Origin of the sequence: Micromonospora sp. NPDC047557 (assembly GCF_043205095.1) — a bacterium.
In the GTDB taxonomy this organism is placed as follows: domain Bacteria; phylum Actinomycetota; class Actinomycetes; order Mycobacteriales; family Micromonosporaceae; genus Micromonospora.
Genome location: NZ_JBIDDK010000013.1, coordinates 1 through 112,671, shown reverse-complemented (window position 1 = coordinate 112,671; position 112,671 = coordinate 1). Strand labels below are relative to the sequence as shown.

General features: G+C 71.7%; 103 protein-coding genes, 1 tRNA gene and 3 pseudogenes (1 of these 107 only partly in view). 52 read left to right on the top strand and 55 right to left on the bottom strand.

Translation table 11 applies throughout. The features are described 5' to 3' along the window. Together ACGGAQ_RS25740 and ACGGAQ_RS25735 are read right to left on the bottom strand one after the other, a co-directional pair. Positions 1 to 37, bottom strand: partial view of a cobalamin biosynthesis protein gene (locus ACGGAQ_RS25740; protein ID WP_393053236.1) — the beginning only. The gene continues 1,190 nt to the left of window position 1, outside the view; the window shows 37 of its 1,227 coding nt (coding positions 1-37); its start codon is at positions 35 to 37; its stop codon lies beyond the left edge, outside the window. A 140-nt stretch (positions 38 to 177) separates the two neighbouring features. Further along, positions 178 to 951: a single-stranded DNA-binding protein gene (locus ACGGAQ_RS25735; RefSeq protein ID WP_393053233.1), complete on the bottom strand. Its 774-nt coding sequence runs from the start codon at positions 949 to 951 to the stop codon at positions 178 to 180. Positions 952 to 1,255: 304 nt separating this feature from the next. On the opposite strand from ACGGAQ_RS25735, the gene ACGGAQ_RS25730 reads away from it, so the two are divergent. Together ACGGAQ_RS25730 and ACGGAQ_RS25725 are read left to right on the top strand one after the other, a co-directional pair. After that, positions 1,256 to 1,675, top strand: coding sequence for an HPF/RaiA family ribosome-associated protein (locus ACGGAQ_RS25730; protein ID WP_393053230.1), 420 nt, complete (start codon positions 1,256 to 1,258; stop codon positions 1,673 to 1,675). A gap of 175 nt (positions 1,676 to 1,850) precedes the next feature. Next, positions 1,851 to 2,900: an alpha/beta hydrolase gene (locus ACGGAQ_RS25725; protein ID WP_393053227.1), complete on the top strand. Its 1,050-nt coding sequence runs from the start codon at positions 1,851 to 1,853 to the stop codon at positions 2,898 to 2,900. 7 nt (positions 2,901 to 2,907) lie between these two features. Here the strand turns inward: ACGGAQ_RS25725 and ACGGAQ_RS25720 are convergent, their stop codons facing one another. After that, positions 2,908 to 3,603: a hypothetical protein gene (locus ACGGAQ_RS25720; RefSeq protein WP_393053225.1), complete on the bottom strand. Its 696-nt coding sequence runs from the start codon at positions 3,601 to 3,603 to the stop codon at positions 2,908 to 2,910. A 158-nt stretch (positions 3,604 to 3,761) separates the two neighbouring features. On the opposite strand from ACGGAQ_RS25720, the gene ACGGAQ_RS25715 reads away from it, so the two are divergent. Continuing rightward, positions 3,762 to 3,834 (top strand) — tRNA-Arg (locus tag ACGGAQ_RS25715). A gap of 159 nt (positions 3,835 to 3,993) precedes the next feature. Beyond that, positions 3,994 to 4,602: a LysE family translocator gene (locus tag ACGGAQ_RS25710; protein ID WP_393053222.1), complete on the top strand. Its 609-nt coding sequence runs from the start codon at positions 3,994 to 3,996 to the stop codon at positions 4,600 to 4,602. Positions 4,603 to 5,094: 492 nt separating this feature from the next. Here ACGGAQ_RS25710 and ACGGAQ_RS25705 read toward each other — a convergent pair whose 3' ends face one another. Both ACGGAQ_RS25705 and ACGGAQ_RS25700 read right to left on the bottom strand, forming a co-directional pair. Then, complete coding sequence (locus ACGGAQ_RS25705) at positions 5,095 to 5,856, bottom strand: alpha/beta fold hydrolase (protein WP_393053219.1); 762 nt, start codon at positions 5,854 to 5,856, stop codon at positions 5,095 to 5,097. Positions 5,857 to 5,880: 24 nt separating this feature from the next. Beyond that, positions 5,881 to 6,450: a TetR/AcrR family transcriptional regulator gene (locus tag ACGGAQ_RS25700; RefSeq protein ID WP_393053216.1), complete on the bottom strand. Its 570-nt coding sequence runs from the start codon at positions 6,448 to 6,450 to the stop codon at positions 5,881 to 5,883. A gap of 96 nt (positions 6,451 to 6,546) precedes the next feature. Here ACGGAQ_RS25700 and ACGGAQ_RS25695 point away from each other — a divergent pair, with 96 nt between their 5' ends. The 3 genes from ACGGAQ_RS25695 (at position 6,547) to ACGGAQ_RS25685 (ending at position 9,210) form a co-directional block, all read left to right on the top strand. After that, complete coding sequence (locus ACGGAQ_RS25695; protein ID WP_393053214.1) at positions 6,547 to 7,485, top strand: oxidoreductase; 939 nt, start codon at positions 6,547 to 6,549, stop codon at positions 7,483 to 7,485. Between the two features lie 150 nt (positions 7,486 to 7,635). Beyond that, positions 7,636 to 7,962 carry a hypothetical protein gene (locus ACGGAQ_RS25690; RefSeq protein ID WP_393053212.1) on the top strand — a complete coding sequence of 109 codons (327 nt, stop codon included), beginning with the start codon at positions 7,636 to 7,638 and terminating at the stop codon, positions 7,960 to 7,962. A 213-nt stretch (positions 7,963 to 8,175) separates the two neighbouring features. Beyond that, positions 8,176 to 9,210 carry an NAD-dependent epimerase/dehydratase family protein gene (locus tag ACGGAQ_RS25685; protein ID WP_393053209.1) on the top strand — a complete coding sequence of 345 codons (1,035 nt, stop codon included), beginning with the start codon at positions 8,176 to 8,178 and terminating at the stop codon, positions 9,208 to 9,210. On the opposite strand, the gene ACGGAQ_RS25680 is transcribed toward ACGGAQ_RS25685, so the two are convergent. Then, the gene (locus tag ACGGAQ_RS25680) at positions 9,190 to 10,467 is read right to left on the bottom strand and encodes a hypothetical protein (protein ID WP_393053206.1); all 1,278 of its coding nucleotides are present in this window, start codon (positions 10,465 to 10,467) and stop codon (positions 9,190 to 9,192) included. The two genes, ACGGAQ_RS25685 and ACGGAQ_RS25680, sit on opposite strands and share 21 nt — an antisense overlap. A gap of 253 nt (positions 10,468 to 10,720) precedes the next feature. On the opposite strand from ACGGAQ_RS25680, the gene ACGGAQ_RS25675 reads away from it, so the two are divergent. The 3 genes from ACGGAQ_RS25675 (at position 10,721) to ACGGAQ_RS25665 (ending at position 12,899) form a co-directional block, all read left to right on the top strand. Further along, complete coding sequence (locus ACGGAQ_RS25675) at positions 10,721 to 11,224, top strand: hypothetical protein (RefSeq protein ID WP_393053203.1); 504 nt, start codon at positions 10,721 to 10,723, stop codon at positions 11,222 to 11,224. A gap of 94 nt (positions 11,225 to 11,318) precedes the next feature. Then, positions 11,319 to 11,705 carry a VOC family protein gene (locus ACGGAQ_RS25670; protein ID WP_393053201.1) on the top strand — a complete coding sequence of 129 codons (387 nt, stop codon included), beginning with the start codon at positions 11,319 to 11,321 and terminating at the stop codon, positions 11,703 to 11,705. 300 nt (positions 11,706 to 12,005) lie between these two features. Then, entirely contained in the window at positions 12,006 to 12,899 is an 894-nt protein-coding gene (locus tag ACGGAQ_RS25665) for a septum formation family protein (RefSeq protein WP_393053198.1), read from the top strand. Positions 12,900 to 12,912: 13 nt separating this feature from the next. On the opposite strand, the gene ACGGAQ_RS25660 is transcribed toward ACGGAQ_RS25665, so the two are convergent. After that, entirely contained in the window at positions 12,913 to 13,932 is a 1,020-nt protein-coding gene (locus ACGGAQ_RS25660; RefSeq protein WP_393053195.1) for a hypothetical protein, read from the bottom strand. Positions 13,933 to 14,057: 125 nt separating this feature from the next. On the opposite strand from ACGGAQ_RS25660, the gene ACGGAQ_RS25655 reads away from it, so the two are divergent. From ACGGAQ_RS25655 to ACGGAQ_RS25635, 5 genes are all read left to right on the top strand, one after another. After that, entirely contained in the window at positions 14,058 to 14,453 is a 396-nt protein-coding gene (locus tag ACGGAQ_RS25655; RefSeq protein WP_393053192.1) for a VOC family protein, read from the top strand. A 118-nt stretch (positions 14,454 to 14,571) separates the two neighbouring features. Then, positions 14,572 to 15,750 (top strand): sensor histidine kinase, encoded by a 1,179-nt coding sequence (locus tag ACGGAQ_RS25650; protein WP_393053189.1) that lies wholly within the window; start codon positions 14,572 to 14,574, stop codon positions 15,748 to 15,750. After that, positions 15,740 to 16,957, top strand: a complete 1,218-nt coding sequence (locus tag ACGGAQ_RS25645; RefSeq protein ID WP_393053186.1) for a hypothetical protein — start codon at positions 15,740 to 15,742, stop codon at positions 16,955 to 16,957. Before ACGGAQ_RS25650 ends, ACGGAQ_RS25645 begins: the two co-directional genes overlap by 11 nt. Continuing rightward, complete coding sequence (locus ACGGAQ_RS25640; protein WP_393053183.1) at positions 16,930 to 17,643, top strand: response regulator; 714 nt, start codon at positions 16,930 to 16,932, stop codon at positions 17,641 to 17,643. Before ACGGAQ_RS25645 ends, ACGGAQ_RS25640 begins: the two co-directional genes overlap by 28 nt. A 71-nt stretch (positions 17,644 to 17,714) precedes the next feature. Continuing rightward, entirely contained in the window at positions 17,715 to 18,428 is a 714-nt protein-coding gene (locus tag ACGGAQ_RS25635) for a hypothetical protein (protein WP_393053180.1), read from the top strand. Positions 18,429 to 18,459: 31 nt separating this feature from the next. Here the strand turns inward: ACGGAQ_RS25635 and ACGGAQ_RS25630 are convergent, their stop codons facing one another. From ACGGAQ_RS25630 to ACGGAQ_RS25615, 4 genes are all read right to left on the bottom strand, one after another. Further along, positions 18,460 to 19,212 carry a lysophospholipid acyltransferase family protein gene (locus ACGGAQ_RS25630; protein WP_393053178.1) on the bottom strand — a complete coding sequence of 251 codons (753 nt, stop codon included), beginning with the start codon at positions 19,210 to 19,212 and terminating at the stop codon, positions 18,460 to 18,462. A 93-nt stretch (positions 19,213 to 19,305) separates the two neighbouring features. After that, positions 19,306 to 21,366: a glycogen debranching N-terminal domain-containing protein gene (locus ACGGAQ_RS25625; protein WP_393053175.1), complete on the bottom strand. Its 2,061-nt coding sequence runs from the start codon at positions 21,364 to 21,366 to the stop codon at positions 19,306 to 19,308. Continuing rightward, positions 21,366 to 21,737 carry an SCP2 sterol-binding domain-containing protein gene (locus ACGGAQ_RS25620; RefSeq protein WP_393053173.1) on the bottom strand — a complete coding sequence of 124 codons (372 nt, stop codon included), beginning with the start codon at positions 21,735 to 21,737 and terminating at the stop codon, positions 21,366 to 21,368. The genes ACGGAQ_RS25625 and ACGGAQ_RS25620 overlap by 1 nt, the downstream gene beginning before the upstream one ends. A gap of 302 nt (positions 21,738 to 22,039) precedes the next feature. Then, positions 22,040 to 22,456, bottom strand: coding sequence for a CBS domain-containing protein (locus ACGGAQ_RS25615; protein WP_393053170.1), 417 nt, complete (start codon positions 22,454 to 22,456; stop codon positions 22,040 to 22,042). A 216-nt stretch (positions 22,457 to 22,672) separates the two neighbouring features. Between ACGGAQ_RS25615 and ACGGAQ_RS25610 the strand changes: the two genes are divergently transcribed. Next, on the top strand, positions 22,673 to 23,254 hold the full coding sequence (locus ACGGAQ_RS25610) for a nucleotidyltransferase family protein (protein WP_393053167.1): 582 nt from the start codon (positions 22,673 to 22,675) through the stop codon (positions 23,252 to 23,254). Positions 23,255 to 23,331: 77 nt separating this feature from the next. Here the strand turns inward: ACGGAQ_RS25610 and ACGGAQ_RS25605 are convergent, their stop codons facing one another. The 4 genes from ACGGAQ_RS25605 to ACGGAQ_RS25590 form a co-directional block, all read right to left on the bottom strand. Next, on the bottom strand, positions 23,332 to 23,775 hold the full coding sequence (locus ACGGAQ_RS25605) for a PPOX class F420-dependent oxidoreductase (protein ID WP_393053164.1): 444 nt from the start codon (positions 23,773 to 23,775) through the stop codon (positions 23,332 to 23,334). A 136-nt stretch (positions 23,776 to 23,911) separates the two neighbouring features. After that, the gene (locus tag ACGGAQ_RS25600) at positions 23,912 to 24,937 is read right to left on the bottom strand and encodes an aspartate-semialdehyde dehydrogenase (protein WP_393053161.1); all 1,026 of its coding nucleotides are present in this window, start codon (positions 24,935 to 24,937) and stop codon (positions 23,912 to 23,914) included. A 215-nt stretch (positions 24,938 to 25,152) separates the two neighbouring features. Further along, positions 25,153 to 26,490 (bottom strand): M16 family metallopeptidase, encoded by a 1,338-nt coding sequence (locus tag ACGGAQ_RS25595; RefSeq protein ID WP_393053158.1) that lies wholly within the window; start codon positions 26,488 to 26,490, stop codon positions 25,153 to 25,155. Beyond that, positions 26,487 to 27,779: a M16 family metallopeptidase gene (locus ACGGAQ_RS25590; RefSeq protein WP_393053155.1), complete on the bottom strand. Its 1,293-nt coding sequence runs from the start codon at positions 27,777 to 27,779 to the stop codon at positions 26,487 to 26,489. The genes ACGGAQ_RS25595 and ACGGAQ_RS25590 overlap by 4 nt, the downstream gene beginning before the upstream one ends. A 101-nt stretch (positions 27,780 to 27,880) precedes the next feature. On the opposite strand from ACGGAQ_RS25590, the gene ACGGAQ_RS25585 reads away from it, so the two are divergent. Continuing rightward, positions 27,881 to 28,636 (top strand): phosphodiesterase, encoded by a 756-nt coding sequence (locus ACGGAQ_RS25585; RefSeq protein ID WP_393053152.1) that lies wholly within the window; start codon positions 27,881 to 27,883, stop codon positions 28,634 to 28,636. Here the strand turns inward: ACGGAQ_RS25585 and ACGGAQ_RS25580 are convergent. Next, on the bottom strand, positions 28,606 to 28,821 hold the full coding sequence (locus tag ACGGAQ_RS25580; protein ID WP_393053149.1) for a hypothetical protein: 216 nt from the start codon (positions 28,819 to 28,821) through the stop codon (positions 28,606 to 28,608). The genes ACGGAQ_RS25585 and ACGGAQ_RS25580 overlap by 31 nt on opposite strands. Positions 28,822 to 29,095: 274 nt before the next feature. On the opposite strand from ACGGAQ_RS25580, the gene ACGGAQ_RS25575 reads away from it, so the two are divergent. From ACGGAQ_RS25575 to ACGGAQ_RS25565, 3 genes are all read left to right on the top strand, one after another. Continuing rightward, on the top strand, positions 29,096 to 30,190 hold the full coding sequence (locus tag ACGGAQ_RS25575) for a 3-deoxy-7-phosphoheptulonate synthase (protein ID WP_393053146.1): 1,095 nt from the start codon (positions 29,096 to 29,098) through the stop codon (positions 30,188 to 30,190). 282 nt (positions 30,191 to 30,472) lie between these two features. Then, entirely contained in the window at positions 30,473 to 30,706 is a 234-nt protein-coding gene (locus ACGGAQ_RS25570) for a hypothetical protein (RefSeq protein WP_393053392.1), read from the top strand. Between the two features lie 49 nt (positions 30,707 to 30,755). Then, complete coding sequence (locus ACGGAQ_RS25565; protein WP_393053143.1) at positions 30,756 to 30,950, top strand: hypothetical protein; 195 nt, start codon at positions 30,756 to 30,758, stop codon at positions 30,948 to 30,950. 64 nt (positions 30,951 to 31,014) lie between these two features. Here ACGGAQ_RS25565 and ACGGAQ_RS25560 read toward each other — a convergent pair whose 3' ends face one another. Genes ACGGAQ_RS25560 through ACGGAQ_RS25550 form a run of 3 tightly spaced genes read right to left on the bottom strand, consistent with a single transcriptional unit; the run spans position 31,015 to position 32,269 of the window. After that, the gene (locus tag ACGGAQ_RS25560) at positions 31,015 to 31,554 is read right to left on the bottom strand and encodes a DUF1360 domain-containing protein (protein WP_393053140.1); all 540 of its coding nucleotides are present in this window, start codon (positions 31,552 to 31,554) and stop codon (positions 31,015 to 31,017) included. A 50-nt stretch (positions 31,555 to 31,604) separates the two neighbouring features. Continuing rightward, positions 31,605 to 31,931 (bottom strand): hypothetical protein, encoded by a 327-nt coding sequence (locus ACGGAQ_RS25555; RefSeq protein WP_393053137.1) that lies wholly within the window; start codon positions 31,929 to 31,931, stop codon positions 31,605 to 31,607. After that, positions 31,931 to 32,269, bottom strand: a complete 339-nt coding sequence (locus ACGGAQ_RS25550) for a DUF6158 family protein (protein WP_393053134.1) — start codon at positions 32,267 to 32,269, stop codon at positions 31,931 to 31,933. The genes ACGGAQ_RS25555 and ACGGAQ_RS25550 overlap by 1 nt, the downstream gene beginning before the upstream one ends. 130 nt (positions 32,270 to 32,399) lie before the next feature. Here ACGGAQ_RS25550 and ACGGAQ_RS25545 point away from each other — a divergent pair, with 130 nt between their 5' ends. Beyond that, positions 32,400 to 32,834, top strand: a complete 435-nt coding sequence (locus ACGGAQ_RS25545; RefSeq protein WP_393053131.1) for a hypothetical protein — start codon at positions 32,400 to 32,402, stop codon at positions 32,832 to 32,834. Positions 32,835 to 32,860: 26 nt separating this feature from the next. Continuing rightward, positions 32,861 to 33,187, top strand: a complete 327-nt coding sequence (locus ACGGAQ_RS25540) for a DUF3817 domain-containing protein (RefSeq protein ID WP_266245607.1) — start codon at positions 32,861 to 32,863, stop codon at positions 33,185 to 33,187. A 21-nt stretch (positions 33,188 to 33,208) separates the two neighbouring features. Here ACGGAQ_RS25540 and ACGGAQ_RS25535 read toward each other — a convergent pair whose 3' ends face one another. Next, on the bottom strand, positions 33,209 to 33,691 hold the full coding sequence (locus ACGGAQ_RS25535) for a DUF6232 family protein (protein WP_387258614.1): 483 nt from the start codon (positions 33,689 to 33,691) through the stop codon (positions 33,209 to 33,211). 538 nt (positions 33,692 to 34,229) lie between these two features. Between ACGGAQ_RS25535 and ACGGAQ_RS25530 the strand changes: the two genes are divergently transcribed. Beyond that, a complete protein-coding gene (locus ACGGAQ_RS25530; RefSeq protein ID WP_393053127.1) occupies positions 34,230 to 35,207 on the top strand; it encodes an NlpC/P60 family protein in 978 nt (325 codons plus the stop codon). A gap of 71 nt (positions 35,208 to 35,278) precedes the next feature. On the opposite strand, the gene ACGGAQ_RS25525 is transcribed toward ACGGAQ_RS25530, so the two are convergent. The 4 genes from ACGGAQ_RS25525 to ACGGAQ_RS25510 all read right to left on the bottom strand — a co-directional run bounded on the left by ACGGAQ_RS25525 (position 35,279) and on the right by ACGGAQ_RS25510 (position 39,630). Then, positions 35,279 to 36,268: an RNA polymerase sigma factor RpoD/SigA gene (locus tag ACGGAQ_RS25525; RefSeq protein WP_393053124.1), complete on the bottom strand. Its 990-nt coding sequence runs from the start codon at positions 36,266 to 36,268 to the stop codon at positions 35,279 to 35,281. Between the two features lie 399 nt (positions 36,269 to 36,667). Beyond that, entirely contained in the window at positions 36,668 to 37,624 is a 957-nt protein-coding gene (gene murQ, locus ACGGAQ_RS25520) for an N-acetylmuramic acid 6-phosphate etherase (protein ID WP_355066099.1), read from the bottom strand. Continuing rightward, positions 37,621 to 38,535: a MurR/RpiR family transcriptional regulator gene (locus tag ACGGAQ_RS25515; protein ID WP_393053121.1), complete on the bottom strand. Its 915-nt coding sequence runs from the start codon at positions 38,533 to 38,535 to the stop codon at positions 37,621 to 37,623. The genes murQ and ACGGAQ_RS25515 overlap by 4 nt, the downstream gene beginning before the upstream one ends. A 75-nt stretch (positions 38,536 to 38,610) precedes the next feature. Beyond that, entirely contained in the window at positions 38,611 to 39,630 is a 1,020-nt protein-coding gene (locus ACGGAQ_RS25510; protein ID WP_393053118.1) for an NAD-dependent epimerase/dehydratase family protein, read from the bottom strand. A 202-nt stretch (positions 39,631 to 39,832) separates the two neighbouring features. Here ACGGAQ_RS25510 and ACGGAQ_RS25505 point away from each other — a divergent pair, with 202 nt between their 5' ends. Further along, on the top strand, positions 39,833 to 40,525 hold the full coding sequence (locus ACGGAQ_RS25505; RefSeq protein ID WP_393053115.1) for an SDR family NAD(P)-dependent oxidoreductase: 693 nt from the start codon (positions 39,833 to 39,835) through the stop codon (positions 40,523 to 40,525). On the opposite strand, the gene ACGGAQ_RS25500 is transcribed toward ACGGAQ_RS25505, so the two are convergent. Next, a complete protein-coding gene (locus ACGGAQ_RS25500) occupies positions 40,510 to 41,307 on the bottom strand; it encodes a dTMP kinase (RefSeq protein ID WP_393053112.1) in 798 nt (265 codons plus the stop codon). The two genes, ACGGAQ_RS25505 and ACGGAQ_RS25500, sit on opposite strands and share 16 nt — an antisense overlap. Here ACGGAQ_RS25500 and ACGGAQ_RS25495 point away from each other — a divergent pair. From ACGGAQ_RS25495 to ACGGAQ_RS25480, 4 genes are read left to right on the top strand one after another with little or no spacing between them, the layout of a single operon-like run. Further along, complete coding sequence (locus tag ACGGAQ_RS25495) at positions 41,295 to 42,056, top strand: nucleotidyltransferase family protein (protein ID WP_393053109.1); 762 nt, start codon at positions 41,295 to 41,297, stop codon at positions 42,054 to 42,056. The two genes, ACGGAQ_RS25500 and ACGGAQ_RS25495, sit on opposite strands and share 13 nt — an antisense overlap. Continuing rightward, the gene (locus ACGGAQ_RS25490; protein WP_354860927.1) at positions 42,053 to 42,328 is read left to right on the top strand and encodes a hypothetical protein; all 276 of its coding nucleotides are present in this window, start codon (positions 42,053 to 42,055) and stop codon (positions 42,326 to 42,328) included. Before ACGGAQ_RS25495 ends, ACGGAQ_RS25490 begins: the two co-directional genes overlap by 4 nt. A 10-nt stretch (positions 42,329 to 42,338) precedes the next feature. Beyond that, on the top strand, positions 42,339 to 43,115 hold the full coding sequence (locus ACGGAQ_RS25485) for a metallophosphoesterase (RefSeq protein ID WP_393053106.1): 777 nt from the start codon (positions 42,339 to 42,341) through the stop codon (positions 43,113 to 43,115). After that, a complete protein-coding gene (locus ACGGAQ_RS25480; protein ID WP_007464364.1) occupies positions 43,106 to 43,249 on the top strand; it encodes a GPGG-motif small membrane protein in 144 nt (47 codons plus the stop codon). Before ACGGAQ_RS25485 ends, ACGGAQ_RS25480 begins: the two co-directional genes overlap by 10 nt. Positions 43,250 to 43,519: 270 nt before the next feature. Here ACGGAQ_RS25480 and ACGGAQ_RS25475 read toward each other — a convergent pair whose 3' ends face one another. Then, positions 43,520 to 44,293 (bottom strand): peptidoglycan DD-metalloendopeptidase family protein, encoded by a 774-nt coding sequence (locus ACGGAQ_RS25475; protein WP_393053103.1) that lies wholly within the window; start codon positions 44,291 to 44,293, stop codon positions 43,520 to 43,522. Positions 44,294 to 44,544: 251 nt separating this feature from the next. Between ACGGAQ_RS25475 and ACGGAQ_RS25470 the strand changes: the two are divergent. The 5 genes and pseudogenes from ACGGAQ_RS25470 to ACGGAQ_RS25450 form a co-directional block, all read left to right on the top strand. Further along, positions 44,545 to 45,885 (top strand): annotated as a pseudogene (locus tag ACGGAQ_RS25470) (ABC transporter substrate-binding protein); the annotation flags it as partial. A 24-nt stretch (positions 45,886 to 45,909) separates the two neighbouring features. Further along, the gene (locus ACGGAQ_RS25465; protein WP_393053390.1) at positions 45,910 to 46,956 is read left to right on the top strand and encodes a carbohydrate ABC transporter permease; all 1,047 of its coding nucleotides are present in this window, start codon (positions 45,910 to 45,912) and stop codon (positions 46,954 to 46,956) included. A gap of 1 nt (position 46,957) precedes the next feature. Further along, positions 46,958 to 47,926, top strand: coding sequence for a carbohydrate ABC transporter permease (locus ACGGAQ_RS25460; RefSeq protein ID WP_393053100.1), 969 nt, complete (start codon positions 46,958 to 46,960; stop codon positions 47,924 to 47,926). Positions 47,927 to 47,993: 67 nt separating this feature from the next. Next, positions 47,994 to 49,040 (top strand): LacI family DNA-binding transcriptional regulator, encoded by a 1,047-nt coding sequence (locus ACGGAQ_RS25455; RefSeq protein WP_393053097.1) that lies wholly within the window; start codon positions 47,994 to 47,996, stop codon positions 49,038 to 49,040. A 95-nt stretch (positions 49,041 to 49,135) separates the two neighbouring features. Next, complete coding sequence (locus ACGGAQ_RS25450) at positions 49,136 to 50,806, top strand: glycoside hydrolase family 13 protein (RefSeq protein ID WP_393053387.1); 1,671 nt, start codon at positions 49,136 to 49,138, stop codon at positions 50,804 to 50,806. A gap of 323 nt (positions 50,807 to 51,129) precedes the next feature. Here the strand turns inward: ACGGAQ_RS25450 and ACGGAQ_RS25445 are convergent, their stop codons facing one another. From ACGGAQ_RS25445 to xylA, 3 genes are all read right to left on the bottom strand, one after another. Next, positions 51,130 to 52,563, bottom strand: a complete 1,434-nt coding sequence (locus ACGGAQ_RS25445) for an MFS transporter (RefSeq protein WP_393053094.1) — start codon at positions 52,561 to 52,563, stop codon at positions 51,130 to 51,132. An 84-nt stretch (positions 52,564 to 52,647) separates the two neighbouring features. Continuing rightward, positions 52,648 to 54,072 (bottom strand): xylulokinase, encoded by a 1,425-nt coding sequence (gene xylB, locus ACGGAQ_RS25440; protein WP_393053091.1) that lies wholly within the window; start codon positions 54,070 to 54,072, stop codon positions 52,648 to 52,650. A 9-nt stretch (positions 54,073 to 54,081) separates the two neighbouring features. Beyond that, positions 54,082 to 55,269, bottom strand: coding sequence for a xylose isomerase (gene xylA / locus ACGGAQ_RS25435; RefSeq protein ID WP_393053088.1), 1,188 nt, complete (start codon positions 55,267 to 55,269; stop codon positions 54,082 to 54,084). Between the two features lie 78 nt (positions 55,270 to 55,347). On the opposite strand from xylA, the gene ACGGAQ_RS25430 reads away from it, so the two are divergent. Both ACGGAQ_RS25430 and ACGGAQ_RS25425 read left to right on the top strand, forming a co-directional pair. Continuing rightward, entirely contained in the window at positions 55,348 to 56,586 is a 1,239-nt protein-coding gene (locus tag ACGGAQ_RS25430; protein WP_393053085.1) for an ROK family protein, read from the top strand. A gap of 118 nt (positions 56,587 to 56,704) precedes the next feature. Beyond that, positions 56,705 to 58,378: a SpoIIE family protein phosphatase gene (locus ACGGAQ_RS25425; protein WP_393053082.1), complete on the top strand. Its 1,674-nt coding sequence runs from the start codon at positions 56,705 to 56,707 to the stop codon at positions 58,376 to 58,378. A 1-nt stretch (position 58,379) separates the two neighbouring features. Here the strand turns inward: ACGGAQ_RS25425 and ACGGAQ_RS25420 are convergent, their stop codons facing one another. Beyond that, positions 58,380 to 59,021, bottom strand: a complete 642-nt coding sequence (locus ACGGAQ_RS25420) for a MarR family winged helix-turn-helix transcriptional regulator (protein WP_393053079.1) — start codon at positions 59,019 to 59,021, stop codon at positions 58,380 to 58,382. Between the two features lie 96 nt (positions 59,022 to 59,117). Between ACGGAQ_RS25420 and ACGGAQ_RS25415 the strand changes: the two genes are divergently transcribed. Then, positions 59,118 to 60,248 (top strand): PP2C family protein-serine/threonine phosphatase, encoded by a 1,131-nt coding sequence (locus ACGGAQ_RS25415; RefSeq protein WP_393053076.1) that lies wholly within the window; start codon positions 59,118 to 59,120, stop codon positions 60,246 to 60,248. Between the two features lie 10 nt (positions 60,249 to 60,258). Here ACGGAQ_RS25415 and ACGGAQ_RS25410 read toward each other — a convergent pair whose 3' ends face one another. The 8 genes from ACGGAQ_RS25410 to ACGGAQ_RS25375 form a co-directional block, all read right to left on the bottom strand. After that, on the bottom strand, positions 60,259 to 61,743 hold the full coding sequence (locus ACGGAQ_RS25410) for a sugar transferase (RefSeq protein WP_393053073.1): 1,485 nt from the start codon (positions 61,741 to 61,743) through the stop codon (positions 60,259 to 60,261). A gap of 214 nt (positions 61,744 to 61,957) precedes the next feature. Beyond that, positions 61,958 to 63,712, bottom strand: coding sequence for a substrate-binding domain-containing protein (locus tag ACGGAQ_RS25405; protein ID WP_393053385.1), 1,755 nt, complete (start codon positions 63,710 to 63,712; stop codon positions 61,958 to 61,960). Between the two features lie 165 nt (positions 63,713 to 63,877). After that, entirely contained in the window at positions 63,878 to 64,915 is a 1,038-nt protein-coding gene (locus ACGGAQ_RS25400; RefSeq protein ID WP_393053070.1) for a lactonase family protein, read from the bottom strand. Positions 64,916 to 65,066: 151 nt separating this feature from the next. Continuing rightward, positions 65,067 to 65,669, bottom strand: coding sequence for an ATP/GTP-binding protein (locus ACGGAQ_RS25395; RefSeq protein WP_355066070.1), 603 nt, complete (start codon positions 65,667 to 65,669; stop codon positions 65,067 to 65,069). Then, the gene (locus ACGGAQ_RS25390) at positions 65,650 to 66,039 is read right to left on the bottom strand and encodes a DUF742 domain-containing protein (protein WP_354856996.1); all 390 of its coding nucleotides are present in this window, start codon (positions 66,037 to 66,039) and stop codon (positions 65,650 to 65,652) included. The genes ACGGAQ_RS25395 and ACGGAQ_RS25390 overlap by 20 nt, the downstream gene beginning before the upstream one ends. After that, positions 66,029 to 66,451: a roadblock/LC7 domain-containing protein gene (locus ACGGAQ_RS25385; protein WP_393053066.1), complete on the bottom strand. Its 423-nt coding sequence runs from the start codon at positions 66,449 to 66,451 to the stop codon at positions 66,029 to 66,031. The genes ACGGAQ_RS25390 and ACGGAQ_RS25385 overlap by 11 nt, the downstream gene beginning before the upstream one ends. Beyond that, positions 66,451 to 68,919: a nitrate- and nitrite sensing domain-containing protein gene (locus ACGGAQ_RS25380; RefSeq protein WP_393053063.1), complete on the bottom strand. Its 2,469-nt coding sequence runs from the start codon at positions 68,917 to 68,919 to the stop codon at positions 66,451 to 66,453. Before ACGGAQ_RS25380 ends, ACGGAQ_RS25385 begins: the two co-directional genes overlap by 1 nt. A 243-nt stretch (positions 68,920 to 69,162) precedes the next feature. After that, entirely contained in the window at positions 69,163 to 70,653 is a 1,491-nt protein-coding gene (locus ACGGAQ_RS25375; RefSeq protein WP_393053060.1) for a catalase, read from the bottom strand. A gap of 230 nt (positions 70,654 to 70,883) precedes the next feature. Here ACGGAQ_RS25375 and ACGGAQ_RS25370 point away from each other — a divergent pair, with 230 nt between their 5' ends. The 5 genes from ACGGAQ_RS25370 (at position 70,884) to ACGGAQ_RS25350 (ending at position 75,214) form a co-directional block, all read left to right on the top strand. Further along, positions 70,884 to 71,483: a hypothetical protein gene (locus ACGGAQ_RS25370; RefSeq protein ID WP_393053058.1), complete on the top strand. Its 600-nt coding sequence runs from the start codon at positions 70,884 to 70,886 to the stop codon at positions 71,481 to 71,483. A gap of 11 nt (positions 71,484 to 71,494) precedes the next feature. Continuing rightward, positions 71,495 to 72,505 carry a hypothetical protein gene (locus ACGGAQ_RS25365; RefSeq protein WP_393053055.1) on the top strand — a complete coding sequence of 337 codons (1,011 nt, stop codon included), beginning with the start codon at positions 71,495 to 71,497 and terminating at the stop codon, positions 72,503 to 72,505. A 225-nt stretch (positions 72,506 to 72,730) separates the two neighbouring features. Continuing rightward, positions 72,731 to 74,389, top strand: a complete 1,659-nt coding sequence (locus ACGGAQ_RS25360) for a sodium:solute symporter family protein (protein ID WP_393053053.1) — start codon at positions 72,731 to 72,733, stop codon at positions 74,387 to 74,389. A gap of 14 nt (positions 74,390 to 74,403) precedes the next feature. After that, entirely contained in the window at positions 74,404 to 74,712 is a 309-nt protein-coding gene (locus tag ACGGAQ_RS25355; protein ID WP_357496068.1) for a hypothetical protein, read from the top strand. Between the two features lie 118 nt (positions 74,713 to 74,830). Further along, entirely contained in the window at positions 74,831 to 75,214 is a 384-nt protein-coding gene (locus tag ACGGAQ_RS25350; RefSeq protein ID WP_354856981.1) for a hypothetical protein, read from the top strand. A 123-nt stretch (positions 75,215 to 75,337) separates the two neighbouring features. Here the strand turns inward: ACGGAQ_RS25350 and ACGGAQ_RS25345 are convergent, their stop codons facing one another. After that, entirely contained in the window at positions 75,338 to 77,158 is a 1,821-nt protein-coding gene (locus ACGGAQ_RS25345; RefSeq protein WP_393053050.1) for a glycoside hydrolase family 6 protein, read from the bottom strand. A gap of 586 nt (positions 77,159 to 77,744) precedes the next feature. Between ACGGAQ_RS25345 and ACGGAQ_RS25340 the strand changes: the two genes are divergently transcribed. Both ACGGAQ_RS25340 and ACGGAQ_RS25335 read left to right on the top strand, forming a co-directional pair. Beyond that, a complete protein-coding gene (locus ACGGAQ_RS25340) occupies positions 77,745 to 79,109 on the top strand; it encodes a hypothetical protein (protein ID WP_393053048.1) in 1,365 nt (454 codons plus the stop codon). A gap of 1 nt (position 79,110) precedes the next feature. Further along, positions 79,111 to 79,827, top strand: a complete 717-nt coding sequence (locus tag ACGGAQ_RS25335; RefSeq protein ID WP_393053046.1) for a class F sortase — start codon at positions 79,111 to 79,113, stop codon at positions 79,825 to 79,827. A 72-nt stretch (positions 79,828 to 79,899) separates the two neighbouring features. Here ACGGAQ_RS25335 and ACGGAQ_RS25330 read toward each other — a convergent pair whose 3' ends face one another. Further along, positions 79,900 to 84,981 carry an NAD-glutamate dehydrogenase gene (locus ACGGAQ_RS25330; RefSeq protein WP_393053044.1) on the bottom strand — a complete coding sequence of 1,694 codons (5,082 nt, stop codon included), beginning with the start codon at positions 84,979 to 84,981 and terminating at the stop codon, positions 79,900 to 79,902. 286 nt (positions 84,982 to 85,267) lie between these two features. Here ACGGAQ_RS25330 and ACGGAQ_RS25325 point away from each other — a divergent pair, with 286 nt between their 5' ends. Next, positions 85,268 to 87,232, top strand: a complete 1,965-nt coding sequence (locus ACGGAQ_RS25325) for a penicillin-binding transpeptidase domain-containing protein (RefSeq protein ID WP_393053042.1) — start codon at positions 85,268 to 85,270, stop codon at positions 87,230 to 87,232. Between the two features lie 485 nt (positions 87,233 to 87,717). Here the strand turns inward: ACGGAQ_RS25325 and ACGGAQ_RS25320 are convergent. The 6 genes and pseudogenes from ACGGAQ_RS25320 to ACGGAQ_RS25295 all read right to left on the bottom strand — a co-directional run. Continuing rightward, positions 87,718 to 88,772, bottom strand: a pseudogene (locus tag ACGGAQ_RS25320) (arginase family protein); the annotation flags it as partial. An 85-nt stretch (positions 88,773 to 88,857) separates the two neighbouring features. Further along, positions 88,858 to 89,781: a tetratricopeptide repeat protein gene (locus ACGGAQ_RS25315; protein WP_393053040.1), complete on the bottom strand. Its 924-nt coding sequence runs from the start codon at positions 89,779 to 89,781 to the stop codon at positions 88,858 to 88,860. A 163-nt stretch (positions 89,782 to 89,944) separates the two neighbouring features. Further along, positions 89,945 to 91,633, bottom strand: a complete 1,689-nt coding sequence (locus ACGGAQ_RS25310; protein WP_393053036.1) for a methylmalonyl-CoA mutase — start codon at positions 91,631 to 91,633, stop codon at positions 89,945 to 89,947. Between the two features lie 95 nt (positions 91,634 to 91,728). After that, positions 91,729 to 92,139: an Asp23/Gls24 family envelope stress response protein gene (locus tag ACGGAQ_RS25305; RefSeq protein WP_393053033.1), complete on the bottom strand. Its 411-nt coding sequence runs from the start codon at positions 92,137 to 92,139 to the stop codon at positions 91,729 to 91,731. A 93-nt stretch (positions 92,140 to 92,232) separates the two neighbouring features. Further along, the gene (meaB, locus tag ACGGAQ_RS25300; protein WP_393053031.1) at positions 92,233 to 93,240 is read right to left on the bottom strand and encodes a methylmalonyl Co-A mutase-associated GTPase MeaB; all 1,008 of its coding nucleotides are present in this window, start codon (positions 93,238 to 93,240) and stop codon (positions 92,233 to 92,235) included. Continuing rightward, positions 93,237 to 94,436, bottom strand: a complete 1,200-nt coding sequence (locus ACGGAQ_RS25295) for an acetyl-CoA C-acetyltransferase (RefSeq protein ID WP_393053029.1) — start codon at positions 94,434 to 94,436, stop codon at positions 93,237 to 93,239. Before ACGGAQ_RS25295 ends, meaB begins: the two co-directional genes overlap by 4 nt. Before the next feature lie 62 nt (positions 94,437 to 94,498). Here ACGGAQ_RS25295 and mce point away from each other — a divergent pair, with 62 nt between their 5' ends. From mce to ACGGAQ_RS25270, 5 genes are all read left to right on the top strand, one after another. Beyond that, positions 94,499 to 94,972 carry a methylmalonyl-CoA epimerase gene (mce, locus tag ACGGAQ_RS25290; protein ID WP_393053027.1) on the top strand — a complete coding sequence of 158 codons (474 nt, stop codon included), beginning with the start codon at positions 94,499 to 94,501 and terminating at the stop codon, positions 94,970 to 94,972. A gap of 374 nt (positions 94,973 to 95,346) precedes the next feature. After that, the gene (ccrA, locus tag ACGGAQ_RS25285) at positions 95,347 to 96,702 is read left to right on the top strand and encodes a crotonyl-CoA carboxylase/reductase (RefSeq protein ID WP_393053025.1); all 1,356 of its coding nucleotides are present in this window, start codon (positions 95,347 to 95,349) and stop codon (positions 96,700 to 96,702) included. Between the two features lie 285 nt (positions 96,703 to 96,987). Next, the gene (locus tag ACGGAQ_RS25280; RefSeq protein WP_393053023.1) at positions 96,988 to 98,250 is read left to right on the top strand and encodes a cell division protein DivIVA; all 1,263 of its coding nucleotides are present in this window, start codon (positions 96,988 to 96,990) and stop codon (positions 98,248 to 98,250) included. Between the two features lie 177 nt (positions 98,251 to 98,427). Beyond that, positions 98,428 to 100,674, top strand: a complete 2,247-nt coding sequence (locus ACGGAQ_RS25275) for a hypothetical protein (RefSeq protein ID WP_393053021.1) — start codon at positions 98,428 to 98,430, stop codon at positions 100,672 to 100,674. Between the two features lie 284 nt (positions 100,675 to 100,958). Then, positions 100,959 to 102,038, top strand: a complete 1,080-nt coding sequence (locus ACGGAQ_RS25270) for an AI-2E family transporter (protein WP_393053382.1) — start codon at positions 100,959 to 100,961, stop codon at positions 102,036 to 102,038. Positions 102,039 to 102,042: 4 nt separating this feature from the next. Here ACGGAQ_RS25270 and ACGGAQ_RS25265 read toward each other — a convergent pair whose 3' ends face one another. The 7 genes from ACGGAQ_RS25265 to ACGGAQ_RS25235 all read right to left on the bottom strand — a co-directional run bounded on the left by ACGGAQ_RS25265 (position 102,043) and on the right by ACGGAQ_RS25235 (position 108,429). Next, a complete protein-coding gene (locus ACGGAQ_RS25265; protein ID WP_393053018.1) occupies positions 102,043 to 102,840 on the bottom strand; it encodes an alpha/beta hydrolase in 798 nt (265 codons plus the stop codon). Positions 102,841 to 102,910: 70 nt separating this feature from the next. Further along, positions 102,911 to 103,234, bottom strand: a complete 324-nt coding sequence (locus ACGGAQ_RS25260) for a hypothetical protein (protein WP_231640156.1) — start codon at positions 103,232 to 103,234, stop codon at positions 102,911 to 102,913. Between the two features lie 64 nt (positions 103,235 to 103,298). Next, a complete protein-coding gene (locus ACGGAQ_RS25255) occupies positions 103,299 to 104,384 on the bottom strand; it encodes a hypothetical protein (protein ID WP_393053015.1) in 1,086 nt (361 codons plus the stop codon). Further along, positions 104,381 to 104,875: a SigE family RNA polymerase sigma factor gene (locus ACGGAQ_RS25250; protein ID WP_393053012.1), complete on the bottom strand. Its 495-nt coding sequence runs from the start codon at positions 104,873 to 104,875 to the stop codon at positions 104,381 to 104,383. Before ACGGAQ_RS25250 ends, ACGGAQ_RS25255 begins: the two co-directional genes overlap by 4 nt. Positions 104,876 to 104,915: 40 nt before the next feature. Beyond that, positions 104,916 to 106,706: a 3-hydroxyacyl-CoA dehydrogenase family protein gene (locus ACGGAQ_RS25245; protein ID WP_393053009.1), complete on the bottom strand. Its 1,791-nt coding sequence runs from the start codon at positions 106,704 to 106,706 to the stop codon at positions 104,916 to 104,918. A 125-nt stretch (positions 106,707 to 106,831) separates the two neighbouring features. Beyond that, positions 106,832 to 107,905, bottom strand: coding sequence for an alpha/beta fold hydrolase (locus ACGGAQ_RS25240; protein WP_393053006.1), 1,074 nt, complete (start codon positions 107,903 to 107,905; stop codon positions 106,832 to 106,834). Between the two features lie 107 nt (positions 107,906 to 108,012). After that, positions 108,013 to 108,429, bottom strand: a complete 417-nt coding sequence (locus tag ACGGAQ_RS25235; protein WP_393053003.1) for an FHA domain-containing protein — start codon at positions 108,427 to 108,429, stop codon at positions 108,013 to 108,015. Between the two features lie 256 nt (positions 108,430 to 108,685). Between ACGGAQ_RS25235 and ACGGAQ_RS25230 the strand changes: the two genes are divergently transcribed. Continuing rightward, complete coding sequence (locus ACGGAQ_RS25230) at positions 108,686 to 110,182, top strand: aldehyde dehydrogenase family protein (RefSeq protein WP_393053000.1); 1,497 nt, start codon at positions 108,686 to 108,688, stop codon at positions 110,180 to 110,182. Positions 110,183 to 110,261: 79 nt separating this feature from the next. Further along, a complete protein-coding gene (locus tag ACGGAQ_RS25225) occupies positions 110,262 to 110,921 on the top strand; it encodes a methyltransferase domain-containing protein (protein ID WP_393052997.1) in 660 nt (219 codons plus the stop codon). Positions 110,922 to 110,925: 4 nt separating this feature from the next. On the opposite strand, the gene nucS is transcribed toward ACGGAQ_RS25225, so the two are convergent. Continuing rightward, entirely contained in the window at positions 110,926 to 111,585 is a 660-nt protein-coding gene (gene nucS, locus ACGGAQ_RS25220) for an endonuclease NucS (protein ID WP_039908963.1), read from the bottom strand. Between the two features lie 71 nt (positions 111,586 to 111,656). Here nucS and ACGGAQ_RS25215 point away from each other — a divergent pair, with 71 nt between their 5' ends. Then, positions 111,657 to 112,274 (top strand): DUF4126 domain-containing protein, encoded by a 618-nt coding sequence (locus ACGGAQ_RS25215; RefSeq protein WP_393052994.1) that lies wholly within the window; start codon positions 111,657 to 111,659, stop codon positions 112,272 to 112,274. Positions 112,275 to 112,425: 151 nt separating this feature from the next. Here the strand turns inward: ACGGAQ_RS25215 and ACGGAQ_RS25210 are convergent. Continuing rightward, a pseudogene (locus ACGGAQ_RS25210) lies at positions 112,426 to 112,671 on the bottom strand (hypothetical protein); the annotation flags it as partial.

The window sequence follows — 112,671 nt, the reverse complement described above, 5'->3', positions numbered from 1 at the left end:
AGCAACCCGGGCTCCAGCCGCGGCCGCCGTGCTCCATCGAACCCCACCTCCGTCACGCGGGGTGACGACGCCGATCGCGCCGCCACCCCGCCCCCGTCGTGCCGCCGGCGCGCACCGTCGTCGACACCGACCGCAGGCGACCGGGCCGAACTGTCACACCGACTCCGGACGGAACCGTCACGCCGGCTGCGGAACCCGCCCCCGGCCCCGCCGGCCCCGACCGGACGGCGGAGCCTCCGGCCGGCCCTCCTCGGGCACCGGCCCCAACTCGTCGTCGGGGTCTCCCTCCAGGTCGGAGTCGTCCGCGCTCACCGCGAGGGCCAGCTCGTCGTCGAGGGCCGCGGGCCCATCGCCGCCGGGGAAGCCGTCGTCGAGAGAGTCACCGCCCTCGACGGAGACGTCGTCGAGGGGGCCTTGGCCCAGCGGACTGGTACGCAGCGAGCCGTACTCCGGCAACTCGAAATCGTCGTCGAGCGGGCGGTCGTCGCGCAGCACCGGCGCCTGCTCGTCGGGCACCGGTTCGGTGGGCTCGCCGTGCACGCGGCTCTCGATGGCCGCGTCCTCGACGGTGCTGGTGGTCATGGTCGGCCGGTTACGCAGGAAGCGGGCCCGCCCCCGGGACAGGTCGTGGCCGACGGCGACCGCCTCCAACTCGTAGAGGGTGCGGTGGTTACCCGCGTCGTCGGTCCAGTCGCGGGTGTAGAGCCGGCCGCAGACCACCACCGGGTCGCCGACCATCACCGAGGCGGCCACGCCCTCGGCGAGCTTGCGCCAGCAGTTGACGCGGACGCGCAGCGAGTTGCCGTCGACCCATCGGCCGCTCTCGCGGTCGAGTCGTCGGGCGGTGGAGGCGACCTTGAAGTTGGCCACCAGCGTGTTGCTCTGGGTCGTACGCCGCCACTCGGGCGCCGTCAGAATGTTGCCGACAATCGTGACGTACGTGTCGAACATCGTCCCTCCAGGGGATCCGGGGTCTGCCAGCGAGTCGACTCGGCACCGAGCCTGTGCGCTCTCGTCGGCTGCCGCCAGCACCACCACCCCGACCTGTGGATGACGGGGCCGCCTGTGGACAACGCCCTGATCACACCCCCGATGTGGTACGGCCGACCCACCTGTGCGGGCGCCGACGGTTCCGGAGCCGCCCGAACTGGGTATGGATTTGATCAACGCACCACCGACAAGCTCCACGTCGACGAGAGGTCAGCGCCATGATGATCACTACTTTCGGCTCCGCAACCGTTTCCGAGGTGCGGCGATGAGCGCCGTGGCGAACCCGGCGACCGTGGGCGAGTGCCTGCGGGTGGGTGCGGGGTTCTCCCAGGGCGACCGCAACTGGATCGCCGAGCAGTTCGCCACCCTCGACGCCCGGCTGGCCGGCTTCCACGCCGACGCCACCGAGCTGGAGGTCTCGGTGAAGGACCGGGAGGCCCGGGGCCAGAAGGTCACCCTGGAGTGCTGGATCGCCGGCCGGCAGAAGATCGTCACCACCTCCGCCGAGGAGGACCTGCACGCCGCCCTCAACGACGTCCGCGACGACCTGCGCCGGCGGCTCAACGACGCCAAGACCCGCCAGGAGCCCCGGCACAACAAGCACCTGCGCGACATCCCCCAGCCGCAGGGCGAGACCGACCCGATCGACGAGGACCCGGCCCGCGCCGACGCAGAAACGGTCTGACCCACCCCGCCCCCGCTTCACCCAGTGGATCATGGAGTTGTGGTGGTCGTTAGACCCGCTAAATCCCTTTCGCGGGGCACCACAACTCCATGATCGACGCGGAGGGGCGCGGCAGGGCCGGGCCGGGGGCAGGCGGGGCTACCGCCGGGTAGCTTGCCGGCGTAGCGTCGCGTTCGTGGAACCGGACGTGTTGGGGCCGCCGTACGAGCGGCAGACGATCGACCTGGGCACCGACGACGAAGGCCCCGTGGTCGCGACACTGGTCCGGCGGCGGGCCGAGCGCCCCACCGGGCGGGCGGTGCTCTACGTGCACGGCTTCGTCGACTACTTCTTCCAGACCCACCTGGCCGACTTCTTCGCCGAGCGCGGCTGGGACTTTTACGCGCTCGACCTGCGCAAGTACGGCCGCAGCCTGCTCGCGCACCAGACGCCGAACTTTTGCCACGACATCAGCGACTACTTCCCCGAGCTGGACGCCGCCGCCGAGATCATCCGCACCGACGACGGGCACGACACACTGCTGGTGATGGGCCACTCCACCGGTGGCCTGATCATCTCGCTCTGGGCGGACGCCCGCCGCGATGCCGGCACCGTCGACGGCCTGGTCCTCAACAGCCCCTTCTTCGACTTCAACGCCCCCTGGGCGGTCCGTCGACCCCTCGCGGCCGCCGTCTCCCGGCTGGGCCGCAGGGCGCCGCACCGCATCGTGCCCTTGGGCCTGGGCACGGTGTACGGCGAGAGCCTGCACGCCGACCACCGCGGCGAGTGGACCTACGACCTGGCGTGGAAGCCGCTGGCCGGGTTCCCGGTGCACGCCGGCTGGCTGAACGCGATCCGCACCGGTCAACGCCGGCTGCGCGCCGGCCTGGACATCCCGGTGCCGGTGCTGCTGGCCTGCTCGACCCGCTCCTTCCGGGGCACCAAGTGGCACGACAACGCGACCCTGGCCGACGCGGTGCTGGACGTCGAGCACATGGTGCGGTACGCGCCCCGCCTCGGCCGGCACGTCACCCTGGCCCGCTTCGACGGCGGGTTGCACGACCTCACGCTCTCCGGCCCCGCCGTACGCGCAAAGGTCTTCGACGAGGTCGGCCGCTGGGCCGAGGCGTTCCTGGCCGCCGGGCCGACCGCCCCCGCCGCCGACGATCCCGCCGATGCGCCCACGCTGCCGCAGAGCCGACGCCCGTCGCCCGGTCACGCCGAGGCGACGGCGGTCGGCGACTGACCCGGGTTCAGGCGTCGCCGTGGGCGGCCGACAGGACGGCCCGGATCCGGTCGAAGGTCGCCACCGGGTGACCGTCGACGCCGGGCAGCACCAGCCCCAGGCAGTACAGCGAGACCTCGCCGGTGCCGTCGGCCTGCACGACGAAGACGGGCGCACCGACGTACCCCGATGGCAGTTCCGTGGTGATCCGCACGTCGTCCCCGTCGCGGACCACGCGCTCGATCCCGACCTCCAGAGGGCGCGAGGCGTCCTCGCGTACCCCATGGGCCAGCACGAAAGCGGAACTGGCGTCGGCGCCGAGGCGGGCGACGGCCTCGGGCCCGGCGGCGATCCCCGCCGGCACCGGCTGCACGCGCCACCGCCAGCCGCCGTCGCCGGCGTAGCGGTGCAGGCCTGCGGTCGGTAACAACGCGACCCCGTCGCTCGGGAAGCGCGCCCAGCCGGGCACGATCTCGCCCTCCGCGATGACGTCCGGGGCGACGCCGGCCGGCTCGGTGACGCTCGCCCGCAGGCCCAGCTCACCGCCGGAAGGGCCGACCAGGTCGGCCGCCGTCAGCAGCGCCTCCCCCACCGGGTCGTCGCCGCCCTGGAAGAAGAAGGCGGTGCCGTAGGCGTCGGCCGTCCGGTAGGGCAGGATGGCGCGGCCGACGACCTGGCACAGCTCGTAGGCGACGCCGCTCTCGGCGTCGGGGTCCAGCAACACCAGCCGAGGGTACGGGCCGACGCCCGGCCTCTTCCTGGGAACCCGGATGCCGGACGGGGACGCTCCGTGAGACCCTGCTCGGCAACGTGGACGCGGGCACCCTTTTCGTCGTCGGGCAGCCGGACGGCGGTACCCTCTGGGCGCGACACCCACGCCGCGCGCCCGTAGCTCAGCGGATAGAGCAGGGGACTTCTAATCCCAAGGCCGCAGGTTCGAATCCTGCCGGGCGCACCCACCTCACCACAGGTCAGCGCGGATCACCTCATCAGTCTCGCCGTTGTTCGCACATCGCCCCTTCGGCCTGCTTGTGTCCCAGGTGACGGGCCAGACCTGCCGGGCTGTGGCGACACGTGGAATGGTCTTGTCATGCCGATAGACCAGCACCTACTCGTGGCCTTCACCCTGACCACGATCATCGCGATGGTCAGTCCCGGGCCGGACATGTTGTTCGTCTTAGGGTGTGGGATGCGCGGCGGTCCGCGCGCCGGCCTGCTCGCCACGGCAGGGGTGGCAACGAGCGAGGCGGTTCACGTCGCCGTGGCGGCCGCTGGGCTGGCCGCTCTCTTCGCGGCAGTGCCGACCGCCTTCACGGTGGTGCGGATCGTCGGAGGCGCCTATTTGATCTACCTTGGTGTGCAGATGATTCGGCACCGCAAGAGCGAGCAGAGCGATTTGCCAGTCATCGGCGGAGGCATTTCGGGCCGCCGGGCTTATCTCAATGGATTGTTAACCAACCTACTTAACCCGAAGATGGTCACCTTCACGATCGCGTTCCTCCCACAGTTCATCAACCCACAACTGGGTCAGGTCTGGGCGCAGTTCGCGATCCTCGGCACCATTCTGATCATCCTGGAGTTTATCGTCGACGGCACGGTGGGCGTGCTCGCAGGGCGGATCGGGGGATGGCTCCGTCGCCGGCAGGCCGCTCGCCGTCGAATCGACACAGCGACGGGAGGCGTATTCATAGGGCTGGGCGTGCGACTGGCCGTCGAGCGATGAGGCCCCTTCCAAGTCAGACAGGGTTGAGGGACGTCATCCGGCCCGAGTGGACGGACCTAGACCCCACCGTGCCCAGGTCGACGGGGCGGGCATTTTGATCTCATAATGCGTAGGTCCGTGATGGTCGACCGGCCATCCCTCGTAGGACAGTCGGGTAACGACGAGCGGCCTGCAGGCGACAATGATGTCAGGGTGACCACGGTAGACGGCCGCCCCGAGGGCCCTGAGCCGGTAACCATCCGTGCCGCACTCGCGCTTTGCGCCTCGGGGTGGCGATCCCCCTCGCGATCGTCAGTTTTCCGTTCCTGTTGGTGTGGGCATTCACCCTGGTCTGGTGGTCACCTGCGCTCACCGGCCCGGGTCCCAACCGTGTGATCCCGCCGTCGACGGGTGGGGAGCCTGCTGGCGTCCGGAGCAGCGAACCTTCCTGCCGGGCGCACCCACCACACATCGCAGTTCAACGGCTTCGTGGCGGGGTTGAGCAATTGCCGCCTACGGCTGCAATGCCGACAGGAGCAGATCCGTCACCGCTGCGGGGTGCGTGACCATCGCCAGGTGATGGGCGTCAAGGCTCCGGACCCGGTACCCACGTTCTTCCGCCTGCTCTGCCGTGGAGCGGTACGCGGCGCTCAGCTGGAGGTAGATGTGTCCGGCGGAGTCCCATGCCTCGCCCGGCGTGGGCAGCACCTCGGAGACGACCTGCCACGGCAGTTCGGGTATGCCGTCCAGCACCGATTGCCGCTGTTCGGGGTCGGGCAGGACATCGGCCAGGGATGCCGTGGGGAACCAGGTGTCCCAGCGTGGCAGCCGGCCCGACACCGCAATCTCTCGCAGCCAGGTGGCCCGTTCCGCCGGCAGTGATCCGACCCAACTCGTGCCCGGATGCGGCAGGCGGGCATCCATGAAGACGACGTCGAGCTGCTCACTGCCGACCGCGTCGGCGATACCCGGCAGGTAGGCACCCGCGCGGCTGTGGCCGACGACGACGGTGGGCGCGCCGGGAGTGACTGTGGCAGCCGCCGTGCAGACCGCCGCATGAAAGGAGGTCGACTCGACGAGGGGGCGAAGGTCCAGCACTGCCACACGCCACCCCGCCGCTTCGAGATGCGACCGCAGGGCGTCCCATGTCGCTGAGGTGAGGAGCGGGCTGTGGACGAGGAGCATCGTTGGTTCGGCGAGCACAATCGCATCCTGGTGGCTGTGCAGCCATCCGTACAGCCGAGCCTGCTTCCGCGCGCCCACGCCGCTCGACAACCGCGGACAGGCTGAGCGGGATGATCAGTTGGCGCGCAGACCGTCGCAAACGACGGCGATGACGCGGTCGCGGGCACCGGTGTCGGTCGGGTCGGCCTCCCGCGCAAGGCAGCCGCTCATCAGGGCCTTCACATCGGCGAAGGTAATCCCGTCCCGAATCGCTCCCGCCCGTTGGGCGGCGTTCAGCATGGCGTGCAGCCGACCTGACACGTCACTGCCGGCCTCGACGGCAGCCGACTCGATGTCGAATCCGGCACCGGCCAGCGACTCCGCCAGCCCACGGTGGTTCGTGCCCTCATGGATGAGCTCGGCGAAGAAGATGAAGAACGCCGGCCCCGGCTCCTCCGTGGCCGCCAGGGCGTCCGCCCGAGCGGTGAGCGACGCCATGCGATCAAGCAGGACAGCCGCGAACAGCGCCTCCTTCGTCGGGAAGTGGCGGCTGACGGTGCCGGTGCCCACCCCCGCCCGTCGCGCGATCTCGTGGACCGGCACGGAGAGCCCTTCGGTGGCGAATGTCTCCGCCGCGGTCCGCAGCACCAATGCCCGATTGCGCCGGGCATCGGCGCGCGGTGCTCGCGCAGGCTTGCCCGTCATCGAGCGTCCTTTCCTTCTGTCCAAACGGGATGGCCGTCCCGTATATTCACTCCATCCGGGACGACGGTCCCGATTATAGGTATCGGGAGGGCCACCATGCCGAGATGGACCACCGACAACGTCGGCGACCAGCATGGCCGCACCGTCGTCATCACCGGCGCCAACAGCGGCATCGGTCTCGAAACGGCCAGGGTGTTCGCAGCCCGGGGCGCCTCGGTCGTCCTGGCCTGCCGCGACCGCGACAAGGCCACCGCCTCGGCAGCAGCTCTGCCCGGCCCGAACGTCACCACGCTCGACCTTGACCTCGGCTCGCTCACCTCGATCCGCCGCGCCGCGGAAGAGCTGCGGTCACGCCACGCTCGGCTCGACCTGCTCATCAACAACGCGGGACTGATGATGCCGCCGCTCGGTCGTACCGAGGACGGGTTCGAACTCCAGATCGGAATCAACCACCTGGGCCACTTCGCCCTGACCGGGCTCCTCCTCGACCGGCTACTCGCCACGCCCGCCTCGCGCATCGTCACCGTCAGCAGCTCGGCGCACCGCCAGGGGCGTATCGACATCGACGACCTGCAGTTCCAGCGCCGCCGCTACAGGCCGCCGACCGCCTACAGTCAATCCAAGCTCGCCAACATCCTGTTCACCTACGAGCTTCAGCGCCGCCTCACCACGGCGAACGCCCAGCCCATCGCAGTCGCGGTCGAACCCGGCATCGTCTCCACCGGCCTGCAACGCCACGTCGCCGGCGCGATGGCCGTCGGTGTCGCGGTCGTCGGAAAGCTGATCGGCCAACCCACCGCCACAGCCGGCGCGCTCGCCACTTTGCGCGGCGCCACCGACCCCACAGTCAAGGGTGCCGACTACTACGCCCCCGACGGTCGACTGTTGAACGCGTCGGGTCACCCGGTACCGACTCGATCAAGCCCCGCGTCATACGACGTAGACACCCAGCGCCGACTGTGGGCGGAGTCCGAGCGGCTGACCGGGGTGACGTACTCATTCACCGGCCAACCCGACACGGGCACAGCCGCTTGATGCTCCGCGTCGACGTTCTGGAATCCTCGCGTGATCCTCTTCAGCGAGGACGCCCCTCGCCCCGCCCGCGCTGGCCCTGCCCCAGCCTGCTGGCGGCCTCCGGCCGGTTATCCACGGTCTTGCCTGACGAGCATGTGTGATCCTGCTGCGGTGGAAGTCTGGGATCACGACGGCAAGCTGTACGAGGTCAACTCCTACTACAGCCTGACCGATGACGCCTGGCAGTACGAGCTGGTTGGACTGACCGGAGCACCCGGAACCGGCCCGTACATCATCGTCACGATTCCAGACGCAACACCGGACGATGGGCCGTTCACACCGCGCCCGGCGAGCGACGTGATCTTCACCGCTGGTAGCGGGGATGTGCCATGGCCCATCCTGCGTCGTTTCATCGACCTGGTTGAGTCGTCCGGAGACATCGTCCAAGGCCCGGCTGACAGCCGATCGCCGAGCGCAGAGCCTGGGGCCGCGCTCTAGAGCCCACCCGTAAGGTCGTGGTCGGCGAAGGGGGAACGGCAACGAGCTCAGCCAGAGCAAACGCCAGCCGCATTCGTTCCACTCGTCGGCTCGAAGCCTCCGGACCAGGATCTGGCCGAGTTTCCCGCTCAAGCTGCTCGACGGTTGTCACGGCGGTCGGGCGAAGCACTCTCCGCCGACCAAGCGATTCGCCCGGGCCGGCAGGATGGGCCCATGCGGATGCTGGTGCTTGGCGGAACCTGGTTCGTGGGGCACGCCATCGTTTCGAGCGGAATCGGCGCCGGCTGGGAGGTGACGACATTCAACCGCGGCACGTCAGACCCCTTCCTGCAAGCGGTACGGCATATCCGCGGCGACCGGACCCGTCCTGAGGACGTCGCCATTCTCGCTACCGCCGGGCCTTGGGATGCCGTTGTCGACACCTCTGGCTACGTGCCCAGGAACGTCCTCGACGTGGCAGGCGCGCTCGCTCCCTTCGCCAATCGCTACGTCTTTGTATCCACGCTCAGCGTGTACCGGGACTGGCCGGTCAAGCCGCTGAGCGAGCAATCCGAGGTACTTCATTGCCCGCCGGACGCGGGCCCGGGCTACGGCACCGACACCGAGGACGGACCGACCCGCTACGGCTACCAGAAGGCCGGCTGTGAGGCAGCGGCGCTCGCCGCATTCGGAGCGGAACGAACCACAATCCTGCGCGCCGGCGTCGTGCTCGGCCCGCGTGAGTATGTCGGCCGCCTGCCCTGGTGGCTACGCCGTGTGGCCGCTGGCGGCGAGGTACTAGCGCCAGGCTCGCCCAACCGGGCAATCCAGCCGATCGACGTACGCGACCTGGCCGCGTTCGCATTGCATACCATCACTGACGACTTGGCCGGCGTGTTCAACGTTTGCGCTCCGGTGGGTAGCGCGACGTTCGGAGAACTGCTCGCGCACTGCGCTCAGTCGACGCACACCGATACCTCCTTCACATGGGTGCCTGATGACTTCCTGCTCGCACAGGGCGTCCGGCAGTGGTCCGAGCTGCCGCTCTGGCGCACCTTCGACGGGGTGTGGAACGTCGACACCGCTGCCGCACAAGCCGCCGGCCTTCGGACCCGCCCACTCGAATTGACCGTTCGGGACACCTGGCGGTGGTTGGTCGAGGGCGGGAACATCAGCAACCACGACCGTGCCGCCGAAATCGGCATCAGCCGAGAGAGGGAAGCACAGGTTCTGGCAGCGTGGCACCGCTCAAACGAGCGGTCGAGATGAGGTCTCCGACAGCCACACCGCGATTTGGTCGGCGAGCCGCCGTGCCTCGGCATCGCCGCTCCCCGGTGCCTCGTTCAGCAGACGTTCTAGCCGAGCGAGCCGACCGGTCAGCGAGACGTTGCGCCTTTGCGGCGGCAGAGCCAGCACGGTACGCAGCGCCTCAGCAGCCCCGTCCAGGTCTCGCATGTGTAGGTGAGCAGCGGCCATGTCGATGTTCGTGCCGTTGATCTGTGAGTACGGCCGCCGCGCTGTCGGCAGCGCCTGATAAACGCGCAGCGCATCGAGGGCGTACCTCGCTGCCTGTTCGCCGTTACGGAGGTCGAGCCAGGCAGCGGCGGCGCAGGCTGCGGCGCGTGCGTCTCCGAAGGAGAACTCACCACCGGTCGCCGTAGCCATCTCGTCCGGCCGACCTTCTGCCGCCTCCCTGTCTTGTTGGGCAGCGTCCAGAACGGCAGCCACTGACGCGGGGTCATCGAGCAGGGCATAGGAGCGAGCGGCGATGTAGCGCAGCCTCAGCTTCGGTTCACCGTCAGGGGCCACACGCATCGCTCTGCCGTAATAGCTGAGAGCAGCATCCGGCTCGTTGCGCCAGTTCGCCAACGTCATTTGCAGCCCATACGTCCACGCCTTCAACGACACGTGGCCGGCAAGGTCTGCGTACTGGGTAGCCGCCCGGGCAAGGGCGGCCGACTCGGTCCAGTGCCCGAGGTCGAAAGCGGTGGAGGCCATGAGTGATGCGCCCTGGCCGATGACCACGAAGAGATCGGCCAAGTCCCCAGGCCGCCGCGTACGGTCGGCCAACGCTCGCGCCTCGTCACGCAGCCGCCGGGCAGTTGAGAACGTGTCGAAGGCAGCCATTCCAACAGACCGCGCCAGCACCGCCATGTCCTGCTGCATTGCCTCGATCGAGTCAGGCGGCACCCCTGTGCTCGACAGCAGCGAGTCATGGGCGACTGCATCTGCGGCATCACTCACGACATCGCCAAAATCAGTGCCGCTACGAGCGCCTCTGTGCTTCCCGGCGACGTCGTCGATGTCCTGGAGGAACTGCGATCTGACCGAGTCCGAAAGCCGGCCGACTGCTGCGTCCAGCAACTCTTGGTTCGCGCTGCCGGGCACCGTCTCCGGCCGACTGTGCCAGTACGCAACGGTTCTGACCGCGATGCCCAGCCAGGCCGCGAACCCCTCGTTCGTCATCCCGGCGGCAGCTTGCAGCACACAGGCCAGGCGTCCAGTCCACTGATCCACCCTCGCCATCGCGCCTCCCGCGAATGCGTTGCATCGGATTGCCGCTCGTTGCATCAGCTTTGCATGGGCGCATCGTCCGACTTCGACTTCACTGGACTCAGCAATCCGATAGAAGCACCAGAGGACATGGGGTGACCAGCTTCAAGACACGGCCCGGCCCGGGCCGGGATCGAGCGCGTTGTCACAGCCAATATGAAGGCGGCCCTGGACCGGCGCAGCCACGCCGATCGAGGGCCTTGATCGCCTAGCAAGGAGGCGACCCGTGAGCACCCTACCCACCCTGCCCGCCTGCCCAGAACCCGCGACGATCCGCATCGAGCTGTACTCAGCGGACTCTTTGGACGCCTGCGCGTACACCTGTGTTGACCACACCATCCGCGCAACCGCAGCCGTCGCCCGCGCCGGGTTGGAGGCGCACCTGATCGGCATTGCACCGGACGTCGAGCGGTCCTGCGGGCATGTGTTCGTCTTCCCGACCGGCACCCTTGCCGACGCCCCGGCCGAGCAGGCGCACCCACGTTGGTGCGACCGGGACGACTGCGAGCGTCGAGGTCAGCACCACTCCCGCATTCTCGGCGTGGGCACCGACCGGCCGGAGGCGGCCACCGTGCAAGCGGTCCTGGTGCAGGCCCTGCATCAGGCTGCTGAGCCGATGGTGCGCCTGGAGGGCAACCCAGCAACCCGGCTGCTTCTCTCGGTCCGGCAGACGCGGGTATTGCGGTACCGCCTGGCTATTCTGCTCGACCTGACCAGGGCAGGGCGCTGACGCGGATCAGCCGAGATCCATGCTCGGCAAGAAGTGCAGGGTGCATGTCCTCGGGTGGGCTCGCGCGCGGCGGCTCTGCTGATAGCGTCGCCGCATGTCGATGTTCCGGACTCCTCAGGTGATCCTCTTCAGCGAGGACGTCCCCCGCGCCGCCGAGTTCTACGCCGGTCTCGGCTTCACCGAGACTTTCCGGGTGCCGACCGAGGGCGAGCCGATCCACATCGATCTGGCGTTCGACGGCTACAAGATCGGCGTCGCCTCGGTGGCCTCCACTCGCGACGATCACGGACTCGACCCCGTACCGCAGGGTCAGCGGGCCGCGGTGATCCTCTGGACCGACGACACCGCTGGCGCGTACGCCGCCCTCACGGCGAACGGCGCCCCCGCCCTGGCCGCGCCGCACCGGTGGCTCGACCGCCTGCTTATCGCGTGGACGGCCGACCCGGACGGCAACCCGATCCAGATCGTCCAGCAGCTCTGAGGGCCTGTTGCGCCGGCGGTGGACGATGGCCCGGTGGCAAAGGGCGGGTCATCCGCTGTGGCTGTCCGCCGTGTCGATGTGCTGTTGAGCGGTATTCCTCAGAGGTATAAATATGACTCTGAGGTATATCGCTTAGCACCGCATCCGCCCCACGGAGGTAACCGAGGGTCACCGCCGGCAGCCGCACGGCCTGGGCAGCGGGATCGACCGGATCGAAACCCGCACCGGAAGCGGGTGCCGACCCGTCGCGCCGGTGCCATATGCTGCGCGCGTCCACACGGGGGCCACGGGGAGAATCACATGCGACGGTACGGCAGGGCAGCGCTCGCGGCTGCGTTCCTCACGGTGGCGCTGGCGGGCTGCGGCACGCCGGCCGGCACGGACGGTGACCTGTCCGACGACTGGCGACCGATGGCGGCAGCGCAGCAGTTCGCCCCGAAGGCCGGCGAGTGCCACGTCATCCCCGAGGCGAGCTCGTACCTGAGCAGCTACTCCCCCGTCGACTGCGCGAAGACCCACCTGGTCGAGACGTTCCACGTCGGCACCTTCACCGGCGCCCTGGCCGCGCGCAGCACCCCACCCACCGTGGAGTCGGCGGCCATGCGTGGCGTCTTCGCCGACTGCGACACCCGGGCCAAGGAGTTCGTCGGCGGGGACTGGCGCACCGCGCGGCTCTCCGTCCAGGTCGCGCCGACCTCGCCGGACGGGTGGGCGGGTGGCAGCCGCTCCTACCGGTGCGACATCTTCGAACTGGACGAGGTGGACGGCGCCAACGGCGACTCCGACCGGGCCATCCACCGGTCCGGGACGCTGCGCAACGCGGTCGGCAGCCGCTCCCCGCTGACGTACGGCTGCATGAACGAGGACGAGTGGGGCCGACTGCGGCCGGCCGCCTGCACGGCCGGGCACCAGTACGAGTTCGTCGGCGTCTGGACCGCCCCGGATCGCTCCTACGCCGACGCCGTGCGCGACGAGGACGCGGTCCACCCCGCCTGCCGTACGCTCGTCGCCCGCTACGCCAAGGTGCCCGTCGACGCCAGCCTGCGCTATCGCACCGGCACCGCGTACCGCTTCCCCTCGCAGGAGCTGTGGGCGCGCGGCGACCGGGGTGTGCGCTGCTACTTCTGGTCCGGCGGCACCAACGTCAAGCGGTCGATCGCCGGCGGTGGCACGAAGGCACTGCCGGTCGGCTGAGTCCGTCGGACGCTCAGCTCGGCCCCAGCAGCCCTGCCAACGCGGCGTCGCCCTGCCCGAGGTGAGTCCCGCCGGGCGATGCCACGACCACGAATCGCCGGCAGGCGTCGAGTTCGACGTACCACTCGGGCCCACCGCCATCCAGGGACCGGAGCACCGCGAAGCGGGACGCCGGGGTGGCACAGTCGGCCGCCGGCCGGGTCGTGGCCAGGGCGCGGAGCGCCTTCGCCTGCCGCTCGGGTGGCAGCGGCCCGCCGTACACGAAGTCACCCGCCGGTTTGCCGCCGCCGCGCTCGGACGGGGGCACCTCGTAGACGCAGAGGCGCAGCGGCCCGGCCTTCGGAGTCGTGCCGGGCGCGACACGCCCGGGACGTCCGAGGTGGGTCTCCACCCACACCATGTCGGACCACCGCTGCTCGCAGCCGGCGGTCTCGGCCGCCGACGATTCGACGAGCCCGACCGTACGGGCGTCGACAGTGGTCAGGCGCAGCCCGTCCAACGCCGCGCGCACCTCCGGGCGCGGCTTGCCGCAGGAGTCCGTCGGCAGGTACGGCCGCAGCCACCGACCCTTGTCGTCGAGCAGCGCCAGCCAGGGCGGGACGAGCATCTCAAGGGTGCAGGCGCTCTCCCCTCGGCCCCGGCCCTGGTCGGACAGGCGCAACGCGGCCACCAGCGGGCCGATCTCGTCGGCGCGGCGCTCGGTGGCCACCTCCTCCCGGCCGCCACCGGCGCGTGGCCGGACCTCGCGACCGCAGAGCACGGCGGCGACCGGAACGAACGCCGGGTCGATCCGTCCGATCTCCGGCTCGACCCCGGCCGGCGTCGGCGCCGCGGGCCCGTCCGACCCCGGCGGTACGGGCATTACGACGCCGGCCTGCGGCGCGACCTCGGCGCAGGAGGTCCACCTCTCGACGATCTCGGCCGGGCCGGGATCCTTCGGCGTGTTGACCGTGCCCGCGCAGCCCGCCATTACCAGCCCGCACAACCCCAGGCGGAGCAGCGCCGCCACCAGTGTCGTTCCGCCCGAGCGCATCCGGCTCACCACCTCTCTACCGCCGGATGAGACGGGCGGCCGTCCGGCGGGGTTCCCGCGTGACGTCGCCGACCATGGGCGACGCCGCCCGCCGGGGTCGGCGCATCCGTCGGCATGATGGCCCGATGGGACATCTGGGACTGGTCGCGGTACTGGTACGCGAGTACGACGAGGCGATCGACTTCTACGTGGGCGGCCTCGGCTTCGAGCTGGTGGAGGACACGGCCCGCCCGGACGGCTCGCGCTGGGTGGTGGTGCGCCCGAAGGGGGCCCGGGAGACGGCGCTGCTGCTGGCGCGAGCGAGCAGCGCCGAGCAGCAGGCGCGGGTGGGCGACCAGACCGGCGGACGGGTCGGCCTGTTCCTGCACACCGAGGACTTCGCCCGGGACCACGCCCGGATGGCCGCGGCCGGGGTGCGGTTCCTGGAGGAGCCACGGCACGAGGCGTACGGCTCGGTGGCGGTCTTCGTCGACCTGTACGGCAATCGGTGGGACCTGATCCAGCCCCGCAGCGCAGCGTGACGACAAGGCGACACGATGCGCACGGTGGGTGAACGCTCACCGTCCGCCATGCTATTCTCCGATGTCGATCTCTGCCGCGCGGACCCGGACCGGGTCGTTGTCGGAAGGACAGCTCCCGATGCCGGCGACTGCCGCCCCGACCGTGCCACCGCCCGTCCTGGACAGCCCGGCCGGCGGGGCGTTGAGCCTCATCTTCACCACATTTCCGGCGCTACTGCGGCTGACGTGCGGGTTGGTCGGCGCCGCGGTGGCGCTGTCGGTGCGTACCCCGCCGGTCGATGAGGCCCTACTGCTGCCCGGCGTGGCCACGCTCACCGGATGGTCTCTCTGGTACGCCGGTCGAGCGGTGCGCCACGGGATCACCCCGGCACTGGTCGCCGGTGACGTCGGGCTCACCGCGCTGGCCTGCCTGCTCATTCCTCGCCTGGTGGCGCCCGAGGTGCTCCCCGGCGAGGGCAGTTGGATCGCGGTGCTCGCCAGCACCACGGTGATCAACGCGCAGGCCACCGCACCGGCCCGCTGGTCGGTCCCGGCCGGGCTGCTGGTCACCGCCACCTACGTGGTGGGCACGCAGGCGGCCGGCAACCCCGCCGAATCCCGGGCGCACGCCGCCACCCTGCTGGTGCAGACGGCCTGCACGGCGATGATGGCGGCAGTGATGCGCCGCCGGATCGGGCGGGCCGACCGGGCGTTCGCCGAGCACCAGCGGTTGACCCGGGAGGCGTTGGTCGCCCGGGCCGCCCGGGAGGCGGAGCGCCAGCAGAATCGGGATCTGCACGACACCGTCCTCGGCACGCTGACCATGGTGGGGCTCGGCGCGGTGGCTGGCCCGTCGGCCGCGTTCCGCGACCGGTGCGCCGCCGACCTGCGTACTCTCGTCGCGTTGACCGATCTCGGCCCGGTGCCCGGCGACGGCCCGGTTTCCCTCGACGGTCGGTTGCGGACGGTGCCCGACCGGCTGCCCGAACTGCCGGTGGGCCTGGAGCTGGCCTCCTGCGCGGTGCCCGCCGGGGTGGCCGACGCGATCGCCGAGAGCGCCTACGCGGCACTGTCCAACGTGGTCCGGCACGCGCCGGGCGCGCGGGCCACACTGCGGCTGACCCGCGACGCGGTCTCCGTCGTGGTCGAGGTGGTCGACGACGGCCCCGGCTTCGATGCGGACACCGTCCCCGCGCACCGGTACGGGCTGCGCGAGTCGATCCACGGTCGGATGGCGGCGGTCGGCGGGCGGGCCGAGGTGCGCTCCGCGCCCGGTGCGGGCACCCGGATCCGACTGGAGTGGCCCGGTGTCGGCTGACCTCGGTGCCTCGGCAGCGCGCACCCGCACCCGCGAGGCGCCCATCCCGGGGCCGTCGCCCGGCCCGGCCGACGGGCCCACACCGCCCGAGTCCGCGGTGCTCGCCGCGCCGGCCGCGGTGGCGCACGCCTCCGACCGGGGTGCCCGGATCGTCGCCGTCGCCATCGCGCTGGCCTGGCATGTCGCGATCGGACTGCCGGCGGTGCTGGCGGCGCGGACCCAGTTCACCGCGCCAACGGTGGTGCTCGGCGGTTGGATCCTGGTCGCCGTGACCGGCGCGGTGGCCGGCGTCCGGCTGCTGCGGGGCGCGCCGCTGCCGCCCTGGCCGCTCGCCGGGCTGCTGCTCGCCGTCGACGCGGCCGTCTTCGCCGCGGTCGGCGATCGGCAACTGTTCGCCGCCGCGAACTGGGTGTGGGGCACGCTCGGCTGGTTCTTCGTGCTGGCGCTGTGGGGTCGGCGGGTCAGCGGTCTGGTCGCGCTGCTGACCACGCACGCGTTGATCGCGCTCGCCGCCGTCCTCGCGCACGGCCCCGGCTCGGCCGACCTGGCCCGTTACACCATGTACGTCTACGGCACCTTCTCACTGCCGGTGGCGGTCTTCGTCGGCAGCGCGGTGATCGTCGGCCTGGCCCGGGACCGGGCCGCCGCGGCTGCCACGCTGCACACGCTCTCCGCCGAGCGGGCGGCCGCCGAGCGGGGCCGGCGGGAACGCCGTGACCGGCTCGCCCTGGTCGGCGCGGCGGCCGGACGGGTGCTCGGCGAGCTGGCCGCCGGCGAGATCGCCCCGGACGACCCGGAGGCGCAGCGCCGCTGCGTGCTGGCCGCGGCCCGGCTGCGCCGCCTGATCGCCGAGTCCGACGACGTGCCCGACCCGTTGCTGCACGAGCTGCGGGCCGCCGCCGACCTGGCCGAACGCAACGGGCTGCCGATCGACCTGGTCGCCATCGGCACCCCACCGCCGCTGCCGGTCCAGATCCGCCGCCGGCTGGCCGACCCGCTCACCGGCCTGCTCGCCGACGCCCGGGGGTGGGCGCGTCTGACCGTGGTGTCCGGCCCCGGCGAGGTGGTGGTCAGTCTGGTCACGCCGGACCGGGAGGGGCCGGACGCGACAGGCCCTCCGCCCGGGGAGCACGAGGACGGGCCGGTGCAGCACCTCTACGAACGGGACGGGAACATCAGATGGGCGCAGACCCGGTGGTTGGGGTGACCGGTGACCGGCTGATCGGGGTGTCGATCGTCGACGACCACCCGGTGGTCGTCGAGGGAGTGCGCGCCTGGCTCGCCAGCGAGCCGCGACTGACCGTGCTGGCCACCGGGGACGACCCGGACGAGGTGCTGCGCGCCGCGCCGGACGCCGACGTCGTCCTGCTCGACCTGCGGCTGCACGGCCGGATGGCGCTGGACAAGCTGGCCGAGTTGAGTGCCAGCGGGCGACGGGTGGTGGTCTACTCGGAGCACACCGACCCGGAGACGATGCTCGCCGCGCTGGACGCCGGGGCGGTGGCTTTCCTGGCCAAGCACGAGGGCCGGGAGCACTGTGTGGCGACCGTGTTGGCCGCGGCGAGCGACCGCCCGTACGTGCCGCCGGCGCTCGCCGGCGCGATGGTCGGCGACCCGAGGCCGGACCGGCCGATGCTGTCCGACAAGGAGCGTGAGGCGCTGCTGCTCTGGTTCCAGTCGATGTCGAAGGCGTCGGTGGCCCGTCGCATGCAGATCAGCGAGCACACGGTGAAGCAGTATGTGGACCGCGCGCGGATCAAGTACACCCGGGCGGGGCGGCCGGCAGCCACAAAGGCCGCTCTGCTCGCCCGTGCGATCGAGGACGGGCTCGTCCGCCCGGAGGAGATCGGCATCTACCGGTCACAGGCGACGCACGACCGGCCGACCCCCTAACGGGCGTCATGACAGCGGCCGGCGCATCGGCGAGGCTCAACCCACAGCCAGCTGACCGGGAGGTCGTGACGATGCACGCCGACGCGTCCCCCTTCTTCATCGGCCCACACCGGTTCGACGCGTCGGACGACGACGTGGGCCCGACCCTCGACCGGCGTTACGACATGCGCCCGCTGCCCGGCGAGAAGGTGCTCGGCAGGCACCGGCTGCTCGTCGCGGGCTACCTGCTCGGGCCGACCGAGACACGACGCGGCTGGCAGCTTCCCGGGCCGGTCTCGGTGACCGTCACCGACCAGCGGATCTGCTGGGTGGGCACCGGCTCGCAGCTGTCCCTGGTCGACGACGACCCGCCGCGGTCCCGGCCGGCGGGACGGCTGACCGGTCTGATGACCGGCCAGATCCGCTGGCAGTGGCCGTCCCGGCTGGAGCTTCCCCCCACCGATCCGGCGCAGCTCATGATCGTCTGCGACGCGTTACGCACCATCCAGCAGCCGGCGCTGGCCCTCGGCGGGTCGCCGGGTGAGGTCATCGCGCTGGCCCGGCAGGTGCGCCGGGCCGTGGCCATGTTCCGGCTCACCCGCCCGCAACTCGTGGACCTCTCCGCCCAGGAGCGCGACGTCCTGCTGCTGCGGGCCGGCCCCGCGCTGCCCGCCGGGGAAACCCGGATCACCCTGCCCGGCTCGCTGCCGGTGGAGTTCCGCTCCCGCGACGACTACTACCGCTCGGGACCCGAGCCGACCTCCTGGGACGGTTTCGCCGGCGGCGCGGCGTCCGGGCGGTGGTGAAGCCGGTCCGCGCGGCCGGTCTTGATCATTCTCAGACGCTCGGGCTGCGCTCCTCGCCGACGGCGTCCAGCGCGGCGGCCTCCTCCGGCGTCGGCGCGGTGCCACCGAGGTGCGCCGGCAGCCACCAGGTGTCCTCCGGGCCGGCCGGCGCATCCGGGTACTCGCGCTGGGCCCGCTCGACGAGCGCGCTCAGCCGGGTGGTCAGCTCGGCGGCCAGCACGTTCGGGTCCGGGAAGTCCGCCGGCTGGATCGGCTCGCCGATCAGGATGGTGATGGGTGTGTGCCGGCGGGTGAGGGTGCGGGGGCGGCCCTTCGTCCAGAGCCGCTGGGTGCCCCACAGCGCGACCGGCAGCACCGGCACCTTCGCCGAACGGGCCATCCGCACGGTGCCGCTCTTGAGTTCCTTGACCGTGAACGACCGGCTGATCGTGGCCTCGGGGAAGACGCCCACCACCTCGCCGCGCTTGAGCGCGTCGACGGCCGAGCGGAACGAGGCGGCGCCGGCCTGCCGGTCCACCGGGATGTGGCGCATGCCGCGCATCAGCGGGCCGGAGATGCGGTGCGTGAAGACCGACTGCTTGGCCATGAACCGCACCAGCCGACCCGACGCGTTCGCACCCAGCCCGGCGAAGATGAAATCGAGGTAGCTGACGTGGTTGCTGGCCAACACCGCCCCGCCGGTGCGGGGTACGTGGTGAGCGCCCTCGATGGTGATCTTCAGGTCGAGGACCCGGAACATCGTCTTGGCGGCGGCGATAACGGGCGGGTACACGAGCTCCGGCATCCGCAGAATCTACCCTGCCCGGCTGGGGATCGCCTGGGTGGCGGCCCGGCGGCGACGCGAGTGGCGCGCCGCCGCCGGTACGCCGGTCAGGGCTCAGTCGGCGAGGCTGTTCAGATCGATCCGGCCGCGGGCGAAGGCGTCCACCCGACCCCAACGACCCGGGATGTCCAGCACCTCGATCCGGCCCATCCCGACCGGCAACCGTGGTTCCACCGCCAGGTGCCCCTCGTGCGGTTCGAGGCCGAGCATGGTGCGCAGCAACAGCAGCGGCGTACCCGTCGACCAGGCCTGCGGGCTGCACGCCGTCGGATACTCCACCGGGAACTTCGTCAGCTCCCGCGGGTAGCCGCCGAACGCCTCCGGTAGCCGCCCGTCGAAGTACGTGGCCGCGTCCAGGATGCCGTTGGCGATAATGGCGGCCTCCTCGGCGAAGCCGTACCGGCGCAGGCCCCAGGCGATGAAGGAGTTGTCGAACGGCCAGATCGTGCCGTTGTGGTAGCCGATCGGGTTGTACCGCGTCTCCCCCTCGGCGAGGGTCCGCACCCCCCAGCCGGAGAACAGTCGCGGCCCGACCAGGTGCGCCGCCACCTTCTCCGCGCGCTCGGGCAGGACGATCCCGCTCCAGAGCAGGTGGCCGATGTTGGAGCTGAGGACGTCGCACTGGCGGCCGTCCGGGTCCAGGGCCAGCGCGTAGTACTCGCCGTCGGCCACCCACCAGTCCCGGTTGAACCGCTCCTTCAGCGCCGCGGCCTCCCGCTCCAGCTGGTCGGCGAACTCCGGGTCACCCCAGAACTGGCGGGCCATCCGCGCCGCGCGGACCTTCGCGTCGTACGCGTACCCCTGCACCTCGCAGGTCGCCCGCGGAAAGGGCGGCAGGGTGCCGTCGGAGTAGGAGATCGAGTCCCAGGAGTCCTTCCAGCACTGGTTTTCCAGGCCGGTCTCGGTGTTGCGCCGCTCGTACCAGATGTAGCCGTTGCCGACCAGGTCGGCGTAGCTGTCGATCCACTTCAGCGCGGCCCGGGACTCCTGCTCCAACTCCTTGACCAGCGCCACGTCCCCGGTCCACCGCTCGTACTCGTCGAGCAGCACGACGAACAGCGGCGTGGCGTCCACCGACCCGTAGTACGGCGAGTGCGGCTGCTCCTCGAAGGCCGCGGTCTCGCCGTAGCGCATCTCGTGCAGGATCCGCCCCGGGTCCTCGTCGCGGAAGTCGTCGAAGCGGCTGCCCTGCAGCGACGCCAGGATGCGCAGCGTCGTCTTCGACAACTGCGGGGTGAACGGCAGCGTCTGCAGGCAGGTGAGGATGCTGTCCCGGCCGAACATGGTCATGAACCAGGGCAGGCCGGCGGCCGGCAGGGTGGCGCCACCCAGCGACAGCGGTGAGAAGCGCAGCGCCGCCAGGTCGATCAGGCTGCGCCGGTACGTGCTGGCCACCCGACCGTGCTCACTGTTGACCTTGGGCGCTTCCGCGATCCACTGCTCCAGGTCATGTTGCAGGGCCAGCCGCTCGCCGCCGTGCACCCGCAGCCCCATCCGCAGGTCCCGGTCACCGGGCCCGACCGCGCGCGTCTGCACGTCGATCGCCGCTTCCCACTGCTCGTTCGGCTCCAGGTGGACGGTGTACGCGAAGCCCTTGTCGTCGTACCGGGCCGACATGGACGAGGAAATGATCGTCTCGCGCCGGAAGTTGCCCCGGCGGTAGCCCAGGCGCAGCTTGTCCGACTCCACCTCGGTGTAGATCTCGCCCTTCTTGTTCAGGATCTCGTCCTTGACCTGGAACAGGTCGGCGAAGTCGGACGCCGCGTCCATCCGTATTTCCAGGTCGACCGCTTTCTCGTCGTGGTTGAGGATGGTGAGTTGCTCCCGGAAGCTGCCGCCGACCGCACGCTCCCGGATGATCGACAACTTCGCGTCCACGTAGTGCGTCGCCATCCCCGGCACCAGGAAGAACCGCGACTCGAAGTACTGCAGGTCGTCGTACGACAGCGAGTTGAGGCGTTCGCCGTTCACGCTCAGCACCCACGTGGACAGGAACCGGGTGTCGATGGAGAAGAGCCCGGTCGGCTCACTCGGCGTCGCCTCGATGTCACCGGTGTCCTCACAGACGACGAACGTGTTGCCGTCCAGGATCCGGATCGTGTTGCTCTGGCCCATCAGCGCACCTCCCCCGCGAAGCGGCGACGCGGCCCACGGGCGTCCGGCGACCCGGGGAAGACCCGCTCCACCTGCACCACCAGCCGGGCGTCCCCGGACACCGTCATGTCCCCGCGCAACAGGGCGGCCAGGCCGTGCTCACGGCCGGCCGTGATCTCGTCGAACAGCATCGGGCTGGTGCCGATCACCGTGTCGGCCTCCCGGTCCTCCTGGCTCACGTTGAGTCGCCCGTGGTCGATCGCGAGCAGCCAGTGCCGGGTCTGCGCCCCCTCGTGCAGGTCGATCCGCAGTGTCCCGGAGGTCTTCGCCAGCAGAGGCTCGTACCCCCGCCGGTCCAGGTCCTCAAAGAACCTCGTGGTCGCGTCCACCATCGGGTCCACTCCTCCCAGTTGGCCGGGCCCGGGATCCCACCCGGCGCGCTCGCGTCGCGCGCACGGCCGGCGTTGCACGTCCCCGCACGGGTCCCCCGACCGCGCAAGCCCAACCTCGCCCACATCGGGTGACCCCACCCACCCACCCCAGCCCACCCCACCCCCCTGCCTCGGTGATCAAGAGGTTTGCGTCACCGCGTCCGGCGTGTCGTGACGCGAACCTCTTGATCACGGAGGTGGGTGGGGCACGGCAGCGCCGGCCCTCCCCCGCAGGGGAGGGCCGGCGCGTTGGCGGCGGGTCGTCAGTTGTTCGGATCGTCGGCGCTGATGTCGGCCAGCACCGACTGCGGTTCGCGCTCGACCGCGAGGTCACCCATCGAGACGAGGCCGACCAGGCGTCCGTCGTCGATCACCGGCAGCCGGCGTACGGCGTAGGTGCGCATCAGGTCCGCGGCGGCCACCGCGTCGTCGTACTGGCTCACGGTGATCACATTGCGGCTGGTGATCTGGCTCAGCCGGGTCGAGCCCGGGTCCATGTTCTCCGCGACACCACGGACCGTGATGTCCCGGTCCGTGACGATACCGACGACACCGTTGCCATCGGTCACCACCACGTCACCAATCGCGCTGTCGCGCATCTCCTGCGCGGCGGCGATGAGCGTTTCGTTGCCGTCCATCGTCACCAACCGGGTCGTCATGAACTCTCCGACCGTTGTCATGGTGCTCCCCTCTCGGTGTCGGCACGGCCCGTCTACCCGCCGCACGGGAGGGGGTAACGCCGACGGCCGGGCCGCTGTCCGGGGCGGGCGGCTGTCGCGGCCGCGGCCCGCGGCCGTTTCGCGGGGCCGCCTGATCGACAAGGTCGGGACGCCGGGCGAGACAGTGGCACAGACCCCACCAACTGGCCGAGAACAGCACCGCCTAGCGTGGGTGGCGTGCTGACGGGCGAGCGGGAGCTGAGGGACCTCGTCGCCGGCAACGTCTGGCTGACCCAGGCGCTGACCGTGGTCCGCGACTCCGGCCTGCCGGACGCCTGGATCGGCGCGGGCGCCCTCCGCGACCTCGTCTGGGGCGAACGGTACGGCGACGGGTTCGACCCGGCGACGGTCCGCGATGTGGACGTGGTCTTCTTCGACCCGACGAGACTGTCCCGCGACGACGACCACCGGGCCACCGCCCGACTCGCCGCGGCCTGGGCGGCGCCGCCGTGGGAGGCACGCAACCAGGCGGCGGTCCACACCTGGTACGCGTCGAAGTTCGGCGGCGATCCGATCGCCCCGTACCGCAGCGTCGCCGAGGCGGTGGCCACCTGGCCGGAGTACGCGACCGCCGTGGCGGTGCGGCTGCGCCCGACCGGTGAGCTGGAGGTCTGCGCCCCGCACGGCCTGGCGGATCTGCTGGGCGGGGTGTGGCGGCACAACCCCGCCCGGGTGGGCGTCACGCTGTCCCGGCAGCGACTGGCTCGCCACCGGCCCGCGCAACGCTGGCCCGGCGTCACAGTGATCGAGCCCGGCTGAGCCGGGATTCGTCGCCCAAGGGTCAGCCGTCAATCGCAGTCCGCGGCCCCGCAGACACGGCGTGGCCTCCGACCCTCTCAGGCGCGGGGCGGCATTCCGTAGATCCGCTCCACGTGCAGGCGCAGCACCACCCGCCGCTCGGCGACCATGGCGTTGCGATAGTCGGCCCAGTCCGGGTGCTCGCCGCGGAGCGTCCGGTAGAGGCCCACCAGCTCCTCGACCGTGGCGTCGTCGACGTCGGCCGCCGGAGCGGTCAGCTCGGCCCGCCCCTCGACCACCGCGTACGCCCAGCCGTCCTCGCTGCCGACGTGAAAGCTGGCCCGTGGGTCCCGACGAAGGTTGGCGGTCTTGGCCCGGCCGTCGGTGACGGACACCCGGATCAGGCCGGCCGCGCGGTCGAACGAGTAGACCACTGTGGACAGCTGGGGTCGCCCGTCGCGTTTGAGGGTGGCCAGCACGCCCATCGAGCGGCCGGCGATCAGGTCGGTCAACGCCTGCTGCTGGCTGGGGTCTTCCGGCACGGCATCCTCCAGGTGACACGGTCGGCTAGGTCCATCCAAACATGACCGGCGTGCTCCCGCCCCCGATGCACCGCCGCCCGCCACGGACCGCGGACCCCCGCCGAGACCGGCCGGGAGCCCGCAGTGATCGCAGCGGTCAGCGTCGCTCGGCGGCCACCAGCTCGGCGAGCTGTACGGCGTTGAGGGCGGCGCCCTTGCGCAGGTTGTCGTTGGAGCAGAACAGCGCCAGCCCGTACTCGACGGTCTCGTCGGCGCGGATGCGGCCCACGTAGGTCGGGTCCTGCCCGGCGGCCTGCAGCGGCGTCGGCACGGCGGTCAGCGCGACCCCGGGAGCGTCGGCGAGCAGCTCGTGGGCCCGCTGCGGGGTGAGCGGGCGGGCGAAGCGGGCGTTGATCTGGAGCGAGTGGCCGGTGAACACCGGCACCCGGACGCAGGTGCCGGAGACCTTGAGGTCGGGGATCTCCAGGATCTTGCGGCTCTCGTTGCGGAGCTTCTGCTCCTCGTCGGTCTCGAACGAGCCGTCGTCGACGATCGAGCCGGCCAGCGGCAGCACGTTGAAGGCGATCGGTTCGGCGAACGAGCGCGGCGCGGGGAACTCCACGGCCGACCCGTCGAAGGCGAGCCCGGCGGCGTGCTCGGCGACCTTGCGGACCTGCTCGTCCAGCTCGGCGACGCCAGCCAGGCCGGCGCCGGAGACCGCCTGGTACGTCGAGACGACCAGGCCGACCAGACCAGCCTCGGCGTGCAGCGGGCGCAGCACCGGCATCGCGGCCATCGTGGTGCAGTTGGGGTTGGCGATGATGCCCTTCGGGCGCTCGGCGGCGGCGTGCGGGTTGACCTCGGCGACCACCAGCGGCACCAGCGGGTCCATCCGGAACGCCGACGAGTTGTCGATCACCACGGCGCCGGCCTCGGCCACCCGCGGAGCCAACTCCCGGGCGGTGCCCTTACCGGCCGAGAACAGCACGATGTCCAGCCCGGAGTAGTCCGCGGTCGCGGCGTCCTCGACGGTCACCTCGCCGTCGCGCCACGGCAGCGCCCGCCCGGCGGACCGCGCCGAGGCGAACAACCGCACCTGCTCCGCCGGGAACTCCCGCTCCGCCAGCACCTGCCGCATCACGCCACCGACCTGGCCGGTGGCCCCCACAATGCCGATCCTCATGCCCGCGAGGCTACCGACCCCACCCCCGAAACCGGGACCCCTTTCCCACCCCCCGGGTCCCACCTCACACCGACCACCTCGCCCGCCCCACCCCTTCCCTCGTTGATCATGAAGTTATTGCCACGACACGCCGTGCCGACTGGCAATAACTTCATGATCAACGGACTGAGGGCGGGGGCGGGGGCGGGGGTGGGGGCGGGAGGGGGCCGGGGGGGTTAGGGGAGGAGGTCTCCTAGGGCGGCGGACTCCAGGTCGTTCCGGATCACGGCGGCGTCGCCTTCGACGACCAGGGTCAGCGCTTCCGGGTGCAGGTGGGTGGCCGCTGCCGCGGAGACCTGGTCCACGTCGGCGTTGAGCAGTTCCTCGCGCAGTCGGGCGTGGTAGTCGTCCGGCAGGTCGTGCACGACCAGCGTGGTCAGCGCGGACGCGATCGCCCGAGGGCTCTGCAACTCGACCGACAGCTGCCCGGCACGCCAGGAACGGGCCACCGCCAGCTCGTCCTCGGTCACGCCTCCCGCCTGCGTACGGGTGATCTCGCCCACCGCCTCGACCAGGGCCGGCGCGGTGACGGCGGTCTGCACGCCCGAGCTGACCGCGAACCGCCCGAACCGGCGGGACGAGGCGAATTCGCCCCGGATGCCGTACGTGTAGCCGCGCACCTCGCGGATCAGGTGGTTGAGCCGGGAGGTGAACGCCCCACCGAGCACCGTGCCCGCGAGGGTCATCGGCACGTGGTCGGGGTGCGCCCGGTGCGGCGACGGGTGGCCCAGCCGCAGCGTGGATTGCACCGAGCCGGGCCGGTCCACCAGGATGATCCGGCGGCCGGTGTGCAGCGGGACCTCGATCGGGCCGCCCCGCTCGGCCGGACCGCCCCCGGTGCCCGCGAACGCCGCCTCGGCCAACGCGTCCAGGTCGATCCGGTCCAGGTCACCGGCGACGATCAGGGTGCCGGGCCGTAGGAACCACTCGGAGTGGAAGACGGTGATGTCCTCCACGTCCAGGCCGGCCACCGAGTCCGGATCGCCGTACATCGGTCGTCCCCAGCGGGTGTCGGCGCCGAACAGGTCGGCGCGCAGCGCGGCGTCGGCGCGCGGGCCGGGGTTGGCCCAGTCCATCCGCAGCGCGGTGGCCTCGTCGTCGCGCACGCGCCGGACGTCGGCCGGGTCCAGCCGGGGCGTTCGGACGGCCTCGGCGAGGAGTTGCACCGCGGCGGTGAGGCGGTCCACCGGGACCTGCACGCTGATCTGGAACGAGTCCCAGTCCAGCCCGGTCACCAGCTCGGTGCCGAGCGCCTCGATGGCCAGCGCGTACGCCGTGGCGTCCCGCTGCGCGGTGCCCTCCTCCAGGGCCTTGGCGAGCACACCGCCCAGCCCTTCCTTGCCGGTCAGCTCCCGGCCGGCGCCGGCGTCGAGCAGCAGCAACGCGACGGCGAGGTTCTGCCCGGGCAGGTGCGCGGCGACCACCTGGCCGCCGCCCACCGCGCGGCGGACCACCGGCGGGAACCGGTACGGGCGAGCGGCACCCGGGCCGGGACGGTCGGCGATCAGCGTCATGCGGTCTCCTCGGGCAGGTAGGTCAGGGTCACCCGGTCGGCGGCGCCGAGCACGTCGGCGGCGGTCTCGGCGATCTGCTCGGCGGTCACCGCGAGCCAGGCGGGCAGCCGGTCGGCGGCCCGGGCCGGGTCGCCGAACTGGGTGGTGTACCGCCCGAGCGTGTCCGCGCGGCCGTCCACCGTCGACATCTGCCGCCACCACGCGGTGCTCAGCAACGCCTTCGCCCGGTCCAGCTCGGCGGCGGTGACCGGCACGGTGGCCAGCTCGTCGACGACCTCCGCCAGCCCTTCGGCCAACCGCTCGGCGCTCACGCCGGGGCGGGCGGTGGCGGTGGCGATCAGCGGCGCCGGGGCGTGCGCGAGGTCCACCCCGTACGCGCCGACCAGATCAGGTTGTGCGATCCGCTCGCCGTCGGCGAGCCGCTGGTAGAGCCGGCTGCCCCGGCCGCTGCCGAGCACGGTGGCGAGCACGGTGAGCACGTCGTAGCCGGGGCTGCCGAACGGGTGACCCCGGTGGGCGATGTAGACGCGGGGCGCCGGCACGTCCGCGATCACCGTCTCCACGGCGGGCTTCCCGGTCGCCGGGACGTGGCGACCGTCCGGCGCGGGCGGGATGTCGTCGCGGGCGGGCAACGCGCCGAAGTACTTCTCGGCCAGCGCGAACACCGCGGCGGCCTGGGCGTCGCCGACGACGGTGAGCACCGCGTTGTTCGGCGCGTAGTACATCTCGTGGAACGCCTGGAAGGTGGCGAGATCGGCGGCGTTCAGGTCGGCCATCGAGCCGATCGTCGAGTGGTGGTACGGGTGCCCCGGCGGGTAGAGCAAGGGCAGCAGTCGCAGCCAGGCATCCCCGTACGGGACGTTCTCGTAGCGCTGCCGGCGCTCGTTCTTGACCACCTCACGCTGGTTGTCCAGCGTCTCCTGGGTGAGCGCCGGGACCAGCCCACCCATCCGGTCGGCCTCCAGCCAGAGCGCTAGCTCCAGGTGCTCGGCCGGGACCGTCTCGAAGTAGTTCGTCCGGTCCGGGTTGGTGGTGGCGTTGAGCGAGCCACCGGAGCCCTGGATCAGCTTCATGTGCTCGGTCTTCGCCACGTTCACCGAGCCCTCGAACATCAGGTGTTCGAAGAGGTGGGCGAAGCCGGTCTGCCCATCCGGCTCGTGCCGGGATCCGACGTCGTACCACAGATTGACGGCCACCGCGGGTGCGGTGCGATCCTCGCTCACCACCACGCGCAGGCCGTTGTCCAGTCGGGACGTCTCGATGGGCCAGGGGTAACCACTGTCGGGCATGGCACGACGCTATCCGATCTCGCGGGCGGAAAGGTGACGTGCCGCCGGTCGGCGAGGCGGCCGACCGGCATCGACTCTGCCGGTCGGGGTACCGCAGAGCAATGACCCCACGGACCCCCGTTCCGCCCGCGCGCCGCACCGTCGGACCGGCCGCCAGGACCGTCGAACGCGCCACCGCCGCGCTCGGCCGGCTGCGCCGCGGCCGGCTGCTGCATCCGGCCGGCCGGTCGTTCGCCGGCGAGGTGACGATCTGGGGTACGCCCGGACCACCCACCGGGGTCGCCCTGCTGGACGACCCCGGCCGGTACGCGGCCACGGTCCGGCTCTCCAGGGGTACGCCCACACCCGGCGGCTGGCCGGACGTGCTGGGCCTGGCGGTACGCGTGCACTTCCCCACCGGCCGCCCGTTCGACCTGCTGGTCAGCTCCAGCGGCGCCGCTCCGGTGCTGCGGAACCTGCCGCTGCCCCGCCGCGGCTTCACCGGGACGTACAGCACGATCATGTGTTACCGCGTGGGCCGGCGTCGTCTCTGGTTGGCCGCGTTGGCCGACCCGGACTCGGTCGACCTCGGCCGCACTCTGGCCGCCGTCGCTGCCGCGGCCCGGACGGACGCGCCGCGCGTGGTGCTCGCGGTCGCGTCCGCCGTCGGGCCGTGGCGGCCGGTCGGCCAGGTCATCATCGGCGCCCCGCTCGACGCCGGGGAGGACGCCACGCTCGCGTTCGACCCGGTGCGCAACCTGCCACCCGAACTGCGGGCGGCCGGCCCACTCGCCTGGCTGCGCGAGCAGACCTACCGGGGGTCACGCCGGGCGCGCGGCGCGCGGGCTCAGTCCGGGGGTTCGACGGCCACCGTCTGATCCGAGGTACGACGTTCCAGCACCGTGTCCGGGGCCACGTTCTGGTCCTCCTCGCGGATGTCCGACTCGGCGAGGATGGCCTCCGCCTGCGCCTGCGGGTCGTCGCTGCCCACCGCCTCCTCCTCGGGAAGGAGGTGGTGCGCGCGGGACTCCGCCCGCTCCTGATCGCTCTGCTCGTCAGTCATGGGACCCCTGTTACCCCCCGCCCGGCCTCGGCACGCGATGTTCACCCCGCATCTTGGGACGATGCCACGGGCACCCCCGCCCGGTCGGGTAGGCTGGCTCCCGTGACGCGTTCCTATCGATGGTTTAGGCAGCCGGCTCCCACGCCGGTGACTTCACCATGAACTGACGTCACCACGGACCGAGCCGGCTGGGCAGGAGCTGTCGTTCCTGCCCTTTTGCGTACGAGCAGCCGGCTCGTCCCGGGCACCGGCCCCGGGCACGGTCGGCGGAAGGATGCCCACCGTGACGACCCCGGAGACCGATCGGGTCAGCGATCAGCGGATCGACCGTGTCGTGCCGCTGACCACACCCGCCCTGTTGCACCACGAGTTGCCCCTGGACGCCCCGCTCGCCGCCGCCGTGTTGACCGGCCGACGCGCGGTGGGCCGCGTGCTGGACCGCGAGGACGACCGCCTGCTGGTGGTGGTCGGCCCGTGCTCGGTGCACGACCCGGCCGCCGCCCTCGACTACGCCGAGCGTCTGCGCGCCGCCGCCGACCGGCTCGCCGACGACCTGCTGATCGTCATGCGGGTCTACTTCGAGAAGCCGCGGTCCACCGTCGGGTGGAAGGGCCTGATCAACGACCCCGGGCTGGACGGCAGCGGCGACGTCAACACCGGCCTGCGCCGGGCCCGGGCGCTGCTGCTCGACGTCCTGCGCCTCGGCCTTCCGGTGGGCTGCGAATTCCTCGACCCGATCACCCCGCAGTACATCGCGGACACGGTGGCCTGGGGTGCGATCGGCGCCCGCACCGTGGAGAGCCAGGTGCACCGGCAGCTCGCCTCCGGCCTGTCCATGCCGATCGGCATGAAGAACCGCCCCGACGGCAGCATCGGCACCGCCGTGGACGCGATCCGCGCCGCCGGGGTGCCGCACGTCTTCCCGGGCATCGACTTCTCCGGCACCCCGGCGATCATGCACACCCGCGGCAACACCGACGGGCACCTGGTGCTGCGCGGTGGTGGCGGTCGGCCCAACTACGACGCGGAGTCGGTGGCGGGCGCGCTCGACCTGCTCCGGGCGGCCGGGTTGCCGGAGCGCCTGGTCATCGACGCCAGCCACGCCAACAGCGGCAAGGACCACCGCAACCAGCCGCTGGTCGCCGCGGACGTGGCGGCGCAGATGGCCGCCGGCCAGCGCGGGATCACCGGTGTGATGCTGGAGTCGTTCCTGCTGCCCGGCCGGCAGGATCTCGACCCGACCCGCGAGCTGGTGTACGGCCGTTCGGTCACCGACGCCTGCCTCGGCTGGGACGACACCGCCGAGGTGCTCGACCACCTGGCCACCGCCGTACGCGCCCGTCGGGCCACGCTGCCGACCCTGGCGTGAGGGTGTGACGGCCGGCACTGCGGTGCGCGGAACACGGGACGGTGGGGCCTGGTTAACTGAGGTGTCGGTGTGCTCAGTGTCCCCGGGCCTCACCTAAATAGCCCTCGCGGAATACCGTTCGGCTGGAGCCGCGTCGCGCCACTCGCCGAGAGGCGACCTACACACCGACACCAGCGCCGCCCCCGGCCCACAAGGCTCGGGGGCGGCGCTGTCTGTTTCCGGGCCGGCGCAGCCGCAACTCGGGCCAACGGCGCGACGTTTGACCGATTCCGCCCCGGGTAGCTGATCGGCGTGACCGACGACGCATCCGTGGCCGACGAGCCGGACACCCGCGCCCTCGACGACCTGCTCGACGACATCTTCCGAGGTCAGGAGCGGGTCACCCAGGCGGAGATCTATCGCCGGGCGGTGGCCGCCGAACTTCCCCCGGACCTGCTCGCGCGCATCGACGCGCTGCCCGAGGGCGAGTACGCGGTGGACGAGGCCAGCGACCTGCTGGGCGGCACCGTCGCGTGAGCCGGACCAGCGGAACGAGCGAAGCCAGCGACCCCGAAGGGACACCACCATGACGCACCACGAGGACCGTGACGAGAAGGTCCCGGCGCTGGGTCAGCCGCCGGAGGGCAGGGACACCACGCCCGAGCCGGACTTCGCCAACGAGCACGACCGCACGGCGGTCGACCGGGACATCATCACCGGCGAGGACGAGGACGAACGGGAGCCGGAGTCGCCGCACGGCTGGTCCGGCATGCAGCGTTGACGCGTACGACAGTGGGGGCCGGCGAATCCGCCGGCCCCCACTGCGCTGCGCTCGTCGTGTCGGTTCAGTCGTCGTCGTGCCCGCCCTCGGCGGCCTGCTGCGCCGTGGCGTACGCCATCTGGAGGAAGTCGGACGCGGCCACCGCCGTCAGCGCGGTGGCCACCAGACGCGTGAGCCGGGGGGCGAGCACCAGGCCCCCGGTCAGTCCCGTGGCCACCCAGACCGCCAGGCAGAACGGGCAGCTCAGCAGCTCGCCGATGGCGTGCCGGGTGGAGCTGCCCGAGTCGCGGACCTGCTCCATCACCTCACCGCTGCCGATCGGCCGGTCATAGCGGGTGAACGGCGCCCGCAGCGGGCTGGTGATCGCGTCCTTGGACAGCAGCCGGCTGAGCTTGTGCGTGGCGATGGAGAGCAACACGACGTCGGCGGGGGCGGGACGTTCGGGCACCGGGCGGCCGGTCACCTTGACCAGGCCGGCCAGCGCCCCGGTCACCCCGGCGTAGGTGCCCATCGCCACCAGGTAGCCGCCGAGCGGCCGGTGCTCGTGCGGCGCGTACGCCCGGCGCAGCCGCGTCACCTTCTGTCGCAGGCCAGTGTCGCTCACCGTTCTCCTCACATGTCGTCATGGTGCGATGGTGGCCGTCGGTGCCGGTGTCAGCCGGCCTGGAGGTTGTCGGCGACCTCGCGGGCGAGGTTGGTCAGCGCCTCGTCGGCCAACTGGTCCGGGTCGGTGTCCGAGCCGTCGGTCAGGTCGAGCTGGATCCGGGCGCCACCGGAGTCGACCGGATCCACCCGGATCTCGGCGGCCCAGTCGGCGTGGCCCCAGCGGGCCCGCAACTCCTCGCCGCTGATCTCGGCGGGTGGGCTCCCGTCGTTGCGCAGCGGTGCCGGCAACCAGGCCGAGGCCCGAGCCGGGTCGGTGGCCGTGTTGAAGACCACCTCGGGTGGCGCGGACATGCCGCGCACGGCTCGCGCCGGCATCAGACGTCCCGCAGGCGGCTCGGGTCGACCTCCCGGCCCGGGTGACGGGCGAGGTACTCGGTCTCCAGGTCCGCAGTGCGCCGCAGGTGGTTGGCGAGCGCGGAGTCGGCCGCGTGCCGCAGGGTGTCCAGCCGGGTGCGGTGCAGGCTGTGCATCTCGCGGATCAGATCCTCGTCGGTCAGCTCCGTCGGGTCGACGCCCAGCGCGTCACCGTCGAGGTCGGCGCCACCGGAGTCGGCGAGGTGGTCGCCGCCCCACTCGGGCACCCGCTGCTCAGGGCTCGTCTCCGTGCTGCCGCTGGACCCAAGGCCGTCCTCGCGTACCGATCCGGTCATCATCGCCCCCCTGGTCTCGTTTGGGCTGGCGTCTAGACGGATGCCCACACCGGGCAACGCCAAACCATCCCGCAGGCGTGGCAGCTACGACACCGTGTCGGAGAGCGCCGCCGTTCCCGGTACCCTCGACGCCATGAGGTGGCTCTGGACCCCGGCGTGGATCGCGCGTCACGTGGCCATGGTCGTGCTGGTCGTGGGCTTCCTCGGGCTGGGCTGGTGGCAGATCAGCCGGGCCACGGCCGGCAACAACCTCAGCTGGGGGTACGCGGTCGAGTGGCCGATCTTCGCCGGCTTCGTGGTGTACGTCTGGTGGCGCGAGGTACGGCTGGCACGCCACAAGGCGGAGGCATCCGCCCAGCCAACGGCGGACCCCGCCGACGCACCGGCCGTCGAGCCACCGCCGGCCGCGACCGTCGGCTCCCGACCGGCGGTACGCCGACCGGTGCGGGTGGCCCGGGTGCCGGTCAAGGCGGCGCCCGGCGACGACGCGGCCCTGGCCGCCTACAACGACTACCTGTCATGGTTGAACGCCAATCCGGGCGCCCGGCCCGGTGACTATCCCGGCTGAGCCGGGGCTCGGAAGGACGGACGAAGGTGGGCGCAGCCCTTACCCGGTACCGCGTGATCGCCTGGATCGTGGGCGTGGTGCTGATCCTGCTGGTCGTTGTCGGCATGCCACTGAAGTACGCGTTCGACAACCCGGTCGTGGTGGAGACGGTCGGCCCGGCGCACGGCTTCCTCTACATGATCTACCTGGTGGCCGCGTTCGACCTGAGCCGCAGGGCCGACTGGCCGCTGAAGCGGATGCTTCTGGTGATGCTCGCCGGCACCGTGCCGTTCGTCTCGTTCTACGCCGAGCGACGCGTCACCGCCTGGCTCGACCGGCCCGCGACGCGTACGCCGGAGCCGGTCGCCGGCTGACCGGCCCGGCGGTGGGTCTGGTCAGCGGCTGGGCCGCCACGGGTCCGCCGAGGCGAGGGGGTCGACCCAGCCGCCGTACCGGTTGACCTCCCGGGCGCGCAGCAGCGCCCGGGTGACCTGACCGAACTGCCGCTCGTCGTCGGCGCTGAACAGCAGCACCTCCGCGCCCCGGTGCCAGCCCCACAGCTCGTACGGCGGTGGGCGCCAGCGGTCGCCGACCAGGGCGAGTGCCGCCGGCAGCAGGAGCACCGCCCCGAGGATGAGGTACGCCTCGGCGGTCAACCGTTGCAGGCCGCCGCTGAAGCCGAGGAGCAGGCCGACCACGCCGATCATGGATGCGGTGGTCACCACCGCCCGGACGGCGATCCGGTCGTGCGGGCCTCGGGTGGTGCGCAGGTGGGTCAGGTCGACGATGCGATAGCTGGTGCGGCCGACGGTGAACCGGTCGACGGTGACGATGATGCCGGGTCGCGCGTACAGCAGCGTGGACCTGGCTCCGGGCACCGTTCGTTGCGGTCGCGTCTTTGCGCCTTCACGATTCACGGTTCCTCCCGTGGGGCGGTCTGCCGGGTTCGGTCCGTGGCCGGGCATCGCTGCCCGGGGACGGGATTCCCGGCTGCGGCTCCATTGTGTTGGGGCACCGCCACTCCACCTGGGCATTTACGATTCCGAGCCGCTCACCCGACCGGGGGACATCGCCGCGAAACAGCATCCATTTCAGGTTTTATCGGATATTGGCGGAGCTCATCCGACGGCATACGTCCGGAACGACGAATGTCAGATATCGGTCAGCGGATGCGAAAAAGGGCTCGCGGGCGGTTCCCCATCCCGCGTCAACAGTCCCGCTGGTGTCACCGACAGCAGCGGCACTTCGCGCCACTTCGCCAACTTTCGCCCCTGCTTCAACTGCGCGCCACAACCGTCCCGGGTTAGGTTGGGCGAGCCGGTCCGGCCCAGTGCCGTCCATCCGGATGGCCCCGGTCGGTGTCGCCGAGGGCGTCAGCAGCCCCGTCGGCGGCCGTGGGAGAGGAGCCCTTCGCTCTTGTCATCCCTGAGAACCCTGCTGCGCACCGCGGTGCTGGCCGGCCTGTCGGTAGCACTGATCGCCCCGACGGCGGCGGCACACGCCGAGCCGTCCCCCGCCGACCTGACCCGCCGGATCGAGACGTCCTCGGCCGAGTTGGAACGGATCGTGGAGTCCTACAACAAGCTCACCGAGGACATCAAGGTCAACAAGGCCGCGGTGGCCCGATTACAGGCCCGCATCGGCCCCCTGGAACAGCAGGCCGAGCAGAGCCGGGCCGACGTCGCGGCACTCGCCAACACCGCGTACAAGAGCGGTGGCCTGCAGACGGTGGACGCGCTGCTGCGTCCCGGCGGCTCCGTCGCTCTGCTCGACCGGCTCGGCACCCTCGATCAGCTGACCCGCCAGCGCCAGGAGCGCATCTCCGGCTTCACCGCGAACCAGCGGCGGCTGCTCGACGAGAAGACACGCCTGGACGCCACGCTGGCCCGGCAGGCCGCGCAGGCCCGCGAGCTGGCGGCGGGCAAGAAGCGCATCGAGAGTGACCTGGCCGACCTGTACGAGCTGCGCCGGCAGGCGTACGGGGCCGCCACCGAGCGACCCGCGCCCAAGGCGGCGGAGGCCGAGGCCAAGAACGTGCCCGCCGTGGCCGGGGACGCCGGCGCTGCGGTGCGCTACGCCTTCGGGGCGGTCGGCAAGCCGTACGTCTGGGCCGGTGAAGGGCCGAACGGCTACGACTGTTCCGGACTGACCCTCGCGGCCTGGCGGGCGGCCGGCAGGTCGCTGCCGCACAACGCACGGATGCAGTGGGGAGCGGTCGCCCACATCGGTCGGGGTGACCTGCGCCCGGGAGACCTGATCTTCTACAGCGGGCTCGGGCACGTCGCTCTCTACGTGGGCGACGGTCAGGTCATCGACGCGCCGAGCGCCGGTCGCAACGTGCTCAAGCGCGGCATGAACATGATGTCCATCCACGGCTACGGCCGGGTCCGCTAGCCCGACCCGATACGGCGAACGGCCGGCGTCCCCCTATCGGACGCCGGCCGTTCGCCGTCATTACTACCAGGTCAGGCTGCCTGCAGCCCCTCCGCCCGGGCCAGCTCGCGGAGCCGGCCGAGGGCCTGGATCTCCAGCTGCCGGATCCGCTCGCGGGACAGCGAGAAGCGGGACGCGACCTCGGTCAGCGAGTGCTCGCGGCCGTCCTCCAGCCCGTAGCGGGCCCGCATGATGCCGGCGGACCGGTCGTCGAGGTGGTTGAGCAGCCCCTCGATGCGCTGCCGCTCCAGGCCGCTGAGGACGATGTCCTCCGGCGACGGCGCGTCGCTGTCGGCGACCAGGTCGCCGAGGTTCGTGTCGCCGTCGTCGCCCACCGGGGTGTCCAGCGAGACGGTGTCCTGCGACCAGCGGCGCAACTCGTTGACCCGCTCGACGGTGACACCGAGCGATGCGGCGACCTGCTCCGGCTCGGGGTCGCTGCCCAGTTCACGGGTGAGCTGCCGGATGACGTTGCGCATCCGGTTGACGTCCTCCACCAGGTGCACCGGCAGACGGACGGTGCGCTCCTGCTGAGCGATCGCCCGGCTGATGGCCTGGCGGATCCACCAGGTGGCGTAGGTGGAGAACTTGTAGCCACGCTCGTAGTCGAACTTCTCGACCGCCCGGACGAGGCCGGTGTTGCCCTCCTGGATCAGATCCAGCATGGGCATGCCCGAGCGCACGTAACGACGCGCGATCGACACGACCAGTCGCAGGTTGGCGCGGATGAAGAGGTCCTTCGCGCGCTCACCCTCGACGACCAGCCGCTCCAGGTCGGCCCGGTCGACACCGTCGGGAACTGCGTCCTCGCCGAGCAGGTGCTCCGCGTAGAGGCCAGCCTCGATCGCCTTGGAGAGATCGACCTCCTTGGCGGCGTCCAGCAGTGGCGTCCGGGAGATCTCGTGCAGGTAGACGCCGACCAGGTCGCGCTCCTCGGCAACCTCGTCGGTGCGCATGCCGATTTTCTTGTCCACGTTGCCCACGGTCCCCTCGCTCGCGCCGGTTGCCCGGTTCCTTGCCATTCCCCACGTCCGGTCAGCCCCTGGTAACTTCTGCTGTGCCCACCGTCGCTGACACCTACACAACAGATGAGACGTGTCGGGGATTCCATGTCGTGAGTCGAAAGTGTCACGAATGCCTGAGTAGTTGCTGAGAGCACGGTCCATGTTTGCTGTCAGCACCCGTCGGGTGGCTCGCCGCTGGGCACCTCGAACGGGTTGGTGGGTCGACGAATCGCTGATCGCCCGCACCATGGCAACACCGCCCCGGCGCCGGCACAGCGACCCGGGTCACCTCCGTGCTGCGATCCTGGTCACTGCCAGATACGCAGCGATGGGGCGGTCGGTTCATCCACGGGGGTGTTATTACCCCCCGCCCCGATGAACAATCCGGAGCCCCGTTCGCTTCCCGGGCTGTGCGGGCTAGGAGGCGAGCAGGGCGAGAGCCCCGCGGACCTGGTCGGCGGAGCGCTCCAGGGCGGCTCGGGCGGCGGCCACCTCGGCTCCGGAGACCAGCGAGACCAGCGCCGTCTTCAGGTCGCCGTCGGCCGCGCTCAGGGCCCGTCGGGAGACCTCCTCCGAGCAGCCGGTCGCCTCCACCAGGATCGAGATCATTCGTCCCCGGAGCTTCGCGTTGGTGGCCACCATATCGATCATGAGGTTCGAGTAGACCCGGCCCAGGCGCACCATGACGGCGGTCGAGAACGTGTTCAGCACCAGTTTCTGCGCGGTGCCCGCCTTCATCCGGGTCGACCCGGTGACCACCTCGGGTCCGGTGTCCACCCCGATGAACACGTCGACCGACCGGGCGGCCTCGGCCTCCGGATTGGCGCACAGCAGCACCGTCGAGGCGCCTGCGGCGCGGGAAGCGGCGAGCGCCCCGAGGACGTACGGGGTGCGTCCGCTGGCCGCCAGACCGACCACCAGGTCACCGGCGCGCACACATCCAGCGGCCTCGTCCGCCCCGTTCCGGTCGTCGTCCTCGGCGTCCTCCACGGCCCGCCACATGGCGTCCGGGCCGCCGGCCAGGTGGGCACAGAACCAGTGCCGGGGCGAGTTGAAGGTGGGAGCCAGCTCGGCCGCGTCGAGCACGCCCAGCCGGCCGGACGTGCCGGCCCCGAAGTAGTGCACCCGGTGCCCGCCGCGCAACGCCGCCACCGCCAGGTCGACGGTGGTGGCGATCTCGTCGAGCACCGCGGCGACCGCCGCGGGCACCCGCCGGTCGGCTTCGTTGATCACGGTGAGCACGTCCCGGGTCGACATCAGGTCGAGGTCCGCGCTGAGGGGGTTGCGTCGTTCGGTGGGTGCGCCCACCCGGACGCTCGGGCGGGCGGGCGGTGCTGACATGTCCTCGTCCGGCTCCACCGAACCGGGCGTCATGCCCGCCTCCGACTGGCACCCACCCGGTGCGACTGGACGGCCTCGGCGGTCGCCTCGAGGGCCTTGCGGGCCCGGGACCGGTTGCGGGCGGCCACCCCGACGAAGAGGCAGTCGACGACGGTGAGCTGGGCGAGCCGGCTGGCCGTCGCTCCGGAGCGGTAGGTGGTCTCGCGGGCCGCGGTCGTCAGCACGAAGTCGGCGACGTCGGTGATCGGCGAGCGCGGGAAGTTGGTCAGCGCCACGGTGGCCGCGCCCCGCGTCCGGGCCTGCTCCAGCACCTCGATGACGTCGGAGGTGGTGCCGGTGTGCGAGATGCCGATCGCGACGTCACCGCGGCCGAGCAGGGCGGCCGAGGTCAACGCGGTGTGCACGTCCGGGAAGTAGAAGGCGATCCGGCCGATGCGGTGCAGCTTCTGCTGGAAGTCGGACGCGACGAACCCGCTGGCGCCGGCGCCGTAGATGTCGATCCGGCCCGCGCTCGCGATCGCCTCGACCACCTGCTCGCAGACGGCCGGGTCGAGCTGCTCGGCGGTCTCCTCGACGGCTCGGGCGTCGTTGAACGCGATGGTGGCGATGATCTGGGCTAGGTCCGCGCCGGGCGGGATGTCCCCGCCGACGACCCGGGCGTCCGGCGGCTCGATGCGGCGGGCGGCCTCGGCGGCCAGCCGGATGCGCAGCTGTGGATAGCCGTCCATGCCGACCGATCGGCAGAACCGGATGACTGTCGCCTCCGACGTCTCCGCTGCGGTGGCGAGGTCGGTGATGGTCCGCCGGGCGGCGGCGGCCGGGTCGGACACGACCAGCCGGGCGACCCGCTGCTCGGCGGGCGACAGCGATGGCAACAGCCCGCTGATGTGGACGATCAGCCCACCAGGCTCGTGACTCGCAGAAATCTTCGGACTCTTCGCCACGGATGAAACTTACTTTCACGAGGCGTGAGCGTCAACCATGACCGTATGTGGTGGGAAAAGTGTCGACGACCCGGATCACGCGTTCCGCACAGCCTGCCACTCTCCCAGGATCGCCGCCTCATCCGCCGGGTCGAGTCCACCCTGCCGTACGTCGTCGGGCCGCGCTCTCATCCAGGACGCGGTCGCCCGAACGGTGTCGGGCAACGGACGGATCGTCAGACCCGCGTCCAGCGCCGGACGGGCGTCCCGGTCCATCAGGCCAGCCCACTCCGGCAGTCGCACCCAGAGCGGCAAGGCCCGCTCCCCCGACCATTCGCGGACGTCGCGGGCCACCAGGAAGTCCTGATCGACCCAGGTGAGCTGCGGGTCGGCGACACCCAGCCCGGCCGCCACGCCGGTCAGCAGATCGGCGCGGGACATCGCCGGGCCGGTGCCGTCGTACGTGCCGGCGAGGCGGGCGTCGGCGGCGTGCAGCAACCAGCCGGCCAGGTCGGCGACGTCCTCGAACTGCACCCGGTCGGTCGGCCGTCCGGGCGCGAGAATCTCCCCGCCGTTCGCCAGCCGTCGCACCCAGTACGGGAAGCGGTCGCTCGGGTCCTCCACGCCGACGATCAGCCCCGCCCGGCAGATGAACGACCGCTGCGCACCCATCAGTTCGCGGACCAGCCGCTCGATGCTGACCTTGCACTCGCCGTACCAGCGGTGGTCCGGGCCGACCGGAGCGTCCACGTCCGGTGGGGCAGGCGACAGCAGCGGGGCGTGCGCCGCGGTCTGACCCGGTGTGGTGTTGTCGGCGTACACCGAGGTCGTGGACACGAACGACCAGTGACCGACGTGGGGGGCCAGCGCGGCGAGCGCGTGCCGGGCGTGGCTGACCTGGCGGGTCACGTCCACCACCGCGTCGAAGCCGTCGCCGGCGAGCGACACCAGCGCCTCGGGGTCGTCGCGGTCGACCGGCACGAACCGCGCGCCGGCCGGCACGACACCGGACACTCCCCGGGCCGCGCAGGTCACGTCGTGCCCCCGCTCGACCGCGAGCCGGGCCACAGCCCGACCGAGAAACCGGGTACCCCCGAGAACCAAGATCCGCATCATCCGCCGATCCTGCACCCAGCCCGACCAAAAAACCCAACAGCTCTGCTCTCGGCAGACACCAGCCCGCTCGCCGGCACCCGCCGATCATGAAGTTGTTGCCCGTCCTGTCGGCGTGTCACGGCAATAACTTCATGATCGACAGGGCCGGGACGGGGGCCGGGACGGGGATGGGGTGGGGGTGGGGAGGGGTTAGCGTTTGGGCATGGCGGAGCGCAGCGTGGTGGTGACCGGAGGCACGGGTGGGCTCGGCGGGGCGGTCGTCGCGTCGTTCGTCGACGCGGGCTGGCGGGTGGTCGTACCGCAGCGGGCAGCCCGGCCCGGGTCGGAGCCGGCGGCGGACGGGCTGGTCCGGGTCGTCGCGGACCTGACCGACCCGGCCGGCGCGGCCCGCGTCGTGGAGGCCGCCGTCGGCGACCCGGCGGCGCCGCTGCGGGCGGCGGTCAACCTCGTCGGCGGGTACGCGAGCGGCGGCCTGGTGCACGAGACACCGGTCGAGGAGTTCGAGCGGATGCTCACCGTCAACCTGCGACCCACCTACCTGGTCACCCAGGCCGCGCTGCCGCACCTGGTCGCGGCCGGCGGCGGCGCGGTGGTGTGCGTGTCGGCCCGGGCGGCCCTCACCCCGTTCGCCGGCGCGGCCGGCTACGTCACGGCCAAGGCGGCGGTGCTGGCCTTCGCCAACGCGGTCGCGGTCGAGTACCGCTCCCGCAACGTGCGCTGCAACACCGTGCTGCCCAGCGTCATCGACACCCCGGCGAACCGGGCCGCGCAGCCCGACGCCGACCACTCCCGCTGGGTCACGCCGGCCGAGATCGCGCCGGTGATCCGCTTCCTCGCCTCGCCGGACTCCGCGCCGACCACCGGGGCCAGCGTTCCGGTCTACGGACGGGCCTGAACGAGCAGGGACGCGATGTCGCCGCGCCCGGCCCGCTCCTGCGCCGGCGCGGCGGGCGGGGGTGTCGGGGCGGGCGGGGGCGCCGGCTGCGGCACCTCGGGGGGCGCTGACCCCTCCGACGATGGCCGGGTGGGGTCGGGACGGGCGTCCGACCGCAGCCAGGTCGACAGGTGCGCCTGGATCTGCTCGGTCACCTCCTCGGCCGAGCGGCCCGCGTCGACGAGGACGAAGCTCGGGTACTCGGGCAGGGTCCGGTAGGCGGTGTCCGCCGCGGTGAGCCAGCCCATCGACTCGTGGTCGGTGCCGCGTTCCTCGATGCGCTGGTACGCCACGGCCGGGTCGACGGCGAGCAGGAAGGTCACCTGGGGCGTCGGAAACAGCCGGTAGCCGGCGCGGGCCAGACGCTCCCAGCGGTGCCCGCCGTGGGCGCGGATGCTCGCGTACTGGCAGGCCGAGTAGCGGTCCATCACCGCCGTCCGGCCAGTGAGCAGGCAGCTGAGCAGGGCGGCGGCGATGGCGAGCCAGCGCAGCACGGACTCCACCGCCAGGACGCCGTCGCGCCCGACGAGCCGTTGCGCGTCCGGGCGGCCGAGCCGGTGCGCGAGCCGGCCGAGCCAGCGACGCCCGCTGGCGTTGCGGCGGTACGTCGCGGGGCGGCCGGCGGCGGTCAGCGCGTCGGCGAGCCGGTGTGCCTGCGTGGTCTTGCCCGAGCCGTCGATGCCGATCAGTGCGACGGTGCGCAATCGGGCTCGGCCGCGTCGCGTCCCCGATGATCTGGCCACCCTCGACAGGTTATCCGACCCATGCTCGCGCCCCGTTACTTTTGTTGCCTTTTGTCCCCGTTGGCACCCGAGCGCGACGACACCAGGTGTGGGCGACCGGAATGCCGGGTACGGGAGTTCGAATCCAACCGCCTGTCCACCAACACGACCGACGGGAGATCCAGATGGCTGAGCGCGGGGACGAGAGTCTGGTGCACACCCTCAAGAAGGTCGCCGCCGTGCTCAAGCAGTCCGAGATCCCGTTCGCCCTGGGCGGCAGCTTCGCCGTCTACGCCCACGGCGGCCACTCGAGCGATCACGACGTCGACTTCCTGATCCGCGAGGCCGACGTCGAGCGGTCCCTGGAAGCGCTCGTGGCCGCGGGCTTCCGCGCCGAGCGGCCGCCGGAGGACTGGCTGGTCAAGGTCTTCGACGACGGGCGGATGGTGGATCTCATCCACCGGCCGATCGAGACGCCGGTGACCGAGGAGACGTTCGCCGACACCGTCGTGCGGCCGGTGGACGCCATCCACATGCCGGTCCTCTCCGCCACCCAGCTCATGGTGCACAAGCTGCTGAGCTTCTCCCAGCACTACTGCGACTTCGCCCGCGGCCTGCCACTGGCCCGGTCGCTGCGGGAGCAGATCGACTGGGAACGGGTACGCAAGGAGACGCAGCACTCGCCGTACGCCGAGGCGTTCCTGGTGCTGCTGGATCGGCTGGAGGTGGTGCCGGACACCGGCACCCAACCAGGAGAGGAGACACCGTGACGCACGATCGCGACAGTGGCGCGGGGCCGCCGGACGAGTACGTCGAGGCGGAGATCCACCGGCTGCTCTCCGAGGATCCCGCCGTCGCCGAACAGGGGATCACCGTGGTCCGGCGGGAACGCGCCCTGGTGCTGTACGGCGAGGTGGAGAGCCCGCACCGGCGGGAGGAGATCCTGCGCCGGGTGTCGGAGCGCTTCCCGGACGTGCCGATCACCAGCGACATCGGTGTGATCCGCGCCCAGGCGCCCACGGAGATCGAGCAACTGCCCTGAGGGAGGTTTCATGGTGATCCGGATCGCCGCCGTGGGCGACGTGCATCTGGACGAGGACGTGGTCGGCCGGTTCCGCCCGGCGCTTGAGGAGCTGCCGGAGTGCGCCGACGTGCTGCTGCTGGCCGGCGACCTGACCCGGCACGGCACCGAGGCCGAGGCGCGCTGCGTGGCGCAGGAGTTCGGCGGGTTGGCCGTGCCGGTGGTGACCGTGCTGGGCAACCACGACCACCAGTGCGACCAGGTGCCGCAGGTCGTGAAGGTGCTCGAGGACGCGGGCATCACCGTGCTGGAGGGCGACGGCGTGGTGCTGGACTGCGCGGGCGGCCGGCTCGGGATCGCCGGCGTCAAGGGCTTCGGCGGGGGGTTCGCCGGCCGGTGCGCGAGCGACTTCGGCGAGCCGGAGATGAAGGCGTTCGTCCGGACCACCAACGAGAGCGCGGACCGCCTCGGCGCGGCCCTGCGTTCGCTGGACTGCGACATGCTGGTCGCGCTTACCCACTACTCGCCCGTTCCGGACACGTTGGCCGGCGAGCCGCTGGAGATCTACCCGTTCCTGGGGTCGTACCAGCTCGGGCAGGCGATCGACTCGGCGCCCACGGCGCTGGCCCTGCACGGGCACGCGCACGCCGGCACCGAGCGCGGCACCACCCCGGGAGGCGTACGCGTCCGCAACGTGGCGCATCCGGTGATCAAGCAGGCCTACAGCGTCTTCCATGTCGGGGATCAACTCGACACCGACCAGGTTTCCCCGATCGGAGGGTCGGGTAGTCAGAGGTCATGGAGCTGATTCTCTGGATTCTCGCAGTCGTACTCGTGGTCGCCGGCATCCTCGCGCTGTTCCGCCGGCAGATCCTGTGGGGCATCGTCCTCATCGTCGTCGGGCTGTTGGTCGGCCCGGGTGGTGTCAGCATCTTCAATTGACGTTCGTACCTTCTGACAACTCATCACAACACCGGGACCCGTCGGGGTCGCCGCGACCGGAGCTTCGTCCTCCCGACAGAAGCACCGGCCGCAGCGGCCCCGGCGCTTTTTTGTGGGTTTGACCCGACAGCGCAGCGGCAATATCTCGACCATGGAGACATCTCGGGTCACGTTCGCCGCCGCGCTCAACCTGTCGATCTGGCGACTGAACACCTGACCGGCGCCGGTCCTCCGGCGGGAAGCGGCCCCGCCGGAGGACCCAGGGCCCCGTCAGCAGCGGGGCACGTTCGGGATGTAGCCGTCGTAACCGGTGTAGACGTACGCGTCGGCGATGAAGCGGCCGCTGCCGATGCGGTCCCAGATCGAGCTGGTGCCGTACGTGCCGGTGACCGTGGTGCCGCTGGTCTGGCAGGCGATGGTCACCCGGGTGCCGTCGGCGACGGTGCCCACCGACGCGTACCCCGTGCCCGGGCCGGAGCGGACGGTCAGCGGCGTGCCACTGGTGTCGACCGTGGCGTTGCCGGTGCCCGAGCTGCACCCGTTGTCGCTGGTGTAGGTCTTGCTACCCCAGTACAGGCCGAGGGTGCCGTTGAACCTGACCTGGATGTCGTTGCCGTTGAGGCGCTGTTCGTAGTGCAGGTGGGGGCCGGTGGACCCGCCGGTGCTGCCCACCCAGCCGAGCACCTTGCCGTACCCGACGGTCTGCCCCACCGAGACGTTGAAGCCGTTGAGGTGGGCGTAGTAGGTCGTGTAACCGCCACCGTGGTCGATCCGCACGTACTTGCCGTAACTGGTGCCGCCGAGGTCGGTGACCCGGTCGACCGTGCCGGGGGCGCTGGCCACCACCGGGTCGCCGAGGTCGTCGGTGCGGTTGAAGTCGACCGCGTACGCCGGGCTGTGGTCCGACCGGGTCTGCCCCGACCAGGACTGGCCGCACGGGAACGGCACCTTGAAGGTCGGCGCGGCCAGCGCCGGGCTCGCCGGAGCGAGGACTCCCCCGACGAGCAGGCCCGCCACCAGCAGGCTGATCCACCGCTTACGCATCCAGCTCCTCCTATGTTTAAAACCTTCGATGAACTGGCTTTAGCCTGACAGATATCGCCAGTCTTCGAAAGAGTCGGGATCCGCAGCTGGGAGCGCGCCCAGCCAGCGGACACGAGGTTTCGGGATTGTTACTCGCTCGTGTCTGACAGGGGGTGGACCAGACCGGATGCAAGCGCTTACATGTGTGCACGCCCAATCGGACCGGCGAGGGTCACCAGCACCAGACCACGCCGGCTAGGAAGGAGGACGGCATGGCGGTCTTTACCAGACCACGCCAGGCCTTCGTGATCGCCGGTGTGCTCGGGCTGGCGCTCAGCGCCACCGCTTGCGGTACCGGTGACGACAAGAAGAGCGACAAGGCGGGCTCCGCGGAGTGCGCCCCATACGAGAAGTACCAGGGCCACGACGGCAAGAAGGTCTCCATCTACGCGTCCATCCGTGACGCCGAGGCCGACCTGCTCGAGCGGTCGTGGTCGCAGTTCACCGACTGCACCGGCATCGAGATCGCGTACGAGGGCAGCGGCGAGTTCGAGGCCCAGCTCCCCGTGCGGGTCGACGGCGGCAACGCGCCCGACATCGCCTTCGTGCCCCAGCCGGGCCTCGTGAAGCGGTTCGCGGACGCCGGCAAGCTGAAGTCCCTCGGCGCCGACACCAAGGCCCTGGCCGAGCAGAACATGCCGGCCGACTGGCTGAAGTACGGCACCGTCAACGGAACGCTCTACGGCGTGCCGCTCGGCGCGAACGTCAAGTCCTTCGTGTGGTACTCGCCGAAGACGTTCAAGGAGAAGGGCTGGGAGGTCCCGACCACCTGGGAGCAGCTCATCGCCCTGAGCGACAAGATCGCCGCCAGTGGCATGAAGCCGTGGTGCGCGGGCGTCGAGTCCGGTGACGCCACCGGCTGGCCGGCCACCGACTGGATCGAGGACGTCCTCCTGCGTACGGCGGGCGCCGAGGTCTACGACCAGTGGACCACCCACGCGATCCCGTTCAACGACCCGCGGGTCGTCGACGCGGTGGACCGCGCCGGCACGATCCTCAAGAACGAGAAGTACATGAACGGCGGCTTCGGCGGCGTCAAGAGCATCACCACCACCGCCTTCCAGGAGGCGGGCCTGCCGGTGACCACCGGCAAGTGCGCGATGCACCGACAGGCGTCCTTCTACGCCAACCAGTTCCCCGAGGGCACCAAGGTGGCCGAGGACGGCGACGCGTTCGCCTTCTACTTCCCGGCCATCGACGCGGCCAAGGGCAAGCCGGTGCTGGGCGCGGGCGAGTTCGTCGTCGCTTACGCCGACCGTCCCGAGGTGCAGGCGGTGCAGACCTACCTGGCCTCCGCCGAGTACGTCAACAGCCGCGCGAAGCTCGGCAACTGGGTCACGGCGAACAACAAGCTGGACATCGCCAACGTCGCCAGCCCGATCGACAAGCTCTCCGTCCAGATCCTGCAGGACAAGACGGGCGTCTTCCGCTTCGACGGATCCGACCTGATGCCGGCCGCCGTCGGCGCGGGAACGTTCTGGAAGGGCATGGTCGACTGGCTGAACGGCAAGGCGACCGCCCCGGTGCTCCAGGGCATCGAAAGCAGCTGGCCGATCCGGACCCGGAAGGGAGGGTTGATGGAGTTCGACTTCGCCGATGAGCAGCCGAAGCTCCTCATGCTGATGTACGGGCTGGTCGCCTTCGTGGTGGTGGTGGGCGGTCTGCTCCTGCTGCTCGACGTCGTGCCGGCCTGGTTCGCCCGGCGACGGGAGGCGCAGCTCGTCGCCGCCTCGGCGAGTGGAGCTCCCCTCCCCCGCCGGACGCGGCCACGGGAGGGGATCTTCGCGCTCTTCTTCCTGCTGCCCACGCTGCTGCTCCTCACCATCGGCCTGGTCGTGCCGGCCATTCGCACCCTGCTGCTCTCCCTGATGGACGGGAGCAGCACCAGCTGGGTGGGGCTGCGCAACTACGGCTGGATGTTCTCCGACGACTCGATGCTCCGGGTCCTGATCAACACCCTGGTCTGGGTGGTCCTGGTCCCGCTGGTGGCGACCGCGTTCGGCCTGATCTACGCCGTCCTGGTGGACAAGGCCCGGTTCGAGGCCGTGGCCAAGTCGCTGATCTTCCTGCCGATGGCGATCTCCTTCGTCGGCGCCAGCATCATCTGGAAGTTCGTCTACGCCTACCGCGGCGAGGGCGACCAGATCGGTCTGCTCAACCAGATCGTCACCAGCCTCGGCGGCGAGCCCAAGCAGTGGCTGCTGGAATCACCCCTGAACACGCTGCTGCTGATCGTCATCATGGTCTGGATCCAGGCCGGCTTCGCCATGGTGGTGCTCTCCGCCGCGATCAAGGCGATCCCCGGCGACATCGTGGAGGCCGCCCGGCTCGACGGGGTCAGCCCCTGGCAGATGTTCTGGCAGATCACCATGCCGAGCATCCGGCCGGCTCTGATCGTGGTGGCGGTGACGCTCACGATCGCCACGCTCAAGGTCTTCGACATCGTCCGGACCTCGACCAACGGCAACTACGACACCAGCGTCATCGCCAGCGAGATGTACAACCAGGCGTTCCGGTACGGCCAGAACGGGCAGGGCTCCGCGCTCGCGGTCTTCCTCTTCATCCTGGTCATCCCGGTCGTGATCTACCAGATCCGCAACCTCCGTCAACAGCGGGAGGGCTGAGATGACGACTGCAACGCCCACCGTCGCCGCCGGCGTCCAGAAGACCGACGGCACCGCGTCCACCACCGCCGGGCGGGTACGTCGGCGACTCAACAGCCGTACCGCCACGCTCGTCTCGATCGTCATCGCGGTGGTCTGGACCATCCCGACGTTCGGCCTGTTCGTCTCCTCCCTTCGGCCGGAGGACGAGATCAAGACCACCGGCTGGTGGACGGCCTTCACCAACCCGCAGTTCACGCTGGAGAACTACCAGCAGGTCCTCTTCGGGCGGTCGGCGTCGTCCGGGCAGCTCGCCAGCTACTTCATCAACTCGCTGGCGATCACCATCCCGTCGGTGCTCTTCCCGCTCGCGTTCGCGGCCCTGGCCGCGTACGCACTGGCGTGGATCAACTTCCGCGGGCGGGACTGGCTCTACATCGCGATCTTCGCGTTGCAGATCGTCCCGCTGCAGATGGCCCTGGTGCCGCTGCTGAAGTTCTTCTCCACCGGCGTCACCCTCGGCGGCGTCACCCTGATGCCGGCGTGGGACCTGGTCGACGAGCAGAAGTTCGCCCAGGTGTGGTTCGCACACACCTGCTTCGCGCTTCCGTTCGCGGTCTTCCTGCTGCACAACTTCATCTCGCAGCTCCCCGGCGACCTGATGGAGGCGGCCCGGGTCGACGGGGCCACCCACCCGAAGATCTTCCGCACCATCGTGCTGCCGCTGATCACCCCGGCGCTGGCCGCGTTCGGCATCTTCCAGTTCCTCTGGGTCTGGAACGACCTGCTGGTCGCGCTCATCTTCGCCGGTGGCGGCAACGAGACCGCCCCGCTCACGGTTCGGCTGGCCGAGATGGCCGGCACCCGGGGCAACGAGTGGCAGCGGCTGACCGCGGGCGCGTTCGTCTCGATCGTTGTACCGCTCGTCGTATTCCTGTCCCTGCAGCGCTTCTTCGTGCGAGGTCTGCTCGCCGGCAGCGTCAAGGGCTGACCCGCTTGCCCGCCGCCGCCTGGCCCCTGAGGGCGGCGGCGGGCGACGGGTACCGAGCGGGGGAAGCATGACGAAGATTGATGATGTCGCCCGGTTGGCCGGGGTCTCCACGGCAACCGTCTCGCGGGCCCTGCGCGGGCTGCCGACGGTCTCGGCCGCCACCCGACGCAGAGTCCTCGCGGCCGCCGAGCAGCTCGACTACGCGGTCTCGCCGAGCGCGTCCCGGCTCGCCGGTGGCCGCACCGGCACGGTCGCGGTGGTCGTACCCCGGATCACCCGCTGGTTCTTCAGCACGGTCGTCGAGGCGGTCGAGGAGTATTTGCACCACTCCGGCTACGACCTGCTGCTCTACAACCTCGGCGGTCGGGAGCAGATCCGCCAGCGGGTGCTGCGTACCGCCAACCTGCACAAGCGGGTCGACGCCATGATGCTGGTCGCCACACCGCTGCGCCCGGCGGACCTGACCGCGCTGGCCGCCCTGGACCTGCCCGGCGTGACCATCAGCTCGGGGAGCAGGGTGCCCAACTGGCCGTGCGTACGGATCGACGACGTGGCCGCCGCGCGGATGGCCACCCGCCACCTGCTCGACCTCGGCCACCGGCGGATCGCGCACATCTCCGGGGACCCCGACGACGAGCTGGCCTTCACCACCCACCTCGACCGGCGCCGGGGCTACCAGGCGGAGCTGCGGGCCGCCGGACTGCGACCCGATCCGAGTCTGGACGTCGAGTCGTCGTTCACCATCGACGGCGGCAACCGGGCCGCCGCCGAGCTGCTGGCCCGCGGTGTTCCGCCGACCGCGATCGTCGCCGCCTGCGACGAGATGGCGATGGGCGCGATGACCGCGCTGCGCGACGCCGGGCTGCGCGTACCACAGGACGTCAGCGTGGTCGGTATCGACGACCACGACCTCGCCGGCGTGCTCGGGCTCAGCACCATCGCCCAGCCGGCCGCCGAACAGGGCCGCCTGGCCGCCCGGATGCTGCTCGACCCGCTCGGCGCCCGCAACCTGAGCCCGATCGTCGGTCAACGAACCGCCGACGGCGACACATCGGTGATCCTGCCCACTCGGCTGGTGGTCCGAGAGTCCACCGCACCGCCGCGGGCACACTGAACCCCAACCATCCGCCGCCGGCCGGCGGCTGGCGGCGACGTGGCCGGCAGCAGCACCGCCGGCAGTCCACTCACCGCGCGACACGGGAGACGACCCTGAACACCGATCCGACGCAGCAGACCTCCTCCGGTCACCCGATCACCGGCTGGTGGACCGAGGCCGCCATCTACCAGATCTACCCACGCTCGTTCGCCGACTCCGACGGTGACGGCATCGGTGACCTGCCGGGCATCACCGCCCGCCTCGACCACCTGGTCGAGCTGGGCGTGGACGCGGTGTGGCTCTCCCCGTTCTATCCGTCGCCGCAGGCCGATGCCGGCTACGACGTGGCCGACTACCGGGACGTCGACCCGCTGTTCGGCACCCTCGCCGACGCGGACAAGCTGATCGCCGAGGCCCGCTCCCGCGGCCTGCGGGTGATCGTCGACCTGGTGCCGAACCACACCTCGTCGGCGCACCGCTGGTTCCAGGCCGCGCTGGCCGCCGCGCCGGGCAGCCCGGAGCGGTCCCGGTACATCTTCCGCGACGGCCTCGGCCCGGCCGGCGACCAGCCGCCGAACGACTGGCAGAGCGTCTTCGGCGGTCCGGCCTGGACCCGGACGGTCGACCCGGACGGCCGACCCGGCCAGTGGTACCTGCACCTGTTCGACACCGGGCAGCCCGACCTCAACTGGGACAACCCGGAGGTGCACGAGGAGTTCCTGGACGTGCTGCGGTTCTGGCTGGACCGCGGTGTGGACGGCTTCCGCGTCGACGTGGCGCACGGCCTCGTCAAGCAGGCCGACCTGGCCGACTGGCAGGAGCCCCAGGAGATCCTCTCCGGCAACGAGATCGACAAGCCGCGCCCGCCGATGTGGGACCAGGAGGGCGTGCACGAGATCTACCGGCAGTGGCGGCGGGTCCTGGACAGCTACCCCGGCGAGCGGGTGCTGGTCGCGGAGGCGTGGGTGGAGCCGGCCGAGCGGCTGGCCCGCTACGTCCGCCCGGACGAGATGCACCAGGCGTTCAACTTCGAGTACCTGCTCGCCGCGTGGACCGCGCCGGCCCAGTACGCGGTGATCACCCGCTCCCTGGAGGCGACCGACTCGGTGGGCGCGCCGACGACCTGGGTGCTGTCCAACCACGACGTCGTACGCCACGCCTCCCGGCTCGGCCTGGCGATCGGCGGCGGCCGGCCCAACGGCATCGGCATCGGCGACCCGCAACCGGACGCCGCGCTCGGCCTGCGCCGGGCCCGGGCGGCCACCCTGCTGATGCTCGCCCTGCCCGGCTCGGCGTACCTCTACCAGGGCGAGGAGCTGGGCCTGCCCGAGCACACCACGATGCCCGACGAGGCCCGACAGGACCCGACCTGGGCCCGCAGCGGGCACACCCAGCGGGGCCGCGACGGCTGCCGGGTGCCGATCCCGTGGGAGGCCGACGCCCCGTCGTACGGCTTCGGGCCCACCGACGCCAGCTGGCTGCCGCAACCCCCGTCCTGGTCGGAGTACGCGCTGGACCGGCAGCGCGACGTGCCCGGCTCGACGTACGAGCTGTACCGCACGGCGCTGCGGCTGCGCCGCGCCCACGGCCTGGGCCGGGGCACGCTGGAATGGCTGCCCTCCAACGACGAGGTGCTGACCTTCCGCAACGGTGAGCTGACCGTGCTGACCAACTTCGGCGACGCCCCCGTGCCGCTTCCGGCCGGTGCCGAGGTGCTGGCCGCCAGCGCACCGCTGGACGAGGGCGCGGTCCCGACCGACGTCACGGTCTGGCTCCGCGGCTGACCGGTCCGGTCCAGCCCTCTCCCGCCGCCGCGGCCTGCTCCGCTGCCGTTTGAATGGAGTCCGCCCCACCGCCCCACCGCTTTCCAGCGCCGGGCCGGTGGGGCGGTCGGGGACGGGGACCGCTGCGCATCACGTCCTTTGCTCTGCTTCAACCGAGGCGACAGTCGGTGCCCTTATGTGTTGCGTGGGTTGAAGCAGAGCAAAGGCGGCGCTGGCACTACGCGGACCTGGCGGCCGCCCGATGATCGGGTGATGAGAAGGAGGTCCAGGCCGCTCCGGAACAACCAGCCAACGAGCCGGCGCGGGTACGGGGCGAGGGCCCGTCAGAGGCGGTCGGCTCGGGTGTGCAGCAGGTCGTGCACGTTGTCGATGTCCGCCGGTGAGGTTCGCGAGGCGAGCCAGTACATGATGCCGGTGGGAATGAAGAAGAGCTGGAACGCGGCCAGCCCGACGGCGAAGTTCAGCGGCGGCGGGAAGGCCGCGCGCAAACCCTGGAAGGCGACCCCGACCAGGCCGTTGCCGGCCGACCGACCCACCCCGTTGACCAGGTTGCCGAGGCTGTAGACGGTCCCCCGGTGCTCCGGCGGGTTCACGTCGGCGATCAGCGCGAACCAGTTCGGCGAGTTCGCCGAGGTCAACGCGAGCGCCACCACGGCGGTGAGCAGGCTGAGGCCGACCGACGGCTCGGTGACCACGCTGGACAGCACCGCGCCTACCACCGCGCCGGCGCTGCCGCCGTCGGGCACGTCGATCGTCACCGGCACGAAGAACAGCACCAGGTAGAACGGCAGGGCGGCGAGGATGCCGACCGCCGCGACCAGGGCCCGACCCCCAGGGGTACGCCGCTGCACCGCGTCGCCGACCAGCCCACCCACGATGGAGAGCACTCCACCGAGCTGGAACAGCGTGGCGAAGACGCTGCCCACCACCACCGCGGTCGACTCCGAGTAGCCCTGGGCCTCGGCCCGTTCGGCGAACAGCACCGGCAGCCAGACCAGCGAGCCGAACGCCGCCTGCGCGGTCAGGCCCTGCAGGATCAGCCACCGGTTGGTCCGCCGGGCGAGGATCCTCGGCACGTCGGCCCGACTGATCCGGTAGTCGTAGTCCGCGCCGGCGTCCAACGCGTCGGCCAGCTCCGGTTCGCTCTGGCCGCGCCGGACGTCGTAGGTGAACAGGTACGCCAGGGTGGCGGCCAGGCCCACCCCGGTCAGCAGCAGGAACGGCCGCCGCCAGTCGGCCGCGCCGAGCAGCCCGCCGACCAGCGTGCCGGCGAGCGTGCCGACGCCCTGGGAGAGGCCCCAGAAGCTCATCACCAGCCCACGCCGGGTCGGCGAGATCAGGTCGGTGACCACCGAGAAGCCCACCGAGCCGACCGCACCGAGACCGACCGCCGCGACGAGCTGGGCGGCCAGGAACGTGAGGTACCCGCCGGCGAGCGCACTGCCGCCGGTACCCGCCGCCCAGAGCAGGGTGCCCACCATGAGCAGCGGTTTGCGGTTGCTCCGGTCCCCGACGTACGCCCAGCCGACCGCGGCCACCGCGCTGACCAGGAAGCTGACGGCGGTGACCAGCCCGAGCAGCCGCCCCGACACGTCGAACGCGCCGGCGATCGGCTTGTAGAGCGGTGGGACGAGCCCGATCGCCACGTTGTCGAGCGAGGCGAGCAGCACGAACACCACGACGCTGTACAGCCGGTGCGCCCGGCCGCCGCCCCGGCCACGCCGGCGCTGGTCGGGCCCGCCACTGGTCACGCTCATGACGGGCAGCCAACCAGACTCCGGTACGCAGGTCGCGACGCGGGTGGGTGCCGGTCGGCTCCCACCCGCGTCGACTCCGAGGTGTCAGCGGCGGTCGAGGACCAACCCGCGGGCGGCGGCGTACTGGTCACGGACGGCGGGGACGGGCTCCGCCGCGTACTCCTCGGTGCCCTTGACCTCCCACTGCGGCGGCGTCGGACCGCCGAGGGCGACCCAGGCGGCCTGACGGGCGGCGCCGTCGGCGACGTACTCCCCGGCGGGCGGGACGACCACCGGGCAGCCGAAGACCTGCGGTGCGATCCGGCGGACCGCGGCCGAGCGTGCCCCGCCGCCGACGAGGATGACCCGGCGGACGGTGGCGCCCTGCGCGGTCAGCGCGTCCAGGCCGTCGGCGAGCGCGCAGAGCATGCCCTCCACGGCGGCCCGGGCCAGGTGCGCGGGGGTCGACGTGCGCAGGGTCAGCCCGTGCACCGCGCCGGTGGCCAGCGGGCGGTTGGGCGTCCGCTCACCCTCCAGGTAGGGCACCATGACGAGCCCGTCCGCGCCGGCCGGCGCGGAGAGCGCCAGCTCGGCCAGCTCGTCCAAATCGACGCCCAGCATCGTGGCGGCGGCGTCCAGCACCCGGGCGGCGTTGAGCGTGCAGACCAGCGGCAGGAAACGGCCCGACGCGTCGGCGAAGCCGGCCACCGCGCCGCTGTCGTCGGCGGCCGGCACGTCGGCCACGCTGAACACCGTGCCGGAGGTGCCGATCGAGACGACCACGTCACCGGGACCGGCGCCGACGCCGAACGCGGCGGCGGCGTTGTCGCCGGTGCCCGCGCCGAGCAGCGCGCCGCCCCCACCCAGCTCGTCGGCCAGCGTGCCGGCCGACTCTGCCGGGCCCAGCACCTCGGGCACCACGAGCTGCCGACCGAAGGCCCGTTCCAGCAGGTCCGGACGGTAGGAACCGGTGGACGGGGACCAGTAGCCGGTGCCGCTGGCGTCACCCCGGTCGGTCCGCAGCCCCGCCAGCCCCGGCGCACCGGCCAGCCGCCAGGTCAGCCAGTCGTGCGGCAGGCAGACGGCCGCCACCCGGGCGGCCAGATCCGGCTCGTGCCGGGCCAGCCAGCGCAGCTTGGTGATGGTGAAGCTCGCCACCGGCACGCTGCCGGTGGCCTCGGCCCAGAACCGCCGCCCTTCCGAGCCGCCGCCGGCCTCCTCGATGAGGTCGGCGGCGGCGTCGGCGGAGCGGGTGTCGTTCCACAGCAGGGCCGGGCGCACCACCCGGCCCGCCTCGTCGAGGCAGACCATGCCGTGCTGCTGGCCGGCGACGGAGACCGCCGCGACGTCGGCCAGCCCGCCGGCCTCGTCGGCGGCGCTGCGCAGCGCCTGCCACCAGGCTTCCGGGTCGACCTCGGTGCCGTCCGGGTGCGGTGCCCGGCCCTGCCGGAGCAGAGCGCCGGTCTCCGCATCCCGGATGACGACCTTGCAGGACTGGGTGGACGAGTCAACGCCTGCGACCAACGGCATGGCGGGGCCTCAGCGAGCGCCGAGCAGGTGCTCGACGGCGAGCTGGTTGAGCCGGACGAAGGCGAAGCCCCGCGCGGCAACCGCGTCCACGTCGAGGTCCTCGAACGCGGACCGGTCGGCCAGGAACTCCTCGTAGCCCTCGCCGTCGGCGAGCGTCGGCGTGCTCAGCTCGCCGACCTTGCTGGCGGCCAGCGCCTCGACGACCTCGGGGTCGGCGCGGAACGCCGCGGCGCGCTCCTTGAGCAGCAGGTAGGTGCTCATGTTGGCCGCGGCCGACGCCCACACCCCGTCCATGTCCTCGGTGCGCGACGGCTTGTAGTCGAAGTGCCGGGGCCCGTCGTAGGTCGGCCCACCGTTGGGGCCGCCGTTCTCCAAGAGGTCCACCAGGGCGAACGCGTTCATCAGGTCACCGTGGCCGAAGACCAGGTCCTGGTCGTACTTGATGCCGCGCTGGCCGTTGAGGTCGAGGTGGAACAGCTTGCCCTGCCAGAGCGCCTGGGCGATGCCGTGGGCGTAGTTGAGCCCGGCCATCTGCTCGTGGCCGACCTCCGGGTTGAGGCCGACCAGCTCCGGGTGGGCCAGCTGGGAGATGAAGCCGAGCGCGTGCCCGATGGTGGGCAGCAGGATGTCGCCGCGCGGCTCGTTGGGCTTGGGCTCCAGGGCGAACCGCAGGTTGTAGCCCTTGTCGATGGAATACTGGGTGAGCAGGTTGACGGCCTCGCGGTAGCGGTCCAGGGCGGCCTGGACGTCCTTGGCGAGGTCGTACTCGGAGCCCTCCCGGCCACCCCACATCACGAAGGTGCTCGCGCCCAGCTCGGCGGCCAGGTCGAGCTGGCGCAGCACCTTGCGCAGCGCGTAGCGGCGGACGTCGCGGTCGTTGCTGGTGAAGCCGCCGTCCTTGAAGATCGGGTGGGTGAAGAGGTTGGTGGTGACCATCGGCACCACGAGGCCGGTCTCGTCGAGCGCCTTGCGGAACCGCGCGATGTGCTGATCGCGGGTGGCGGCATCGGCCCCGAACGGGATCAGGTCGTCGTCGTGGAAGGTGATGCCGTACGCGCCCAGCTCGGCGAGCCGGTGCACTGCCTCGACGGCGTCGAGCTCGGGACGGGTCGCGTCGCCGAACGGGTCGCGGGCCTGCCAGCCCACGGTCCAGAGCCCGAAGGAGAACTTGTCGGCGGGGGTGGGACGGGGTGCCATGATGGACCTCCGGGGTGGCGTTGTCAGGTATTTGTTCAGCGATTGAATTATTTGCCCGCCCTGTGGCAGTGTCAAGGGGTGAGCCCCACCCACGCCCCGGCCGGCGCAGCCCGTCAGGGCAGCCTCCGCGAGCTCAACCTCGCCCTGGTTCTCGGCCGGATCGCCGCCGCCGACCGCCCCCCGTCCCGGGCCGACCTGGCCACCGCCACCGGCCTGACCCGAGCCACCGTCTCGGCGGTGGTCGAGGACCTGCTCGCGGGCCAACTGGTCAGCGAGGCCGACCCGGCGCCCCGGGCGGGCGCCGGCCGCCCGGCCCGAGGGCTGGTCCTGGCCGACCAGGGCCCGGCCGGGCTCGGCCTGGAGGTCAACGTCGACTACCTGACGGTGTGCGTCGTCGATCTCGCCGGTCAGGTCCGGCACCGCACCGTGCACCGGGCCGACCTGCGCCCCGTCGCCCCCGCCGACGCGCTGGCCCGCCTCGTCGACCTGGCCGGGCAGGCCCGCGCCGACGCGGCCCGGCAGGGCCTCACCCTGGCCGGAGCCGCGCTCGCCGTACCCGGCCTGGTGGACGACGCCGGCCTGGTCCGGCTCGCGCCGAACCTCGGCTGGCGGGACGTCGCGGTGCCCGAACTGCTCAGCGGGCACCCGCCCCTGACCGAACAGGTGCCGGGCATCCCGCCCCTGGTGGTGGACAACGAGGCCAACCTCGCGGCGCTCGGCGAGCTGCACTCCCGGCCGCCCGGCCCCGCGAGCTTCCTGCACATCTCCGGCGAGGTCGGCATCGGCGCGGGGATCGTCCTGGACGGCGCGCTGTTCCGCGGCGTACGCGGCTGGAGCGGCGAGATCGGCCACCTCCCGGTCCACCCCGAGGGCCGTCCGTGCCGCTGCGGAGGGCAGGGTTGCCTGGAGCAGTACGCCGGTCAGGAGGCGATCGTGGCCGGTGCCGGGCTGGTCCGGGCGGAGCTTCCCGCGGACACCGCGACGGCGCGGCTGGCCGAGTTGGCCGAGGCCGGCGACCCGGACGCGCTGCGGGCGCTGCACGACGCCGGTACGGCACTCGGAGTGGCGGTGGCCGGCGTGGTCAACCTGCTGGACCTGGACACCGTGGTGCTCGGCGGCGGGTACGCCCCGCTGGCGCCCTGGCTGTGCCCGCCGGTGCTCGCCGAGATCGCGGCCCGGGTGCTCACCGCCGCCTGGTCACCGGTCACGGTCCGGCCCTCGACCCTCGGTCCGGAGGCCGCCGCCGTGGGCGCGGCCGGCTCGGTGGTACGGCGGATCGTCGCCCGCCCCGCGGGCTGGCTGAGCCGCTCCGGCTGACGCGCTCTGGGCGTGCGTCGGTGCGGCTCGGTACGCTTGCCGTCGAGCAACTATCGGCAGGCGAGGAGCCCAGGAGCAGCATGCGTACAGGTCGTCGGACGCCCGGCAGCGTCGGGCGGTGACCACGACCCGACGGGGCGGCATCGCCGGTCCGGTCGGCGGCGATGGGCAGGCGTCGCGACCACCGACCCGCCAACGCGTCGGCGGTGCGCTGCCGGCCGACTCGCCGCTGGCCCGCGAGCTGCTCGACGGGCTCGCCGAGGCCGTGCTGACGACCGACGAGACCGGCCGGGTCACCCTCGTCAACGCCCGGGCAGCCCAGCTGCTCCCGGAGATCGTCGCGGGCGTCGAGCTGTCCGAGTGCCCGGTGGCGGCACTGGCCCGGGCCGTGCGGGACGGCACCGAGAGCTTCGACGCCGAGCACCACGGCCGGCACCTGCGGGGCGGTCGACGGCAGCTCGCCGGGAGCCGGTACGCCTGGTACGTCCGGGACGTCACCGAGGAGCACGCCCGTACCGACGCCCTGCTTGCCGAACGCTCCCGCACCGCGTTCCTCGCCCAGGCCGGCAGCCGGCTCGGGCTGTCCCTGCACCGGGACCAGACGCTCCGCACCACCGCCACCCTCGCCGTGCCGTACCTGGCCGATGCCGCCGTGGCGCTGCTCCGGCCGCCCGCGCCGGCCGAGCCGCACCCGCGCTGGACGCGGTACGCCGACGGCGAGCCGGCCCCGGTCACCGGGGTGGCCGGCCCGGAGCTGACCGACGCCGTCCCCGGCCTCAGCGAGGCGCTCGACGGCGTACCCACCGAGCCGAGCCGCTGGCGGGACGCCGAGGCCGCGGACCTGAGCGGCGTGCTCCCACCCGGGTTCGGCCGGACGGGCGCGCTGCTGGTCAGCCCGATGCCCGGTCCCGGGGGGTCAGCCGGCGCGCTGCTGTTGGTCCGCCGTGCCGGCCGGGCCGGCTTCGACCCACGCGACGTCGAGCTGGCCCGCGAGTTCGCCGCGCGGGCCGGCGCGGCGCTGGCCGCCGCCGAGCTGTACGGCGAGCAGGCCCACCTGGCCCGGGTGTTGCAGACCAGCCTGCTCCCGCCGCAGCTGCCGACCGTGCCCGGCGTGAGCATGGCCGGCGGCTACCGGGCCGCCGGAGACACGCTGCGCATCGGCGGCGACTTCTACGAGGTCTTCCCGCACTCGCGGGGCGCGCTGTTCGCGTTGGGTGACGTGTCCGGCAAGGGCGTCGGGGCGGCCGTGCTCACCGGCCGGGTCCGCCAGTCGCTGCAGACCCTGCGACTGGTCGAGCAGCGACCGCTGGAGCTGATCCACCTGCTCAACCGCACCCTGTTCGACGCGCCCGACGCCGCCCGGCGAAGCCAGCTCACCACTCTGCTGCTCGGGTCACTGGAGCGCGGGCCGGCGGGGGTGGACATCCGGATCGCCGGCGGCGGGCACCCCGCGCCGCTGCTGGTCACCGCCGCCGGTTCGGTCGTCCCGGTTCCGGTCGGCGGGATGCCGGTCGGCGCACTGGCCGACGCCCGGTTCGCCGAGACCCGGGTGCACCTCGACCCGGGGGACCTGCTCCTCGCGTACACCGACGGGGTGACCGAGGCGAACGGCGGCCCGGTCCACGCCGAGAAGTTCGGCGCGCACCGGCTGCGGGCCGCACTGGCCGCAGCGGCCGGGCTGCCTCCGGCCGCGCTGGTCGACAGGCTGCTCCAGGTGGTGGACGAGTGGCTGGGCGGGCAGGCTCACGACTACATCGCCGTGCTGGCGGTGTGCGCGTCGGCGCCGGCCTGAGTCAGGCGGTCCGGGCCACCGGCGGCTCACCGGTGGGCCATTCGCGCGGCGTGCCCACCGCCCGCTCGGGGCCGGTCTGCCACACCGTTCGGGTCGACCGCTCCGGGCGCTCCGACGAGTCCCCCGCCGGCCCGGTGGGCCGGTCCGGATCCCGCGGGTCCGCGTCGTCCGGCCAGTCGTCTCGCCCAGGCGGCCGGTCCCCGTCATCCGGCGCCGAGCCGCTTCGCGCCTGCTGCCGGCGGGCGGCCTCGTCGAACTCCCGCATCCCGCTCACCAGGGCGGTACGGCCCGCCGGAGTCATCGCCGCCAGCACTGTGGCGATCCGCTTCTGCCGGTCGGCGCGCAGCTCCGCGAGGAGTCGACGGGCCTCCGGGGTGAGGTGCAGGGAGATCTCCCGCCGGTCGAAGCGACCGGGCTCGCGCTCCAGCATCCCGGCCGCGACCAACCGGTCGCAGAGTCGGCTGGCGGAACTGAGCAACATGTCCAGGCGGGTGGCGAGCCGGCGTAGGTTGATCCCGTCGTGCTGTTCGACCACCATCACAGCCCGTAGTTGGGCTCCGGAGACCCGGCTGGCGGTCGCCTCGCGGACGGAATCCCATACGCCCAGCAGGGCTCCCGCCGCCGCGTCCAACGCGGCAGCCATACTCGTCGCAGGGTCCGGTGGACCGTGTTCTTCGGCCATGGTGGCCCGAGACTACTCCGAAGCCACTGGTAGTCGAGCTTTGATCAAGGAGGCCTGATGAGTAAAGCGGTCAATCGGGCACGCCGTACCCTGAACGAGACACCCGCCGACCTTCTCGTGGGCAGTATCGGGAAGATCTTCGAAGAGGCGTACGGGATCACCGAAGCGGAGCTGTACCAGGTCGACTACCGCCTCTCGGAGCTGTTGCCACTCACCGAGGGTGACTCCATCCGAGACGCCGGACACCCCGCCTGGCGGGCCTTCGACCACCAGGTGCCCCTGCTGGTCGACGGCACCGCCTGGGTGCCGGTCAGCATGCGCGGCGAACGGCGGGGCGTCCTGCGTCTCGCGCCGGTGGCCGACGACCCGGCCGTGCTCAGCGAGCTGGCCGACGTCGCCACCGCGCTCGCGCACGAGCTGGCGGCCGTCTCCCCCGGCACCGACGTCTACCGCGTCGCGCGGCGCAGCCAGCGGCTCACGCTGGCCGCCGAGATGCAGTGGGATCTGCTCCCCGGCCGCAGCCGGATCCGACCCTCGTTCAGCCTGGCCGGGCAGCTGGAACCGGCGTACGCCGTGCGGGGCGACAGCTTCGACTGGGCCGACGACGGGCAGCGTCTCTGGCTGTCCACGATCAACGGGACCGGCGAGGGTGTCGCGGCGTCCCTGCTCACGTCGCTGGCCACCCACGCGCTGCGCAACGCCCGCCGGGCCGGCCTCGGTCTCGGTGATCAGGCCGCCCTCGCCGACCAGGCCATCTACGACGAGTACCGGGGCAAGCGGCACCTCTCCGTGCTGTTGATGGAGCTGGACCTGCGCTCCGGGACGATGAGCGTGGTGGACGCCGGCTCGCCACGGCTCATCCTGCTGCGGGGCGGAGAGGTCACCGAGCAACCGCTGGAGGCGCAGTTCCCGCTCGGCATGTTCGAGGCGACCGACTACCACGAGCAGACGCTCACGCTGGAACGCGGCGACCGGCTCTTCGTGGTCAGCGACGGCGTGGTGGAGGCCACCGGGAAGAACGTGCGCTACGGCGAGACGGCACTGGACCGGTTCCTGCGCCGGACGGGCCCGATGGAGCCGCTGGACGCCGTGCGGTCGCTGATCGGTGACCTGCGCGCGTTCGTGGCCGGCGACCTCGTCGACGATGCCGTGGTGGTCTGCCTGGACTGGACCGGCCCGCAGGCGTGAGCGGCGGCGGTCAGTACGCGCCGCGGCTGTTCAGCACCGCGCCGGCGGTCTTCCAGAGGATGGTGAGGTCGGCGGCGAGCGACCAGTTCTCCACGTAGTAGAGATCGAGTCGGATGCCGTCCTCCCAGCTCAGGTCGGACCGGCCGCTGACCTGCCACAGCCCGGTCATACCGGGCTTCACCAGCAGCCGCCGGGCCACGTCACCGTCGTAGCGGGCCACCTCCGACGGCAGCGGCGGACGCGGCCCGACCAGGCTCATCTGGCCCAGCAGCACGTTGACCAGCTGCGGCAGCTCGTCCAGCGACCACTTGCGCAGCAGCCGGCCGACCCGGGTCACCCGAGGGTCGTCGCGCATCTTGAACATCAGGCCGTCGGTCTCGTTGCGGGTCGCCAGCTCGGTGAGCAGCGCGTCGGCGTTGACCACCATCGTCCGGAACTTGAACACGCCGAACTCCTGGCCGCCCCGACCCACCCGGACCTGCCGGAAGAGCACCGGCCCCCGGCTGTCCAGTTTGATGGCCAACGCGATCACCGCGATCAGCGGCAGCAGCAGCGCCAACGCCAGCGACGACGCCGACCGGTCGACGAACCCCTTGATCAGCTTGCGCGCACCGCGGAACTCGGGCGCCTCGACGTGGATCAGGGGCAGCCCGGCGACCGGACGGGTGTGGATCCGTGGGCCGGCCACATCGGTCAGCGCGGGCGCCACGACGAGGTCGACGCCGGTCCCCTCCAGCTGCCAGCCGAGCCGACGCAGTCGGGCCGCCGTCAGCTCACCGGAGGCGGTCACCGCGACCGTGTCCGCGCCGATCGCGCTGGCGGCCTCCGGGATGCCCCGGAACGATCCCACCACCGGCACGTCACCGAGCCGCTGGGCCACCGGCGCGAGCAGCGCGTCGGGAATGCACGCGCCGACCACCTGATAGCCGGCGTACGGCTCCCGGCGCAGGGTGTGCACCAACTCCAGCACGTGTGCGGTGTCGCCGACCACGAGCACCTTGCGGGACCAGCCGGCGCCTTTCGAGCGGGCCCGGTGCAGGCGTTTGCGCGCGACGAACCGGGTCACCTCCAGCCCGACCGTGCCGACCGCGAACGAGATGCCGAGGAAACCACGGGAGACGCCGACGTCGGCGATGTAGCCGGCGATGGCGATCGCGCCGGCCAACCGCAGGCTCGCCGAGCTGACCCGCCGGTACTCGTCCGCCCCGTAGCCGACGACCCGGTCGTCGTAGCAACCGAGCGCCTTGAGGGAGATCAGCCAGGCCAGGACCAACCCCGGCGCCACCAGCACGTACGGGATCTTGGAGCCGACCGGCTCCTCGTCCCCGAACCGGCCGACGTACCCGACGAGCAGCGCGATGATGAGGATGGTGGTGTCCAGCACGACCAGGACCCGGACGTAGGACCGTTCGTCGGCGCGGGCCACCAGCCCGCTCGGCGGGCCCTCCGGCGTCGCCGAGGTGCTGGCGGGGGTCAACAGTGTCGCCGCGGTCACCGGCCCTCCCACTCTGCTCAGGACGGCCCCGGCCGACGAGTCGGACCGGAGGCGGACGGACGATGCCGGGACACGTCGACATCCTGCCTTGATAACTATGGCTGCCGATTGCTTCCGACGTATTGCCGTCACTTTTCTTCAACCCTGCGGCCATAAAAGGAACCCGCCGTACCGCTGACGCGGTACGGCGGGTTTCTCCCTGCTGTGCGGCCGGTCAGCGCGGCGCCGGGGGGCGGCGCGCGATGGCGGTGAGGAAGATGCTGCCGATCTCGTTCGGGTCCTTGGTGACGAAGACGTCGCCGCCGGTCACCTTGGTGATCGACTCCAGCTCGGTCTTGCTGACGCCCTCGCCGATACCGATCATGATGACCTGCACGGGCCGCTCCGGGTCCGCGATCTGCTTGAGCTTGGCGAGCAGTTGTCCCTGGCTGAGGCCGTTGTCGTCCTCGTTCTTGCCGTCGGTGAACAGCACGATGGAGTTGACCCGTCCGGGCTGCCAGTCCTCCTGCACCGCCTGGTACGCGGCCAGCATGGTGTCGTAGAGGCCGGTGTCACCGCTGGACGGCTTGATGGTGGCGAGTGCCCCCTCCAACTGCGCCCGCTGGCCGGAGAGCGGCCCGATCGGGACCAGTTGCCGGAAGTCCCGGTTGCCGACCAGCTTGGTGGAGAAGGTCCACAGGCCGATGGACCAGGAGTCGTCGAAGAGTCCCAGGCCGCGGCGGGCCGCGTCCACGGTGACCTCCTCCCGGCTGCGGTTGTTGGCGCTGGGCACCAGGTCCTTCATCGAGCCGGAGACGTCGATGACGGCGAGCATCCGACCCGACTGGGTGGCGATCGACCAGCTGGAGACGACACGCTGTATCGCGGCCGGGTCCAGGCCGCCCGCCGCGGTGCCGCCGGCCGCCGGGGCGGTCGACGCGCCGCCGGCCGGGCTCGGGGCGCCCTGCGGCGCGTTGAAGCCGGCACCCCAGTTGCCGTCCGGACCGCGCAGCGACTGCGCCGCCAGCCGGTCGCGGAACTTCGGGGCGGTGAGCAGCTCGAACAGCACCTTCGCCGCCGCCGCCTTGGTCGGCTCGATGCCGGGCAGCACCGCGTACGGGTAGTCCAGCGGCATCGGGGCCGGCTCCATGTAGAGCGCGGCGAGCGGCACCGGGGGCTTCTTGCTGTTGTAGGCGATCACGTCTTCTTCGGAGAGCGCCGCCGCACCGAGCGCGCTCGCGATGGACGTCGGGTCCGTGGCGGTCGGGAAGCGGGCCAGCAGGTCGTTGCGGAGCGAGGAGCGACCCGTGGCCAGCGCGCGCAGCGCGCCGACGGTGTTGCGCTGGGCGTCCCCGCCGGCGCCGCTGGCGGCCGTGGTCAGCGAGAGCAGGCCGGACAGGCCGGCCGCGTCCCGGGTCGGCTCGACGATGCCGGTACGCAGTGGCTTGCTGCTGTTGACCTGCTTGAGCAGATCGGCCCAGGTGAACTTGGCGTTGGGCCAGCCCAGCCGCGTGGCCACCGGCTCGGGCATCGCCACGACGACGGGGCTGCGCGCGATGGAGGCGCCGTTGGTCGGCGCGAACGCCGTGGCGTCCTTCTTCAGTCGCAGCAGCCAGGTCGAGGAGTCCGGCACCCAGACGTCCGGAGTGACCGCGGTGCCACTGGCCTGGCCGACGCCGGCCAGCACGGCACCGTGCTTCGCGGCCACCACGGCGGCCACGTCGACCGGGTCGGACGCCGAGACGTCCACCCTGATGCAGGTGGGGCCGACCGCGGCGCCGTCCTTGACCCACTGGGACGCGGCGGCGTCCACGGCGGGCGCCAGCTCGGAGGCGACCGCCACGGCGAGTCGGATCTCTCCCGAACAGCTGGGCTGGACCAGCTCCTTATAGCCGAACCAGACGCCGGTGGTGACGACGAGAACCGTCGCCGTCGCGGCGGCGGCTGCTAGATGAAGTTTTGTACGCATGCGATGGCGGCCTGCTGACACGCTGACCATCTTGCGTATTAGGTGCCGTCTCTGCCACATCCGTTCGGACTAAAGTTACGCAGGAGAAACAGTTGATCGCCAATTAGCAACAGAGTGTGACGAGACGGCCCCACGGCGTTGCCAAACCGGTTTCCCGCTCACGTCTGGTCCCCGCCGCCGACCGACTCACGGCAGCACGCAGGTCGGGCTCGCCACCGGGACGGGCTCGCCGACCGGGGCCGGGATCCCGGTGCTCGCGTCCCGCCGGAAGGCCCGCACCATGTCCGCCCGCTCGTCGGCCACGTACAGGTGCTCCCCGATGAGGGCGAAGTGTCGCGGCCACTCACCGCCGGTGTCCACTTCGGCCACCAGATCGGGCAGCTCACCGGCCAGGTCGAAGACAGCGATGGTGCCGATCCCGCGGTTGGCGACGTAGAGGAAACGGCCGTCCGGCTCGACCGCGACCTCCGACGGCTGGACGTGACCCGCCCGCTCACTCGCCTCGACGCGGCCACGCTGGTGCAGCGCACCGTCGTCGGTCACCTCGTACGCGGTGACCGAGGCGTCCAGCTCGCCGACCAGATAGCAGCGCCGGCCGTCGGGATGGCGGGCCAGGTGCCGGGGCCCGGTGCCGGGCGCCGTCCGCATGCGTGGACCGCGCGGCACCAGCCGCCCGCTCGCGCCGTCCAGGTCGTACCGGTAGACCGAGTCGGTGCCGAGGTCCACCGCGAGCAGCGGCCCCCGGCCCCGGCCCGGGGAGACCATGTGGGCGTGCGCCCGGTCCTGGCGTTCCGGGTCGGGGCCGTGCCCCTCGTGCACCACCAGATCGGTGCGCTCGCCGGGCACGCCCTGCGCGTCGAGTGGGAAGACCGCGACGCTGCCGCCGCCGTAGTTGGCCGCCACCAGGTGGTCACCGTCGGGCAGCACCGCCAGGTGACAGGGCTCGGCGCCGCCGGTCGACCAACTGCCGAGCGCGTCCAGCGCGCCGTCCGGCCCGACCTGCCAGGCGCTGATCTCCCCGTCGGTCAGCTCGTTGACCGCGTAGAGCACCGGACGGGTGGGGTGCCGCACGAGGAACGACGGTGACGGCGTGACCGCCACCGTTCCGAGGGGGGTCAGCGTCCCGGTGGCCGGGTCCCGGTGGGCGGCGACGATGCCGCTGCCCCGCCCTCCGCTCTGCGCGGTGTAACCCCCGATGTGGACGATCTCGCCCTGACCAGTCACGCTGCACCCCTTTGCCGGCATCCTGGAGTAGATCCAACCAGAGCTGCCCATGAAGCCGACCCGCTAACCGGCTTTCCGAGGACCGGATCGGCCCGCCGATTCCGCGTCGGCGGGCCGACGCCAGGCCGCCCGCCCGCGCCGCGGGGCGGGGTCAGGCGGCCGGCACCGGCTCACCGCGCTGCCGGGCCACGTGCTCGACCAGGGAGATCAACACCAGCTTGCCGGACTGCCGGTCCCGGGCGTCGCAGAGCACCATCGGCACGTCCGGATCCAGGTCGAGCGCCCGGCGTACGGTCTCCAGGTCGAACCGACGGGTGTCCTCGAAGCAGTTCACGCCCACCACGAACGGGATGCCACGCTGCTCGAAGTAGTCGATCGAGGGGAAGCAGTCGGCCAGCCGCCGCGTGTCGGCGAGCACCACCGCGCCGAGGGCGCCGAAGGCCAACTCGTCCCAGAGGAACCAGAACCGGTCCTGGCCGGGGGTGCCGAACAGGTACACCTGAAGGTCGTCGTTGATGGTGATCCGGCCGAAGTCCATCGCCACCGTGGTGGTCGACTTGCCCTCCACCCCGGAGATGTCGTCGGTGCCCACGCCGGCATCGGTCAGCACCTCCTCGGTCTGCAACGGTCGAACCTCGCTCAACGCGCTCACCAGCGTTGTCTTGCCGGCACCGAAACCCCCGGCGATGAGGATCTTCAGTGCCAGCGGGACGGTGACCGAGGTGCCCGCCTGGTCATAGCGCACGGAGTCCACTGACCACCGCCTTGAGGATGTCGTCGTCGGGAAGGTCGCTGCCGGCCGGCGGCTCGTGCACCGCGACCAGCCCCTGAGCGAGGAGGTCACCGAGCAGCACCCGGATCACGCCGACCGCGAGGTCCAGCTCGGCCGCCAGCTCGGCCACCGACACCGGGCGACCTGCCAACGTGACCAGCCGCCGATGCTCCGGCGGCAGCTGCGGGTGAGCCGCCAAGTCGAGGTCCGAGCCGGCCAGCACGAACGCGACCAGGTCGAACCCGTCGGCGGCCGAGCGCACCCGGCCGCCGGTCAGCGTGTACGGGCGGACCACCGGGCCCGCGTCGCCGTCCAGCCACTCGTGCTGGGGGCCGGGCGGCTCAGCCCGCATCACCGGCATCCGTCAACGGTCGGGCGGCGGCCGTGAGGTTCTCCCCCACGCGAATGACCAGCATCGCCATCTCGTACGCGACCAGGCCGATGTCCGCGTCGGCGTCGCTCACCACGGCCAGGCAGGCACCCTGCCCGGCGGCGGTGACGAAGAGGTACGCCGACTCCATCTCCACCACCGTCTGCCGGACCGGACCGCCGTCCACGTGCCGGCTCGCGCCCCGGGCCAGGCTGGAGAAGCCGGCGGCGAGCGCGCAGAGGTGCTCGGCGTCGGAGCGCTCCAGCTCGGCCGAGGCGCCGAGCAGCAGCCCGTCGGCGGAGAGCACCACCGCCTCCCGGGCGGCCGGTACCCGTTGCACCAACTCGTCGAGCAACCAGTCGAGGCTGGCGCTCTGCTTCGTCGTTTGCCGCACTAGGCGTCCCTCTCAGTCGCGGTCGGAGGTTCGGAGGCCGTCGGAGGCGCCACAGCCGGGCCTGCCGCAGCCGGGCCTGCCACAGCCGGGGTCGCGCCCGCGCGGTTCGCCGGAGCGGTCGTGCCGGGCGCACCGCCCCGAGCAGCCGAGCCCGGGGCGACGACGGTGGCCCGGCCGCGTGCGGTGCCGGCCTGGAGAGCCGCCATGACCCGCCGTACCTCCTCCGGCGAACGTGGCGTCGGCGCGTCGGCGACGGTGGACCGGGGCAGGGCGGTGGGGGTACGCCGTCGCACCCGGCGGGGCAGCCCCTCCAGGTCGTCCGTCGTCCCGTCGGAGGACGACTCGCCGTTGGCGCCCGGCGCGTCTGCGCCCGCCCCACCGGCGCCCGGTCCGTCGGTGGACGGGCGGTCGGGCGTCGGGCCCGCGGGTAGGGCGAGAGTGGGCAGGTCATCGGTGGCGGTCGCGGCCACGGCTGTGCTGGTACGGCCGGCGCGGGGCCGGGGCACCGCGCCGCGGCGCACCGGTCGGGCCAAGCGCCGGTCGCCCGCGGTGGCGGCCAGCGTGGCGGGGTCAGGGCCGGCCGGCGGCTCGGTGGTGACCAGGTCGGTGGGGACCAGCACCACGGCGGTGACGCCGCCCGCCTCCGAGGGCCGCAGCCGTACGCGGACGGCATGCCGGGCCGCCAGCCGGGCCACCACGAACAGGCCGAGTCGGGCACTCTGCGCCGGGTCGAACTCGGGCGAGCTGGCCAGCCGGGTGTTGGCGCTCTCCAGCGCGGCGGCGGACATTCCCAGCCCCTGGTCGGTGACCTCCAGGACGTACCCGTTGGCGACCTGCTCCCCGCTGATGGTCACCCGGGTGTCCGGCGGGGAGAAGGCGGTGGCGTTCTCGACCAGCTCGGCGAGCAGGTGGATGATGTCGCCGACCGCTCGACCCAGCACGCCGACCGGCTGCACGGTGGTGATGTCCACCCGGTCGTACGCCTCGACCTCGCTGATCGCCCCGCGCACCAGGTCGACCATCGCGACCGGGTTGCGCCACCCTCGGCCCGGCGCGGAACCGGCGAGAATGACCAGGTCCTCGGCGTGCCGGCGGAGCCGGGTGGCAAGGTGGTCCACCTGGAACAGTTGGGCCAGCTCGTCCGGGTCCTCGGCGCGACGCTCCATCCGGTCCAGCAGGTGCAGCTGCCGGTGCACCAGGCCCTGGCTGCGCCGGGCGATGTTGAGGAACACCTCGTTGAGCCCGCGGCGCAGGGTGACCTCGTCCACGGCGGCCTGGACGGCGGTGCGCTGCACCTCGGTGAAGGCCCGCCCGACCTCGCCGATCTCGTCGTTGCCGTACTCCAGGGGTGGCGCCTCCCGGGCGACGTCGACCTGCTCGCCGCGGCGCAGTCGGGTCACCACGTCCGGCAGCCGGTGCTCGGCCAGCTCCAGGGCGGCGGTACGGACCCCGCTGAGTCGCCGGACCAACGTGCGGCCGACCCGCAGCGCCACCAGCACCGAGACCACCACGGCGGCGAGCCCGAGCACACCGGCGGCGGCCAGCCGGACCAGGATCCCGACGGCCATCGGCACCGAACGGTCGGTGAGCCCGTCGGCCTCGGCCAGCTCGAAGTCGCGCAACTGCTGCTGCACCTCGTCGTGGCTGGTCTGCCACGACGCCGCGTCCACCGGTGGCCGACCGGACCCGTTGGCCCCGATCAACGCGTCCTGCATCGCGCGCAGGCTGGTGAACGCCGGGCTCTCGGTCAGTCGCTGGTACGCGGTGCGCCCGGCCTCAGGCAGGTCGGCCACCGCGCTCTCGGTGAGCCACCGCTGGTTGCCGATGGCCTGCACGAGCAGGGCGTGCTCGCCGTCGGCAAACTTCCCGGCGGTCAGCACACCGGCCAGCATGGCGTCGGTCTGGCCGAGCAGCTCCCGGGAACGGCCCAGCGTGGTGAGGGCCAGCGCCTGTCGGTTGATGGCCGGATCGTTCAGATTCGCCATCGCGGAGAACGCCTGGAAGGCTGCCGAGACCATGCCGCTGTAGAGGCCGAGGGCCCCGGCGCGGTCCATCAGGCCGTCGTCGATGAAGTCCCGGCCGGTCGGCAACGCCGCCAGGGCGGTGACCAGCCGGTCGACCCGGTCCTCCAACAGCTCGTCGGCGGCGTCGCGCAACTCCTCCCCGTCGACCCGGCGACGCAGCTCGGCGACCGCCCGATCCGTACGCTGGCGCTGCTCGACCAGGGCGGGCAGCTCGGTGGTGCCGGCGAGCTGCACCACCGACAGTCGACGCTCCCGTTGCAGCTCGGTGACGACCACCTCGCCGGGGCGGCCCAGGTCGTACAGGAGGGTGCGCGCGGAGAGCAGGTTCAGGGCGGGGCCGAACGTCAACGTCGTCGCGAAGATCCACAGCGCGAGGAGCGCGGTCACCGGGGCGACGACCAACGCGGTCAGCTTCGAGCGGATCGGCCAGTCGCGGGTTCTCATCAGACCTCGCCCGTGAAGGGGTGGCAGGAGGGGCGCCGGCACCGCCGGGCAACGCGCTCGCCGGTCGCGCACCCGGCCGTCAGGCCGGGCACCGGCGCGGGCGCCTTGGGCAGGATACGTAATCGCGCCCGGTTGCACTACCGCCTGTCGCGCCGACATCGACGCTGCGGAATGCGCCTGCGCCCCGCCACGACGAGCGCCCCACCGGTGACCAGTGGGGCGCTCGTGCCGGCGCGGTACGGATCAGACGTCGTCGGCGATGCCGAGCCCTTCGGCGACGCGGCGGCCGTAGCTCGCGTCGCACTGGCTGAAGTGCCAGACCATCTTCTCCTGGATGTGCTTGTCACACTGGGCCAGCAGCGTGGTCAGGTTGTGCACCAGGTCGTCGCGCTCGGCGTCCGTCATCTCGCGGAAGCGCCGGCCGGCCTGCGCGTAGTTGTCCTGCCGCTCGATCGGGGCCTTCATGACGTGCCCGGAGACGAAGGGCCGGTACTCCCGGTAGGACTCGTCGGCCTCCTGGAGCCCGGCCACGGAGGACGGCTCGAAGTTGATGTGCGGGTTGGCACCGCGGTTGTCCACCCCGTACGACATCTGCCCGCCGCCCTGGTTGGTGCTGACCTGGACGTCCTCGCGCGGCCGGTTCACCGGGAGTTGGAGGTAGTTCGGGCCGACCCGGTAGCGCTGGGTGTCCGAGTAGGAGAAGGTCCGCCCGACGAGCATCTTGTCGTCGGAGAAGTCGATCCCGTCGACAAGCACGCCGGTGCCGAAGGCGATCTGCTCGTTCTCGTTGTGGTGGTCGGTGATGTTGCGGTTGAGCGTCATCATGCCGACCGGCAGGTAGGGGAACTGCTCCTCCGGCCAGATCTTGGTGTCGTCGAGCGGGTCGAAGTCCAGCTCGGGATGCTCGTCGTCGCTCATGATCTGCACGTTGAGCTCCCACTGCGGGTAGTCACCGCGCTCGATCGCCTCGTACAGGTCCTTCGAGGCGTGGCCCAGCTCGGTGGCCTGAATCGCATCCGCCTCGGCCTGGGTCAGGTTGTGCTCGCCCTGCTGGGTCAGCCAGTGGAACTTGACCAGCACGCCCTCGCCCTGGGCGTTCACGAAACGGTAGGTGTTCACGCCGGACCCGCGCATGGTGCGGTAGTTCCGCGGGATGCCGTACGGGGAGAAGAGCCAGGTCAGCATGTGCATCGACTCGGGCGTGTTGGACATGAAGTCGAAGATCCGGTTCGGCTCCTGGCGGAAGGTCACCGGGTCGGGCTTCAGCGAGTGGATCACGTCGGGGAACTTGATCGCGTCGCGGATGAAGAAGACCTGGAGGTTGTTGCCGACCAGGTCCCAGTTGCCGTCCTGGGTGCGGAACTTGACCGCGAAGCCGCGCGGGTCGCGGGCGGCCTCGGAGGAGTCCCGGCCGCCGATGACGGTGGAGAAGCGGATGGTGACCGGGGTCTTCGCGCCCCTGGTCTGGAACAGCTTGGCCCGGGTGTACGTGGCCGCCGGCACGTCGCCGATCGTCCCGTACGCCTCGAACTCACCGTGCGCGACGAAGCCGCGCGCGTGCACCACCCGCTCCGGGATGCGCTCCCGGTCGAAGTGGCTGATCTTCTCCAGGAAGTGGTAGTTCTCCAGCGTGGCTGGCCCGCGTGAGCCGACCGTCCGTTGCTGCTGGTTGTTGTGCACGGGGTGACCCTGGCGGGTGGTGAGGGTCGGCCTGTCGGCCTGCGGGTCGCTCATCGGTCTCCTCCGGATGCGTGGTGCGGCGGGCCTGACCGGTCCCGGGGTGGCCGGGCCGGGTCACTCGCGAGGCGTACGGCGGACACCACCCACCCAAGCGCGCTATCTGGAATGAGTCAAGTTTCGCCCCGAATAGTGGCGACACCTCGCCAGGCCGGTGAGGAAAGTGCCTCGGATCGGGATTGGCGATCAGTACGCCGAGGGAATACCAGGTGACGAAGGAGGAGCCCATGTCGCCCACGCAGATAATCGTCATCGTGCTCGTCGTGCTGGTGATCGTCGCGGCGCTCGCCGTGGCCGTCCGGACGCTAGGCCGTCGCCGCGCGCTGCGCAGCCGGTTCGGGCCGGAGTACGACCGGGTGGTGCAGGAGCAGGACAGCCGGTCCGCCGCGGAGCGCGAGCTGCGCGACCGGGAACGCCGGCACGCCGAGCTCACGCTCACCCCGCTCAGCCCGGAGTCGCGGGCCCGTTACGCCGCCGCCTGGGAAGAGCTCCAGATCCGCTTCATCGACTCGCCGGGCGAGACCGTGGGCGACGCTGACGAACTGGTCACCCGGCTCATTGAGGAGCAGGGCTATCCGACCGGGGACTTCTCCGACCAGATCGCCCACCTCTCCGTCGAGCACGCCCGCACGCTGACCAACTACCGGGACGCGCACGAGATCCACCTCCGCAACTCCCGGGGCGAGGCGAGCACCGAGGAGCTGCGCCAGGCGGTCGTGCACTATCGGGCCCTCTTCGCCGACCTGCTCGGCGAGGAGCCGGTCGGTCAGCGCACGCCCGAACAGAGTTCGCACCCGGACACTCCGCACGACGCCACGAGCCGCTGAGGAGGCCACCGATGCGCCACGAAGAGCAGCAGGTGAGCAACGACCATCCGGAGGCCGTCCGGTCCGCACCGGTGCCGGTGCCGCCGACCGGCGACCGGGCCGCCCGCTCGGACGTACCCGAGGACGCCCTGGACGACCGGGGCACCTTCGACGATCCGACCACCGACGACCGGACCTACGACGACCGGACCGAGGACACCGAGCGCCGGAACCGGACCGACGACGAGGGTGGCTTCCACGAGCCGGGGCCGCTCCCGACCGCCTTCGGCGCCACCACGGTGGCCGACGCGGTGGCGGCGTCCGCACTGGCTAGCCCGAACCCGCAGGACCAGCCGGATCCGCGGGCCGAGCGGACCGCCCAACCGGGCGACGGCGCTGAGGACGGCGAGCGGGAGGGTCTGCGCGCGGACCCCACCGCCGAACTGCACCGCCGCGACGGCGTTCCGGAGACCGACCGGGACGCCGCGCCGGCGACCGACGAGGACGCCGACGGCCGGCGCGCGGACACCGAGACCTCCGCGCGCACCGTCGTGGTCGCGGACAGCACGGACGGTGCGGCCGAGCGGCGCGGCGACCTGACCGACTGGGCCGGCGATCCCGACGCGGCGACCGCGGGCGCGGCCGGCTACGGCAGCGCGTCTCCGGAGATGGTCGACCCGGACGCCGACGCCGAACCGGTCACCACCGAGGCGGCCGGCGCCTCCCTGGAATCCGCCGGGACGTCCCGGCCCGCCGGTTCGACAGTCGCCGCCGAACCGGCCACGCTCCTCGACGGGGACACCGCACAGGGATTCCGGGACCGCTGGCGGGACGTGCAGCTGCGTTTCGTCGACGATCCGCACGCCGCGGCCGGCGAGGCGCAGGCCCTCGTGGAGGAGGCCATCCAGGCTCTCGCCTCGGCACTGGCCGCGCAGAAGAACACCCTGGGCGGGTGGCAGGACGCGGGCTCGGCGGACACCGAGCAGCTCCGGATGGCCGTCCGCAACTACCGGGACTTCCTGGACCGCGTACTGGGTCGCTGAGGCGACTCGATCGACGGGGCGCTCCGGCCTGCCGGCCGGGCGCCCCTCGGCGTCCTGGCCGGTGGCGGCGCAGCGCCCGAGACCGGCCAGTCGTACGCCGAAGGCCAAGCCGCCCGAGCGGGCGCGAACGCAGCGGAGCGGACGTGCAGGCGTGAAACCTCGCGTAGCGGGTAATAGGGCGCGCGCATCGAATCCGGTGTCAACGTCGGGACGAGGGGTGACGGAATGGACGGCGGCGGTCTGCGGCTCAATATGAACGGGCTGGACTACCTGATCCTTGCGCTGTATTTCGTCACCGTTCTCGGGGTGGGCTTCGCCGCCCGGCGGGCGATCCGGACCAGCGTCGACTTCTTCCTCTCCGGCCGCTCCCTGCCAGCCTGGGTGACCGGCCTCGCGTTCGTCTCCGCGAACCTGGGTGCGCTGGAGATCATCGGCATGGCGGCGAACGGCGCCCAGTACGGCGTCATGACGGTCCACTACTACTGGATCGGCGCGGTGCCGGCGATGGTGTTCCTGGGCATCGTGATGATGCCCTTCTACTACGGGTCCAAGGTCCGCAGCGTGCCCGAGTACCTGCGGCTGCGCTTCAACCGACCGACCCACCTGCTGAACGCGCTCAGCTTCGCCGTCGCCCAGGTGCTGATCGCCGGTGTGAACCTTTACGCGCTGGCCCTGGTCATGCAGGCGCTGCTCGGCTGGCCGCTCTGGACCGCGATCGTGGTGGGCGCGGCGATCGTGCTGGCGTACATCACCATCGGTGGCCTGTCCGGGGCGATCTACAACGAGGTGCTCCAGTTCTTCGTCATCCTGGCGGGCCTCATCCCGGTCACCGTGATCGGGCTGGTCAAGGTCGGCGGCGTGAGCGGGCTGATGGACGCGGTCCGCGACTCGAAGCTCGGCGAGGCGGGTCTGCACGCCTGGCGGGACACCGCCAGCACCGACAACCCGCTCGGCGCGCAGTGGATCGGCATCGTGTTCGGCCTCGGCTTCGTACTCTCGTTCGGCTACTGGACGACGAACTTCGCCGAGGTGCAGCGCGCGCTGTCGGCGAAGAACATGAGCGCCGCCCGGCGTACGCCGATCATCGCCGCGTACCCGAAGCTGTTCATCCCCCTGGTCACGATCATCCCCGGCCTCGTCGCCCTCGTGACGGTGAAGGGGCTCGGCGCGGACAAGGGCGACCTGCAGTACAACAACGCCATTCCGCTGCTCATGCGGGACCTGCTGCCCAACGGCGTGCTCGGGGTGGCGGTCACCGGCCTGCTCGCGTCGTTCATGGCCGGCATGGCCGCCAACGTGAGCGGCTTCAACACCGTCTTCACCTACGACATCTGGCAGGCGTACGTCCGCCGCGGCCGGTCCGACGAGTACTACCTACGCATCGGTCGGTGGGCGACGGTCGCCGCCGTGGTGATCGGCATCGGGACGGCGTTCATCGCTTCCGGGTTCAGCAACATCATGAACTACATCCAGGCGCTCTTCTCGCTGTTCAACGCGCCGCTGTTCGCCACGTTCATCATCGGCATGTTCTGGAAGCGGATGAGCGCGCTGGCCGGTTTCTGGTCGCTGCTGCTCGGCACGCTGGCGTCGCTGGCGACCTACCTGCTCTACAAGGGCGGCGTGATCGACTTCAACTCCGACCTGGAGGAGAGCTTCTGGGGCGCCGGCATCGCGTTCGTCACCGTGGCGGTGGTCGCCGCGATCCTCACCCCGCTCACCGCGCCCAAGCGCGATGAGGAGCTGCGCGGGCTGGTCTACGGCATGGGCGGCGTCGACCTGAAGGGCGACGTGCTCGCCGGGGACGCCGTCTGGTACCGCTCCCCCGTGCTGCTGGGCGTGATCGCGGTCGCGCTCGCCGCCCTCTTCTACATCCCGGTCTTCTAGAAAGGAGTCGGCAGATGAGCAACGACGGCCAGCCGGCGCAGGACCCGTTGATCGACGAGACGCAGGCCGAGGAGCGCCGCTCCGCCGCCGCCCGACTGTTCGACATCCGTCGGGTGATCGGTGGCCTCTTCGTGGCGTACGGGATCATCGTGACGCTGATCGGCGTCTTCGACAGCCGGGCCGAGATCGACAAGGCCGAGGGTGTCCGCATCAACCTGTGGGCCGGGCTCGTGATGCTCGCCTTCGGCCTGCTCATGCTGCTCTGGCAGTGGCTGCGCCCGGCCGAGGCGCCGTCTCCGAACGAGCAGCAGCCCGACAGCTGACCTCATGCCCGCCGCGCCGGCGCCGTCCCCACGGACGGCGCCGGCGTCGCGCATGGGCTCTCGCGCACGGGGTACGCGAGGGGGATCAGGCAACGTGTCGGACACAGGAGGCAGCACCATGACCGATCGCGACCGCCGACCGCTGGAGGAGAGCCCGCAAACGGCCGCTGCGGTGGACGACGACAGCACCGTCCCGCAGCTGCGGACCGGAGGCGGGCCCGACCGTGACACGCCGACCTTCACCGAGCCCCGCGACCGGCCGGCGGACCTCGCTCCGGACACCGACGACCTGATCGGCGACCCGTACGCCGCCGGCACCGGCGCTACCGGAACGGGCACCGGCGCGGGCGGCGACAACATCCGTACCGGGGCTGAGCAGCCCTGGGAGCCGGAGGACCTGGTGATGGCCCGGGGGCAGGACCTCACCCCGGAGAACCTGGACAAGGCCCGTCGCGACCTGGCCGAGCAGGGTCGCGCGGCGATCGAGCGCATCGTGCCCTGACCGGGGCGAACAAAGGGGGGTCCCCGGCCCGACCGTACTGGTCGGACCGGGGACCCCGGGGAAACCTGCCGCCGGCAGTGCCTCACCTACTGCCGGCGGCGGGTTGGCGCGTGAGCTACCCGATCAGAGAGCCGGGTACGCGTTGCGCATCAGCTCCTGGAACTGAGCCGAGAACCACGCACCGGAGATCGGCGCGTTCGGCAGGGCACCGGTCGGGTTGTTGCCGTTGCGGGCGTTGCCGCCGTACGTCGGGTCGCACATCCGGTCGAAGCCCTTGCCCTCGTTGTTCGGGATCTCCGAGCTGGAACCGTCCGACTCGCCCGGGGGCTTCACCCAGACGTAGGCGTCGATACCCGTGGCCGGGTTCGCCCGGGGCCGCTCGCCGAGACCGGCACCGGCCTGGTTGCACCAGTTGCCGGCGTGGGCCCGGCGGTCGATCCGACCACCGTTGACGTAGGTGTCGACGCTTGTCGTCGCGCCCGGGCCGGTGGGCCGGTTGGCGCCGCCCCAGCCGTTGCGGGAGGTGTCGATCAGCATGCCGATGTTGGAGTTGAAGCCGACCGAGATCAGCTTGGTACGGAACGCCTGGGCGAAGGACAGCTCGTCGACGTAGAAGTTCCAGTCGACCCACTTGGACTGCCGCACCGTCTGGCCGTTCACGGTGTCGGTGACCTTGAAGTACGGCTCCACGAGCGCCGAGTAGTTCGCGGTGTTGGTGATGAAGCCGTGCACGTTGTTGACCGTGCTGCCGGAGGCGACCGCGGCGGTCTTCAGGATGTCGGCGGTCGGGCCGAAGTTGCTGTCCCAACCGAGCCAGCCGTGGTGCCCGGCGTCGATGTAGTTGTAGACGTTGCCGATCGCGCCCAGCTTGGCGAGGGCGTAGCCGACGCCGTTCACGTACGCGCCGTTGGCCTTGACCGTGTCACACATGACCGTGCCGCCGGCCTGACCGGACGTGTTGGTCACGAGGTTCGGCAGCGAGTCGATCTCGATGACGTTGATGATCCGGATGTTCCGGTACTTCGCGTCGCTCTGGATCGCGGCGATCGGGTCGATGTACTCGGCCTTGTACCGGGGCAGTTCGTTCGGGCCCAGCTCACCGTTGGAGGCGAGCGCCGAGCAGTCGCGGCCGGGCAGGTTGTAGATCACGAACTGGATGTAGCCGGCGCCCTGGCGCAGCGCCTCTTCCAGGTGGTCGCGCACCCCGAAAGCGCCGTTGGAGCTGCTGTTCGGCGTGCCGTTGATGGCGGCGATCCGGTCCAGCCAGACGGCGGTGGGGTTGTTGGAGACCCGGCTTCCACCCGGCTCGGCGTCCGCCTTGGCCTTCCACTCCGGGTTCACGTATCCGCGCACACCGGCGTACGGGTTGTCGACCTTGGTGCCCGGCGGGGTCGTGGTCGGCGGGGCCGTGGTGGGCGGGGCCGTGGTCGGCGGAGCCGTGGTCGGCGGAGCCGTGGTGGGCGGGGCCGTGGTGGGCGGGGCCGTGGTGGGCGGCGGGGTGGTCGGGTTACCGGTGCCACCGTTGCAGACCACACCGTTCAGGGTGAACGAGGTCGGCTTCGGGTTGCTGCCGCTCCACGCGCCGTTGAACCCGATGCTGGTCGACGCGCCGGTGGCGAGGCTGCCGTTGTAGGACAGGCTGCGGGCGGTGACCTGGCTGCCGGACTGGGTGAACGTGGCCGACCAGCCCTGCTGCACCCGCTGGCTGGAGTTGGGGAAGGTCCAGCCGAGCGTCCAACCGTTGACCGGGTCGCCGAGGTTCTTGATGGTGATGTTGGCGGTGAAGCCGCCCTGCCAGTCATTGGTCGTGTACGCGATGTCGCACTGCGTCGCGGCCTGCGCCGCGGTGACCGGGATCGTCACCAGCCCGCCGGCGACCAGAACGCCCGCGCCGGCGAGCGCGAGGGTCCGGCGTGGGCCGGACAGCCTTCTCCACACATTCATGCCACTGATCTCCTTGGGCGAGACCGGGCCCGCGTTCGGCCCGGCGAGACGGCCCGGTGAACGTCCTGCACGGACGGCCTCCGGCGCCACGGGATTCATTGGGGGGTGCCCGACCCGGACGGGCGGTGGTGGTGGTGATTGGCCGGCGCGACACCGACCGCTCGGCGGCCGGTTGTCGTCCGGCGAACCGGATGCCCTCGACGACCTGCCTGCGCGGTGTGGCTCCCCGAACCGCGTGCGCCGATTCTTGCATGGGAGCGCTTCCATGGCAATGGCTCGATGCGCGGCCCGCCCTCGACTCGGACGATACCCCCGAGCAGCGCGAGCGGCACCTGCCGTGCGTTACCGGGACGACCACCGCAGGTCGAGCACTGCGGGTCGGCAACAGCGCGGGGCGCACGCAAGGTCCTGTGGGACCCGAGACGGCGCTGCGGGCCGTGAAAGCCACGTAGCACTCCTTTACCGCTTACCGTCAGTAAAGGTGAGAACACGAATCTTTCACTTCATAAGTCATGAAACGGTCTAACGTCGGTCTTAGCTCGGTTGTCGCCGAGCTCAGGACAACAGGGATGGAGTGACGCAGGTCATGGCTAAGAAGATGCTCGGGAAGGTCGTTGCGGGCGCCGCACTCGGCGGCGCGTCGCTCCTGGTGTTCGCGCCGGGGATCGCGTTCGCTGACGGACACCACGACGACGACGGCAAGGTCTTCGCCAAGCCGCACGTCGTGAGGGCCGGCGACGAGGTCAAGCTCCTCGAGATCTGCCCGGATCGACAGGAGCACGCGTTCGTGTGGTCCAAGGTCACCGGCAAGGTCAAGCTCAAGCCGGTACGGGACGACCGGGGCGAGGACCGCGGCGAGTGGAGCGAGGAGGAGGACTCCTACGGCCACGACGACAAGGGCAAGGACGAGCACGGCAAGGACGAGCACGGCAAGGACGAGCACGGCAAGGACGAGCACGGCAAGGACGAGCACGGCAAGGACGAGCAGGGCAAGGACGAGCACGGCAAGGACGACAAGGGCAAGGACCACGAGGGCAAGGACGAGAACGGCAAGGACGAGCACGGCAAGGACGAGCACGGCAAGGACGAGCACGGCAAGGACGACAAGGGCAAGGACCACGAGGGCAAGGACGAGAACGGCAGGGGCGAGAGCGGCGACGACGAGTCGCAGCCCTCCGCCGATGACGCCCAGCCCGGTGGCCAGGGCGGCGGCGCTGCCGCCGACGCCTCCCGCGACGAGGACAGCAAGGACTGGAAGGGCGAGGAGCACGGCCAGGACGCCGGCGACAGCCGTGACAAGAAGGACTCGAAGTCCAAGGACGAGGACAAGAAGGACTGGGACTCCAAGGACAAGGACAAGAAGGACTGGGAGTCCAAGGACGAAGACAAGAAGGACTGGGACTCCAAGGACAAGGACAAGAAGGACTGGGAGTCCAAGGACGAAGACAAGAAGGACTGGGACTCCAAGGGCCACGAGTACGGCTCGGACGACGAGTACGGCTCCGACGAGGGCCGCGAGTACGGCTCCGACAAGGGCCACGAGTACGGCTCCGACAAGGGCCGCGAGTACGGCTCCGACGAGGAGTACGGCTCGGACAAGGGCTGGGAGTCCAAGGGCCACGAGTACGGCTCGGACGACGAGTACGGCTCCGACGAGGGCCGCGAGTACGGCAAGGGCGAGGACGGCTGGGAGCACGGGCGCGAGTTCGTGTACTACGGCGAGGCCAAGGTCGACAAGGACGCCCGGCCGGGTCGCTACGAGCTCAAGGGCTCGTGCGGCGAGGGCGAACTGGTCGTGCTGCCCCACGGTGGGGTCGACGGCGGTGACGGTGGCGTCAGCACCGGCACCGACCGTGGTCTGGCCACCGGTGGCGCGAGCCTGCTCGGCGCTGCCGCGCTGGGCGGCATCGTTCTGATGCGTCGTCGGCGGACCGATGGTTCCCTCGTCTGACGTGACGGCGACACGGGCCGGCGGCCGTCACGGGAGACCGTGGCGCGCCGCCGGCGCGGCCGTCGTCGTCACCCTGGCCATGATCGGCGCCGGCATGATCGGCGCCTCGTTGCAGACCACGCCCGCTCCCCGCCCTCCGCAGCCGCTGGCCCAGGCCGGCCCCGACATCCCCGACGTCCCCGGGCCGACGATCACCGGAAACGACGCCACGGCGCCGGACGATGGGGAGCACGCCGCGCAGGCCGACGTGCCAGTCGGGCTGGACCGGGCTGCACCGACCACCATCGAGATCCCCCGCATCGGCGTCAACGCGGCGATCATGTCGCTCGGCACCAACCCGGACGGCACGGTGCAGGTCCCCCCGTTGGAGCAGGCCGACCAGGCTGGCTGGTACGAGCCGGGCGCGAGCCCCGGTGAGACCGGCAACGCGGTCATCGTCGGGCACGTGGACTCGGCGAAGCTCGGCCCGGCCGTGTTCTTCAACCTCGGCTCTCTCGTGCCCGGCGACACGATCACGGTGCAGCGGGCGGACGGTCAGCCGGCGACGTTCCGGGTCGACTCGGTGAAGGCGTACCCGAAGACGTCCTTCCCCACCGAGCTGGTGTACGGGCCGAACGACCGGCCCGGCCTGCGGGTGGTCACCTGCGGCGGCCAGTTCGACGAGACGGCCAAGAGCTACCAGGACAACGTGGTCGTCTTCGCCACCCTGGCGGCGTGAGGCGGACGTACACGGACGCGGTCCGGCCGGTCGGGGTTACCCGATCGGCCGGACCGCGTCCGGCGTACCGAATCAGGCCGCGGCGGAGGTCCGCACCAGGGTGCGGATCTGGCGCAGCAGCACGGACAGGGCTGCGAGATCCGCCCGCGACTCGTCGAACTCCCCCATCGCCCGGCGGGCCCGGTGGATCGACGTGGCGTTCGACTGCTCCCACTGCTGCACCCGCTCGTGCGGCGGCTGATCCTCCGGGGTGGAGTCGAGCACCTCCGCCGTGAGCGCGGCCAGCGCGGCGTACAGGTCGTAGCGCAGCGCCATCCGCGCGAGGGTCTGCCAGCGGTCCTCGCGCGGCAGCAGGGAGATCTTCGACAGCAGCGAGTCCACCCGGAACAGGTCGGAGAGCACGAAGTAGACCGAGGCCACCTCGCTGACGTCCCGTCCGCTGCGGGTCGCGGTCTCCACGACGTCCAGCAGGCCGAAGCTGTACATCAGCCGGGTCGCCCGCTCGGCCAGCTCGCGGGGCAGCCCACGCTCGGTCATCGAGTCGATGTGCGCCTCGATGGCCTGCCGCTCGCCGCCGTAGAACAGTTCCTCCAGCCCGGGCAGCAGCCGGGCCACCCCGTCGCGCAGCCGGGCGATCTCGGTCGGCACGTCGATCGGCGAGCGCCGGTTGGTGACCAGCCAGCGCACCGCGCGGTCGAGCAGCCGACGGGTGTCGAGGTAGACGCTCGTCTGCAGCTCCGGGGAGACCTTGTTGTCCAGCGCCTCCACCGCGTCCCACAGCTCACGCAACCCGAACACCTCGCGAACCACCACGTACGCCCGGATCACGTCGGCGGCGCTGGCCGCCGTCTCCTCGACGACCCGGAAGACGAACGAGATGCCGCCCCGGTTGATCGCCTCGTTGACCAGCACGGTGGTGACGATGTCCCGACGCAGCCGGTGCCGGCCCATCCGGTCGGCGAACCGCTCGCGCATCGGCGTCGGGAAGTAGTTGACCAGGACCTCGGTCGTCCACTCCTCGTCGGCCAACCCCTCGGTGAGGATCTCCCGTTCCAGGACGATCTTCACGTACGCGAGCAGCACCGCGAACTCCGGCGCGGTCAGCCCGGACTCGCTGCGCACCGCCAGCTCCTCGTCCGGCGGCAGCGCCTCCAACGAGCGGTCCAACGCGCCGGAGCGCTCCAGCTCGTTGATCATCCGGCGGTGCACCGGCAGCAGCGAGGCGGCCTGGGCCTGGGCGTTGTTGATCGCCCGAGCCTGGTCGTAGTTGTCCCGCAGCACCAGCTCCGCGACCTCGTCGGTCATCCCGGCCAGCAGCTCGTCCCGCTCGGCCGTGGTCAACTCCCCGTCGGCCACCGCCGTGTTCAGCAGGATCTTGATGTTCACCTCGTGGTCGGAGGTGTCCACGCCGGCCGCGTTGTCAATGAAGTCGGTGTAGATGCGGCCACCGGTCAACGCGTACTCGATCCGGCCGAGCTGGGTCCAGCCCAGGTTGCCGCCCTCGCCCGCCACCCGGCAGCGCAGGCTGCGCCCGTCCACCCGGATCGCGTCGTTGGACTTGTCGCCCACCTCCGCGTTGGTCTGGGTGGACGCCTTGACGTACGTGCCGATGCCGCCGTTCCAGAACAGGTCCACCGGAGCGGTGACGATCGCCTTCATCAGCTCCTGCGGCGAGAGCTGGGTGACGTCGTCGTCGAGGCCGATCGCCGCCCGGACCTGCGGCGTGATCGGAATCGACTTCGCGGTACGCGGGAAGATGCCGCCCCCGGCCGAGATCAGCTCGGTGTTGTAGTCCTCCCACGACGAGCGGGGCAGGTCGAACAGTCGACGACGCTCGGCGTACGAGGTGGCCGCGTCCGGATCGGGGTCGAAGAAGATGTGCCGGTGGTCGAACGCGGCAACCAGCCGGATGTGCTCGGAGAGCAGCATCCCGTTGCCGAAGACGTCCCCGGACATGTCGCCGACGCCGACGACGGTGAAGTCCTGGGTCTGGGTGTCCAGGCCCAGCTCGCGGAAGTGCCGCTTGACCGACTCCCACGCCCCCCGGGCGGTGATGCCCATCTTCTTGTGGTCGTAGCCGGCGGAACCGCCGGAGGCGAACGCGTCGCCCAGCCAGAAGTTGTGCGCCAGGGAGATCTCGTTGGCGATGTCGGAGAACGTCGCCGTCCCCTTGTCCGCCGCCACCACGAGGTACGGGTCGTCGCCGTCGTGCCGGACCACGTCCTCGGGCGGCACGATCTGCCCGCTGACGATGTTGTCGGTGACGTCCAGCATCGCGCCGACGAACTCCTGGTAGCAGGCGACCGCCTCGTCCCGGTCCCCCGGCTTCTGCTTCAGCACGAAGCCGCCCTTGGCGCCGACCGGCACGATCACGGTGTTCTTCACCATCTGCGCCTTGACCAGGCCCAGCACCTCGGTGCGGAAGTCCTCGCGACGGTCGGACCAGCGCAACCCGCCCCGGGCCACCGGCCCGAACCGCAGGTGCACGCCCTCGAACCGGGGCGAGTAGACGAAGATCTCGAACTTCGGCCGGGGCGCCGGCAGGTCCGGGATAGCCTGCGGGTCGAGCTTGAACGCCACGTACGCCTTCGGCCGCCCGCCGACCGGCTTCTGGTAGAAGCTGGTCCGCAGCGTCGCCTCGATCAGCGTGAGGTACGAGCGCAGGATCCGGTCCTGGTCGAGGCTCGCCACGTCGTCCAGCGCGCCTCGGATCGTCTCCACCAGCTCGCCGCTGCGCTGCTGCCGCTGCTCGGCGGTCAGCTCGCCCGGCGCGAACCGGGTCTCGAACAGCTCCACCAACAGGGTGGCGAGCTTCGGGTACGCGATGAAGGTCTGCTCCATGTAGTCCTGCGAGAAGACCGTGCCGGCCTGCCGCAGGTACTTCGCGTACGCCCGCAGCACCACCACCTGCCGCCAGGTCAGCCCGGCGCGCAGCACCAGCTCGTTGAACCGGTCCACCTCGGCCTCGCCGCGCCACGCCGCCGCGAACGCGTTCTCCACGTGTGGGCGTACCTCGGACAGCTCGTGGTGCCCCTCGGGCAGCATGAGGCCGAAGTCGTACAGGTAGACCCGACCGTCGATCCGGTCCACCTCGTACGGGTGCTCGTCGACCACGCGGACGCCGAGCGAGTGCAGCACCGGGAGCACGGCGGAGAGCATCATCGGCTCGCCGTACCGGTAGACCTTGAACCGGACGTCCATCGCCTCGGCCAGGTCGGCCCCCGGCATCCGGGTGCCGGGCCGAGGGGCCAACTGCTTGCGGAACAGGTGCATCTCCAGCTGGCCGGGCTCCTCCAGCAGCTCCAGCTTCGCCAGGTCCTTCATCGCCTCGTACGGCGTGTGCCCGTCCTTGTAGCCCTCCGGGAACGCGTCGGCGTACCGGGTGAACAGGTGCTTGGCCTGCTCGTCGCCGAGCTTGCGTTCCAGCACCAGCCGGTAGTCGTCGTCCCAGAGCCGGGTCGCGTCGGCCAACTCCTCGGCCAGCAGGTCGGCGTCGATGTCGCCGGGTGGCCGGGTCGGGTCGGTACGGACGATGAAGTGCACCCGAGCCAGCATCGACTCGGTGACCCGGGTCGTGTAATCCACCCCGACGCCGTTCAGCTCACGCAGCAGGATGTCCTGCATGCGGAGCCGGTTCTGGGTGGTGAACCGGTCCCGGGGCAGGTAGATCAGGCAGGAGATGAACCGCCCGTACGCGTCGCGGCGCAGGAACACCCGCAGCTGCCGGCGGCCCGCCATCCGCAGCACGCCGATCACCGCGTGGTACAGGTCGTCGGTCTTGATCTGGAACAGCTCGTCGCGCGGGTAGGTCTCCAGGATCTGCAGCAGATCCTTGCCGGAGTGGCTGCGCCGGCTCAGGCCGGAGCGGTCGAGCACCTCCGCGACCTTACGACGCACGACCGGCAGCTCCCGGACGCTGGTCCGGTACGCCGCGGTGGAGAACAGGCCCAAGAAGCGCCGCTCCCCGATGACCTCGCCCTCGGAGTTGAAGATCTTGAACCCGATGTAGTCCAGGTACGCCGAGCGGTGCACGGTGGCCCGGGAGTTGGCCTTGGTGATGATAAGAAGGCGCTTCTCCAGCACCTTCTCGTGTGCCTCGTGCGTCATCGACGCCAGCGACCGGGCCTCCGGGGAGTCCGAACGCAGGATGCCCAGGCCGGTGCCGAGCACCGCCTCCAGCGCCTTGCCGTCCACCGGGTCGGCGGAGTTCCCGTCCGGGGCGTCCACCAGGCGATACTCGCGGTAGCCGAGGAACGTGAAGTGGTCGTGCGCCAGCCAGCGCAGCAGCTCCACCGAGTCGGTGATGTCCTTCTCCGGCACCGGCGGACGGTTGTCCGAGGTGCGGGCCGAGGCCAGCTCGTCGGCGAGCGCGAGCGCACGCTGACGCATCTTCGGCCAGTCCTCCACGGCCTCCCGCACGTCGGTGAGCACCCGTTGCAGCTCACGGCGCAGCCGGTCGCGCTCGGCGGCGTCCCGGACCGGGTCGATCTCGATCCGCATCCAGCTCTCGATGATGTCGCCGGCGATCGCGTCGTCCGGCTCCACGTCCGCCGAGACTTCGGTGAGCCGGCCCAGCGGCTCACGCCGGACCACCACCAGCGGGTGCACCAGCAGATGCACATCCAGGTGGTACGAGTTGAGCAGCGCGGTCACCGAGTCGACCAGGAACGGCATGTCGTCGGTGACGATCTCGACCACTGTGTGGTGCTGGTCGGCGTGCGGCTCGTGGATGCGCAGCTTCAACTCGCCGGGCACCCGCTGCTGGGCCAGGTCCCGGTGCGCCCGGGCCGCGTCGAGCATCTCCTCCGCCGTGAAGCCGACCAGCTCCTCGTCCGGGGCGAACCGCCAGAAGCGTCCGACCAGGGTCGCCGCGTCGTGGTCGTCCCCGGCGAGCGCGACGGCCTGGGCCACCAGGCGCTCCGCGTTGGGGACCGGTTCGTCGAGCTCGGCATCCTCCACGTCGTCGGCCAACGCCTCGGTCGGCAGGCCCAGATCGTAGATGGTGTCGATGCTCGACCCGGTCAGCCCCGTGACGCCCGTGTCGAGCCGGCCGTAGCCGTCCCCGTCGGTCGCCGAATCGAAGCTGTCGTCGTCCCGGCCGGAGTCATCCTGCCGGAGGTCGGGTTCCGGTTTGATCGCCGGACGCCGGTCCATCGGTGCCACTCCCCTCGACCCACCGCGTTGTGGGTCACTCTGCCGCCCAGCGTAAGCCTGTCGTTTCCCGCCTTGGTCGGCGGACCACTGGCCGGACGTCCGGATCGGGACTTTGTCCTTTCACCCGTTGCGGGTCCGAGGTTGGCCGGCTTCGGGATACCCCGCCCCGCGATGTTCATCACACCGGCCCGGCCGGTCTTTCCGCACGTCGAGCGCCGCACGGGACGTTGGGGACACCCTTCGCGTACTACCGTGCAGAGCAGCCCGAGACCGGAAGGACCGCTTCATGACCTTGTCCTACCCCCGGCCCCACCGGCCGAACCGCTCCCGGCGGATCGCCGCGCTCACTGCGACCCTGCTCACCGCTGGCGTCCTGGCGGCGTGCTCCGGCGACGACGGGCCGGAGCGCAGCGCCGACGCCTTCCTCGCCGGCTGGCGCAGCGGCGATCTGCAGGCAGTCGCGATGGTCGACACGACCGGCGCCAAGGTGCCGGCGGCCGAGGTGACCAAGGAGATCAAGGAGCTGTCCGGCGAGTTGGCGGCCACCCCGCCCACCCTGACCCGGCAGGGCGAACCGAAGATCACCAAGAACATCGCGACCACGACGATCCGGGTCGACTGGCCCCTGCCGGGCCAGACCCACTGGACGTACGACCGGGAGCTGCGGCTCGTCCAGGGCGACGACGACCAGTGGCAGGTGATGTGGGAGCCGCGGGTGATCCACGAGCAGCTCACCAAGGGCGACCGGCTGGGGCTGCGCCGCGACACCGGCCCCCGGGCGGGCCTGCTGGACGCGGCCGGCAAGCCGATCGTGGCGCCCCGCCCGGTGGTGCGGGTGGGTGTGCAGCCGAACCAGGTCACCGACATCAAGAAGCTGGTCAAGGATCTCGACGCGGCCTTCAAGGCGATCCGTCCGGCCCTGGTGCCCGCCGTCGACCTGGCCGACCTGCCGAAGCGGGTGACCGAGGCCGACCCGGGGGCGCTCGTCGAGGTGGTGACCCTGCGCGAGGACGCGTACCGGCAGATCAAGCCGCGGATCTACGACCTGCCCGGCACCAAGTTCGTCTCCGACAAGCTCGACCTGGCGCCGACCCGGGAGTTCGCCCGCGCGCTGCTCGGCTCGGTCGACCCGGCGCAGGCCGACGACCTCGCCGCCCACCCGGACCGGTACGTCACCGGCGACCTGGTCGGGCACGGCGGGTTGCAGGGTCGCTACGACGAACGGCTGCGCGGCGCCCCCGGTCTGACGGTCGTGGTCGAGCGGCCCGCCGAGGACGGCAAGCTGGCAGCCACCGGCGCCGAGTTGTTCCACCGGGAGCCGCAGCCCGGTCAGGCGCTGAAGACCACCCTGGACGTGGCCACCCAGAACGCGGCCGACGCAGCCCTGCGCGCGGAGCCGCGCCGAGCCGCTCTGGTGGCGGTACGCATCAAGGACGGCGCGGTGCTCGCCGCCGCCAACGGTCCCGGGCCGGCCGGCGAGAACCTGGCCTTCACCGCCCAGGTGCCGCCGGGCTCCACGTTCAAGATGGTCAGCACGCTGGGTCTGCTGGACCGGGGCGCGGTCACCCTGGACGGGCCGGTGGAGTGCAAGAAGACCTTCACCGTCGACGGTCGGTCCTTCAAGAACTCGGACAACTTCGAGTTGGGCTCGGTGCCCTTCCGCACCGACTTCGCCAAGTCCTGCAACACGGCTTTCGCCTCGTTGGCCCCGAAGCTCGGCGGTGACGGGCTGGCCGCCGCCGGCCGCTCGCTGGGCCTGGAGGGGCAGTGGGATCTCGGCACGGACGTCTTCACCGGCAAGGTGTCGACCGGCGGCAGCCTGGCCGAGCAGGCCGCCGCGTCGTTCGGCCAGGGCACCACGCTGGTCAGCCCCCTGGCCATGGCCGGCGCCACCGCGGCCGTCGCCCGTGGCCGCTTCGAGCAGCCCAAGCTGCTGGTCGACCCGGCGCCGGCCAAGCCGGCCCCGCCCGGCGAGCAGCTGAAGCCCGAGTCCGTCGCGGCGCTGCGCACGATGATGCGCGAGGTCGTCACCGCCGGCACCGGCAGCGCGCTCAAGGACGTACCGGGCGGCGAGGTGTACGGCAAGACCGGCACCGCCGAGTACGACGACAACCCGGCGCACACGCACGCCTGGTTCGTCGGCTGGCGGGGTGACGTCGCGTTCGCCGTCTTCGTGGAGAAGGGCGGGGCCAGCACCGCCTCAGCCGTCCCGATCGCCGAGCGCTTCCTCCGGGCCCTGCCCGCCACCTGACCCGCCGCACGCCGCTGGTCGCCACCCGCGCCCAGCGGTGATCCACCCGGTTCCGCGGAAACCGGGGTGTCCACGCCATCCGGACACCCCGGTTTCGCTGATTCCGGGGTGGAGCGCGGCGAGGTGAGCCGGGCCCGAATCAGGCGGAGTCGGCTTCGTGCCTCTCCGACGGGGTCTCGGCCGGCGGGGAGGGTCGTCGGAGCAGACCCGGGCCGGCCGACGCGGGCGGACCGACCGGTTCGCGCTCGACCGTGGCCGCGATCTGGGCCGCGAGGCCGGATGGCTCGGCCGGGGGCCGCCCGCCCGCGCCCGGTGCCTCCGCCGCAGGCGCGACGCCGTCAACCACCGCATCGTCAGCCACCGCGCCGAGCGACGAACGGACGCCGGCGGGACCGACGCCGGCAGACCCGACGCCCGAGGGCTGGCTCCCGGAGGCGTCGCCATCGGAAAGGTCGTCGCCGCCGCGCTCGTCGACCCGATCGGGGCCGTCGCGCCCGGCGAGGCGCGCGGCACGATCGAGCCCATCGAGCCCGGCGAACCGCTCGCTGGCGCTCGCGGCCCGGCCGTTGCCGCGCCGCGGAGAGGGCGTGGGCCGGGGCGACAGCAGTCGGGGTGGCACCGCCTCCGGGGCGGTGACCGGGGCCAGACCGGCGACCACGGTGTTGACGATCTCGGCGGCGTACGAGCCGTCCGGGTCGTAGTCGGGGTCGAAGACGGTCAGCTCGACGCCGAGGCAGTGTGGGGTGTCGACCAGGCCGGCGAGCAGGATCTCCAGCTCGGCGAAGGCGATGCCCCCGGGGTCGGGGGCGTCCACGGCCGGCATCACCGCCGGGTCGAGCACGTCCACGTCGATGTGCACCCAGTAGCCCGCGCAGTCGGCGAGCTGCTCGTGCGCCCACTGGGCCGTCCGGGCGGCGCCCTCGGCGCGCAGCGCCGGCACCGGACGGGTGGTGATGCCCGCGGCCTGGAGGTCGAGGCGGTACTCGTCCTGCGCCCGGATGCCGAGCACCACCACGTCGATGTCGCGGAAGTAGGGTCGACGACCCTCCAGCGCAGCCAGGTCGGCCTGCCCGCGCCCGGTGACGAGGGCCAGATCCTCCCCGGCGGCCGCGCCGACGTAGGAGGCGTTGCCGGGGTGCCGGAAGTCGGAGTGCCCGTCGACGAAGACCAGCCCGATCCGCCCGCCGACCGCCTCACCGAGGCGGTGCATGGCCAGCGCGGAGCCGAGCAGCACGGAGCAGTCACCGCCCAGCACCACCGGGAACTCACCCCGGTCGATGATCGAGCCGACCCGCTCGGCGAGGGCGAGGGAGTAGTCGGCGATCTCCCGGGCGTGGCACACGCCGTCACCGGGCCGCCAATCGCCGGGGTCGTACCGGGGTGGGGTGACGCAGCCGGCGTCGCGGGCCCGCAGCCGGGCCAGCAGGTCGTGGTCGCGCAACGCGCCGGGCGCCTTGGCGCAGCCCGGCACGGAGGTGGACGTCGGCGGTCGCAGGCCGAGATTTGTCGGCGCGTCGAGGACGGCGATCCGGCGCATCATGAGCTCCCGTCCTCGGTGGTCGGGCGGGCCGGCGAAACGCCGGCCCGCGCTGGCGTACTACGAACTCACGATCCGTGCGGCGAACTCAGAACAGGGCGCTGGCCAGGGCCCGTCGGGCCGAGGCGACCGCCGGGTCGTCCGGGCCGGCGATGGAGAACAGCGACACCAGGTGCTGGCGGACCGCCTCGCGGTCCTCACCGGCGGTCCGCCGGACCAGGCCGACGAGCCGGGCGTACGCCTGCTCGGCCAGGCCGCTGAGCACCTCGATGTCGGCGGCCAGCAGCTGGGCCGCCACGTCGTCGGGGGCGCTCTCGGCGGCGGCGAGCGCGGTGGCCGGGTCGGCGCCGGCCACCCGGCGGGCCACGCCGACCTGGGCCAGGCCCGCCGTGGCCGCGGCGTCCGCCGGGGCGTCGGCGAGGATCTTGCGGTACGCCTGCTCGGCGGCGTCCAGGTCGCCGCTCATGAGCGCGTCGTCGGCCTCGTCGAGGCGCGGGTCCTCCGGTTCGGCGACGGCCACGCCACCGGCCTTGAGCACCGCCTGGATCCACTGGCGGAGCTGGGCCTCGGGCACCACACCGGAGAAGGCGTCGATCGGCTGGCCGCCGACGACCGCGTAGACCATGGGGATGCCCTGGACCCGGAACATCTGGGCGATCCGCGGGTTTTCCTGCACGTCGACGCGGGCGAGCACCCAGGTGCCACCGCTCTCGGCGGCCAGCCGCTCCAGCACCGGGGCGAACTCGTCGCTCTCCGGGAAGCCGGCCGCACCGAAGAAGACGATGACGGGCATGGCCATCGACCGTTCGAGCACATCGGCCTGGATGGTCGCCTCGGTGACGTCGACGATGGCGGCGTTGCCGCCGGCGGTCTGCGCGCCGGGCACGCCGGCGGACGGGCCGCCCTGCGGGGGTGTGCCGGGGCGGGTACTGGCTGGTGCGGGGCCGCGCAGCGTGCTGAGGTCGACCGCGCCGCGGGTGAAGATCGACGAGGTGATCCGTGGGTCGCTCATGGTTACCTAGTCTCGCACGCGAGCCCGGAATCCCGGCTCACCCACAACTCCGACGTTGCAACTCTCACGCCCCATTCCACCCCCGGCGATCGGGCAGTTCTGCCGCCGGGACGGGGTGTCCGTCCGGCAGCGACCGCGCGATCGACGGGGGTGGTGGTATGGGTCAGAAACGGGCGGGTTCGCGGTAGGTGCCCCACTCGGCCCGGAGGGCGTCGCAGATCTCGCCCAGGGTCGCTTCGGCGCGGACCGCGTCGAGCATGGCGGGGATCATGTTCTCGTCCGTGCGGCTGGCCTCGACCATCCGGGCGACCGCGGCCTTGACCGCGGCGTCGTCCCGTCCGGCCTTGCGCTCGGCGAGCACCCGGCGCTGCTCCAGCTCCACCTCGTGCGAGATGCGCAGGATCTCCAGCTCCTTGGCGACCGTGCCGGTGTGGCAGTTGACGCCGACGATCTTCTTGTCGCCCTTCTCCAGGGCCTGCTGGTAGACGAATGCCGACTCGGCGATGTGCCCGGTGAACCAGCCGTCCTCGATACCGCGCAGGATGCCGGAGGTCATCGGGCCGATCTGGTGCGGCCCGTCGCCGCCGAGCTGCCGGATCCGGGCGAAGATCTCCTCCGCCTCGGCCTCGATCTTGTCGGTCAGCGCCTCGACGTACCAGGAGCCGCCGAGCGGGTCGGCCACGTTGACCACCCCGGTCTCCTCCATCAGCACCTGCTGGGTACGCAGGGCGATCTCGGCGGACTCGTCGGTGGGCAGCGCCAGGGTCTCGTCCAGCGCGTTGGTGTGCAGCGAGTTCGTTCCGCCGAGCACCGCCGCGAGGGCCTCGACGGCGGTGCGTACGACGTTGTTGACCGGCTGCTGGGCAGTCAGCGACACCCCGGCGGTCTGCGTGTGGAATCGCAGCCAGAGGGCCTTCTCGCTGGTCGCGCCGTAGACGTCGCGCAGCCAGCGGGCCCAGATCCGGCGGGCGGCGCGGAACTTGGCGATCTCCTCGAAGAAGTCGAGGTGCGAGTCGAAGAAGAAGCTCAGCCCCGGCGCGAAGACGTTCACGTCCAGGCCGCGCGAGAGGCCCAGCTCCACGTAGCCGAAGCCGTCGGCCAGGGTGTACGCCAGTTCCTGCGCGGCGGTCGAGCCGGCCTCGCGGATGTGGTAGCCGGAGACCGACAGCGGCTTGTAGCGCGGAATCTCCCGCGCGCAGTACTCCATCAGGTCGCCGATCAGGCGCAGGTGCGGCTCGGGGTCGAAGAGCCACTCCTTCTGCGCGATGTACTCCTTGAAGATGTCGGTCTGCAACGTGCCGTCCAGCTTGGACAGGTCGGCGCCCTGCCGCTCGGCGGCGACGAGGTACATGCAGAACACCGGCACGGCCGGGCCGGAGATGGTCATCGAGGTGGTGACGTCGGCCAGGTCGATGCCGTCGAAGAGCGCCTGCATGTCGGTGGCGGTGTCGATGGCGACGCCGCAGTGGCCGACCTCGCCGAGCGCCTGCGGGTCGTCCGAGTCGCGGCCCATCAGCGTCGGCATGTCGAACGCGACCGACAGGCCGCCACCGCCCGCGCCGAGGATCATCTTGTACCGCTCGTTGGTCTGCTGGGCGTTGCCGAAGCCGGCGAACTGCCGGATCGTCCAGGTCCGCCCGCGGTAGCCGGTCGGATGAAGACCCCGGGTGTACGGGTACTCGCCCGGCCAGCCGATCCGCTCGAAGCCCGGGTACGCGCTGCCCTCCGGCGGCCCGTAGACCGGCTCCACCGGCATCCCGGAGAGCGTGGTGAAGTCGGCGTCCCGCTTGCGCGCGGAGTCGTACCGGGCCTGCCAGCGTGCCCTTCCGGCGTCGATCTCGTCGGCGTCCATGCGCAGGGCTCCTCCTCGGTTCCTCGACTGCACGTCGAGTGTAGAGCCCTCGCCTGAACGATCGCTAAGTAAGCTCGTACCGACGAGTAACCAGGTCAGAACGTGGGAGCGGCGGAAGCGCCCATCGCCACGTCGTCGACCCGGATGTTGACCTCGTCGACCCGCAGCCCGTACGCCTCGACGGCCTCGGTGACCCGAGCCCGCACCTGCCCGGTGATCTCCGGCACCGGCTGACCGGCCTCGATCACCAGCACCAGGTTGACCACGGCGGCGTCGCCGGTCACATGTGCCGAGCAGCCCCGCCGGGCGTCGCCCACCTGGTCCAGCCCGACCCGGTCGAGGACGGAGTTGAAGAACCGGGCGACGTCGCCGCCCAGCTCGGCAACCCCGGGCACCGCGCGAGCCGCCGCGACGGCGATCTTCTCGATCACCTCGTCGGCGACCTGCGTCGTGCCGCCGGCCGGCGCCGTCGCCGCGCTCAGCTCCTGGGTCGCCTCGTGATCCATGCCCACTCCCCTGCTCCTCACGCCGACCCCACCGCCGTGGGGCGGTGCGAGCCTACAAGGGTCGGGCAGCGCAGGGCTGTCCGGCGTGGACGGTCAGCGGGCGAGCTGGGCGAGCAGGGTGTCCGCCGCCGCGTACGGGTCGAGGCCACCCTCGGCCACCGTGGCGGCGAGCGTGCTCAGCTCCGTACCGTCGCGCAGTGAGCCGATCCTGGCGCGGAGGGCGCCGAGCGCGATGGCCTCGATCTCGGCGGCGGCCCGCGCCTCCTGGCGGCGGCGCAGCTCGCCGTGCTCGACCAGCCAGCCCCGGTGCTTGTCGATGGCAGCGGCGATGTCGTCGATGCCCTCGCCCCGGGCCGCGACCGCCCGGACCACCTGGGGTCGCCACTGCCCCGGGCCGCGCTCACCCAGGGCGATCATGCCCTGGATGTCGCGGACGGTGGCGTCGACGCCGTCCCGGTCGGCCTTGTTGACCACGAACACGTCGGCGATCTCCAGGATGCCGGCCTTGACCGCCTGGATCGCGTCACCCATGCCGGGGGCGAGCAGCACGAGCGTGGTGTCGGCCAGCGAGGCGACCTCCACCTCGGCCTGCCCCACGCCGACGGTCTCCACCAGCACCACGTCACAGCCGGCGCCCTCCAGCACGCGGACCGCCTGCGGTGTCGCCGCGGCCAGCCCGCCGAGGTGCCCCCGGCTGGACATCGACCGGATGTAGACGCCCGGATCGGTGGCGTGGTCCTGCATACGCACCCGGTCGCCGAGGATCGCCCCGCCGGTGAACGGGCTGGACGGGTCGACCGCCAGCACGCCGACCCGGTGCCCACGTGCCCGCAGCGCGCGGACCAGCTCGTTGGTGGTGGTGGACTTGCCCACCCCCGGCGAGCCGGTGAGCCCGACGACCTGGGCCTGCCCGGCGTACGGCGCCAACGCGGCGGCGATCGCCGGCAGCAGGCTGTCGCCGTTCTCCACCAGGGTGATCAGGCGGGCCACCGCACGGGGGTCACCGGTGCGGGCCCGCTCGACCAGCAGCGGCACGTCCCGGCTGCGGCGCACGGATGTGGTGGTGGCCGCCGCCGGGACGCCCTCGATCGCATCGCTCACTGTGCAGCCGCTGCGCTTCCCGGCACGTGGATGATCAGCGCGTCACCCTGACCGCCGCCGCCGCAGAGAGCGGCCGCGCCGGTGCCGCCGCCGCGCCGCTTCAGCTCCAGGGCGAGGGTGAGGACGAGACGCGCACCGGACATGCCGATCGGGTGGCCCAGCGCGATCGCGCCGCCGTTGACGTTGACCTTGTCGGGGCTGATGCCCAGGTCGCGGGTGGACTGGATGCCGACCTGCGCGAACGCCTCGTTGATCTCGATGAGGTCCAGGTCCTCCACGCTCAGGCCGCCCTTCTTCAGGGCGTGGTTGATCGCGTTGGACGGCTGCGAGTGCAGGGAGTTGTCCGGGCCGGCGACGTTGCCGTGCGCACCGATCTCGGCCAGCCAGGTCAGCCCCAGCTCGTTGGCCTTGGCCTTGCTCATGACGACCACGGCGGCGGCGCCGTCGGAGATCGGCGAGGAACTGCCGGCGGTGATCGTGCCGTCCTTGGCGAAGGCGGGACGCAGCTTGGCCAGCGACTCGACTGTGGTGTCCGGGCGGATGCCCTCGTCGTCGCTGATCACCAGCGGGTCACCCTTGCGCTGCGGGATCAGCACCGGGGTGATCTCCTCGGCGAAGTGGCCGTTCTTCTGCGCGGCGGCGGCCCGCTGGTGGCTGGCCGCGGCGAAGGCGTCCTGCTCCTCGCGGGAGATGCCGTGCTTCGTCCCGAGCCGCTCGGTCGACTCGCCCATGGAGCAGCAGTCCCAGGCGTCGCTGAGCCCGTCGTGCGCCATGTGGTCCTTGACCACCACGTCGCCGTACTTGTAGCCGCTGCGCTGGCCCATCAGCAGGTGCGGGGCGTTGGTCATCGACTCCATGCCGCCGGCCACCACGATGTCGAACTCGCCGGCCCGGATGAGCTGGTCGGCCAGGGCGATCGCGTCCAGGCCGGAGAGGCAGACCTTGTTGATGGTCAGCGCCGGCACCGACATCGGCACGCCGGCCTCGACCGCCGCCTGCCGGGCCGGGATCTGCCCGGCGCCCGCCTGGAGCACCTGGCCCATGATCACGTACTGGACCTGGTCCGGGCTGACGCCGGCCCGCTCCAGGGCTGCCTTGATGGCGATTCCGCCGAGCTTGGTGGCCGGAAGGTCCTTGAGGTTGCCCAGCAGCCGCCCCATCGGGGTCCGCGCGCCGCTGACGATCACCGAAGCCATGCCTGCCTCCGAGGGGGGTGCCGAGCTGTACGCCTTAACGATTGTTCGGCCAGACTAGCGCCATGGCTGAGAACTCCCCCGTCGAGCCCGGTGCGGACTACGTCACAGACATCGGGCTTCGCAAGATTGACCACGTCGGCATCGCCGTCGCCGACCTGGATGCCGCGATCGACTTCTACCAGCGGACCTTCGGGATGCGCTGCGTACACACCGAGACCAACGCCGAGCAGGGCGTACGGGAAGCGATGCTGGCCGTCGGGCCGACCGCCGAGGGCGGCTGCGTCCAACTGCTGGCCCCGCTCACCCCGGATTCGACGATCGCGAAGTTCCTCGACCGCAACGGGCCGGGCGTGCAGCAGGTCGCGTACACCGTGGCGGACATCGACGTGGCCTGCGCGGCGCTGCGCGAGCGGGGCTTGCGCCTGCTCTACGACGCCCCGCGCCGTGGCACCGCCGACAGCCGGATCAACTTCGTGCACCCCAAGGACGCCGGCGGCGTCCTGATCGAACTGGTGGAACCCGCCCCCACCCACTAACCCCACCTCCGCCCACCCCGGCCCACCGACCCGCCCGCCCCTGGTGATCAAGAGGTTTGCGTCAATCCGCGGTCCGCAGATGACGCAAACCTCTTGATCACCGGGGGTTCGTCGTGGGTGGGGCGTGGGGTGGGTCAGGGGGTGGGCGCGCACGTCTGTGCGTGGTTGGCGGGGCGGCCGGGCACCTTCACGCATTGGTGGATGCAGTTTTTCACAGAGGACTTCCCGCCCTAGCTACCGTTCAGTAACGTCCCGGCCCACAGGAGCGCGACCGGGGCCGGATGTGTCGAATGCCGACATGGTGGTCGTGTCCACCGGCCCCGACGATGGCAGCACCCGGCCCGTGCGGGTGCGGGGACGAACCGGAGGTCACCGTGCAGGACATCCTCGAAGCGATCATGGCGGCGGAGGAATCGAACGATCCGGACCGCGAGCTGGCGGGCGTCGCCGGACTGCCCGTGCCGGAGAGTTACCGAGGCGTGGTCGTCCGCGCCGAGGAGGCCCGGATGTTCGACGGCATGGCCACCCGGGACAAGGACCCACGCAAGGCGTTGCACGTGCAGGAGGTGCCGACGCCGGAGCTGGCGCCGGGCGAGGCGCTGATCGCGGTGATGGCGAGCGCGATCAACTACAACACGGTGTGGACCAGCATCTTCGAGCCGGTGTCCACCTTCAAGTTCCTCCAGCGCTACGGCCGGGTCTCCGAGCTGACCCGCCGGCACGACCTGCCGTACCACGTGGTCGGCTCGGACGCGGCCGGCGTGGTGCTGCGTACCGGCCCGGGGGTGACCCGGTGGGCGGCCGGCGACGAGGTCGTCGCGCACTGCCTCTCCGTCGAGCTGGAGGACGCCGCCGGCCACGACGACACCATGCTCGACCCGCAGCAGCGAATCTGGGGCTTCGAGACCAACTTCGGCGGCCTGGCCGAGCTGGCCGTGGTCAAGGCAAACCAGCTGATGCCCAAGCCGCGGCACCTGAGCTGGGAGGAGGCGGCCAGCCCCGGGCTGGTCAACTCCACCGCGTACCGGCAGCTCGTCTCGCACCACGGCGCCAACATGAAGCAGGGTGACGTGGTGCTGATCTGGGGCGCCTCCGGCGGCCTCGGCGGGTACGCCACCCAGATGGCCCTCAACGGTGGCGCGATCCCGGTCTGCGTCGTCTCCTCGCCCGAGAAGGCGGAGCTGTGCCGCAGCATGGGCGCGGAGCTGGTCATCGACCGGGCCGCCGAGGGCTTCCGGTTCTGGAAGGACGAGCAGACCCAGGACCAGGACGAGTGGCGGCGCTTCGGCGAGCGGATCCGCGAGCTGACCGGCGGCGAGGACCCGGACATCGTCTTCGAGCACCCCGGCCGGGAGACGTTCGGCGCCAGCGTCTACGTCGCCAAGAAGGGCGGCACCATCGTCACCTGCGCGTCCACGAGCGGGTTCCAGCACCAGTACGACAACCGCTACCTGTGGATGCACCTGAAGCGGATCGTGGGCAGCCACTTCGCCAACTACCACGAGGCGTGGCAGGCCAACCGCCTGGTCGCGCTCGGCAAGGTGCACCCGACGGTGTCGCGCACCTACCCGTTGGAGCAGACCGGTCAGGCCGCGTACGAGGTGCACCGCAACGCGCACCAGGGCAAGGTCGGGGTGCGCTGCCTCGCGCCCGCCGACGGGTTGGGCGTCCGTGACGGGGAGTTGCGGGCCCGGCACGAGGAAGCGATCAACCGGTTCCGAGGGCACTGAGCGGGCCACCGGCCGGACGGATGAGCGGCCGGTGGCCAATGCGCTGATCGGCCATTGTTCTTCCACCCCCATTAGCGGGAACCCATCCGGATCGAACAAAGGGCCACGGGGCGCACCCGTGGCCCTTTTTCGTGTCACGCTGCGTGGCGCCCGTCCCGCCCGGGACCTGCCAAGATCGCCCAATGGTCCGGCCTCGGCGGCCAGGTCAGTTGACCATGTAATGAGGACACGAAAGCTCCGCACCGCTCTTGCGAAGCACCCTGGGGCGTCTGCCAGTATGTCCCAATGCCCCAGCAGCAGTCCTCCCCTCTCGCGTTCTTCGATAACGCGAACTCGCAGCCAGATTTCACCGTTGGCCTGCGCGGATACAACACTCACCAGGTCGATGACTTCATCGGCCGGATGACCGCCGCGCTGACCCAGTCCGAGCAGGCCCGTGCCGAGGCTGAACAGCGGATGAACGACGCCCAGCGTCGCCTCCGCCAGGCCGAGCAGCGCATGAGTGCGCTTGAGCAGAAGCTCACCGACACGAACAAGCAGCTCGAAGAGAACAGCCGGCCCACCCTCTCCGGGCTCGGCACCCGCGTCGAGCAGATCCTCCGGCTCGCCGAGGAGCAGGCCAACGACCACCGCAACGAGGCCAAGCGCGAGTCCGAGGGCATCCTCTCCGCCGCCCGCCTCGAGGCCCGGGAAATCACGGACAAGGCCCGCGCCGAGGCCGCCGCGATGAAGGCCAGCGCCGAGCGCGAGGCCGGCAACCTGCGCACCGCCGCCGAGCGCGAGGCCGCCGAGGTCCGGGTGCAGGCCCGCCGCGAGGCCGACACGCTGCGCGCCGACGCCGACCGCGAGACCAAGCAGCTGCGTACGGTGACGGCGCACGAGGTGGCCGAGCTGAAGTCGACCGTGGAGCGGGAGGTGGCCACCCTCCGGGCCACCGCCGAGCGGGAGATCACCCAGCAGCGGGCCAAGGCCGCGCGCGAGGCCGAGGAGAAGCGCGCCGAGGCCACCAAGCTGCTCACCGACGCGCGGGACAAGCGCGACAAGGACCTCCAAGCCCTGGAGCTGCAGCTGGCCGAGCGGCGCGAGAAGGCCGAGCGCGAGGAGTCCGAGCGGCACGCCGCCCAGGTCGCGCAGACCCAGAAGATGGTCAGCGAGGCCGAGCAGCGCGCCCGGGCCGCGCAGGAGCGCGCCAAGGAGATCGAGCAGCGCGCCGAGGCCCGCCGGGTCGAGTCGGAGCGCAACGCCGCCGAGACGATCGACAAGGCCAAGGCGCACTCCGAGAAGACGCTCAACGAGGCCAAGGCCGAGTCGCAGCGCCTGCTCACCGAGGCGCGCACCGAGGCCGAGCTGACCACGCAGGCCGCCCGCCGCGAGGTCGAGGACCTCACCCGGCAGAAGGACGCGGTCACCTCGCAGCTCGGTCAGATGCTCTCCGGGCTCGCCGGCATCGTGCCCGGCGTGCCGGCGGCGGCCGCCCCGGCGGCCAAGCCGGAGGCGAAGAAGACCGACGGCGGGCAGGAGCGGGTGACCGCGGAGACCGCCGGCTGACGCGAGGCGTCAGGTCGGGGCATCGACGGCGCGAGGTGACACCGGGTGACCGGTGTGACCTCGCGCCGTGTGCGTTTCCCAACCCTTGGTGTGGCACCCTCGCCACGGAGTGAAGTAGGTCCCACAAGGGGCGTCCGTATCGCCCCAGCAGGGGGCGATGCGTGTGAGGATGGGGGCATGTCGCACGGCGAGGAACTGTTCGCTCTCGGCGGGGATGTGACCACGGAGCCCAGCTTCGAGTCCGCTCTGCGGGGGTACGAGAAGAAACAGGTTGACCGGTACGTCGCGCGTGCCGAGCACGAGATCGCGACCCTCGCCGCCGAACGGGAACAGGCCTATACACAGATCCACAAGCTCGCCGGCCAGGTCGAGGTTCTGCAACGGGATCTGACCCAGGTCCGCAAGCAGATGAACGTGGTGGACCGGGCCTCCTTCCGGCACCTGGGCCCGCGCGTCGAGTCGATCCTCACCCTCGCCGAGGAGCAGGCCGAGCAGATCCTGTCGGCGGCCAACGAGGAGATCGACGCCCGTCGCGCCACCGCCGAGCACATCATCGAGGAGGCCCGCGAGCAGGCCGCGCGGGCGTTGAAGGACTTCGAGATCGCTCTCGCCGCCCGGCGCCAGGAGGAGGAGCGGCACAGCGCCTCGCGCCGCGCCGAGGCGGACGCGACCCTGCGGTCGGCCAAGGACGAGTCGGCGAAGCTGCGCAAGACGGCGCAGGACGAGCTGGCCAAGGCCCAGCAGGAGGCCACCCAGCTGCGGGACACCGCCAAGGAGATCCACACCCGGGCACAGCAGGAGGCCACCAAGCTGCGCGAGGCGGCCCGCGAGGCGCTGACCACCGCCCGGCAGGAGGCCGGCGAGCTGCGCGAGGCGGCCAAGGAGGTGCACGCCAAGGCCCAGCAGGAGGCCAAGCGGCTCACCGACACGGCGACCGAGGCGGGCCGGGCGACCCACGCCAAGGCCCAGCAGGAGGCCAAGCAGATCATCGACGACGCGTCGATGGCCGGCCGCGCCACCCGCGCCAAGGCCCAGCAGGAGGCCGAGCGGCTGACCACGCAGGCGTCCGAGTCGGCCAAGCGCAGTCGGTCCGAGACCGAGGCGTACGTGCAGCGGATGCGCAGCGAGACCGAGGCGTACGTGCAGCAGTCCCGGGCGCAGACCCAGCAGGAGCTGGGCGCCTGGCGAGCCGGCGTGGAGCAGGAGGTCAACTCGCGGCGCGAGGCGGCCGACCGCGAGCTGGCCCAGCGACGGTCCACCGCCGAGCAGGAGTTCGCCAAGCGACGCGACGAGCTGGACAAGCAGCACGAGTCCCGCAAGCAGGAGCTGGAGTCCACGTTCGCCAACCGCCAGCAGGAGCTGGAGTCGGGTTGGGCTGCGCGCAGCGCCGAGCTGGAGACCGAGTACACGGCCCGCAAGAACGAGCTGGAGACCGAGTACACCGCCCGCAAGAACGAGATCGAGCAGGGCGCCGATGCGATCCGTCAGGCGGCCGAGCGGGACGCGTCGGCCCTGCGCCAGCGCGCCGAGACGGAGGCGGCCGAGCTGTTGAGCCGCGCCGAGACCGAGGCGGGTGACAAGCGCCGCAAGGCCGACGAGCACGTCGCGGCCTCGCGCCGCCAGTTCGAGGAGTACGCGGCCACGACCCAGCAGCACCTGGCGACCACGCAGCAGCACCTGGCCGCGACGCAGCAGGAGGCGGCCGCCGGCCGGCAGCAGCTCGCCCACGTGATGTTGGAGATCGCGCAGGCCCAGCAGCAGCTCGCCGACCTGCGGCAGGAGACCTGGAAGGCGCGGCAGGAGTCCGACGAGCTGGAGCGGCAGATGGCCGAGGTGCGGCTGCGCAGCACCACCGGCCCGATCGACGGCCCGACCGCACCGGCCACGAACGACCGCCCCGACCCGACGGCCGTGACGGCGCCGGCAGGCGGCGATGCCGCGACCGGGTCGGGTATCGGTGACGACGACGCCGGTGCCCCGGTCGGCGCCGGTGCGCCGGTCGGCGCCGGTGCGCCGGTCGGCGCCGGTGCGCCGGTCGGCGCCGGTGCGCCGGTCGGCGCCGGCACGGCGAACGCCCTCACGACCGAGCCCGACGACGCTGGTGCGCCTGTCGGCGCGGGCTCGGCGAACGGCCGCACGACCGAGCCCGACGACGCCCGGCAGCCGGCGAACGCCGCCGCGGCCGGCGAGTCCGAGCAGTCCACGGCCCGCCCGGTGGCCGAGCCGGTGACCACTGTCGACGGCGGCGCGGCCAGCGCCGGGGTGGACGGCGAACCGACCGTGGCGGCCGTTCCGGGCGAGGGTGGCCGGGGCGCCAAGCCGACGAAGATCACCAGCACCGGTGAGAACGGCAAGCGCCCCAGCAAGCCGACCACCGACGAGCGCAGCGCCAAGCCCAGCAAGGTCACGATCGAGAAGGACTGACGGGCGCCCGCCCACCCGAACTTCGAGATCTTGGACAGTTACCGTCCAGCGCAGACGGAAACTGTCCAAGATCTGCGCCTCGGTCGGGGCGAATAGCAGATTGACGGGCTCGTGGTCGACCGCGACCATGAGGTGGCTACGCTCCTGGCGTCCCACGGAGTGACCCGGAGGTTCTGGTGCCGCAGCATAACCCGTCGGCCAACGATCCGGACGCCGCTCCCGCTCCCGCTCCCCCGCCGACCGAGCCCGAGACGCCACCGCCGGTGCCGGTTCCCGCCCCGGGGATCGACCCGGAGGAGCCGCCTGCCGTCCCGTCCGGGAAGTTCGGCACGCCGGGGCGTCCACTGCGACGCAGCAGCTTCCTGGTCGGCTTCACGGGCGCGCTGGGCGTGCTGCTGGCGTACACCCTCTATCTGGGGATTCGCAATGCCGGCGGCATCCTCGTGCTGGTGGTGATCGCGCTCTTTCTCGCGGTGGGCCTCAACCCGGCGGTGGTGCGGCTACGCACCTGGGGTGTGCCCCACGGCCTGGCGGTGACGGTGGTGGCGTTGACCGTGGTGCTGCTGCTCTGCGGGGGCGTGGTGGCGCTGGTCCCGCCGATCGTGACGCAGTCCGGGCAGTTCATCGACCAGATCCCGAGCCTGCTCGACGAGTTGCGCCGCAATCCGACGGTCAATGACCTGGTGGAGCGGTACGACGTGGTGGAGCGGGTGCAGGGCGCGGCCAACGCGGACACCGTCGGCCGGGCGCTCGGCGGGGTGCTCGGCGGCGCCCAACTGATCTTCGGCACGGTGTTCCGGACGTTGACCGTGCTGGTGCTGACCATCTACTTCCTGGCCTACTTCAACCGGCTGCGCTCGCTGGGCTACTCGGTGGTGCCCCGGTCGCGGCGGGAGCGGGTGCAGCTGATCGGCGACGAGATCCTGGCGAAGGTCGGCGCCTACATGGTCGGCGCGCTGAGCATCGCCGTGCTGGCCGGCGCGACCACCTTCGTCTTCGCGCTGATCGTCGGGCTGCCGTACCCGTTCGCGCTGGCCGTGGTCGTCGCGGTGACCGACCTGATCCCGCAGATCGGCGCGACCCTGGGCGCGGTGATCGTGAGCCTGGTCGGCTTCGCCGCCGACCTGCCCACCGGCATCGCCTGCGCGGTCTTCTTCCTGATCTACCAGCAGATCGAGAACTACCTCATCTACCCGAAGGTGATGCGGCGTTCGGTGGAGGTCAACGAGGTCGCCGCCCTGCTGGCCGCGCTGCTCGGGGTGGCGCTGCTGGGCGTGGTGGGCGCGCTGATCGCCATCCCCACGGTGGCCGCGCTACAACTGATCCTGCGCGAGGTGGTGCTCCCCCGCCAGGAGCGGAGTTGAGGAGTCAGTCGGCCGGCCCGGGGACGGGCGTGTCCGCGAAGGCGGCCACCGTCCGGTCGGCGTACGCGCTGACGTCGCCGGCCTTCATCGGTCCGTCCCAGGTCGTCGGCAGCGGCACCTCGACCGCTGGGTTGACCCGCTTGACGATCTCGTCGAGCACGGTCTCCGCGTCGCCGACCCAGAGGTGCTTCGCGCCGGGCACCCCGACCACCTCGGCCTGCGGCACCGCCGCGAACCGCTCCCGCGCCTCGGCCGGGCGCAGGTAGTCGTCGAACTCGGGCACCAGCGCCACCAGCGGCCGACCCGAATCGGCCCAGGTCGCCAAATCGTCCGGGGCCGAGAACCGCAGCGGCGGCGAGAGCAGGATCGCTCCGGCCACCGCCGGGTCGCACCCGTACTTCAGGGCCAGGTCGGTGCCGAACGACCAGCCGACCAGCCAGATGTTGGGCAGTTCGGCGAACTCCGCGTACTCGATGGCGGCGGCCACGTCGTAGCGCTCACCCACCGCGCCGTCGAAGGCCCCCTCGCTGGTGCCGCGCACACTGCTCGTGCCCCGGGTGTTGAACCGCAGCACGGCCGCGTCGGCCAGCGCGGGCAGCCGCCACGCAGCCTTGCGGAACACGTGGCTGTCCATCATTCCGCCGTGGGTGGGCAGCGGGTGCAGGCAGACGAGGGTGGCCACCGGGGGCCGGTCGGCCGGCAGGGCCAGTTCGCCGACCAGCCGCAGACCGTCGGCGGTGTGCAGCTCGATGTCCTCCCGGCGGCCGGGCAGGATCGACGACGCGCGGATCGCTGTGCTCACCGCTCAAGTCTGTCGCGAACTCGCCGCCGCCGCCCGCCCAGGCACGAAGAGGGTGATCCAGGTCGCTCGCTCAGTAGCGCGGCGTGCCCCGGCCGCGCTGCACCGCCGGGCCGCGCCGCTCCCGGGCACGCCAGCAGCCGCTGTGCCAGTGCCGGCGGTCGGTCAGATCACCCAGGCCGTCGGCGGGCCAGGCCACGAGGTGCGCCACCCCGGGTCGGATCTCCTGGTCGCAACCGGGGCAGCGGTACGTCTTGACCGACGCGCCCGCCCCGATGCCGCGTACCTGCCAGGCGCCGTCGGTCCACTGCTGCACCGAGGCGACACCCTGCCGGACGCGGTCGGCGTCCAGGTTGGCGTTCTCGTCCCGACGAGGGCGATTGCGACGAGGGCTCACAGTCACCAAGCGTACGGTCCGCCGGACGGACCAGCCCCCGGGGCGGTCCGTCCGACGGCTGCGATCACTTCCAGCTCTCTGGCCGCGTCGGGTCCTCGACGACCCGCGCTCCCGCCAGCACTGTCGTCGCGTCCGCCTCGGTGAAACCGCTCGTCGCGCCCGGCTCGACGCCGGTCGGCCGCTGGCCGTCCCACTGCCAGCCGAAGTTCACGCTCACCACCGTCTTGCGGATGCCGAACAGATCCAGTGTCGTCCCGTCCGCGGAGAGATTCGCGGGCCGGCCAGCGATGGTCCGGTTCCCCTCGGTACGGGTGCCGGCCCCGCTCGCGTAGCGGTAGTTCACGAACATGACCTGGGTCGCCGCCCGCGCAAGGGTGAAGTCCGAGGTGACCAGTCGCGGGTATGAGCTGACGTCGACCGAGCAGGAGGTGATCGGTGCGCCGTCGGGCAGGCTGCCGAGCCGCAGCGGCACGGCGCACGACCGCGCCTCGTTCCAGCGCAGCGCCCGGACCGCCTGCTCCAGCCCGGCGCGGTCCCCGCCCAGGATGACGGCACGGGCGTACAGACCCGGCGCGGGACGCCACGACGTGACCATGCCACTCGCGCCATCGGTCGTCGGGTGGATCGTGCCGTCGAAGGTCTGGGGCCCCGGCCCGGCCACGTCGACCTGGACGTTGCCGAACGAGACGCTGCTGGACAAGTCAGTCGTACGGCTCACCTCGACATGCACCGGTTGGTCGTCCCGCACGCTGAGCCGTACCGTCTCTGCGTTGCCCCGGACGACCGACCAGCCCAGGTAGCGGGCCCGGGCCGGGTCGAGGCCGAAGTGCAGCACGTTCGGGTCGCTGCCGACCAGCGCCGGGTCGGCGGCCCCGGGCACCCCGTCGACCCGGGGTGGCACCGGCGCGGCTCCGGTCGGCGTGGTGGCGGTCCAGGGCAGGCGGCCGGTCAGCCCGTCGAGGCCCGCCCCGGTCACGCCCACCACGCCGAGCGCCCCGACCAGGGTCAATGCGGTGCCGGCGGCGACCCGGCGGTGCAGTTGCCGGCGGCGGCCGCGAGCGCGGGACGCCCGCAGCAGCCGGTTGGTGTCCACGTCGCCCTCGGCACGCTCTCGCAGAGTCTGGGCGATTTGTTCGTCGAGGTCGATCACGGCCGGCTCCCGTTCTTGGTCGGGACGCCGCAGCGCTCCCGGAGGTTCGCGAACGCCCGCATCGCATGGGTGCGGACGGTGACCGGCGAGCAATCCAGGATCTGGGCGATCGTCGCGTCGTCGAGGTCCTCGTAGTAGCGCAGCACCAGCACGGCCCGCTGACGGTCGGGCAGGGCGAGGATCAGCCGCCACATCTCGTCCCGGTCGGCCACCTCGCCATCCAGGTCGCCCCGCTGCGGCCGGTCGACGACCGTGTCGACGACCAGCTCACGGCTGGACCGGCGACGCCACCAGGAGTTGTTGGCGTTGACGAGCATGCGGCGTACGTACACGTCGGGCCGGTCGGCTCGGGCGATCCTGCGCCAGTGCACGTACGCCCGGGACAGCACCTCCTGGGTGAGGTCCTCGGCCCGGTGCTCGTCACCGGTGAGCAACCGCGCCAGCCGCACGAGCGCTGGGCCGCGGCTGGAGACGTACTCCTCGAAGGTCACATCCGGTAGACGCGGCCCGGTCCCTCCGGCGTTGACCCGGTCAGCGGTGCGAGTGGTCGCGGAAGCCGCGGCGGGTCTTGCGGCCCAGGTAGCCGGCCGTGACCAGGTGCTCCAGCAGCGGCGCGGGCGCGAAGCCCGGCTCGCGCAGCTCCAGGTACAGCTCCCGCTGGATGGCCAGCGAGACGTCCAGCCCCACCACGTCGAGCAGCTCGAACGGGCCCATCGGGTAGCCGCAGCCCAGCTTCATGGCGTGGTCGATGTCGTCGGCGGTGGAGTAGCTGGCCTCCAGCATCTTCACCGCGTCGTTCAGGTACGGGAAGAGCAGCGCGTTGACGATGAACCCGGACCGGTCGCCGCAGACCACGCCGGTCTTGCCCAGCGCGGCGCAGACCGCCCGTGCGGTGGCGGTGGCCTCCGGGGAGGTACGGATGGTCCGGACCACCTCGACCAGCGGCATGACCGGCGCCGGGTTGAAGAAGTGCAGGCCCACCACGTCGGCCGGCCGCTGGGTGGCCATCGCCACGTCGATCACCGGCAGGGACGAGGTGGTGGTGGCCAGCACCACGCCCGGCTTGCAGATCTCGTCGAGGCTGGCGAAGAGCGCCTTCTTCACGCTCAACTCCTCGACGACCGCCTCGACCACCAGGTCGACGTCGGCGAGGTGGTCGAGCGTGGCCGACCAGCTGATCCGGCCGAGCGCGGCGTCCCGGTCGGCCTCGGCGAGCTTGCCGCGCACCACGCCCTTGTTCAGCGAGGTCTTCACGGCCTCGCAGACCGCCGCGGACTTCTCCGCGCCCCGGGTCACCGAGACGACCTCGTAGCCGGCCTTCGCGAACACCTCGATGATCCCGGTGGCCATCGTCCCGGAGCCGACGACACCGACCTTCGCGATGGCGCGCGCGCCGTCGGCGAGCGCGGCCTCCGTGGCCGGCGGCGTCGCCTCGTCCGGTACGACGACCGGGGAGCCCGGCCGCTGGTAGGTGTAGAAACCCCGACCGGACTTCCGGCCGAGCAGCCCCGCCGTCACCATCTGCTTGAGCAGCGGCACGGGGGCGTGCCGGCGGTCCCGCCCGCCGCGGCGGTACATCGTGTCCAGGATCTCGTACGCGGTGTCCAGGCCGATCAGGTCCATCAGCGCCAGCGGGCCCATCGGCAGGCCGCAGCCGAGCTTCATCGCCGCGTCGATGTCCTCCCGGGTCGCGTAGTGCGACTCGAACATGCCGACCGCGTGGTTGAGATAGCCGAAGAGCAGCGCGTTGGCGATGAAGCCGGCCCGGTCGTTGATGGTGACGTCGACCTTGCCCAGCCGGGCGCACAACGCCTCGACGTCGGCGACCACCTCGGGCGCCGTGACGACGGTGCGGACCACCTCGACCAGCTTCATCACCGGCGCCGGGTTGAAGAAGTGGATGCCGATCACCTGGTTGGGCCGGGTGGTGGCGACCGAGATCTCGGTGACGCTCAACGACGAGGTGTTGGTGGCGAGAATGGTGTCCGGCCGGCAGACCCGGTCCAGCTCCGCGAAGATCCGCTGCTTGAGGTCCAGGTGCTCGGGAACCGCCTCGATCACCAGGTCCACGGAGTGCAGGGCGTCCAGCCCCACCGCGAAGCGGACCCGCTCGTGCAGCGCGTCCCGGTCCGCCTCGGCGAGCTTGCCCTTGGCCACGGCGCGATCGGTGGAGCCGGTGAGGGTGGCCCGGCCACGCTCCAGCGCCGACTCGGAGATCTCCACCGCGAGCACGTCGATGCCGTTGCGGGCGAAGACCTCGACGATGCCGGCACCCATGGTGCCCAGCCCCACCACACCCACGGTGCTGAACTCGCGCGCCACGATCGGCCTCCCCAGACACTCCGCACGGCCACTGAACGGCCGCTAAGGTTATGCGCGCGAGTCTGCCACGTGACGCTCGGTTGTCGAGACGCCGTGGCATATTTCACCCACGGCGCGACGGGCCGCTAGACGGCCGGCACGCCGGTCAGCGCGAGCAGCTCGGCGACGAACTCCGCCGGGCGTTCCAGGTGCGGGCTGTGCCCGCAGCCGGGCAACACCACCTCGCGGTACGCGCCGCCGGCCGCCGCGTACCGCTCCAGCACCGCACGGGTCTGGCCGACCATCGGCTGCGGCGGGCAGGACTCCTCGCCCGGCCAGCCGGGCACGACACCCAGCGAACCCAGGTACGCCAGGTCGAACAGCGACGTGTCCGACACGATCACGTCGGCGTCCCCGCGTACCCAGGTGACCGGCGGCTTGGGTTTGACGGCCACCAGCTCGTCGGCGATCCGGAACCAGGTCGGGGCGAGCGCGTTGAGCACGCCGCGCTCCCCCGGCGCGGTGCCCGGCCAGTTCGCCGAGGGCACCGCCGTACCGGGGTAGTTGTCGTCACCGGTCGCCGTGGACAGCACGCTGTCCAGCAGCAGCTCCTCGTCGACGCCCAGCGAGGCGGGATCGGCCACGTAGGTGGCGCGCAGCACCGCGCGCGGGCTGGCCGGCGCGTCGGCGTCGCGATCACCCGCGGCCAGCCGTGCGACGAAGTCGGGGTTGGCCGTGCCGGCGCCGGTACCGGCGAAGTCGGGGGTGGTCGGCGTGCCGGTCAGGTCGCGCGTGCCACCGAAGCCGTACGGCGACACCGGCGCGGCCAGCAGCAGCGCGCCCACCCGGTGCGGATGGTCGACCAGCAACCGCATCGCCACTCCCCCGCCCAGGGAGTGCCCGACCACCACGGGCAGGCCGCTGGCGCTGGCGAAGAGCGTCGGGTCGTCCAGCAGGGCGGCGATGTCGTCGGCGAAGTCCCGCAGGCCCCGCGTGGCGTTCACTCCAGCGGTCGCGGAGTCGCCGTACCCCCGTAGGTCGGGGGCCACGACCCGCAGCGTCGGCGGCAGCCGCCGGAGCAACGGTTCCCAGAACAGCGAGGACGAGCAGTTGCCGTGGATCAGCAGCACCGGAGTCCCGTCCGGCGGGCCGGCCACCCGTACCGCCTGGGTGATGCCGTTCGCCGTCACGACCCGCTGCTCGCTCTCCATCCGCGGCATGCTGCCACGCCGTCGTCCGCCGGTCCAGGTGCTGGACAGCCACCCGGCGGCACCGCCGGAGTGTGGCGAACCGCCGCCCACACCCCGGCGGGGGCCTTCGCCGCGGGTCAGCGGCGGCCGCTGGGCGGGCTGGCCAACGGCAGGGGCAGCGTCGGGCGGATGTCCCGCCGGGCCGGGCCGAAGCTGAGCCCGACCGGATCCGTGTGGGCGACCCCCGGGTCGAACAGGCGCAGCTCGGTCCGACCGAGCCGGATCACGTCGCCGTCGGAGAGGCGTTCCACCTCGGTGATCCGGCGGTCGTTGAGCCAGGTGCCGTTGGTCGAGCCCAGGTCACGCAGCGAGGCACCCTCCGGGGCCAGCCACACCTCGGCGTGCCGGCGGCTCAGGTGCGGGTCGTTGATGACCACGTGACCGGTCGGTGCCCGACCGATCACCTGCGGCTCGACCCGAAGGCGAAAGCTCGCTCCGCGCATCGGCCCACCAGCGACCGTCAACAGCGGCAGCAGTTCCGGATGTTCCTCCATGGACAGTCAGCCCTCCACCCCACACCGTTACTCCGCGCGTCAGCCTGCCATCAGACGGTAATCGTCAATACCGACCGGCCGGTCAGCTCCTCGTCACCTCCCGGCCACCCGCCGTTCGACGATTCGGGCGGCCGGCTTCCGACACCCAGCGCCTGACCTGCACTGATCAACGAGCGGGCGGGCCGAGGCGACTCCCGTCCGGCCGACCCGAAATCGTGCCCTACCGATGAGTAATGTTCGGGTCTAGACTTCCGCCATGACGGCTGTGCATGTCCCCGGCACCCCTCTCATCGAGGCGGACCAACTGGTCTCCACCAGTCCCGCCACCGGCGCCGAGGCGGGCCGCCTCCCCGTCGCCACCGATGCCGACGTGCGGCAGGCCGTCGACCGGGCCCGCGCCGCCGGCGAGTGGTGGGCCGGCCTGGGCTTCACCGGCCGCCGGCAACGGCTGCTGCGCTGGCGCGCGCTGCTCGCCCAGCGGATCGAGCAGCTCGCCGAGCTGGTGCACGTCGAGGGTGGCAAGCCGGTCCCCGACGCCATCGTCGAGATCGTCACCGCGATCGAGCACGTCGACTGGGCGGCGCGCAACGCCGGTCGGGTGCTCGGTCCGCGTCGGGTGCGGTCGCGGCTCATCCTCGCCGAGTTCTCCGGTCACCTCGAATACCAGCCGTACGGCGTGGTCGGTGTGATCGGCCCGTGGAACTATCCGGTCTTCACCCCGATCGGCTCCGCCGCGTACGCCCTGGCCGCCGGCAACGCCGTGGTGTTCAAGCCGAGCGAGTACACGCCCGCCGTCGGCCAGTGGCTGGTGGACACCTTCGCCGAGGTGGTGCCCGAGCAGCAGGTGTTCACCGCCGTGCACGGCCTCGGTGACGTGGGCGCGGCGCTGTGCCGGTCCGGGGTCGACAAGGTGGCCTTCACCGGCTCCACGGCGACCGCCCGGAAGGTGATGGCCGCCTGCGCCGAGACGCTGACCCCGGTGCTGATCGAGGGCGGCGGCAAGGACGCCATGATCGTCGACAGCGACGCCAACCTGGACGCCGCCGCCGAGGCGTGCGTCTGGGGCGCCATGACCAACGCCGGCCAGACCTGCATCGGTATCGAGCGGGTCTACGCCGTCGACCCGGTCTTCGACGCGTTCGTCGACAAGGTCGTCGCCCGCGCCGGCCGGCTGACCGTGGGCCCGGAGGGCGCCGACATCGGCCCCATCACCATGCCCGGCCAGATCGAGGTGATCCGCCGCCACATCGACGCCGCGGTCAGCTCCGGCGGTCGCGCCGTGCTCGGCGGCCCGGATGCGGTGCAACCTCCGTACGTGCATCCGACCGTGCTGGTGGACGTCCCGGAGGAGTCGGCCGCCGTCCGCGAGGAGACCTTCGGCCCGACGCTGACCATCAGCCGGGTCCGCGACGCCGACGAGGCCGTCGCCCGCGCCAACGCCCTGTCGTACGGCCTGGGGGGTTCGGTCTTCGGCCGGCAGCGCGCGGTGGCCATCGCGCGGCGCCTGCGCTCGGGGATGGCTTCGGTCAACTCCACCCTGACGTTCGCCGGGATGTCCACGCTGCCGTTCGGTGGCGTCGGTGACTCCGGCTTCGGGCGGATCCACGGCGAGGACGGCCTGCGCGAATTCGGCCGCGCCAAGGCCATCACCCGCCGCCGGGCACGATCGCTGCTGCCGTCGATGACCTTCGAACGCACCCCGACCGATGTGGCACGCCTCATCAAGGCCATCAAGATGATGTACGGCAGATGAGTGTCGGATAACCGATCTGGGCGTTGATCAGCGTATCCACATGTTTATGCATCGTGGTCGCGGCGGTACATTGCGTTAAATGGGCCACAATCGATTGCGCCACCGCCTTGTCGACAGTGACAAGTCGTGGAGCGCACGGCAGCGGCGTCGTCGTTCGGACTGGCTGGCGCGCACCTTTCCCGAGATCGGCGACATGCATGTCGTCGACCTCGGCGGCCGGCTCGGCACCTGGCACCGCGCCACCGTCCGACCGGCCCGGGTCACAGTGGTCAACCTGGAACAGCCGCCCACCGCGGTGCCGGAATGGGCCCACGTCGAACAGGCCGACGCCTGCGACCTGCCACCCCACGTCGCCAACGGCGCCTACGACCTGGTCTTCTCCAACTCGGTGCTGGAGCACGTCGGCGGGCACGAACGCCGGCTGCGGTTCGCCGCCGCGGCCCGATCACTGGCCGATCGCCACTGGGTGCAGACGCCCTACCGCTACTTCCCCATCGAGCCGCACTGGATCGCGCCCGGAATGCAGTTCCTGCCGATCCGGCTGCGCACCGCGCTCGCCCGCCGCTGGCCCCTCGGGCACAAACCGACCCGCAGCCACGAAGCCGCCATTCACCAGGTGCTCTGGACCGAACTGCTGGACCGCTCGCAGATGCGCCACTACTTCCCCGACTCGCGAATGCTCATCGAGCGGGTGGCCGGCCTGCCGAAGTCGCTGATCGCCGTCCGAACCGAGGCGTGAGCGGTCAGAAGAGGGTCAGCTCGTCCTTCTCGATGCCGCGCAGCCGGTCGTAGTTGACGACCACGCACCGGATGCCCCGATCGGCGGCGAGCACCCGGGCCTGCGGCTTGATCTCCTGAGCGGCGAAGACCCCGGTGACCGGGCTGAGCAGCGGGTCGCGGTTCATCAGTTCGAGATAGCGGGTCAACTGCTCCACCCCGTCGATCTCGCCACGCCGCTTGATCTCGACGGCGACGGCGCCGGAGTTGGCGTCCCGGCACAGCAGATCCACCGGGCCGATCGCCGTCATGTACTCGCGGCGCACCAACGTGTACCCCTCGCCGAGCACACCCGGGTTGGCCGCCAGCAACTCCTGCAGGTGCGCCTCGACCCCGTCCTTGCGCAGGCCGGGATCCACACCCAGCTCGTACGAGGTGTCCTGGAAGACCTCCTCCAGGGTGATCCGCAGCTCCTCGCCGGCCTTGTTGACCACCCGCCACACGCCGGGGGCCTCCTCCAGCCGACACGGCGGGCTCATCCAGTTCAGCGGCTTGTACGCACGATCGTCGGCATGGATGGACACCGACCCGTCCGCCTTCACCATCAACAGCCGGGTGGCCGGCGGCAGGTGAGCCGAGAGCCGTCCGACGTAGTCCACCGAGCACTTCGCAATGACCAACCGCACCCGACGAGGGTAGCCGAGCACCCGGCGACCGCCACCGAGCGGCACTGGCGCGTCGGTGCGATGCTGAGACCGTGTTCGAAGTCCTCACCGGCACCGGCCTCGCCGCCTCAGCGGGGCTGAACGCCTACATACCCCTGCTCATCCTCGGTCTACTCGGTCGTTACACCAACCTGATCGACCTGCCCAGCGGCTGGACGTGGCTCGGCAACGGCTGGGTCATCGTCATCCTGGCCGTCCTGCTCGCCGTCGAGATGGTGGCGGACAAGGTGCCGGTGGTCGACCACATCAACGACCTGGTGCAGACCGTCGTCCGGCCCACCGCCGGCGGCCTCGCCTTCGGCGCCGGGTCGTCCTCGGAGACCGTGACCGTCAGCGACCCGGGGAGTTTCTTCACCTCCCACCAGTGGGTGCCCGTGGCCACCGGCGTCCTGCTCGCCTTCGGCGTACATCTGCTCAAGTCCGCCGCACGGCCAGTCGTGAACGCGACCACCGCCGGATTCGGCGCCCCGGTCGCCAGCACCGCCGAGGACGCGACAAGCGTGATCGTCTCCCTGGTCGCGATCATCCTGCCGGTGCTGGTGCTCGCCTTCCTGGTCGGCCTGGTCGTCTTCATCTACTGGTTCTTCCGGCGACGCTCCGAACGCCGTCGGGAACGCGAGGCGGCCCGCGCCGCCGGCTTCCGCGTCTGACCTGGGGCCTTCCTCGCGCGGCGCACCCGCGCCTCCGATCTTGGACAGTTTCCGTCAGCTGCTGACGGAAACTGTCCAAGATCTCGCGGGCATGACAATGGCCGGCACCCGTTCTCGGGTGCCGGCCATCGGTCGGATGGCGCGGTGGGGGTCAGCTGTTCCAGTGCTGGCCAACGAGGTCGGTGGCCTGCTGCTCCCACTGGGCGTAGGCGTCCGGGTACGCGGAGACCTGTACGGTCTGCGCGGCCTGGGTCAGGGGCATGTCCTGCCAGCCGTCGACCTGCTTGAGGCCCTTGAGGAACGCGGTGGTGGAGTACTCGGGGTTGGTGATCTGCTCCGGGGTGCCCCAACCGGAGGTGGGGCGCTGCTGGAACAGGCCCAGCGAGTCGTGGTCGTT

Excerpts from the sequence above, each read along its gene's own strand:
- ACGGAQ_RS25460 (WP_393053100.1), top strand. The coding sequence starts at position 46,958 with ATGACGACTGCAACGCCCACCGTCGCCGCCGGCGTCCAGAAGACCGAC.
- ACGGAQ_RS25580 (WP_393053149.1), bottom strand. The coding sequence starts at position 28,821 with ATGACTGACGAGCAGAGCGATCAGGAGCGGGCGGAGTCCCGCGCGCAC.
- ACGGAQ_RS25735 (WP_393053233.1), bottom strand. The coding sequence starts at position 951 with ATGTTCGACACGTACGTCACGATTGTCGGCAACATTCTGACGGCGCCC.
- ACGGAQ_RS25595 (WP_393053158.1), bottom strand. The coding sequence starts at position 26,490 with ATGACGCTGATCGCCGACCGTCCCGGCCCGGGTGCCGCTCGCCCGTAC.
- ACGGAQ_RS25325 (WP_393053042.1), top strand. The coding sequence starts at position 85,268 with ATGACCTTGTCCTACCCCCGGCCCCACCGGCCGAACCGCTCCCGGCGG.
- ACGGAQ_RS25555 (WP_393053137.1), bottom strand. The coding sequence starts at position 31,931 with ATGCCGGCGCGAGCCGTGCGCGGCATGTCCGCGCCACCCGAGGTGGTC.
- ACGGAQ_RS25670 (WP_393053201.1), top strand. The coding sequence starts at position 11,319 with ATGTCGATGTTCCGGACTCCTCAGGTGATCCTCTTCAGCGAGGACGTC.
- ACGGAQ_RS25415 (WP_393053076.1), top strand. The coding sequence starts at position 59,118 with ATGAGTAAAGCGGTCAATCGGGCACGCCGTACCCTGAACGAGACACCC.
- ACGGAQ_RS25630 (WP_393053178.1), bottom strand. The coding sequence starts at position 19,212 with ATGCCGGAGCTCGTGTACCCGCCCGTTATCGCCGCCGCCAAGACGATG.
- ACGGAQ_RS25480 (WP_007464364.1), top strand. The coding sequence starts at position 43,106 with ATGGAGCTGATTCTCTGGATTCTCGCAGTCGTACTCGTGGTCGCCGGC.
- ACGGAQ_RS25635 (WP_393053180.1), top strand. The coding sequence starts at position 17,715 with ATGCACGCCGACGCGTCCCCCTTCTTCATCGGCCCACACCGGTTCGAC.
- ACGGAQ_RS25695 (WP_393053214.1), top strand. The coding sequence starts at position 6,547 with ATGCCGAGATGGACCACCGACAACGTCGGCGACCAGCATGGCCGCACC.
- ACGGAQ_RS25275 (WP_393053021.1), top strand. The coding sequence starts at position 98,428 with ATGTCGCACGGCGAGGAACTGTTCGCTCTCGGCGGGGATGTGACCACG.
- ACGGAQ_RS25360 (WP_393053053.1), top strand. The coding sequence starts at position 72,731 with ATGGACGGCGGCGGTCTGCGGCTCAATATGAACGGGCTGGACTACCTG.
- ACGGAQ_RS25485 (WP_393053106.1), top strand. The coding sequence starts at position 42,339 with ATGGTGATCCGGATCGCCGCCGTGGGCGACGTGCATCTGGACGAGGAC.
- ACGGAQ_RS25280 (WP_393053023.1), top strand. The coding sequence starts at position 96,988 with ATGCCCCAGCAGCAGTCCTCCCCTCTCGCGTTCTTCGATAACGCGAAC.
- ACGGAQ_RS25340 (WP_393053048.1), top strand. The coding sequence starts at position 77,745 with ATGGCTAAGAAGATGCTCGGGAAGGTCGTTGCGGGCGCCGCACTCGGC.
- ACGGAQ_RS25235 (WP_393053003.1), bottom strand. The coding sequence starts at position 108,429 with ATGGAGGAACATCCGGAACTGCTGCCGCTGTTGACGGTCGCTGGTGGG.
- ACGGAQ_RS25660 (WP_393053195.1), bottom strand. The coding sequence starts at position 13,932 with ATGCGCTCGGGCGGAACGACACTGGTGGCGGCGCTGCTCCGCCTGGGG.
- ACGGAQ_RS25625 (WP_393053175.1), bottom strand. The coding sequence starts at position 21,366 with ATGGGCCAGAGCAACACGATCCGGATCCTGGACGGCAACACGTTCGTC.
- ACGGAQ_RS25550 (WP_393053134.1), bottom strand. The coding sequence starts at position 32,269 with ATGATGACCGGATCGGTACGCGAGGACGGCCTTGGGTCCAGCGGCAGC.
- ACGGAQ_RS25310 (WP_393053036.1), bottom strand. The coding sequence starts at position 91,633 with ATGGACGCCGACGAGATCGACGCCGGAAGGGCACGCTGGCAGGCCCGG.
- ACGGAQ_RS25615 (WP_393053170.1), bottom strand. The coding sequence starts at position 22,456 with ATGACAACGGTCGGAGAGTTCATGACGACCCGGTTGGTGACGATGGAC.
- ACGGAQ_RS25330 (WP_393053044.1), bottom strand. The coding sequence starts at position 84,981 with ATGGACCGGCGTCCGGCGATCAAACCGGAACCCGACCTCCGGCAGGAT.
- ACGGAQ_RS25640 (WP_393053183.1), top strand. The coding sequence starts at position 16,930 with ATGGGCGCAGACCCGGTGGTTGGGGTGACCGGTGACCGGCTGATCGGG.
- ACGGAQ_RS25575 (WP_393053146.1), top strand. The coding sequence starts at position 29,096 with ATGCCCACCGTGACGACCCCGGAGACCGATCGGGTCAGCGATCAGCGG.
- ACGGAQ_RS25505 (WP_393053115.1), top strand. The coding sequence starts at position 39,833 with ATGGCGGAGCGCAGCGTGGTGGTGACCGGAGGCACGGGTGGGCTCGGC.
- ACGGAQ_RS25620 (WP_393053173.1), bottom strand. The coding sequence starts at position 21,737 with ATGGTGGACGCGACCACGAGGTTCTTTGAGGACCTGGACCGGCGGGGG.
- ACGGAQ_RS25680 (WP_393053206.1), bottom strand. The coding sequence starts at position 10,467 with ATGGCGAGGGTGGATCAGTGGACTGGACGCCTGGCCTGTGTGCTGCAA.
- ACGGAQ_RS25465 (WP_393053390.1), top strand. The coding sequence starts at position 45,910 with ATGGAGTTCGACTTCGCCGATGAGCAGCCGAAGCTCCTCATGCTGATG.
- ACGGAQ_RS25665 (WP_393053198.1), top strand. The coding sequence starts at position 12,006 with ATGCGACGGTACGGCAGGGCAGCGCTCGCGGCTGCGTTCCTCACGGTG.
- ACGGAQ_RS25345 (WP_393053050.1), bottom strand. The coding sequence starts at position 77,158 with ATGAATGTGTGGAGAAGGCTGTCCGGCCCACGCCGGACCCTCGCGCTC.
- ACGGAQ_RS25590 (WP_393053155.1), bottom strand. The coding sequence starts at position 27,779 with ATGCCCGACAGTGGTTACCCCTGGCCCATCGAGACGTCCCGACTGGAC.
- ACGGAQ_RS25455 (WP_393053097.1), top strand. The coding sequence starts at position 47,994 with ATGACGAAGATTGATGATGTCGCCCGGTTGGCCGGGGTCTCCACGGCA.
- ACGGAQ_RS25355 (WP_357496068.1), top strand. The coding sequence starts at position 74,404 with ATGAGCAACGACGGCCAGCCGGCGCAGGACCCGTTGATCGACGAGACG.
- ACGGAQ_RS25525 (WP_393053124.1), bottom strand. The coding sequence starts at position 36,268 with ATGGCAAGGAACCGGGCAACCGGCGCGAGCGAGGGGACCGTGGGCAAC.
- ACGGAQ_RS25445 (WP_393053094.1), bottom strand. The coding sequence starts at position 52,563 with ATGAGCGTGACCAGTGGCGGGCCCGACCAGCGCCGGCGTGGCCGGGGC.
- ACGGAQ_RS25495 (WP_393053109.1), top strand. The coding sequence starts at position 41,295 with ATGATCTGGCCACCCTCGACAGGTTATCCGACCCATGCTCGCGCCCCG.
- ACGGAQ_RS25730 (WP_393053230.1), top strand. The coding sequence starts at position 1,256 with ATGAGCGCCGTGGCGAACCCGGCGACCGTGGGCGAGTGCCTGCGGGTG.
- ACGGAQ_RS25240 (WP_393053006.1), bottom strand. The coding sequence starts at position 107,905 with ATGCCGCGGATGGAGAGCGAGCAGCGGGTCGTGACGGCGAACGGCATC.
- ACGGAQ_RS25230 (WP_393053000.1), top strand. The coding sequence starts at position 108,686 with ATGACGGCTGTGCATGTCCCCGGCACCCCTCTCATCGAGGCGGACCAA.
- ACGGAQ_RS25565 (WP_393053143.1), top strand. The coding sequence starts at position 30,756 with ATGACGCACCACGAGGACCGTGACGAGAAGGTCCCGGCGCTGGGTCAG.
- ACGGAQ_RS25655 (WP_393053192.1), top strand. The coding sequence starts at position 14,058 with ATGGGACATCTGGGACTGGTCGCGGTACTGGTACGCGAGTACGACGAG.
- ACGGAQ_RS25545 (WP_393053131.1), top strand. The coding sequence starts at position 32,400 with ATGAGGTGGCTCTGGACCCCGGCGTGGATCGCGCGTCACGTGGCCATG.
- ACGGAQ_RS25375 (WP_393053060.1), bottom strand. The coding sequence starts at position 70,653 with ATGAGCGACCCGCAGGCCGACAGGCCGACCCTCACCACCCGCCAGGGT.
- ACGGAQ_RS25380 (WP_393053063.1), bottom strand. The coding sequence starts at position 68,919 with ATGAGAACCCGCGACTGGCCGATCCGCTCGAAGCTGACCGCGTTGGTC.
- ACGGAQ_RS25370 (WP_393053058.1), top strand. The coding sequence starts at position 70,884 with ATGTCGCCCACGCAGATAATCGTCATCGTGCTCGTCGTGCTGGTGATC.
- murQ (WP_355066099.1), bottom strand. The coding sequence starts at position 37,624 with ATGACGCCCGGTTCGGTGGAGCCGGACGAGGACATGTCAGCACCGCCC.
- ACGGAQ_RS25350 (WP_354856981.1), top strand. The coding sequence starts at position 74,831 with ATGACCGATCGCGACCGCCGACCGCTGGAGGAGAGCCCGCAAACGGCC.
- ACGGAQ_RS25390 (WP_354856996.1), bottom strand. The coding sequence starts at position 66,039 with ATGCGGGCTGAGCCGCCCGGCCCCCAGCACGAGTGGCTGGACGGCGAC.
- ACGGAQ_RS25295 (WP_393053029.1), bottom strand. The coding sequence starts at position 94,436 with ATGGCTTCGGTGATCGTCAGCGGCGCGCGGACCCCGATGGGGCGGCTG.
- ACGGAQ_RS25685 (WP_393053209.1), top strand. The coding sequence starts at position 8,176 with ATGCGGATGCTGGTGCTTGGCGGAACCTGGTTCGTGGGGCACGCCATC.
- ACGGAQ_RS25305 (WP_393053033.1), bottom strand. The coding sequence starts at position 92,139 with ATGGATCACGAGGCGACCCAGGAGCTGAGCGCGGCGACGGCGCCGGCC.
- ACGGAQ_RS25600 (WP_393053161.1), bottom strand. The coding sequence starts at position 24,937 with ATGAGGATCGGCATTGTGGGGGCCACCGGCCAGGTCGGTGGCGTGATG.
- ACGGAQ_RS25420 (WP_393053079.1), bottom strand. The coding sequence starts at position 59,021 with ATGGCTGCCGCGTTGGACGCGGCGGCGGGAGCCCTGCTGGGCGTATGG.
- ACGGAQ_RS25650 (WP_393053189.1), top strand. The coding sequence starts at position 14,572 with ATGCCGGCGACTGCCGCCCCGACCGTGCCACCGCCCGTCCTGGACAGC.
- xylA (WP_393053088.1), bottom strand. The coding sequence starts at position 55,269 with ATGGCACCCCGTCCCACCCCCGCCGACAAGTTCTCCTTCGGGCTCTGG.
- ACGGAQ_RS25700 (WP_393053216.1), bottom strand. The coding sequence starts at position 6,450 with ATGACGGGCAAGCCTGCGCGAGCACCGCGCGCCGATGCCCGGCGCAAT.
- ACGGAQ_RS25225 (WP_393052997.1), top strand. The coding sequence starts at position 110,262 with ATGGGCCACAATCGATTGCGCCACCGCCTTGTCGACAGTGACAAGTCG.
- xylB (WP_393053091.1), bottom strand. The coding sequence starts at position 54,072 with ATGCCGTTGGTCGCAGGCGTTGACTCGTCCACCCAGTCCTGCAAGGTC.
- ACGGAQ_RS25365 (WP_393053055.1), top strand. The coding sequence starts at position 71,495 with ATGCGCCACGAAGAGCAGCAGGTGAGCAACGACCATCCGGAGGCCGTC.
- ACGGAQ_RS25315 (WP_393053040.1), bottom strand. The coding sequence starts at position 89,781 with ATGAGCGACCCACGGATCACCTCGTCGATCTTCACCCGCGGCGCGGTC.
- ACGGAQ_RS25510 (WP_393053118.1), bottom strand. The coding sequence starts at position 39,630 with ATGATGCGGATCTTGGTTCTCGGGGGTACCCGGTTTCTCGGTCGGGCT.
- mce (WP_393053027.1), top strand. The coding sequence starts at position 94,499 with ATGGCTGAGAACTCCCCCGTCGAGCCCGGTGCGGACTACGTCACAGAC.
- ACGGAQ_RS25475 (WP_393053103.1), bottom strand. The coding sequence starts at position 44,293 with ATGCGTAAGCGGTGGATCAGCCTGCTGGTGGCGGGCCTGCTCGTCGGG.
- ACGGAQ_RS25585 (WP_393053152.1), top strand. The coding sequence starts at position 27,881 with ATGACCCCACGGACCCCCGTTCCGCCCGCGCGCCGCACCGTCGGACCG.